The sequence below is a fragment of the Terriglobus albidus genome (assembly GCF_008000815.1).
Classification (GTDB): domain Bacteria; phylum Acidobacteriota; class Terriglobia; order Terriglobales; family Acidobacteriaceae; genus Terriglobus; species Terriglobus albidus_A.
On sequence record NZ_CP042806.1, the window covers coordinates 2,533,171 to 2,648,513 of the forward strand.

Below are 115,343 nucleotides of genomic sequence, written 5' to 3' on the forward strand. Positions count from 1 at the left end.
GAAGATCACGCCGTCAGCCAGGCCGGTGTGCTTATCAACGGTGATCTTCCGCACGATGGAATTAGGAATCGTGGTGAGCTTCCCGGTAGCCACAGCATCCGGGATAAGCAGGTTGATAGATGCCGCCAGACCGCCAGTGCCGAGCGCCGAACGGGGCTTGGTTACGGGCACGCCCATCTTCTTGCCGGCATCGACGAAGCGCTGCATGGCGTTTGACCACGGAACGTTGTCTTCAATGAAGTTGCCGTCAGGATATTGCGGCAGACCGTCCGTGTGGCCCTGCACGCGGAAGATTCCTTCAACCCGCGAGTAGAACGACTCGAGGTCCTTGTAGGAGATCGGCCAGTTTTCGCCAAAGCCATCGTGGTCTTTGCACTTGAACTCGTAGTCGCTCAGACGGAAGGACTGGCGGCCCCAGAAGGGCGAACGTCCGCCCACGCTGCGGATACGAACCCAGTTGTACTGCTGGCCGGCGGGGTAGTTGTACGGGATGACCTTCTCGTCGACCCACTGGTTGGCGCTGAACTCACTTGCCTGAAAGATGTGTGGGTGACGGCCCGGCGCATCCAGACCGCGAAACGGGAGCTGATTTGCGGGCTTCAGGGTGCGGTCACGCTCGAAGTTGAGCATTGGACCCGCATCCAGCATGGTGCAGGAGATGCCCTTCTCCGTGAGGATCTTTGCAGCCATGCCGCCGGTATGTCCCGACCCAATGATCAGGACGTCAACTTTCTTCTCTGCCATAACGAATGCTCTATGCCTTCCGGGGTAACAAAACCTGATTAGCTATGTGCCTGCTTCGTGAGGGGGGCGGCTGCCTTCGGTGCACCGTGGCTTACCCACTTCTCCATGCCGGGATCGATCGGAGCCCAGTAGAGGCCAACTCCCGGCGTACGCTCTCCGGAGGCCTCCGCAGCCGTAGCCCAGGCCGGCGAATTCATCGTGACGGTGCGAATGTCGCGATGAGCCAAAGCAATAAAGCGCTCGTGCTTCTCCCGGGGCGGGTGGTCGTTGATCCAAGCCTTCAGGAAGGGACGAATGATGGCGTCGGCCTGCTTTGCATCTGTCTTGGCGAAGGCGACGTTGAACTTCTTCATGGAGTCGGCATTCAGCCGATCCAGGCCGTCGTTGTACATCGCCTGTCGGTCCGCCGGCGAACCACCGATATGGAAATCCAGGAACTGCGGTGTATCCGCCTGCAGAGCGGTGGGATATCCCTCTCCGCCGGGCATCAGGATCTCGCACAGGTGCACCAGTGTGGCATAGCGCACGGCGGTGAAGTAGTGCGTGTCGGTGCTGGCGACCACATCCGGCAGGGTTACAGGGATGTTCGGCGAACGAAATGCCGCCATCTGCTGCATCCGGGTCTGGGCCGGGGCACTGGATGCCGCATTGGGTGAGACCGCCATCGTGCCCTGATCCACGGTGCTGGTGGACGGTACAGGAGTAGTTGCCTGTGGTGGCTTTTGCTGGCCGAGCGCTGCCCCGGTAGCCGTTGCCGCGGCCAGCCCCTTAACAAAATCACGCCTCTTCATGAGAGGAACTTTATTTGCCACAAAGATGACCGTCAAGGTTACCCAGTCGATCGCTTAACTACGGCAGTGATTTCAACAGGATGGCTTTACCGGTTCGTAGCGATTCGGAGCGCGCCCACCGCAAGGAAATCAAGGAATTATCGCGGTTGGCGGAGACCGTTAGAGCCCTGGCTGTCACCACTTTTTCACCTTGTAACGCGGCGATAAATTTCCGGATGCCGACGGTCGATACGGCAAATGTCCTACGTGATTTGCGTTCGCGTTACAGATGCAAGAACGATGCCCTTCCGGGGAAGGGCATCGTTCTTGAGCAGTTGGCGATAGGAGCTAACGACCGATGGCGGCAGCTTTCCTGACGAAGGGCTGTGATATCTGTCTCAGAATCTCGCCGGCAATTTTCTCAAGCGGCAGTGTCATCGCCGCCGCACCGATGCGGGCGGCTTCCTTCGGCATACCGTAGACAATGCTGGTGTTTTCATCCTGGGCGATCGTGACAGACCCTGTCTGCCGCATCTGCAGCATGCCTCGAGCTCCGTCAGTTCCCATGCCGGTAAGCAGTACACCCAATGCCGGACCACCCACGAGTTGGGCGACCGACGCGAACAGGACATCGACAGACGGACGGCTGAAGCATACCTGGGGGCCTCCGGCAACGCGTACCTTCAATCCGGCACTCGTGTGCTGCAGCGTCATGTGAAAGTCTCCTGGCGCGATCAGGATCAGCCCCGGATGGACATCGTCTCCATCCTTTGCCTCTCTGACTTCCATGGCGCAGGATTTATTCAGCCGCTCTGCAAAATGTGTTGTGAAACCTGCCGGCATGTGTTGCGTGATGAGGACCGGCGGCATGTCCGCGGGGAACTGACTCACGATCTTCGCGACCGTTTGGGGACCTCCCGTCGAGGATCCGATAGCGATGATCCGACGCGAGGCAAAGCCGGGGAGGGCTCCGGACGGAAGCGGCGGGACAAATGACGAGATCGGTTGTGCCACTGGTTGCGCGATTGCTGGCGCTGGTGCCGGCGGTGCCGATACTTCTGCGATGACTGCCGCTGATGGCTTGAACGCACGCGGATTCGCCTGCGCGCAGGCGCGAATCTTATCCGCAAGTGAGTTCGCGAGGTCGCCGACGGAGTAGGGGCCATTCGGCTTCGCAAGGACCTCGACTGCTCCCAGGCGGAAGGCTTCCATGGTTGCCGCGGCGGAAGCCTGTCCCAGCGAACTGATCATGATGACAGGCATAGGCTTGTAATCCATCAGCTTCTTCAGGAAGGTGAGGCCGTCCATTCTCGGCATTTCGATGTCGAGAGTCAGAACGTCGGGGTTCAAGGCGAGGATCTTTTCGCGGGCAACATACGGGTCCGGAGCTGTGCCTACTACTTCAATCCCAGGGGCATTGCGCAACGCGTCGGAAAGAATCTTGCGTACGGTTGCTGAGTCGTCCACGATGAGGACGCGAATCGGAGAGGATGTCTTCATCGATGACCTACCGGGATCTCAACGAGCCAGGCTTCTTGTAGACAGCAGGCTGTACATATTCGAATCTGTGCTTCAGGTTGTTCAGGCTTTCGGCATGTCCGACGAAGAAGTATCCGCCGGGCTCGAGATGCTCATAGAAGCGGTTGACGAGTTCCTGTTGCGTCGGAATGTCGAAGTAGATCATGGCATTCCGGCAGAGGATCAGAGGATAGCTCTCGACAAACGACTCAAACTGCCTGATGAGGTTCAGTCGGCGGAAGGAGATCGCTTCGCGAATGAACTGCTTGACGCGATAGTTTCCGGCAGCCGGCCCTACGCCGCGTTGCAGATACTTGCGCAGCACCTCCATCGGAACCTGCTGGAAGCACTTCTCGTTGTAGGTCCCATCCTGCGCGCGCGCCAGCACTTTGGTTGAGATATCCGTGGCCAGGAGTTTTACGGTAGGCCCGGAATTGCCATAGTGTTCATGAGCCGCAAAGGCGAGCGAATAGGGTTCTTCTCCGGTGGCACAGGCTGCACTCCAGATCGTGTACTCGCTGCGGTTAGCGAGCGCTGGAAAGATAGTGCTGGAGAGGAACTCAAAGTGCTTTGGTTCGCGGAAGAAGTTGGTGTAATTCGTCGTCAGGTGATCGATCATCGTCACCAGAGCGTCGGACGACTTATCGTTGATCACGTACTCGTAGTACTCGGAGAAAGAGCCGATGTTCAGCGAGCGCATGATCTTGGTCAGGCGAGAGGCAACCAGACCTTCCTTGCCCTCTTCGATTGCCAAACCGCAATAGTCGTAGGCAAGTTTCCTGAAGCGATTAAAGTCCTTCTGTGAAAGCGTCAGGTTGCTGATGGTGGTGACTGTGCTCATGCTGCCTCCTCACCGGGTTCGTTCGGCATCTTGAAGATCTGGACAACATCGAGGATCAGGCCGATGCGGCCATCGCCCAGAATCGCGCATCCAGTCAGGCCGGTGCTATCGCTGAAGGTCTCGCCCAGGCTCTTGATTACAATCTCCTGACGCCCGAGGAGATCGTCCACGTGGAGACAGAACTGACGTCCTGCGCCCTCGCACACTACAACCAGGCCTTGGCAGATATCTTCAGATCGAGGCTTGATACCGAAGCGGCGATGCAGTCTGACGAGCGGGTAGAGGTTGCCGCGCATCAGGATCATCTCTTCCGTGCCCTGCACCCGGACCAGCATTTCCTGTGTCGGGCGCAGCATCTCGCGAACCGAGAAGACCGGAATGATGTAGCGGTGGTCGCCGACCACGATCACAAGGCCTTCGATGATAGCCAGCGTGAGCGGAAGATGGATGTAGAAGGTCGTGCCCTTACCGAGCTCAGACTCAATCTGGATCTGACCGCGAAGATTCTCCACATGTTTGCGGACGACATCCATGCCGACGCCACGGCCGGAGATATCTGTAATCTTTTCCGCTGTCGAGAAGCCTGGTGCGAAGATGAGCTGGAAGATCTCAGTTTCTGTCAGTTGTGTATCTTCGGTGACCAGGCCGCGTTCCAGAGCCTTGCGGAAGATCTTGTCCGGATTGAGGCCGCGCCCGTCATCGGAGATGGAGACGACGATCTTACCGGACTCGTGTTCCGCGGAAAGACGCAGTGTTGCAGTCGGATTCTTGCCGGCGGCCGTGCGCTCCTGCGGGGTCTCGATACCGTGATCGAGCGCATTCCGGATCATGTGCAGCAACGGATCAGAGAGCTCTTCCGCGATCGTCTTGTCGAGTTCCGTGCCTTCACCAGCGAGCAGCAATTCCACCTGTTTGCCGTGCCGGCGCGAGAGATCGCGAACCAGCTTGGCATTCTTCTGGAAGAGCGGGCCGATGGGCATCATGCGGATGTTCATGGCGCGCCGCTGGACCTCACCGGTAATGCGGGCAAGTTGCGCCAGGTCGCCGATAAGCCGAGCATCGCGGTTGCTGGCGAACATCGGATTGTGGCTCAGGATCGACTGTGCGATCACCATCTCGCCGACCATGTCCATAAGTTGGTCGAGCTTGGCGGTATCGATACGGATTGAGGCCGAGACGGGTTCGCTCTTGCTGACAGCAGCCTGAGGCGCAATTGCGGGGGCGGAATCGGGCTCTGCCTTTTTCTGTGCGGGCGCTGGGGCTGGAGTGGCTTCTGCTTTCGGTGCAACAGCAGCAGTGGCCTCTACCTTGGGTTCAGGAGCCGGCGTAGCGGCTTCCACCTCTAGTGCAGCAGGAACAGCAGGGGCAACAGGAGCAACCGGATTCTCTTCCTTGGCTACGGGAGTGGCTACAGACGCAGCAGCCGGTGTCTCTACCTTCGGTGCGGGGGCAGGTACTTCTTCCTTCACTGGAGCAGGTGCAGGTGTGGCTACCAGTGCAGCCTGTTCAACGGCCGCGGGTTCACCATCAAGTGCTCGTTGAGTGACGGTGGCAATGGTGCGCAGCAGGGCGCGGTTGTTCTTCGCCTTGCCGGGATCAGCTCCATTCAGGGCGCCATTGATACGGTTGACTTCGGCCTGCAGATACTCTGAGCTCTCCAGGACGAGATCGACGATCTCGACGCTGATCTGAACGCGGCTGTTGCGTGCATGATCCAGCAGCGTTTCAACCTCGTGAGCCACGCCCTGAACACCCTTCAGGCCAAGGAAACCCGCCAGGCCCTTGATGGTGTGGAAGGCACGGAAGACGGCATGGACCGCGGGCAACTGGGACGGATCACGCTCCAGCGCCAGGATCTGTTCTTCGATGGCGGCCAGATGCTCCTGCGATTCGGTGACGAAGCCGGCAAGCATCTCAGGATCGTCGTCGAAGGCGACTTCATCCTCTTCCATCGGTTCTTCTTCCACGGCAACAGCGGTCGCGGTCTGCGCGGCAGCTGCCGCAGGTGCGGGCGCCGGCGCCTGGACGACCGGTTCTGCTTCACCGCGCATCAGACGCTGGAACGCGGTGAAGGGCTCGTCGGCGACCATCTTGCCCTTTGAGCGGTCATTGGCCAGTGCGTTCGCGCGTTTTGCGATCTCTGCAAACGCAGGATCTTTTTGTGCGAGCGCCGCCAATTGGATAAGGCGCTGTTCGGTCAGAGAACCTGGTCCATCGACCATCCAGAGCGTTGCCAGCTCGTCGAGCCGCGCAGCAAGCTGGTCGGCAACCGGTGCAGTATTTTTCGTGGCACTCATGCGTCTAATACCTGAAAGAGGGGCTGTAGTGTCTTGCTTAGTTGATTTCCTGCGAGGCTTCGATATAGAAGACCTTGTCGGTGTCGAGCAGCAGCTTTACTTTTCCGCGTACCTTCGCCATGCCAAGCAGATAGGGAACTGAGGCTCCATTGCCGAAGTCCGGGCTGGGTTCGATGTCCTCTTCTGAGATGGACAGCACTTCGCTCACTCCGTCAGCTACGGCGCCAATCAGCCGTTCGCCCATCGATGTGGCCAGCCGAACGACCACGATGCAGGTATGGGGCGTGTACTGACGCTGAGGAAGATTGAAGCGAGCCGACAGATCAAGTACCGGAATCACCTGGCCGCGCAGGTTGATGACGCCTTTGACGTAGACCGCGGTCTTGGGAACGGCGGTGATCTCCTGCATCTGGATAATCTCCTTGATGTTCAGGACCTGAATGCCAAACTCCTCGTCGCCGAGCGAGAAGATAAGGTGTTTGCGTGATGTATCCGCCACCTGCTTCGCCTGGTTGTTGTTCTTGATTGCCATGTATTACTCCTGAGATAGATCCAGATAGTTGATGTATCGGCGGAAAGTGGCTCAGGGATGAGCCACTCTCACCGGGTCGAACTAGAAGTCTGTAAAGTTAGCGTCGATATTGCTGGCCGCGGCCGGTGCAAGACGTTGTGGAACGAAGGTATTCACCGCTGGAGCTTTTGCAATCGCCGGACGTAGCACTGGAGCTTTGACGGGCTTGAGCACAGGCGTCACAACTGCCTTTTGCGAGTGGCCACGTACAGGGACACCGGTCATGCGCGCCAGACCCGTCGCGACTCCACGCAACGCATCGGATTGGGCATTCAGTTCCTGTGCCGCGGCCGCGCTTTCTTCTGCATTGGCTGCGTTCTTCTGGGTTCCACTCTCCATGCGGCCGATGGCGCGGCTGATCTGGTCAATCCCCTTGCCCTGCTCCTGGCTGCTCATGCGGATCTCATCGATCATGACCTTGATGCGACCAAAGACCTCATGCACCTTGCGGCCCGAGTCAACCAGGGTGGTCATCCGCTCACGGCCTGCGGCGGTGTTGTCGACGGAATTCTTGATTAGGACCGAGGTCTCCTGTGCCGCCTGAGCGCAACGTTGAGCCAGATTGCGAACCTCTTCGGCGACGACGGCGAATCCCATACCGGCTTCACCGGCACGCGCGGCTTCGACCGCGGCGTTCAGCGCCAGAATGTTGGTCTGGAAGGCGATCTTATCGATCACTCCGATGATCTTGGCGATCTGTTCGCTGGACTGGCTCAGTGCATCCATGGCTTCCACGCACTGTGCGACGGCATGATTGGCATCGTCACTATGGCGAACCGCTTCAGAGACCAGGGCTGTAGAGTGATCCGAGTTCTCCGCATTGCGGCGGGCCATGGAGTTGATCTCCTCTGCCGAAGCTGAGGTCTCTTCGATCATTGCGGCCTGCTCAGAGGTGTCCTTCGCCAGATTCTGGCTCGAGGTGGCAACCTGGGCCGATGCCTCCGTTACCTGATCGGAACCGACTGAAAGCTCGCGTACAGCGTGGCGCAACTGGCGGTCCAGTAAGCGGACGATAAATGCGATCAGAACTCCGGAGACGGCTCCAAGGGTGAGCAAGGTGCCGATGAGCCAGCGTGCGAATGTGATTGCATCTTCTGCCTTGGTATTCGCTTTGCCCATCACGACCTTTTGGCGCTCCAGCATCTTCGAACCGGCTGCATCGACATCAAGAAGGGCAGGTTCAAGTTGGCTCTCTGCAAACTGCGAGGCTTCTTTGACCTGGTGAGAACGAATCAGCTCAAGGTAGTGCGGGAACAACTGTGCCGCCATATCCAGCTTGGTGGTGGCGGCCTCCAGCGTCGGGCGGCCTTCTGCTGAGACACCCTGCTTCAGAATGGTGGCGATGTCCTCGCGCATCTTTTTCTCGTACGCGGTGTACTCATCGATGGCCCGGCTCACGCCTTCCGCATCACCGATCGACTCTTTGACCGCGATTCTGCGGCTGGCGGCGAGCATCTCAGTCGAATGACCATTCGCCATGCCGGCGTTATACATCTTGGTCGCGTCCTTGATGCCGAGTTCCCACGTCAACTCGCCGAGACCACTAATCTCGTAAACGGCGAGTCCGCCCAGCAGGACCAGAAGAATCATCATGGTCCCGTATGAGATAAGAAGTTTCTGTTTGACGGTATAGCGTTGCAGGTTCACGTTGGTGGCTCCGTTCCGCTGGGTTCAACAATTGAGCGCATCCAGCGTTCTCAGAACTCCTCATCGGCATCGCGTGCAGTATCTTGAAGCGATTCGATGCCATTAATTCACCGGTTTTCCACCTATCGCCGGTTTTCCGGGAGCCGATAGCTGCAGTGAGGTCCGCAATATGCAGGTCGCTCTCAGAAGACATGCTGCATTGTTCGCGTCGGTGCTCCTCATCTTTGCGTGGGTTCTCCTGGTTATGGTCGCGGGCACGATGCTGACGTCGTGGCACAGCCGCTCCATTACTGGTCCCCGCACCGCTCTGTCCAAAACGTCTCGTGATATTGCCAGCGGACTCGTCGCGCTGGGAGGCAATCGTCCGGCCTTCTCAGAGATCTCTCAGTCGTGGACGTCGAAGGTAACAGTGGTCTTTCCCGCCGATGCGACCCAGGGACGCGCAATCGAGGGAGCGTTCTAACGCTTTCATTCCGCCACCGTTCGTTCGACACCATAACCCCTCCTGCGCAGCAATCGCAGGGGGGGGGTCCGGTCGAACATATTTCAAAAATGAGATTAATGGCCACTGTTTCCACCTGCTAGAGCACTCTTCTTCAAAAATCTGTCGTTACTGCCGTTCTTTTTAGAAACCAATGCGTCTATTTTGGCCTTTCATGCGTCGATAGGGCGGGAGTTTGATCTTCCCAATCATCGATTAGGTCATTTATAAAAGAACGCGCTCCGAATCATGCTTTTTTGATGCGTCTTCGGGACACTCTTGGAATGAGCTCTCTCGGCGGCAGGACAGTCGGAATGATGTCTTGGCGGAGATCTATTTACATCACGACAAGGTTTGGCCAATGACGATCTTCAACTCGAAACTTCGCCGAAGCGCACTGGTTGGCGGTTTTGCCGCGGCAGTGTCTTTATCGGTTTGGCTGTGTACCGGCAATCTTCATGTATCTGCTCAGCAGGTGCCGAGCGGCGAGCACGGCGGGCAGGCTGAGCCGCCTGCTCAGGGAGCCAGAAACCGTGGTGGCCTGGTGGCCTATCCCGACCGGGAGAAGGCGTCACAGGAAGTGCTCGATCGCGGCAAGGCCACTTTCGGTGTGAACTGTGCCTTTTGCCATGGATCGGATGCAGGCGGTGGATCCGTCGGCCCCAACCTCTTGCGTTCTGAGATTGTGCTGCAGGATCAGAAGGGCGAACTGATCGCTCCCATTGTGCACGGAGCCCGTGTCGACCGCGGCATGCCCAAGATAGATCTGACCGATGCGCAGGTTGCTGACGTTGCCGCCTGGCTGCATAGCCTGAAGGTCAGCAGCCGCGCCGTCATCACCGAAAAGATCAACATCGTGGTGGGCGACGCGAATACCGGCAAAGATACATTCACCCATCTCTGCGGATCGTGTCATTCCGTGACCGGCGACCTTTCCGGGTTCGCTGCAAAGTACTCCGAACCCCGCGCGATGCAGCAGGCCTGGTTGCTGCCGGGGATGCCTGCAGGCCGCTTCCCAGGAGCTCCTGCCGGTCCTTCCGTACCTCTGAAGGTACCGCCGGTTACAGCAACCGTGACTCCGCCAAAGGGAACGCCTATTACCGGCAAGCTCGATGCCATTGACGATTTCTACGTCCAGGTCTCGACCGAGGATGGCGTTGCACACCGCTTCCTGCGGGACAACGATCTTCCGAAGGTCGAGATCCACGATCCTCTTGCCGCCCATCGTGCGATGTTCCGCACTATCAAGGACAAAGAGATCCACGACATTACCGCCTATCTGGTGACGCTGAAATAAAGGGGACAAGGATGCGCGTACTAAGAACGTTTGCAGCAATTGCAGTGGCGGCCATGACCGTGGCTCCTGCCATGGCGCAGAAGGCGTGGCTGGACCCCGCCGATATCCTGAACCCCAAGCCCGATACCTGGCTGACCTACTCTGGCGACTACAGTGGCCGCCGCTTCAGCTCTCTGAAAGACATCAACGCCTCGAACGTTCATGGCCTCACCCTGGCATGGGCACAGCGCCTGAGCGCTGGTTCGGCCCCACCAAGCGCTGGTCCATTCTCGTTCGCTCCTCCGGCGCCTCCGACGACCGTAGGTGGTGTCGGTACGATCGAGGCCCAGATGGGTAGCGTGAAGGGCGCCATCCTGCAGGTGAATGGGGTGTTGTATGTCACTACGCCGGACAATGTGTGGGCGCTCGACGCCTACGATGGTCATGAGCTGTGGCACTACCTGTGGAAGACACGCGGCGGTACGCACATCGGCAACCGTGGCGTGGGCATGTGGCACGACCGCCTCTTCTTTGAGACCCCGGACAACTTCCTTGTGGCTCTGAACGCAACCACGGGTAAGGAGATCTGGCACAAGGAGATCGCCTCCTTCGATCTGCAGTACTTTTCCACCATGTCGCCGATCGTTGTTGGAGATCACCTGCTGGTCGGTACCGGCAACGACCTCGATGAGCCCGGCCTGTTGCAGTCTTTCAACCCGGAGACAGGCGACGTGGAGTGGAAGTGGTACGCCGTTCCAATGAAGGAAGGCGATCCGGGGCTCGATACGTGGAAGAACCTGGACGCAGCTTCGCACGGCGGAGGCAATGTGTGGGTGCCTGGATCATACGATCCGGAGACCCACCTCTACATCTTTGGCACGGGTAATCCGACCGCCGCCTACACGTCGCAGCTTCGCGGGCCTGGTGCGAATCTCTATACCTGCTCACTGGTGGCGTTGAACGTTGAGACCGGCAAGATGGCCTGGTACTACCAGACATCTCCACATGACACGCATGACTTCGACTCCACTCAAACACCGGTGCTGACCGACGCCATGTTCGGTGGCAAGATGCGCAAGCTGGCTATCACGGCGGCCCGCAACGGCTACTTCTTCGTGCTCGATCGAGTGACCGGCGAGCATCTGCTGACCAGCAAGCTTGTCGACTCTCCAAACTGGGCGAAGGACACTCTCGACAAGAACGGCGCTCCCGACCGCGACCCGGCCAAGGACTTTGACCTTGGTGGAGCTCTGGTCTCTCCAGCCAACGGTGGCATCGTGAACTGGCCGCCGCCGGCGTACAGTCCGCAGACCGGCTATTTCTATGCACACGCACAGGAGAGCTATGCGATGTACTACCTCGCCACCACCGACCCTCGCGGAGCCATGGGACTCGGCGGCAAAGACGAGCTGAGTGTCGGCTCGCTGGGAAGCTACCTGGTAGCAATGGACCCGAAGACCGGCAAGCCTGCCTGGAAGCATCGCTATCCCGGTGTTACCGGGGGAGGTGGTGGGCTCAACGGTTTGCTGACAACTGCAGGAGGCCTGCTCTTTGCTTCGGATGCACGCGGCAACTTTGTTGCGCATGATGCAGCTACCGGCAAGGCGCTTTGGCATACACGCATCTCCACAACCAATGCTCCGGAGACCTACATGCTCGATGGTCATCAGTATGTCCTTGTTGCCGGCGGCGATACGGTATATGCCTTCCGCCTGCAGTAAGAGGCGATTGGAACATTTTTCCTGTAGGTGTGGAGTAGGGCTTCCGCATTTATAGGCGTTTTCCGCAATGAAAACGCCGCTGCCCTCCTCTTCGGGATACCCAGCAACAGGAAAAATGGTTTGGAAATCTGGAAGGGCCGCTTCGTTCTGTCGCGGTCCTTTCCTCTGGCTCAACGAAGTCTTTAGCCCTAAGGAGTGACGCATGCGGTATTCAAGACGTGAATTCGGCAAACTCGCAATCTCAAGCCTGCCGGTAGCAGCGGCTGTGGCAGCCAACCCCGCTCGTTTGTTTGCAGCCACGAAGCCCAACTCGAAGTTCAACGGAGTGCAGATTGGTGTCATTAGCTACAGCTACCGGCAGATGCCGCAGCATGGTGTGCTGGATGACCTGAAGTACATGGTTGAGAACGGCATCAACGCCTGCGAGCTGGAGACGATTCAGGAGGAGTGGGCCGGAGCTCCCAAGCGCCCGATGATGCAGCGCCCCGCAGGTCCGCCACCCGCGGCCGGTGCGCCTCGTCCCTCAGGTCCCCGGCCAGAGATGGCCGAGTACAACGAAGCTCTGACGAAGTGGCGCACGACCATGCCGATCTCGAAGTATGAAGAGCTGCGCAAGATCTATGCCGATGCCGGTGTCTGGATCTATGCCTTCAAGGCCGGCCTCACCATGAGAATGCCCGATGCGGAGTTCGACTACGTCTTCAACGCAGCCAAGGCCTGCGGAGCGAACCACGTCACCATGGAGATGCCCGACGGCCAGCCGGAGCTGACCAAGCGCATCGGCGAGTTCGGAGCGAAGCATAAGATGATGATCGGCTATCACGCGCACCTGCAGGCGTTGCCCACTACGTGGGATGAAGCCTGTGCGCAGTCTCCCTACAACGGCATCAATCTTGACCTCGGCCACTACACGGCTGCCGGTAACAAAGACCAGATTGAATTCGTGAAGAAACACCACGACCGCATCACCAGCATGCACTTGAAGGACCGCAAGAGTAAGGAACATGGCGAGGCGAACACGCCCTGGGGTGAGGGTGACACCCCGCTCAAAGAGGTGCTGCAGTTGATGAAGAAAGAAGGCTACAAGTTCCCGGCGACGATCGAGGTGGAATACCCAATCCCAGCCGATTCGGACTCAGTGAAGGAAGTCGGGAAGTGCCTGGCGTATGCCAAAGCTGCACTGGCTTAGTATTCGCCTCTAACAACAAGAAAGCCCGCGGCAACTGCCGCGGGCTTTCTATTGCTTACTCCACGAACTCAGGCTTCAGCGCCATTCTCTTCGTTGAAGGCGAAGAAGAAGAACACCAGCACCGCCGCGGCGATGGAGGCCGCAACCAGCCAGATGGAGGTCCATGCGTGTCCCCCGTCCGGAGAGGCGAACTTGTCGACGACCACGCCTGAAAGCCACGAGCCGAGCAGCATGCCCACTCCGTAGGTGATCAGGGTGATCAGTCCCTGAGCCGCGCTGCGGTAGGCCGCCGGCGCCTTGTGATCGGTGTAGATCTGACCCGTTACGAAGAAAAAGTCGTAGCAGATGCCGTGCAGCAGGATGCCAAGCAAGAGCATCCAGACGCCCGCTTGCGGATTTCCATAGGCAAAGAAGACATACCGCAGTACCCATGCTGAAATACCCGCGATCAGCATCCACTTCACACCAAGCCGGCGGAAGAACCAGGGGATGAGCAGCATGCATCCCATCTCCGACATCTGGCCGAACGTCATCTTGCCTGCGGCATTCGCCACACCGATCTGGTTCAGAAAGGGATTGGTGAAGGCGTAATAGAACTGCAGCGGAATGCAGATCAAAAACGACGCCAGAGCAAATACCAGGAAGCTGCGATCGCTGAACATCCGTCGCACTTCGACTGGAAACAGATTGCTCACCTTGAAGCTCTCTGTGGCCTGTGGAGGCGTATTGGGCAGGAGCAGCGAATACACCGCCATTACGATCGAGCCGCCTGCCGCCAGCTTGAGCGGAAGCGCCGTCGCGTCGCCGTGGAATCCGTAGCTTACCAGGAGTCCCGCGCAGATCCAGCCGATGGTTCCCAGCACGCGGATCGGGGCAAACTCAGACTTCGGATGGTCCATCTGGCGGAAGGCAATCGCGTTGACCAAGCCAAGGGTCGGCATGTAGAGGATGGAGTATGCAAGCACCAGCCCGTACAGGGGAGCGAAGCTCGTCTGCAGCGACGCCGCATACATCAGACCGGCTCCAATCAGGTGCAACAGAGCCAGCATCTTTTCGGCGGCCATTAGGTTGTCGGCCACCCAACCTGCGAGAAAGGGTGACAGTACGGCACCGATGGCCGTTGTACCGGCAACCATTCCAGTCTGTACGCCATTAAAGTGGAGCGTCTGGCTAACCCAGGTTGTTACTGTCACATACCAGGAACCCCAGATGAAAAACTCCAAAAACATCATGGCGCTCAGCCGGAACCGCATCTGCATGTTCATCGGGAAGTCGTCTCTCCGGAATCAGTTTGAATTGTTTTATTGTGCGGCCAGGGACGCCGTGTTGGTTTCGCCCGCAACCGCAGGCAATTGGACCTGCTTCCACACGCTACCAGCTTCGTGGCTTGCCAGCATAGCGTCGAGAACGTGGCTGAGGTACTCGGCATCCGCAAAGGTACAGACGGTCGCCGGCCGCTCACCGGTTCGGATCCACTGATAAATATCCGCAATGATGTTGCGGAAGGCGTCGGGCCAGCCCTCCTGGTGTCCACCAGGCAGCGAGGCATAGCCGGCTGCACCCGGAAGCATCAGGCTGGGGTCTTTCTTCAGAATCTCGTTCGGCCGGTTATAGTGACCGATCCAGAGCTCATTTTGTTCTTCCTGCAGCCAGCGGAGGGAGGAAGAACGGCCATTGACCTCAAGCTGCAGCCCGTTTTTATGGCCGGGTAATACCTGAGCCACCGTAAAGCATCCGCGCGCTCCGTTATCGAAGCGGACCAACACGGATGCGAGATCTTCGCCGTTAACGGTAACTGGATGCCGTTCGCCCGTCTGGTTCTGTGAGAACGCCTCAGCGGAGGCGCCGCCGGTATAGCGGGTCTTCACTACGGTCGTCATGTCTGCCAATACTTCGATGATGCGTGCACCTGAGACATGCTGTGCAAGATCGCACCAGTGCGAGCCGATGTCGGCAAGCGCGGAGCTCACGCCTCCCTTGGACGGATCGGATCGCCAGGAATAGACGTGATCGTCTGCCATCCAATCCTGCAGATATTGGCCGTGGACGAAGAAGACTCGTCCAAGCTTGTCCTGCTCCACCATCAAGCGTGCCTGTTGCACCAGGGGATTGCCGCGATAGTTAAAAGTGACGGCATTCACTACACCAGCGGCATCGGCTGCCGCACGCAGCGTGGAGGCCTCGTTCGAGGTCATCGCCAGCGGCTTGTCCGAGATGACGTGCTTGCCTGCCTCCAGAGCTGCAAGACTGACCGGGAAGTGCAGATGGTTGGGGGTCGTGTTATGAATCACATCGATATCCGGCCGCGCGATCAGCTCGCGATAGTCGCCATAGGAGGTCTCGATGTGGAGCAGATCCGCTTTCTTCCGTGCCGAGCCTGCATTGGAGCCGGCGATTGCGACGACATCCACGTCTCCGAGGCGGCGAACTGCGTCAATATGGTGCGGTGCAATGAAGCCAGGCCCTACCAGTCCCATGGAGAGGCGTTTCGGTTGTGATGACATCAGCAGCTTTTCCTCGGTTCCGGCAGCGGTACGACTGCCATAAATCCTGCCTAGGCGTGCACAGGTTTGTCAAAGATAAAACGAATACATCGAATGAATCCCGATTCTTTGTGGACAATTGTTAATTATCAAAATATGTGGCGCTGTCATAGCCGATTTTGAACGCGATAGTATTGCGGCGAGGGGTAAATGGAATGCGACTTGGTGTCTTCGATCCCGTCTTTGCAAAACTGAGTCTGGCAGAGATGCTGACCGAGCTGAAACGCTATCCGCAGATCACGGCGATTGAGGTTGGTACAGGCGGCTGGCCGGGAAGCAATCACATCGATCTCGATGCCTGTTTGCAGTCTGCAGACGCTGCGACAACGTTCAAGCGCCAGATCGAAGATGCCGGGCTGGTGATCAGCGCACTCTCGTGCCACGGAAATCCCGTTCACCCGGATCAGACGATTGCTAAGGATTACGACACTGTCTTCCGGAAGACAGTCCGGCTGGCGGAAAAGTTAGGTGTTCGGGCGGTAGTGACCTTCTCCGGCTGCCCAGGAGGGGGGCCGGAAGAGACGCGCCCGAACTGGATCACCACTCCCTGGCCGCCGGAGTACAGCGATATGCTGGCGTGGCAGTGGGAGCAGCGGCTGATCCCTTACTGGAAAGATGCCGGGGCATTCGCAGCCGATCACGGCATTGGAATGGCGATCGAAGCGCATCCCGGTTTCTGTGTCTACAACCCTGAGACCGCCATGCAGCTGCGAGCCGAGGCAGGGAAGTCCATCGGTATCAACCTGGACCCAAGTCACTTTTACTGGCAGGGAATTGATCTCCCCGCGGCTATCGCTTATCTCGGAGAGGCCATCTTTCATGTGCACGCGAAAGATGTCGCGTTGAACACGAGCAATGTGGCTCGCACGGGTGTTCTGGACGCAAAGAGCTATACCCGCATGCAGGATCGCTCATGGCTCTTCCGCAGCGTGGGCTGGGGGCATGACGAGCTTGAGTGGAAGCGCATCGCGTCAGCGTTGCGGCTCGCCGGTTACGACCACGTCATCAGCATCGAGCACGAGGATGCGCTGGCCTCGATCCGCGAAGGTCTGGGAGCTGCAGTCGCGACCCTGTCGCGTGTCATCCTGCAGGAACCGCCGGTTGAGGCATGGTGGGTATAGCTGCCTCTGCACCGCGGCGGTGATGGATGGTGTCGATCATGGCAGCCGCCGTCAGGCGCGCTGCGCCGACTGCTCCGGCATTGGTGCCCAGCGGTGAGGAAAGCAACTGAACATCGTTGACTGACTTTTCCATGGCGCGCTGACGGACGACACGGCGAATCTGGTCCAGAAGCAGCACGGGAGCGGCACGGAAGAGCGCGCCGCCGAAGATGATCGCTTCGGGGTTCAGCAGGTTTACCAGGTCAGCCGCTGATGCGCCGATATGCGATGCCGCCTCGGAGAGGACGCGGTAGGCGAGACTGTCATTCTCCTCAGCAGCTCTGGCGATGATCTCGATACTGATCCGGTCCATTTGGTTGTTGGCCATCTCCAGCGTCTTGGAGATGACTCCTTTGCTTAGGGCTCTGCGGACTGATTCAATGATGGTTGCAGACGAGGCCATCGCCTCCAGGCAGCCGTTGTTGCCGCACAGGCAGAGCGGCCCGTTCTCATCGACGGTCATGTGCCCGAACTCGCCGGCGCTGCCGTTGAAGCCGCGATAGATGCTGCCGCCGATAAAGATGGAGGCGCCGATACCCATGCCGGCATCGACATAGACGAAGTCCTGAAAGTTCTGCCCCGCGCCCAGAAACCGTTCTGTCGTTGCAACGGCACGCGCGCTGTCTTCCAGCAGGCAGGGAATACCGAAGTAATCTTCTACCAGCTTCTTCAGCGGCACATTCTTCCACTGTTCCGCGTGCCCCAGCCTTGGGTAGGAAAGCACCATGCCCTCGGCGACATCGATCACGCCGGAGAAGGCAACACCAATACCGAGAACCTTGCTGACTGGAATGCTGGAGGAAGCCAGCGTCTCATCGATGAGCTGAAAGCAGCGGCTGAGCACAGCTTCGCGGCCTCGCCACATCTCCGTTGCCTCTTCTCTGTAGCCGAGCAGCTTGCCGTTCAGGTCGGTAACGGCAATGCGAAGATTGAAGGTTCCGATATCGACGCCGACCACGTTGCCGAGATCGGGATGCATGGTGAGCGAGATGCGCCTGCGCCCGACGACTTTGGCCGCGGACATCTCTTCCACGAGAAAGTTTTTTTCAACGAGCGCACCCACGACGCCGGTGATATTGGCGGTGCTCAAACCCAGGCGGTGCGCCAGTTCGACACGGGAGATGGCGGGTTCGCGCTGGATCAGTTGCAGGACAGCCAGTTCTGTCTGTCTTCTGCTCGAGACACGTTCTTTGTCATTCCCGGTGCGCGACATATCGTGACCATCATAAGCGAAGGAATCTCCCTTCGCGATGGCAAGTATAAGCCTGTGGGAATCCAATTGACGGGGGCTGGTAAAGGGGCTTACAACTTCGTATACGCAAATTGCGCCACTCGAAGCAGCGCGCAGGAGAGCTTCCGCCGCATGATCCGCGATCCTGAAAAGCCGATCCGAACACGGCCTCTGCCGGATGAGTATCCGGGTGTCCATTCCATGGATGAGGACGAGGTTGAGGCGGCCGTCCGGGTTGTCCGAAGCAAGTCTCTCTATCGCTACTACGGCGTAAATCCTCAACATGAGGTCTCTGCGTTTGAGGCAGAGTTTGCCCGGTTTATCGGAGCGCGGCACGCCGTTGCAGTAACCAGTGGAACCTCGGCCTTACATACCGCGCTTTGCGCACTGCAGGTCGGACCGGGTGACGAGGTCATCATTCCCGCATATATGTGGGTCTCGGTAGTTGCAGCGGTCGTGAATCTCGGAGCGATTCCCGTACTCGCTGAGATCGACGAGACCTTCGGCCTGGATCCTGCCGATGTGGAGCGTAAGATCAACCCGCGTACGGCAGGCATTATCGCGGTTCACATGAACGGATGTGCGGTGAACATCCCGCGGCTGGCGGCGATTGCCCGCCGACACAGCGTGTTCCTGCTGGAGGACTGTGCTCAGTGTGTCGGCGCCACGGTTGCCGGCCGTCGTGTCGGTACCTTCGGCGACGTCGCTATCTTCAGCTTTCAGTTAAATAAGAACATGACGGTCGGCGAAGCCGGCGCGGTCGTGACCAATGACGAACATCTCTATCGCCGGGTGGTGGCCATACAGGACTCGGGCTACTCGCGCAGCGATACCGATGAGCTGCAGATGGATGACGCCACCTCCTATGGCTGGGGCCGCGGCGTCCGCATGGACGAGCTGCGTGCCGCCGTCTTGCGGGTGCAGTTGCGGAAGGTGGAGACGACGATCGAACGCATGCGGCACAGTAAGAGCCGCATCCTTGAGTCCCTCTATCCGCGCCAGCAGATCGCGTTTCGCCGCCGTATCGATCCGGCAGGCGACACCAGTTGCTTCCTGCTGACGATCTTCCCGCATCGGGATACAGCGAGAGAGATCAACCGCCTGATGCGGCTGCACGGCATCACCACGAAGTCGCCCGACACCAGCAATATCCTGCTGGCCAACTACGGCATGCATGTTTACTACAACATCCCCTCGCTGGTGCAGAAGATCGGGACCGGCAAGCACGGTTTTCCCTGGACGCTGGCCGAAAACCAGAACTCGGTCTACAGCTACGAGCGAGGTGCGTGTCCTGCATCGGACGATCTCTTTGAACGTACCCAATTGCTCGTGATTCCGTCCTGCCTGACGACGCAGGATGAAGAAGACATCATCGAATCGTTCCATCAAGCGATGGATGCTGTGCTGGGCCCGGTGACCTCCATGACAAGCCGCCTCGATCAGAGAGAGTACCTGACCAGCCCCTGCGGCTAGTCGCTCCTCTGTTCGCATAAAGGTTTCTGAACGATCGGGATGACTGTGTAGCTGGGCAGTGCTCAAAAACTTGGCAGTCGCAGGTCTATAAGCCGCAACGCGTTCAGTCTCGTTGACAATGGAGTCCGAATCTCCTGAACCAGCCGTTGCGGTAGGCGGAGCCGTTCGCACCGCAGGTGCGAATGTCTTGTTTAAGGGGACGGCTTCAGCCGTCCCGTACCAGGGCTGGCGAGAGAAGCGGCTTCAGCCGCTGAGGTACTGGCAGTTATCGATCTGCTGCTCCTATCAATCAACAAGCCCTTAGGATAGAAGGGTGCCCAGACGTCCCGCCAAACCCAACGGCATTCGTGAGATCGCAATAGCGCTGGGCATTTCCATCGGCACGGTAGACCGCGCTCTTCACAACCGTCCCGGGATCAGCGAGCAGACCCGCGAACGTGTGTTGCGCATGGCGAAGAAGCTGAACTACTCGCCGAATGTCGCAGCACGGCACCTGAAGCTCTCACGAACGCTGCGCTTCGGGATCTTTCTTCCGGAACGCGTTGCGGTCTTCTTCGATTCGATGCGGGCAGGAATGCGTCTCGCCGCCGAACGTCTGACGACCACAGCTCCTCTTGAACTGCAGTTTTTCAGTTTCCCGCGTCTGGGAGACGGCGACGTGGAGTGCATGGAGCGAGCCCGCTGGCGCCAATTCGATGGCATTGTGCTGGCCCCGGGCAATCCCTCGGCCCTATCAGCACTGTTTCGCAGGGAGGACGCTCCTCCGATTCTCTTTATCGGCAGCGACGCGCCTCTGCTGGGGCGTATTGCGTCCGTTTCGGTAGACGCCACGGTCAGCGGCAATATCGCCGCTGATCTGCTGGGGCGTGTGCTCCCCGAGGCTGCGAAGGTGGCGATGGTCGCGGGAGACCTCCGCATCCAGGACCACAGTGAAAAGCTGCGAGGCTTCTCCGCGTCGCTGGCTGTCCATGCGCCTCATCTCAGGCTGCTGCCGCCGTTGGAGTCCCACGAAGACCCCGAGGAAGGCTATCAGGCGGCGCGCCGGCTCTTCCGGCGTCATCGCGATCTCGGCGGTATCTATCTTGGAACGGCAAATAGCCTGCCAGTGTTGCGTGCTGCCGATGAGGCGAAGCTCCTGGGCCGTTTGAAGATTGTGACGACCGACATCTTTCCAGAGCTGATTCCTCTTATCGAGACCGACCGGATTCTCTGCTCTGTGCATCAGCGGCCGTTTACACAGGGTCGTATGGCTATCGAGCTGCTCTACGCCCATCTGCTGGGGCTGAAGACGGTTCCGCCAGTTATCAGGCTGGCGCCGCATCTGGTGCTTCGCAGCAACCTATCGCTCTTCGCCGACGGGCTGGATCAGGACACCCAATTGCCGGACTAGCGGCTGAGCGATCGCTGATAAAAGTGAAAAATTCTCGATCTATCTTTCGGCGTAATTTCTTTTTCGTGTACGTTACCGGATAAGATGCGAAAATAACTGAGCAGCTTGCACTGCCGCTGTTATCTTGTCTTGAATTTTCCTTTTGGAATGGGTGACATCCCTTTGAGTACATCGTTTTCAACTCAGCACGAGACCGTTTTCCGTGCTCCCGCACGTGTGAATCTGCTGGGCGAACATACTGACTACAGCGGCGGCTATGTGCTTCCGATTGCGATTCCGTATTACACCGAAGTGAAGATCGCCGACGGCGACAGCCGTCACTATCTATTTCGCAGCCATCAGTTCTCCGGTGTCGCCGAGGGAGGCTGGAGAGACCTGCAGGAGCGGCGTCATTCCTGGAGCGACTATCCGGTCGGTGTGCTGCATGAACTGGTAAAGCTGGGCATCTCCCCTCCGCCTTTCGTTATGGACGTCAGCGGCAATGTGCCTTTAGGTGCGGGGTTGAGCTCGTCTGCTTCCATCGAGGTTGCCTCCTGCCTCGCCTTGCTGCACCGCAGCGGCAAGACCATGACCGATGCCGAGATCGCGTTGCTCTGCCAGAGAGCCGAGAACATCTTTGTGCAGTCACCGTGCGGCATTATGGACCAGTTTGTTGTTACAGCCGCGAAACAGGGACACGCGCTGCTGCTGCAGACGCGCGACCTGACCTATGACCTGGTGCCGGTGACCAGCGGTGCGCTCGCTGACTTGAGGATTGTTGCTTGCAACTCGCTGGTGAAACACTCCATCGCTGCCGGCGACTATGGCAGTCGCCGTAAAGGCGTTGAGACGGGGCAGCAGGTGTTGCGTGAGCGTTTTTCCGGTCTGCGTGATCTCGGTGATGCGACGCTCGAACAGTTGGAACAGTGCGCCAACCAGATGCCGGAAGACGCCTACAAACGCTGCCGTCATGTGATCTCGGAAAATGGTCGCGTCATGGCTGCACGCGAGGCGCTGCTCGCCGGCGATGCCAAGCGCTTTGGTGAACTGATGCTGGGCTCGCACGTCAGCCAGAGAAATGATTTCGAATGCAGTTGCGAAGAGATTGACTTTCTGGTCGAGACGGCCATGACGCTGCAGGGATGCGTGGGAGCACGTCTGACCGGCGGCGGCTTCGGCGGCTGCACCGTGAATCTCGTTCGCAAAGAAGATGTGGATACGTTTACGGCATCCATCAAGGATGCATATCGGCAACGCTTCAACATTCAGCCAGAGGTATACGTTTGCGATGCCGTCGATGGAGCAGTGAAGCTGGCGGCAAAGGAGCGTGCCTGATGGAAGCACTCTGGGTGCAGGCTCCGCATCGCCGCTGGAATCCGCTACGCCGTGAGTGGGTTCTGGTATCGCCGCATCGCACGCAACGCCCATGGCAGGGACAGATGGAGACACCGGCTGTTCCCGCGCCCATTACCTACGATCCCACGTGCTATCTGTGTCCCGGCAACATGCGCGCCAACGGAGAGCGCACACCGCAGTACGAGAGTACGTACGTCTTTCAGAACGACTTCGCTGCATTGAAGCAGGATGTTCCGCAGGCGCAGCTTGATCTGGGCTACGGTCTGCTGCGTGCAGAGACCGAGCGTGGCATCTGTCGCGTGCTCTGTTTCGATCCCCGGCATGACCTTACGCTGGCGACGATGGAGGTCGGAAAGATTCGTAGCGTCGTGGATATGTGGACCTCGCAGGCCGAGGAACTGGGTGCTCGCCCCGAGATTCAGTACGTCCAGATCTTCGAAAATCGCGGTGCGATGATGGGAGCCAGTAACCCGCATCCCCACGGGCAGGTCTGGGCGACGGAACATATCCCGAACGAGCCGTTGATGGAGCTTGCCGCACAGCAGGAATACTATGCGAAGTCGCAGGAGCCGCTGCTCACGGCCTATCTGCGTACCGAACTCATCGAGCAGGAGCGCGTGGTTGCCTCAAACGAAACCTGGGTAGCCGTCGTGCCATTCTGGGCAGTATGGCCCTTCGAGACGTTGTTGCTGCCCCGCTGCCCGGTGTCCTCATTTACGGGCTTGAATGCAGAAGAACGCGACGGGCTTGCAGACATCTTGCATACGCTTACGGCGGGGTATAACCGTGTCTTCGATACGCCGTTCCCATACTCAATGGGCTTTCATCCTGCTCCGTCGGATGGCCAGCCGCATCCGGAGTGGACGCTGCATGCGCATTTCTATCCGCCGTTGCTCCGTTCGGCGACGGTGCGTAAGTTCATGGTCGGATTTGAGCTGCTGGGGTCGCCGCAACGCGACATCACACCGGAGTCTGCAGCGGCAACGCTTCGCTCGGTGATGCAGGCCGAATAATCATCCCGAAGATGCGGCTCGTTTGTTCTTTTGTCTGAACTAAGGCAAGAATGAACCAGAGCCGCATTCTTTCTTTCGACGGCTCTGAGGGAGACCAGAGTGCGTCGTCGCGAGTTGTTGCAACATGGGCTTGGTGCTGCTGCCTTGCTTTCGTCTCGAGCAATCCTTGCATGGGCAGGGCCTGACTCGGGACCGGTGGTTCGCACTACCGCGGGCGACGTGCGCGGCACGGTGCGCGACGGCATCGCCAACTTCCTGGGCATTCCATATGGAGCTGATACGAAGGCGCGTCGATTCCAGGCGCCAGCTCCAGTAGCACCCTGGAAAGGCATTCGCGATGCCACAGCCTGGGCAGACCGCTCTCCGCAGCTTGGTGGGGGAGGCGCCCGCCGCGAAGAGACGCGGACGAATACTGAGACATATCATCTGCCGCCCGACGAAGGACCGATCAGCGAAAACTGTCTCCATCTGAATGTATGGACTCCCTCGCCATCGCGCGCGGGACATGAACGACGGCCGGTGCTCTTTTATATCCACGGCGGGGCCTACAATAGCGGCACCGTTAATGCGTCGCTCTATGACGGAACACGGCTGGCGCGCCGCGGCGACGCTGTAGTAGTGACGGTCAATCACCGTCTGAATGCCTTTGGATTTCTTTATCTCGCCGAGCTGGCGGATGACCCGGCGTATGCAGACTCCGGGAACGTGGGCATGCTGGACCTGGTGCTGGCTCTGCGCTGGGTGCGTGACAACATCGCGGCCTTTGGCGGCGACCCGAACCGGGTCACAATCTGGGGACAGTCTGGAGGCGGGGCCAAGTGTGCCACGCTGATGGCGATGCCGGCGGCGCACGGTCTCTTTCATCGCGTCATGAGCATGAGCGGCCAGCAGGTTACCGCTGCTCCAAAGAAGATCGCCACCGAGCGCACGCGTGCGTTTTTAGCAAAGCTTGGATTAGATCACCTCTCCGGCAAAGACCTGAGGCAGAAACTCGATGTGCTGCCGCTTGAGGCACTGGAGGAGGCGGCGCGTGTCAGCAGCGCCTGGCTTCCCGTCGTCGATGGTGGCGCCTTGCCGCGCGATCCGTTTGATCCAGATGCGCCTCCGCTCTCCGCAAACGTTCCCATGATTCTCGGAAACACGCATGACGAGATCCGCGGCCTGATCGGCGGCTCCCAGCCTGCCCTCTTTTCTCTTACATGGGAGGAAGCACCGGCGGCCCTGACGAAGAATATCGGCAGCTTCCTCGGTGGTATCGATCCTAAGGACGTTGTAGCGAAATATCGGCACTGGTATCCGCAGTACTCGCCCTCAGATGTGTTCTTTGCCGCGGCGACCGCGTTTCGATCATGGCCGGGGCAGGTGATTGAAGCGGAGCGGCGTGCGCAGAGTCCGGCAGCAAGCTGCACCTGGGTTTATCAGATGGACTGGCCATCGCCAGTTGCAGGCGGAAAATTTGGCGCTCCGCACACGCTCGATATCCCGTTTTACTTCGATAACCTGGCACTCTCTCCGGGGATGGTCGGCGCCACCGCCGAAGATGTGCGCCGCGCTCAGCCTCTGGCCGATGCCATGAGCGAGACTCTGCTGGCTTACGCCAAAACCGGGAATCCGAACAATCCCGCAATCCCGCGGTGGCCTGCTTATGACCTCTCGAAGCGTTTTACGATGACTTGGGACAATAAGCCGTCAATTGTCTCCGATCCTCGCGGAGAAGAACGAAAATTGGCGGCACAAGCCCATTACCACCAGCCAGGTACGTGATCAGCTTCTCTATTGAAACGTTTCGATTCGATTTGACGGAAGGAAATCCCGATCCTTATAGTTCAGGCGAGCGCCCTAGGGTGTATCTCCTTGCCGTTTTGAACTGGAGTCCTGTGATTCGTCCTGCTGTTTTTGCTCTCTCGCTTGCCGCCTTGAGTGTCGTCGCTGTGGCACAAGACACGCGCCATGTCACCGAGCCCGTCATCCCCGCAGCTTGTACCGTACTCAAGGCAAAACTGCATGCGGAGAACAACGCTCTGCCGGAAGAGGACGAGCAGAAACTCGATACGGAGCGCATCCAGCACGCGCTCGATACCTGCGGGGGTGGAAAAGCGGTGGCGCTGCGCGCTGACGGCGCGTTGAATGCATTTCTCAGTGGTCCGCTGGAGCTGCGCGAGGGCGTCACGCTGTTGGTGGACAAAGGGGTAACGCTCTATGGTTCACGCGATCCCAAGCTCTATGACACCAAGCCCGGCGGATGCGGCACCTCCGGTCCTGAGAGCTCGCCTTGCAGGCCACTCATCAGCGTGAAGGATGTGAAGAATGCCGCGATCATGGGCGATGGAGCCATCGATGGCCGTGGCGGAAGCCAGTTGATCGGCAAAAGCTATAGCTGGTGGCAGCAGTCGCGCGCGGCTGAGCCGACGAATACCAAGTACTCCGCACCACGGCTGCTGATTGCGAATCACGCCGATGGCCTGATCCTGTATCGCATCCGTCTGCATAACTCGCCCAATTTCCACGTCGCTGTGGGGAACACCAACGGATTCACTGTTTGGGGAGTGCATCTGCTTACGCCCACCGTGCGCGGAACAGATGCACGCAATACAGACGGTATCGACCCTGGCAGTTCTGGGAACGTCACTGTCACTAAAAGCTGGATCGACAATGGCGATGACAACATCGCCATCAAGGCCGGCGTGCACCACATGAGCGTGATCGACAACCACTTCTACAGCGGACACGGCATGTCGATGGGCTCCGAGGCGCGCGATGAGTCCGACATCCTGGTGGATACGCTGACGCTCGATCACACGACCAGCGGAGTCCGTATCAAGAGCAACGTGCAACGCGGCGGCATCGTCCGTGGTGTGACCTATCGCAACCTCTGTCTGCGCGATGTTCCCGTGCCGATCTCCATCAGCCCGTTCTATAACGGACAAACGACGGACGGCATCGACGATCTCGGCATGAAGGGACCGCTGACTCCCGACTACAAGGGTATTCGGATTGAGAACTTCATCAGTTTGACGCCCGGTATCGTCCAGGTCGCTGGGCTTAACGCAGAGCATTCCACGGAACTGACTCTGGATGGCGTCGACGTGCGCGGTGTAAAGCCCGAGCAGGTGCGTGCCCGTTACAGTTCCATCACCGTCGGACCGAAGGGCGCAAACTTCACCTTTACCGGCTCCGGAGTGACGGCGACGACGCCGACGCCAAAGGTGAAGATGGACTTTAGTTGCGATAACAAGTTTGTCCCGTACCAGGACTAGGAGAAGACCATGCGGATTGCTGCCAGAAGCCTGGGTGCACTGTTTCTCTGCGCTGCCTTTACCGGCGCTGTCGCCGAAGATGCGTATGTCGGTTCGCAGCCGGCCCAGCGCAGGCCAGGGACAACGTTGCGTGTCGATCTGATCGGTGATTCCACGCAGACCGGCAACGCCGGGTATGGCCGCGGCTTCTGCGCCAATCTATCAGAGAAGGTTGACTGTCTGAACATGGCCAAGGGCGGCGCCAGTACCAAGACCTATCGCGAGCTTGGCCTCTGGGATCGCAGCCTGAGCACAAAGCCCGATTACATGCTGATTCAGTTCGGGCACAACGATATGGAGACGGCAGAGCATCTGGACCGGCAGGTCTCCATGGCGGACTACGAGAAGAACCTGCGCCGCTACGTGGAAGAAGCGCGTGCCCACAGCATCAAGCCGGTGCTCGTGACTCCATTGACACGCCGCTACTTCGAAAACGACGGCAAGATCCATAGCGATCTGCTGGTGCACGCCGCGACCATGAAACGGGTTGCTACCGAGATGCAGGTGCCGCTGATCGATCTGCAGTCTGAGAGCATTGCCTATCTGGATGGCATCGGCGAGCAGGCAGGACTGAAGCTCGGCATTACCAAGAAAGACAAGGACGGAAAACTGCATCCGGACAAGACGCACCTTGATTGGCAGGGAAGCTACGTCTTCGGCCGCATCGTCGCCATCGATCTCGGCAAAGCTGTTCCTGCGCTGCGCCAGTATGTGCGCGCCAATGCGGCGGAGCTTCCTCCTGAGGGGCAGCTTGCCATGCGTGTCATCCAAGGGGCGCCCTTCAAGGTTGTGCTGACCGGTGATTCAACGGTCGCGCTTGAGGGAGGCTGGGGGCCTGGCTTCTGTGCGACGCTTACGCCGAATGTTACCTGTGTCGATCTGGCGCAGAACGGCCGCAGCACGAAGAGCTACATCGATGAAGGCTGGTGGAAGAAGGCGCTGGACGAGAAGGGAAGCTATTACTTCATCCAGTTCGGCCACAACGATCAGAAAGATGACCCGAAGCGGCACGCCGATCCTGATGGCTTGTACAGCGAGAACCTGAGGCGGTTTATTCAGGATGTCCGTTCCATCGGCGGCATACCGATCATTGTCAGTTCTCTCTCTCGCCGGAACTACAAGGATGGCAAGCTGGTGAAGGACGGCCTGGAGGAGTACTCGGCTGCAGCTCGCCGTGTGGCTGCGGAAGAGAAAGTGACGTTTGTCGATCTCTTCAGCCTCTCGCAACATTTCCTGTCGGCGAAAACCCAGGAAGAGGCCGATGCGTTCAACGCGACGACCCATCCTGACGCCAATGCCGAGAACGGCAGTGCAGTGAAGCCAGACCGGACGCACCTGAACGACAAGGGCAAAGCGGTCTTCGGGCGCATGGTGGCGGACAATGTCATCCGCACGCAGGTGGAGCTTGGACCGAATGTCAATGGGCTTCCGGAGGGAGCAACTCCGGTCCTGCAGCAGGCTGCACCGACCGACGGGCACTAGACTGGAACCCATTTCATCCAACAAAGGAGCTGTTCCGTGAACGTTTGTCGCTTGGCGGCGCATCTGCTGATCGTGGCTGCATGTACATCGCCCGCACTGGCCGCAGGGAGTTTGAAGACCTTGACTGTCGCACAACAGGGCAAAGCCGACTTCCGCACCGTGCAGGAAGCAGTTGATCATGCTCCGGCAGAAGGAGCCATCATCCGCATCGCTCCGGGAAAGTACCGCGAGAAGATTCACATCAGCACGCAAAATATTGAGCTGATCGGCACTGGCAAACAGCCGCAGGATGTCGTCCTGAGCTGGAACGATTCCGCAAAATCCGCCGGTGGCACCGGCAAGAGCGGAAGTGTGAGTGTCGATGCGGACGGATTTGCCGCTGAGAATCTCACTATCGAGAACACCTGGGAGCTCGAGCACGAGCGTCTCGAAGAAGGGTCTCAGGCTGTAGCACTGCTGATGAGCTCAGATAAAGCAGTGCTCGATCGCGTGCGCCTTCTGGGCGCCCAGGACACCCTCTACGCGAACAGCCGCACCTGCCATGACAATCTGCCGAAAGATGGCAGCGCCCCCGCTCCAGGACGTACGGCCTGCCTTGCCTCGCGGCAGTATTTTCATGACTGCTATATCGAAGGGCATGTCGACTACATCTTCGGCGACGCCAAGGCTGTCTTTGATCATTGCGAACTGCATTCCCGCCACCACGACACCGTCATGCTGACGGCGCAAAGCAAGCATTTTCCGGAAGAGGACTCCGGCTACTACTTCCTGCATTGCCGCATTACCGGGCAGGATGTCGGTGACAAAGTAGTCCTTGGCCGTCCCTGGAGGGATTACTCTACTGTGCTGTTCTACGACACAGATGTAGAGCAGAAGATTGCGGCCGATGGATGGTCAGAGTGGAGCGGCCGCCTGAAGACCAGCAACTACCGGGAGTACAAGTCCCATGGTCCCGGGGTGAACGGCGGGCATAGGATCGTCAGCTATCCGCCGCTCTCGCCCGACGAGGAAAAATTCTGGACGCCTTCGGAGCTGCTCGGTTCTCCGGATCGCTGGGATCCCGTGGCAGGAGTGGCTCGGCTGCGCAAACTGGTTCATTAGGTATTGGTCTGACCATTGCCCTATTGAAACTATTTCTAGAAGACACGCCAGCGGTTCAGAAGGGAAGGGTCTTTAGGCCGTTGTCGGCCTCTGATTGTTTGCTGGAAGTCTCTGGAAATAAAGAGGAAAAGTCCTCTTCCACGACGTACTCCCGAGGGCAGGTCAAGCGGCTTGATACCCAGAAACAATTAAAACGCTTCGATTAACCAAAATTGCCGATTAAATCTGACATTTCACTGGTAACTCTTCCTCCATTACCGAACCGTTTCAATGCGGAAAACTCTGTTTGACTCTCATGTTTTCACCAGCGTAACATTCGCACACTCTCGAATTTCGAGACCGAGTCGGCGCATGAGGGTAGGCGCACGGCGGATGATCGCGGCGAAGGTATGCCAGCGAGTTCACTTTTAGGAGTAACCAATGACGTTTCGTTCTTCAATCTCTCGGCTAACGCTTGCAGTTGGTCTGACCAAAGGGGCCGCTCGTTATGTGACACCTCTGGCTCTGGCTGCAGTGTTGTCGGTCTCTGCCAGCGCGCAGCTCGCCGGTAAGGGATCAATCAATGGCCGCATCGTAGACGGCACCGGCGCTGTGGTGCCTGATGCGTCCGTCACCATCACTGACGTCGGCACCAACAAGAAGGTGACCGTTCAGACAAACTCGTCTGGTGAGTACACGTTTTCTCTCGATCCGGGTAAGTACACTATCATCGTCTCGCGGCAGGGTTTCAAGACCGTTACGCAGGAAAATGTCAACGTAAATGCGCTGCAGACCTTTTCGGTGGATCTGACCCTGCCTACTGGTGAGGCAACGGAGTCTGTCACAGTCTCCGACGCTCCTCCGACGCTCGAGACCTCGAACGCAACGCTGGGTGTGACCATCGAACAGGAGCAGTATTCTGCTCTTCCCTTGATCCAGGATGGCGGCGGTCAGCGCCGTGCGACCGACTTCGCGTCATTGCTGCCGGGCGTCAGCGCTCAGGTGACAAATGGCAATCAGACTACCAATGCCGGTATCGTAAATGGCGGCGGCAGCCGTGGCGCTGTTTCAGCTATCTACATCAACGGCGTGCCAATTACTTCCGTAGCTGGCGAAGGCGATCCGCGCTTTGTCTGGACCTCTATGGCCGTTGACGCGATCGAGCAGTTCCAGGTTCAGACCGTCGGCTATTCAGCAATTTATGAAGGCCAGGGTGTTCAGAATTACGTCGTCAAACGCGGTACGAACAGCATCCATGGAGCGGCCTACGACTACTTCCGTGATACCGGGCTGGACACATGGGGTTTCCAGAAGACCCCGAACCCGCTGACGGGCCAGCTTCAGAAGCCAACTGAGCACCAACATGAGTATGGACTCTTTGTCGGTTTCCCAATCATCAAGGACAAGCTGTTTGTCTTCGGCGGTTATGAAGGGTATCGCTTCTCGCGTCAGGTTCCGTTCCAATCCATGACGATCCCGACGCTGAAGATGCGCCAGGGTGACTTCACTGAACTGGCAACCGGTTGCACCGCGTCAAGCAATCCAGCCTCTGGCTGCCTTTATGATCCTGACACGACCACTGTCCAGGGTAGCGGTTATAAGCGTAATGGGTTTGCGGGAAATATCATCCCGGTTTCGCGTCAGTCAGCCGTGGCACGTCGGCTCCAGTCGTATCTTCCGGCTCCGACGACCAACACTGTCAATAATAACTACCTCGTGAACTACAAGACAGGTTTGAGCAACTGGACCACGACGAACCGGATCGACTACACGATCAATAGCAAGCAGGCTCTTTCGGTAGTGCTGGCCTGGGGCCGCCAATCAACGACAGCTCCTGCCGCCGTGACAGTTTCGTCCTCGTCCAACGGTATGCCGCCACCGTACATCTCATCGCAGCAGTTTGCTCCGAAGACAAAGGTATTTCTCTTCGAACATACCTACGCGATCACGCCACGCATCACGAATCAGATCAACTACGCCTTCGGTCGCTATGACGGTCCTGGATTTAACCAGGACATGGGCAACGGCTGGGGCGCCGCAGCGAATGGAATCTCTGGTCTGCCCACTGGGCAGGCTCAGGATTCATTCCCGACGGTAACATTTACCGGCAACACTAATATCAATCGTTGGGCTGGCTACTCCAGTAATCGTCCAGTTGCGAACGGCTTCGTGCTGGTCGATAACCTGCAGTACAACAAAGGGAATCACACATTCACCTTCGGTGCGCAGATTGCATGGATGCAGTACAACTTCCTTAACAATGCGACCGGTGTGAACCCACTACAGTTGACCTTCAACAGCACAGCCACTGGTGCTTTCACCGTCACCAACAACGCTCCCACAACGTCTATCAATTCGGCGACTGGGCAGGCATACGCCAGCTACCTGATTGGTGCAGTGAACACGGGTACATTCACTCTGTCTGCTGTCCCGGAAACAGGTGCGCGCTTCCGTCCGATCTCACCCTATGTTCAGGACAACTGGAAGATTACCTCGAAGCTGACGCTGGATCTGGGTGTGCGTTTCGACTACTTCCCAAGCTACCGTGAAGTGAAGAACCGGTTTGCCTATTTCGACCCGAATGCAACCAACCCAGTGGTTGGAATCAAGGGCGCGGTGGCTTTCGGCGGCTACGGTTCCGGTAAGTGCAACTGCGATCGCCCGGTGAATGACTACTTCAAGGGCTTCAGCCCGCGCGTTGGTTTTGCGTACCAGCTCGACCCGAAAACGGTTATTCGCGGAAGCTATAGCGTTATCTATACTCACGGAAATGCGAATGGCGGCAGCGCCACTGCCCGTCAGGGTGTTGGTCTGCTCGGCTATAGCGTGAGCCCTAGCACGACCTTCACTCAACCTACTTCTGGACAGGTTGGCTCGCAGTACTGGAAGCTTGATACAACCTTCCCGTCGTACGCAGCCCCACCGAACCTTGATCCAGCCATCGGTACTTACAACACCACACTCATTTCCAGCCCTGCTCAGACGCCTTCGTATGCGGATCCAAACTACGGCGGCCGTGCACCTCAGTTCATCAACTGGAACTTCGGTATCCAGCGTGAGCTCACTCCGAGCACTACGCTGACCATGAGTTATGTCGGTTCGAAGGGGCACTTCCTTCAGCCGGACAGCCTGAACGGCCGTGGCGTTGCTTCGAACCAGCTCGACCCGAAGTATCTGACTCTCGGTTCGCTGCTCGGCTCGTCGGCATCGTCGGCATCCGCTCGTGCCTCTGCAGGTGTAACGCTGCCATATGCCAGCTTTGGCGGCGTAGGTAACCCCACTATCAGTCAGTTGCTCAAGCCTTTTCCGCAGTACAACAGCATCAGCGATGCTTACGGCTTTGTGGGTAACACCAGCTTCCACGCACTGCAGATCTATATCACGAAGCGCCTGACCAACGGTCTCACGTTCATGACCAACTACCAGTGGTCGCGTACGATCGATAACAACGGTACTTTCCGTTCGGGTTATGACATCCCGGCTTCTGTATCCTCTGACGGGCAGTTCCATGCTGCTCGTTCTCTCGATCAGAGCTTGTCTCTCGGAGATCAGCGTCACAAATTCGTGACGACCGGCGCGTATAACCTGCCATTTGGTACGGGTGTGTTAGGCGGTGGTTCGCGCTGGTCTCGCGTTGCCTTCGGTGGCTTCCGTCTGTCGGGAATTTTCACGGCATATTCAGGAGCCCCCGTGTCGATCACGATGAACTCGTGCAACTCGAACCCGTCTCAGAATGCTTGCTATCCGTTGATGAATCCCAACTATGTTGGCAATGGCCGTCTGCAGGGGGTAGGTGCACGTCCTTTGACCTCGGCTGAGGTTGGAAGCAAGCAGTTCCTGGATCCGAACGCATTTATCTCCTACATTGGTAATCAGGCGCTGTATGACTACAAGTTCAGCACGACGGCACGCACTGCTCCGTATGCTGGGCTCTTCCAGCCGGGTAACTACAAGCTGGATATGAGTCTGCGTCGTGCGATTGACCTGCCTCATGTGGGATCGTTCGAGTCGTCGAAGCTCGTTCTGGAAGCTGATTACTTCAACGTAACCAACCACACCCGCTTTGTGTACAGCCAATCAAACGCTGTATTGAACACCTTCGGTAGCTCCAGCTACGGAACGATGGTCGTCGACACCTCGTCGCCGATCAACCGTGCGTTGCAGCTTGCTGCCCGCATCGAGTTCTAGCTCTCAACCGTGAAAGCCGCCGGTTCGCTGGCGGCTTTCCTTTGGCTATTTTGTTCGCCACCCGTAATTAATTTAGGTTGTCCCTTGTTCCTCAGGAGAAATCATCCGCATGGATCGTCGTTCGTTTCTGCGTAACAGCACGCTTGCCGGCGCTGCCTCTGCTCTGAAATTCGAAGCCGCATACGGGCAGAAGAATTCGCAGACTCTGCCTACGGCAAGCGCGCGCAGTGTGCGCTACAGCGATGCGCAATTTGATATGTCCGATGACGGTTGGCGTCTCTGGCTCGACCGCAATGCCGAGTGGAAGAATGACACCATCTATCTGCCAAACGATGTAAAGCTCGGATCGCTACCCGTCAACTCTCCGACCGGCGGATGGCAGATTCTCACCGCGAAGCAGGGAATCGGCGTCCATCTTCCTGCGACAGCAGAGCAGTTCTTCTGGGGAATCAATGGTTACTTTCCCTATAAGGACGAATACAAGTTTGAAACCACTGACGATCAAGTAAAGAACGGCGCCTACTACGGCGTCTCCTGGTTTTGGCGCGAGATTGCTATCCCAAAATCATTTGCCGGCAAGCGCATCCTGCTGCACATTCGCGGAGCACGCCAGCGCGCCGAGGTCTATCTGAATCAGAAGCTCGTGGGCTACTCCATCATGGAAGAGCTGCCCTTCGAGTGCGATCTGACCTCTGCGGCTCTGCCGGGTCAGAGCAATACACTCGCGATTCGCATCACCAACCCTGGCGGACGTCTGGACTGGGTCGATGGCAACCGCCTGAACTGGGGCGGCATGGAGTTCCAGAAGAGCCACGGCTTCGGCGGTATCGATCGCGGCATGGTGCTCAGTGCACATGGGCCGGTCCGCATTGCCGATAACTGGGCTTTGAATACTCCAGAGCCAATGCGCATTCTGGCGCACGCGCTGCTTGAGAACAGCAGTAATCAGGCGCTCTCCGGTAAGGTTTGTCTGTAGTGATGTCCGACAGCGAACAGGTGCTTACAACTCTGGAAGCTGCTGCCACGGTGGAACCGGGGAAGACCGCCATCGTCAAGGCCGAACTCACTGCGGCTTCCGCAAAGATATGGGATCTCGATACGCCGCACGTCTACCGTCTGCGTGCGGAGTGGGTCGCAGACGGCAAGTCCGTCGCGGTACGTGATGTGGACTTCGGTTTCCGCTGGATCACAACCGATGGCGTCGGCAAGGACGCAGTCATCCGCCTCAATGGGCGGCGCATCCGAATCTACACCTCGATCTCCTGGGGCTTCTGGGCGCTCAACGGCCTGTTTCCATCGCCTGAGCTGGCGGAAAAAGAGGTCCGGGTTGCCAAGCAGTTCAACCTCAATGCACTGAACTTCCATCGCAACCTTGGCAAAGAAGATGTGCTCTATGTGCAGGACCGTCTTGGCCTGTTGCGCTGCCTTGAGCCAGGCGGCGGCAGCCAGGCTTTTGTTCCCGCTTCACAGGGGCATCAGAGCGCCCGGCGTTATATGGAAGCCAAGATCCGAGGCATGATCCGCGCCTTCCGCAGCCATCCATCGGTGGTGCACTACATCATCCAGAACGAAACAACGCTCGATCCGCAGAGTCCCGATGTGGCAGCACTCTTCGAGCTGATGCAGGCGGAAGATCCAAGCCGCACCATCGTCGGAAACGATGGCTTCGTGATGCGCGCGCCGCAAGCATGGGCAGAGCCCTACAGTAGCGAGATCCACCGCTCCAAGGGTAAGGCTACCGAAGAGGGAGGCGCCGGCGGTTGGTGGGTCGATCACACCGGCCACTTCTCCGATGTATGGCAGGACACCTATTACAACTCGAAGGACGACTTCTATTACCGCTCGCCAGTGAAAGCCGAGATTGTTGAGTGGGGCGAGATGAAGGGGGCAGCCTCCATCGATAACCACGCCAGCGTGCTGCGGCAGATCCGCAGCAGCGGCGGCGTCAGTTACGACAAGTTCGATCATGAAGAACAACTGGCGGCCTATGAGAAGTTCCTGGATCGGTGGAGCTTCCGCCATGCTTTCCCAACCGCTGAAAAACTCTTCCTCTCGATCGGCCGTCGAGCATACGAGTCCTGGGGGGCAGTTCCTGGAGAACGTCCGCATCTGCGACGAAAACGATATTGCGGCCATCAGCGGCTGGGAGTCGACAGCTATGGAGAACCACTCCGGCCTGGTGGATAACTTCCGCGACTTCAAAGCCGATCCGCGGGCGATCTCAAACTCGTTGCGGCCCGTCCTGCCAGTCGCGAAGCAGAAGCACATCGTTCTGAAGACAGGCGACAGCGTCGTTTTCGATACGTGGCTGCTGAACGATACTGATCGTCCGGTAACCGGGAAGTTAACGCTCACCCTCACGAGTCCTGATGGAAGAACCTCGCAGATTGCGCAGTACGATGCGCCGGCTTTCCGCAAGGATCAGCTTTCGTATCTACTGCAGGAAAACGTGACAACACCGGTACTCGCAAGTGCCGGAACCTGGCTAGCTCGCTTTACCTTGAGCGGGCATCCTGAAGTGACGCATGAAGTTTCATTGCTGGTAGTCGACCCGGCTCCCTCCTCTCTGCGGCCGCTTCGGGTTGGAACCACACAGCTCTCATCACAGGTGGAGCAGACACTCAAGAAGATCACAGGCATCACGGTTGAACCCCTGGTGGAAGGTGCTTCGTACGACGTTCTGATCGGCTCCGGTGGATCGGCGGAAGCATCGAAGAACCTTGCCGTGGATGCAGAAGGTGCGTACAAGCCCGGCGCCGGACCGCTCAAGGAGTTCACGCTGCCAGAAGGTGTTCTCGCAGCGATAAGGGCCGGTACTCCCTTACTGGCGATTACACCTACGGATGGGCAGTCCATTGGTGTCGCGAAGCAGTTGGCTGCGCTCGGGGCATTTGAGTTTCACGGCATGGTCGGAGCCTCACGTGCTTCCTGGATGGGCTCCTGGTATTTCATTCGCAAGCATCCGCTCTACGACGGCATGCCGGCTGACCAGGCGATGAGCATTCATTACCAGGTCAAGGGTGGAGGCTCCAACGGCTGGATGATCGAGGGCCCCTCGGTGGAGATTCCCTGTGCCTATGCTCGCGATCATGACCGTAACATCGGTGCGGGTACGCTCACTACGCGAGTAGGCAACACCCCGATAGTGCTGCATCGCATCGCGGACATGCATCCGGTCTTGCTACAGCGTTTTATAGCAAATGCGCTTGCCTGGCTGACAACGAAGAGAACCGCTTAACGGTTATGGTTTCCTCTTGTTCTCTCGTTCAGGTAAGCTTATAGGCCCTATCCTTTCCAGGAGATTTGCGTTGGCAGTTTCACCGAAGGCGGACGCGCATAAAACGAAGCGGTCCAGCCGAATCAAGATTCAGGACGTGGCCAGGATGGCCCAGGTCTCATTGAGCACCGTCTCCGGTGTGCTCAACGAGAAAGACAACATACGTCCTGAGACACGTCAGCGTGTGTTAGACGTCATTGAGCAGCTCGGCTATACCCCGAATATCTTTGCCAGCAATCTGGCGCGCCGGCGCACCAAGCTGATCGGCATTATCGTCTCTGACCTGCTGAATCCATTCTTCGCGGAGATTGCAAAAGCCCTGGATACGCAGGCCCGGGCATTGGGTTACGAGACTTTTCTTGCCTCCACCAGCTTTCATCCGGAACAGCAATACGCCGCCGTGCGTCAGATGCTTGCCCTGCGTGTTGCCGGCATTGCCATGATGACTTCGGAGAACGATCCGGAAGCCTTCTCACTGCTGAAGAGCAGCGGCACGCCGACGGTGTATCTGGATAATCCCCATGCAGGTCCGCACATTGGTACGGTTCGCGTGGACAAGCGACACGGTATGTTCATTGCGGTACAGCACCTGCTGGAGCTCGGACATCGCCGGATCCTTCTGATCAAGAACTCGCAGCAGAGTCTTTCGGAACCGCCCGAGCCGCCCATGCTCTCCCACATGGAACGCCAGATCGGGTTCGAAGAGGCTCTATTGCAGTACAACCCGAAGGAAATGGACGTGCACATCATCGACGAAGCCGGAGAACCTGCCGCCGCCGGTCTGCGCGCCGTCCAGCGCGCGCTGGAGCGCTATCGGTTTACAGCGGTCGTGGCGATCAATGATCTTGTTGCCCTGGGAGCATTTCGCGGACTGCAGGCAGCCGGCCTTTCGATTCCGGAGGATGTCTCGGTCGTAGGGTTCGACAACACCTATCTCTGTGATTTCCTGCATCCGCCGCTGACGACGGTAGCGACACCGCGCGGGGATCTGGCTCGCAGTGTCCTCTCCATGCTGAACGCTTATATCGATGGCGCCGAGCAGCCGAGCGAACCCATGCTCTCCGCCAGCATCGTTCTGCGTGAGTCGACAGCAAAGCCACCCGCAGACTAGAGCATTTCTCCTGTTGCTGGGTATTCCGGGAGAAGCGTGCAGCGGCGTTTTCATTGCGGAAAACGCCGCCCATAGATGCACAAGCCCCGCACTACACCTACAGGAGAAATTCTCTAGCGGTATGGCATGCCCTAGCGCATTTCTCCTAAAACTGTAGCTTTGGAAAAATCTGCGAATGCTGTTTTCTTCGCGGAAAACGGCGCAAACAGCCAAAACTCCGCTCTACACCGTTAGGAGAAATGCCCTAGCGCAGCACGTAAGGATCTTTCGCCGTAATCGCATCGGGAACTTTGGTCGGTGGCAGGGCCGTTGCGCCCTGCAGGCCAGTGCCGCTCACATTGACAGTGCTGAGCAGCGGGCCGTCGAAGCCGGTTACGGAGATGCCCTTAAGGGACACATGCTGCATGTTCGCCAGTGAGATGCCTTTGCGGCAGGTGCCCGAGACGTTCTCGAGAACGAAGCCGTCGAGTGGCTTGGCCGGATGAATGTTGACTGCCTCTACAAGAACGGGCATATCGGTTACACGGATATTGCGGAACTGAAAGTTCCGGATGGTAGGGATGCCGTCGGTGCCGGGAACAGGAGCCTCGTCCTGTTTGCCGCTATCGAGGATATTGAGCCGCAGGAAGCCCATCTGGGCACCCGAGACTTCGAGGTCGTTCATGAAGATGTTCTCCAGAAACGCTCCGCGACCCGGCCGGCTCTTGATGTAAATCGCGAATGTTTTCGCACTGAGGCACTTGCAGTGCTCGACGTGCACGTTCCGGATGCCTGCCGAGGTTTCGCTGCCGATGCCGATGCATGCCCAGTGCAGATCATGGAAGGTGCAGTTGGAGATGCGCACGTCCTCCGTGGGGCGGGCGATCGTGTTGCCTTCCATGCCACGGCCCGACTTCAGCGAGATGCAATCATCGGCGGTATTGAACTCACAATGATCGATCACTACGTGTTTGCAGGAGTCGACGTCGATGCCATCGGCTCCCCCATGGACGGTCACATTCTGGAAAGTAACGTCTTCGCAATAGACAGGGTGAATCGACCACATGTCATTCTGCTGCGTGTAGAGGTTCTCCACTCGTATGTGGCGGCAATGAACGAACTCCAGCAGGGCGGGATGGCGCATGCCCGTTGCCCGGTCTACGCGGCCGGCAATGGCAGTATTCCCAAGAATCTTTCCTTGCCCGGTCAGAGTAATGTTCTCCGCATCGACTGCGGTCACCAGCGCCGGGTATCCCTTGATCCACTTCCCCTCCCATCGGACCTGGGTCAAAGGATAGTCGGCCAGATCGGGTGAGCCTTTGAGCGTGGCTGCCTCTTCAATGCGCAGGATCGTATTGGAGCGCAATGTGATGGTGCCCACGAGATATTCGCCCGCGGGAATCAGGACCTCGCCTCCACCAAGCACACCACAGCGGTCGAGTGCCTGCTGTACGGCAAGCGTATCTTTCGTCGCTCCGTCACCCTTTGCGCCAAAATCTCGGACATTCAAATGAACCGGGGCAGAAGATGTTTTTGCGGTCGCAATACGACTTGCTGCAGGAGTGGAGGATGCCTGGTTTGCCAGAGCTCTTGTAGCAAGCGGTAAGACAACTACAGCGCGAGCAGTATCTTTTAAAAACTTCCGGCGATCGGCCATTGTCACTCTCTCGGAGGGTAACGGTCTCGACAAGACTCAGGCGCGGGAAGCTCGGATATCGGAGCCTAAGCCACAAAAGCTGACAGCGATGAGAGTATCTTCGCACCTGAGGCCGGCTGCGTAATCTCGCGCAGCAATACTACGCGGGAGATGGAATGAGAGCTAGCGGCCAGTACGAGCGGTTCATGGAGAGCCGTCGTTTTAGGGCTGGCTAAGCGTCGCTAAATCAGCGGTCGCGAAGCAGACGCCAGATGCGACACGGGAAGAATTTTCCCTATGTCGCATCTGGCGCGAAGGCCCTACCGGATGACAGAGATAATGGCTGCTACCACCGCGAACTGGCTGGCGAAGCTGGAGTCGAAGATCGTGCGGAATTTATTGATCTTGAACGATTTTTCCGGAATAACAACCGTGTCTCCCGGGGCCAGCCGAAGACTGCCGAAAGCGCGTCCTTGCTCAGCCGAGACGATGGAGCCGTTTGCACGGATGACGAAGGCCCGGGAGGAATCGCCGGCAGTTGTGGAGCCTCCCGCAAGCGAGAGATAGTACTTTGCCTTGGCGAGGGGGGTGAAAATATATGAACTCTGGTTATTCACCGCTCCAATGACATTGACGGTGCTGGGACGCGGCGGAATGATCAATACATCGCCGTCTTCCGGCACCGGTAAATCCGTCACGGAGCCGGAATCCGGCATCGTGTTGAGAACTACGCGACCGGTTGCCTTCTGATTGCGAAGACGCCGTAACAACTCTGCCTGCAATACCGGCAAACTGGAGGCGGCGGAGGAAGCACTGCCTCCATTAACGGTGACATTAATTACCGAATGCTGAATCTCGGCGGTGAGGCGCTCAATATAGTCGTCGAGTCGTTGTTGCTGGGCAAGACGAGCAGATTCACGCGTAAACTCGGCCCCGAACGGGTAGGCATTAGAAGTAAGCCCCCCTGCCTTTTTCAGAACATCGGCCCAGCTTTCGTTATTTCCTACTGCGTAGACGCCAGCCATCGCGACTTCGCCCTCCACGCGGACGAACTTCGTCTGCTGTTCTCTCGGAACAGTAACGTCTGCCTGGGAGAAAATGGTGACGACATCTTCGGGTTGAAGTTCCTTATCCTCGCTCATGTCATGATCCAGAACCAGCTTTCCTAGATTGAAAGGGACCAGGGTGCTCTTGAGGGTAACTGGGTCTTTACGCTCGATGACAGCGTAACTCCAATCGATATCCGGGGCCGGAATGGTGATCTTTACTGCCTTCGCAGCTCCTTTACTGACCTGGTCGCGTCCTGAGATGGAGCCTTGATTGGGATATTGATCTCTGGTCCCAGCAGTTCCAGCAGCTCCAGTGGCTCCGTTTTGGTTCGGATAGGGGGGCGCTCCCGAAGCGCCGCCGGGGATGTCCTGATTGGGGTACTGCTGCCACATGGTCTGATCAGAGGTAGTGCCTGTTGTAGCCGTCCCATTGGGATACTGCTGTGAGGCAGCTTCGCGCGAAGTTATGCCCGTATCTCCAATGGCGTTGCGGCGTGTTGTTACCAGAGGCTGAAAGTCGGGTTCCACCGCCAGGCGATTGTGCGTGTACCAGTAGCCTTTGGTAAGCAGCGCGTTCTTCTCGGGGAGAATGTCGCTGAGTTTCAGACCTGCATGCCATGCAAATCGGAGCGGTTGCACAACATTACCGCGAAGGGTAACTACATTTGAAAAGGACGGAGGGAGTTCGGGGACGAAGATGATATCGCCATTGCGTACTGGGGTCTCTGTCAGGGCTGTCGACGGAATACGAAGGATGGTTCTGTTGTCGCCCGGAACGATGCGTTCAATTGTGAGAGGGGATTCGGCGGCGGTATTCAATCTTCCCCCAGCCAGACTCAGTGCCGCCTCTACGGACTCTCCGCCCAGCAATTCGTAGACCGCAGTATCCTTGACGCTACCGCCAATTGCGATCTGCTCGCCGACAGGGGGAATGAAAATTACGTCCCCAGGCATCAAACGGACATCTTTGGTTTTATCGCCAAACCGCAGAAAACGATACAGATCGACTTCCGTCACTGTTTCGCCACCGCGCCGTAGCTGGATCCGGCGGAATGAACCCGTATTGGCAGGGCCCCCGGACGAGAAGAGCGCACTGATGAGGGTGCTAAAGGAACTTACGGTATAGCTGCCAGGTTGCCGTGCCGCTCCTGTGACGAAGACCTGAATCGAACGCAGACGACCTAGCTCGACGGAGAGGTTGTAGTTGCGATAAATGCGGTCAACAGCGCCACGAATTGTGCTTTCCAGACTGCTGAATGGAATGCCGGCAACCGTAATTTTTCCAACTTGGGGAAGATAAATCGCTCCGGCACGATCGACGGAGACTCTCTGATTCATCGAGACGGATCCCCACATCCGAACCAGCACTTCATCTCCAGGAGCAAGCTGGTAATTGTCTGGCACCTGCATCGCGGTATTGGGTGGGTAATCGTTCGGATCACGGAAAAAGCGGCGTCCGAAGATAGAAGGCAAGGTACGAAACGTGTTTGCGGCTGCGAGTTGCAGCGGCAGTGGAGGCACCGACGGCTGTGTAAGCAAGCGTTCCCGGCGGGCGGCACTCTCCTGTTCCGGGCGAAGCGGGTTGCTGTCCCGTTGCTGTTGTTGCTGCTCTTGTTGCAAACTCTGATCGTCGAGTGAGGGATACGCGTACCCGTTCTGGGGACGTTGCACCCGGGGAGTAGGGGGGACATCCGTCTGCTGCTGCTGCTGCTGCGCGGCGGGATCGGGATATTGTGTTGTATTGTTCGTGCCCGCGCCATACTGAATGTCATACTGCTGCAGGATCGTCGTCGGGTTAACCGAAGGAGCCTGGCCGTGAATGGCTGATACCGATGCTGAAAAATAGCTGAAACAGGCGACGAATGTGATCAGGCGGATCTTGAAAGGCACGGACGCGGACTACTCCTCACTTTAGCAGCAGTATAGCTGCTGTCGCGCGATGACGGCAGCAGTGTTAAATCCCCTGCAGATTCTTCTGAACGAAGGATAATCTGACAAAAGCGGAAAATAACGAATGACCAATTTACTGCGCCTATGGGCACAGTCGTCCTATTCCTGGCCTAAAAGTGTGTCAGTCTTATGAGGTCAGTGTCAGAGTAAGACGTAGGTTTTTGCTCTCAGTTTCAAGCAATCTGAAAGCTGAAGATTGTTTGAAACCCCATTGAGGAAACTCACTACGGCTGACATGAATATGAAACAAACGGGTCTGATCCACCAATGGGTGACGTCTCCATTCTCGGTATACGTGTACTACCTAGGATAGCTGGTCGTTTCGAATCGACAAAATCCTCCCGAAATATGTCGACAAACCCACACCCACCGGGCGTCTTTAGGCGCGGAAAAGAAGAAAGGGTGTATGGATTCCCAGTAGGAATTGACGGTACGTAACCGGTACGGGCAAAGCCACTTATCGCGCATACTGTGCCGCTGCCTTGGCCTGGGCCTCAATGGACTCCCGGAACTGTTGTTTGATCTCGCCCGCGAGTGACTGCAGTGCCCCATTTTCGGTGAACTCTCTCAGGTGGGCGTCGATTGACCGCTCTGCATTCGTCACGGCGGCCTCAACACTAACGGGGTCATCCGCCTGTATGGACTGAAACATCATGTCTCCGTTGACCCGGGCGATCAGTTCGTCGAAGTCCTGTCGAAGCTGAGTTGCGGCCGTATCGCTGCCGACGGTGATGTTGATCTCACGGCTCATTGTATTTCTCCTGTTTCGGTTTGCTGGGGAAGATGGAGAGCCCAGGGGCTGACCTCTCCATAACCGGTGCGCTGCAAGCCTGCGGTCTCAAGAAGGTGTTCCAGAGACCGCCCCCCGACGATGACCAGCTCCTTTGTCTCCGGGGACTCGCGGAGATAGAGGTCGGCCTCCGCGAGCCACTCCGAAAGCTGTTGTGCCGAAGCCTGTGCAACGCTCCCAGAAGTTAATAATGGAAAGTAATACTTGAAGTTTTGAAACTCTCCCTCTGCCATATAACGCTTTAGCGTCTTCTGGGTGTGCTGCATATATCGCTGTGCCGCGGCGAGAGTATCGGCCTCGCGGAAGCACAGCAGGTTGGCAACCCCGCGGCCTCCCATGACCTCGTATGCGGCAAACGACTGCTGCACGTTCGAGACAAAGATGCACGACCGGTCGGCCAGCTTGGGCTGCGTACCGTATTCCATATTCAAGAGGTCATCGAACCTCAGCTTGCGGGGGGCTGCTTCTGAGGGGTCAAAGCAGAAGCCCATCGCGGGTGACCATTGACGAGCATGCGATCCGTAGACTTTGCTTCCGCCATCCTGGTGAAGTTGCTGCGTATCGAGCCAGAGAGCGGGGGTGGTGAGGCCAATTTTTTCAGCCGCCGCAAGCAGCCTTTTCACCAGATCAACGATCGGACGACGCACTTCTCCGGAGAGGGGAAAGGCGAGGTCCGGGACGCAGAACGCCTGAAACGGGCTGGCGCACTCTACCGGCGTGAGCTCGAGAACGGTTATGGCGGGCGCGGTGCTCATAGTGGGTACTCGTCTCCGTCCTTTTTGATCTCCTCCAGAAGCGCAACCATGCGCTCGTCGAAGTTCGGATCGCGAAAGGCCAGCAGAATGCCGCGATCCTGTTCGCTCTCGATGCAATAGGCCGAGAAAATCTCAAACCACCTTTGGCGATCGTCCGGCGATGCGTCCAGAAAGTGGGAGCTGTTAAAGCGAGGCAGCACAAACATCGAATGTTTCTTGGCAGGACCGTCCGGAAGATGAGCTGCAAAGATCTCACGGCTCTTCGCCAGGAACGGGTGCTGCAGCCGGGCCCCTTTTCGAATCATGGCAGCGAAGTCGGTACCTTTCATTGCAGGATGGGTTGCGAGGACGCGCGGAAGTTCAATCTTTGGCCCCGCAGGTTCCTGCCCGGCATCGATCCACAACATCAACATGCCCCCGGCTCCGAAGAAATCCTGCCGTTGCTGGGGCTGTTGTTCTCCTGCGAACCAGGCGCAGTACTCGGGGACCAGGTGATCAAGATTGAGCAAGCCATCGGAGCTGTGGTTCTCAGTGAGCTTCTTGATCTCCATCGACGTGGGGACCGCGGGCAGCTGCTGGTTGGGCGCGAGCAGCATGCCTGTCATGGGCCGGTAGTCAAACATCGTGTTGACAAAGCGCTCATTCAGGTCCGTGCGGGTGTACTTCAGGAGTAGAAAGTTCTCTGAGGTCTGCTTCTCTTGTTTCAGCTCTTCATCCAGCCGCGTGATGAACTTCAGGACCCACTCCCGTTGACGGAATTTGATCGGGAACTCGGATACCGGCAGCCAATAGAGCGAGATATCGTCGATGGCATTTGCGCGATGAAATGGCTCGAGCTGCCGCAACGACCTTACAGCAGTAAGACGGCGGCGGGCGGGTGTGGATACAAATTCTTGCGTCATGATGATGCTCTATTGGCCGCACCGCTCGAACCGTACTGAGAGATTGAGCGCGGCATGATCCTGATTGCAGACAAGCGAGACTCTGCCATTCGCACGCCCATCCTGCAGGGAAATGTTGTCCGTTTTGTAGACGGAACAGGTGTTTTCGGGGAAGTCGACGGTCTTGCGATCGTATTCGAGATGAACCTTCCTGGTGCTGGGTGCAAGGGACATCGTGACGACAGCTTTTCCATCGGCCAGAAACGATAGCTCCTGGGAGCTGGCATTATAGCGGCACGAATCTACGTGGCGGTCCCAGGTCTGCGAGGACGGCTTGTTGGGGTCCTGCACGTTGACGCCGCCGACTGCGGCATTTGGGCCCTTTAGATTCGTGCTGCCCATCGCCATTTCGGCTGCGTTACAGCTCGTCATGATCGTAAGAGCCGCGAATGCTGCCGTTGCTGCAACATGCATGATCACTATCGGCCCTCCGTCGATGCATTCAGGAACTGATTGATGGCTCGCACGGCTTCTTCTTGCCCGCTGCGATCGCTCCAGATTGGATAGGCGAGATCGCTGCCCCTTCTCGCTACCAGGCGGATACGGCCTGAGTTCGGCTTGCTGTCGAGTACAGCCTCTTCCAGATCTTTGAGTTCGGCAGTGTTGGTTCGTGCCGGCAGGAAGAGAGACATACGCCACTGCATCGCAACCGTACCTGCCGTTCGGTTGAGTGCGATAGAGCCGGAGGTATATGACGCCGCCCAGAAGAGTGCGAGAGCCAATACTGTAATGCCCAGCCCGAACGCGCGATAGCGAAAGACCAGCGTTGCAACCTCAGCCGGCGCCTTCTCGGCCGAGAAGACCCGCGCCATCGAGCGGCCAGTGAAGTAGAACATTGCGGCAAGCAGGATGCCGATTACGATTGCCAGCCATCCCGAAAGCAGGGATTGGCCTGGAGCCGCGATCACCAGCCGCGTGCCGCTACGTTCTACGATCTGAAACGCCGATTGGCCTATCACCCGATTCTCCTTACGCCCACGGGCTGTCGATATGCACCGCGATGCAGATACCAACCCTGACAGGCATGATAAGGGTGCGAGCCACTCCCACCTGAGCATTCAGGCCGGCGATCTTATTGTCGATACCGTGCAGACGTTCTTCGAGCTCCTTTTCGCCGACATCGACAATCACTGCTTCATTGACAAAGACGCCTGCCCCCACTGAGGCAACCCAGGCCTCGGCCTTCCCAACCCAGCTTTCGCCCTTGGTGACGGTGGCATCCAGCGCAAGCCCTTTCGCTTCGATGGACGATGCCTTGATCGCCAGGTCGATCGTCTTGAATTCACCTTCAACATTAAGGATGTCGAAGGTGTGCGTCGGGTTGATCTGGTGGTCCTGTTCGTGGTGCTGGTCCGTATGCTCGCCGAAGTACTCGAAGCGGCTTTCCGCGTGGTAGTACTCCTTGACGTCTTCAATGCGATTGTCCGTTGTCTTCCCATTGACCTTGAAGTTCAGGTCCTCATGAACCGTCCACTCCTCGTTCTCCATGACGTCGGTCTTGAGATCCTTATCGATCTTCTCTGTCTGCTTGCCGTCGATCTGCTGCCACCGGTCGCCATGGATCAGCTTGGCGTCGGTTGCATCTGTTCCGCTCAGACCGGTAGCGGAGGTCATCGCCTTTGGATTCAGCTTGCCGAAATCCGGAGCGGCGCTGTCAGATCCGCCTTTGTTGGAACGGGTCGAAGTTGGAATATTTCCCTGAAAGACTCCCATCTGCTATCTCCTTTCGTTCCTGTTGATCAACCAATCTCACGCGAGAAGAACTGACTGCGTACATGGACACGGCCATTGGGCGCGGTCAGAATAATGTCACCGTCGGAATGGATGTGTACCAGCGTCCTGCCAGTGCTGTCGTGTTTCTCGGTCATGGTCAGCGCAGAGGAGTTGGGCGTTGCCAGGACAACGGTCTCCTTGCTTGGAGTATCGATCATCTGCACCCGGTTTCCGGCTTTTGTGACAATGCGCTTCACGTTGTTGTCTGGAATATCCGAGGTTGCTCCGAAGAAGCCCAGGCGAGGAGCCTGCTGTACGCCGTTCCAGACCGAGCCGAGGATCACTGGACGTTCCGGATCACCGTCTTCAAAGACAACGGCAACCTCGTCACCGACCTCGGGCATGAACATGAAGCCGCGGTCGGGGCCGGCATGCGGTGAGACCATGCGCGCCCAATGCGTGGAGCCATCCTGCTGCCAGAAAAACTGCACTTTGAGGCGGCCCATCTTCTTGGGGTCGTTGTGATCGACCACGCGCGCCGGCACCACACCGTACCAGGAACGGAGCGCCGGCTGCTGAGGACTCCGGTACTTCTTCCAGGGAGTGCAGACAAAGGAGTTGCTGTATCCCTGTGGTTCCCAGCGATGGATGACTTTTACGAGACCATAGGCGCCCTTGGCATCGATATTGCCTTCAACTTCGATGGTGTCTCCAGCTTTCAACTGTTGATTGCGAGAGTGGCCGGTCGCGGTAACGCTGCCGCCGATGGAGCGCTGGCTCTCCTTGCGGAGATAGTCCTGATAGCCGTCAAGCGTCATGACGCGCGCACGCTGTGATGCGAATGCCGAGGGAAGCGACTGTGAGCGCGACTGGACCGCACTGGTCAATTTCCCTGAGGAAGGGTAGAACTCGGCCGAGTCACTTACCTTTTGAAAGGTGTTGGACTGCATGGCATGGTGATCGTAGTGGGAGCCACTGACCGAAGCCGGTACAAGCGATCCCTTCACACGAAAGTCAATAAGACCATCTTCTCCACGCCACAATACTTTGCCACCCGGCTGGAACGAATCGAAGACCTCGAGTCCTTTTTCAGAGGGGCGCAACCAGCATCCATAGTCGTCAACAATGCGGTTCAGAAACGAGAAGTCTGACTCGCCATACTGCACGTAGTTCAGCGCCTTACCCGAGCCTCCGTTCACGGAGACGGAAAGGCCCTCCCGGCCGGAGACGGTATTGGCTACGGAAGAGAGCGTCTGGTCGGAGTAGTACTCCTTACGGGCGGTCAGGTCGAGTTTGTAGCTCTCGCTGACGGCGGTCAGCTGTGCGGTATAGCTTCCCCAGACCTCGTAGTTCAATTCGACATCCAGCACAAAGCCGGAGAAGTTGACGTGCTCTACTCCGTCCTGGTCGGTCGTTTTGATTTGGACTGTCTGCCCGAGGAAGTCTTCGACTGGGATTCGTTTGTCTTCCGTCTGCCGGCAGACAACGGTGCACCACCAGTGCTGGTTAAGCCCTTGCGTGATTTCGACAGATGCAAGCAATGCATCCTGCAGCAGGTTGTCGCCAATTTGAATGTGAGGTAATGCCATGATGTGCCCTCAGACTCCGGTGGGATCGTGTCGCAGAGAAGAACCCTGACGCCGAACGGTCTTAATTGCCCAACTGGAGATCGTGGTAGTTCTGTTGGTCGAGCGCGGGTTGAATACTGACGGATAGAACGTGGTTACTGCCACCTCCGCTTGATACGTTCCAGGAGCTGATCCAGCCCTTGAAGGAGAGTGTGCAGATGGCGTCCTGCCGATGTTCGTCTTTCCAGAATTCGATCTTTACGTCTTTGATCTTGTCTTTTGTCGGGACATTGGCAAGATCGAAGTATTTCTTCACGGTGGCGAATGGAACGTTGACGGTGTCGTGCATGTCGGCGGAAAAGTCCATCGCGCAGCTCAGAGAGCCCATCGATGGCATCCCGTTTGTATCAACAACCGTGGCCAGGCCGATCTGTGTCGAGAAGGCGTTGAGTTTAACGCCGTCGACGGTGATGGTCGTATTCGATGGATTTGCCATTCTTATCTCCTCACGGGGTTGAATCGTATGTTGACGGTCTTCGTCCGGACGACCATTTGCCGCTACTTGCGCTCCCCAGGATTCTTTGCCAGGAGCTTGCGAATATTAGGAATCGTGTACGGCAGTTGTTGCGTCGTAATCCATTGCGACCGCTCTGCGTCGAGTTCGTATATGCCGGAAGCAGCGTTCCACTTCAGAAGCACAGGTTCAGGGAAAGACTCATGTCCTGTCGTTGCCTGGTAGATCAATACCAGCGCCGGATACTTGGATTTACTCTCTGCGGTGCCGATGGCGGAGAGAGAGACACAGCTCTCAGCTTCGGTCCAGTCGGTCCCGAAGGTGATGAGCAGGTGCGTTTCGCCTGTGCCTGTCACCGTAGCGAGACCGCATTGATGAAAGGGCGGCCCGGCAGTATCTCCATTCTTTGAAAAACGTACAGGTACGAGTGTCAGTGCCGGAATTACAGACAGAGACATGATCTGTTTGCGATCAATCTCCAACTTAGCCGCTCCTGCCGGCAACGCGGGCGCCGTGACCTTGCCTCCAGCCGCGTTCGCATCCGCCGGCGTCGCCTTCCGCATGACGGTCTGTGCGTGGCAGGCAACGGTGCTGAGTGTTGCGAGTATGAGGAAGTGATGACTAAGGTGTCGCAGCGTCATAGGCCCCCTGCAGATTGGTGTCATAACGGTTGTCCTTATACGCTGGGCCGTTATAGACGCGGGCGAAGGTCGCCCAGTTGCGGTTTTGAATCGCCTGCGTCAGCGTGGCGCTGAACTTGATGAAGGCAACAAATGCCCGTAACTGCTGTTGGATTGACTGGCACATGGCGGTCACAAAAAGGTCCACAGTACCAAAGCCGGCCTGTGCATAGTTGTCGCCGAGGATCTGAAACGCGCCCCAGGACGCCGCCCGGAGTGCCGCTGTCGCATCGAGCTGATAGGCGCGCTGCAACTTGTCATACTGCGCGGCATATTTTCCATAACCGCCTCGGTTGGCATTCGAGATATCCGGAGCGAACCGGTCATGACGGCCGGCCGTGAAGCGATGGAAGAGATGACGTTCGAAGAGAATGGTGGGGCGGCCGAACTCATCATAGGCTCCACGGGGAGCTTCTACCGATGTAACCGCTTTGATCGCACGCACCTCACAGCACAAGTCATCCGCGGCGGCCTTGTAATCGTCATCCGCCAGCTTCGCATCACCCGTGCGGTAGGGAAGTCGGAGTCCTCCGGCTGCGCCGGCCATTAGCCGTTGCCCCATTGTCATGGCAAGCTGCTGGAAAGTCGCGCTGCGGGGTTCTACGATGCCATCTGCGAACGGCATATGTATGATCCGTCGCTGGAAGGTGGCGATCGCCGTATAGGTCTGACGATCGAAGCCACCATTTTGCGGAACAATGATTCCAGTACGTGCCGATTGCCGATCGAGCAGACGCTGCACCAGGCGCACATCCTGTTCTTCGTTCGGCTTTCCCGGTCCGACGGCTTTTTTGAGCTCCTCACGAAATGACATCAGTCAATCTCCACAATGACGCAGGTGGCATTGTCGTGCCCGCCAGCGTCGTTTGCTGCGCCTACCAGTTGTTGACACGCTTGTTCCGGCGAAGACGTTGTCAGTAGCAGTGCAAGCATTTCGGAGGTACGCAATGCCTTACTGACGCCGTCCGTAGCGAAAATGAAACAGTCGCCTAGCTCGACTCGAACCATGCTGACCGCTGGGATCACGATCTCTGACGCGCCCACGGCCTGAGTCAACATCGAATCCCATTGCTGCATGGCGTGTTTTGAGCTGTGGTTCAAACCCTCCCGCAGCTTTTCCGCCAGTTGAGAGTGATCTTCGGTCAAGCGATGGAGCGACTGCCGGCGAAGCAGATAAGCCCGGCTGTCACCGACATGCGCGATCCACATGCGTGTGCCATCGAAGTGGGCAGCCACGATGGTCGTGCACATGCCCTGGTAAACGGCGTCGTTGAGGGACGACTGATAGATGTAACGGTTGGCCCCCTGAATCGCACGGTGCAGTTCATTCCCCCCGTCGTTGGAATCCGCCAGCGTTTCGGGAAATGTACGTAGAACACAATCGACAGCCGACTGGCTGGCGACTTCGCCTGCCCGCGATCCGCCAACGCCGTCGCAGACGACGAAGAGTCCCCGGCCCAGATCGAAACCGAAGGCGTCTTCATTCGTCCGCCGCGTGCGTCCGACGTCACTGGCTCCTGCAGCGCTGATACGTATCTCCATTTACATCTCACTCTTGGCGCGACGCTTTGTTGTAAGGCGCAGTTCGACAGAATTTGCCAGGGTTACCTTGCTGCCTCGACGCAACAGCGCCGGATTTCCGGGCTGTACGGGTTCTCCGTTGATGAGGGTTCCATTCGAGCTGCGCAGATCGGTGAGATAAAGCTGTCCGTTCTTGCGGGCAATCTCGCAGTGAAAGCGGGAGATTGCATGCTCGACATCCTGAATAACGATGTCATTCTTCTGGCTTCCATGTTGCGGTACAGCGCCAATTCGGATGAGGTCGCGGTCGAGCGGATAGCTCTTGCCGGACTCGAGGCCGCGAGTGACCTCAAGTACGGCATAACGATGCTGACGGCGGCGGCGGATCCACATTGCCACCATACCTGCAAGGGCTACGATACCAACCCCGCCTCCAAGCCAGAAGAGACGGGACCGAAGCGACTGTGCCGCACTGATGCGCGAGCGAAGATCACGCACCATTGGGTTCGAAGGTGACAGCCTCTCTGCAACACTCAGCGCCGTAGAAGCCTGTGCAAAATTGCCATTCAGGAACGAGCTTTGCGCCTGTAGCAAGGAGGCGCTGCTCTGTTGTTCGGCATTCTGTGCATCCTGCTGCTGGTGTTGTTCCTGCACCTGCTGTTGTTGCTGTTGGGTCTGTGTCGTTTGCAGTTTGGTCTGCGCTTCCTTGTATCCCTGCACTGCCGCCGCATTGGAAGGGTCGATCTGTACGACCTGCGAGTAATACGACATCTGCTGCTGCGGATCGTTCGTGGAAAGCGCCTGGTTCATCAGGCCTGCAACCTTGGACTTATTCTTCTCGTCGTCGGCTTCTTTCTTCGCGCTCGCCTGTTGTTGCGCCAGAATCATGGTTTCGGCTGCGGAGGGCGGCGCGGCTGCCGCTTGTGTGACAGCAGGAGGGGTTGGTGGCGGCGGCGGAGGAGCCGATTTGGCCGCCATGCCGAAGGTCTTCGGCAGTGTGACAGCACTGACCTTCTGCAGATCGAGCCGGTCCAACGCGTTCGGTAAGACAACCGTCATCGATCCGGCGGAGAGCTTTGCGCCCTGTGCTGCGTTTGCACTCTCTGCCCGGGTATCCGTGAAGACTGAGGTCAGGTTGCCGCCAACCCAAACCGCAATCGTGCGTCCGGAAATGATGACGGTCTGGTCTACCGCCTTCGTCGTCGTTGTTGGAGGACGCTTTACAAGCGGGTCAATGGTGCCCGCAAACGGTCCCAGGCCGATCGAGTAGCCGCCGGAAAGCTGTCCGGGAGTATTCCGTAACAGGATGGATGAGAAACCTGTCCCCGGTTTGTTATTTCCTGTGACAGAGGCGCTGATCTGTACGATCGCATCTTCCATCATGGTTCCGTTCTCAAGTCCGCCGGGACCGCTCTCTCCGTGAATGCGGCCGCTATCTACCTTCCAGGCGGCATCATGCGATTTTGTGGTGCCTCCCGCCATTCCAAACGAGAAGGTCTTCTGCAGGGCGTGTCCCATACCTTCTTTTGCGTCCGCTGCACGTGAGACGCTCTTCCATCCATTCAGGTCGTTGCCATTGAAGAGCGAGCTCAGATTGAGTGGGGTGACCTTGATGTTACGGACCTGAAATTGCCCGTTGCCCTTGGCTTCGAAGCCGATGTATCCAGCGCGGCTTCCAAGATTCCCCGGACTCGCGGTGATAACGTCATCGATCCGGACACGAAGCTTACCGTGAGTGGCCTCGATCTGAACCCGATGCCATCCCGACGGAATAATGGAGATGGAAGAACGATCCAGATCTTCCACGCCTCCCACGCCGGCTGCGTTGTTGGTGTTGTCGAGATCGATCGTGAGACCGCCGTTGTTCTCGCTGGTCGTCCACAGACGAAGCTTTGCGCCGACAGGTGTGACGATGTTGTACTCAAACTGCAAGTTGATATCGGCGAAAGGAACTGCCGTCAGTGCATGCCGATCGCCGGTCCCGGTTCCCGACAGCGTGCCGCCGTTCGTCGTCCATGTTCCTTGCGTGTTCCAGCCTTGGAGCGAAGTTCCATTGAAAAGGCTTAGCGGTGTCTGACCAACTGCAGAACCCGCCGTGCTCAAACCAAGTAGACCAACTGCCAGCAACGTCACGATCTTCACTGCGATACCTCCTCGGGCTGCTCTGATTGCGCAGCCTCGAGACTTTCTTCGTTCTGCGCATCCGGATGCTCAACCGAGAAGAGAAGCTCTGTCTTCTGGTCCGCGTCTACGGAGAGATCCAGATGAATCCGCGAGCCTGGACTCACATCTTCCGTAAGCAGGATCCCCGCAAGCGGCGACAACACCTCGCGCTGCATCACGCGGCCGGCCGGACGAGCTCCGTACTCTGGGTCATAGGAGAGACCTGCGAGAAATTCGATAGCGCTGTCTGTTGCTTCCAGGTGCAGTTCCCGATCATCCTGCAGCTTTTTGTCCAGCTTCCGGAGGTGTGTCTCGACAATGCGTCGCAGTTCCTCCATGCCCAGTGGATGGAAGGGAATGACCTGCCCGATCCGGTTATAGAGCTCGGGACGCAGGTTGGCTTTGACCGTCTCGAGGATGATCTTCTCGCGCAGTTGATTGTCCTCGCCGGCGACCATGGACTCTCGCACCCCCAGGTTCGAGGTGAAGAGCACAACCGTATTGGTAAAGTCGCAGAAGCGTCCCTTGGCATCGGTCAGTCTGCCTTCATCAAGCACGCCAAGCAACAGATCGAGAATCGCGGGATGTCCTTTCTCCACCTCGTCGAAGAGGACGATGGAGTAAGGAGCGCGGCGTACCTGCTCTGTCAGGAAGCCACCTTCGTCCGAGCCGACCAGGCCAGGCCGTGACCCAATCAGCCCGGCGGCCGATGAGGCGTCCTTATACTCGCCCATATCGATGCGGATCAACGCGCTCTCATCGTCGAAGAGTGACTCCGCCAGTGCCTTGGCCAGTTCTGTCTTGCCGACACCTGTCGGGCCTACAAAGAGGAACGATGCAGGCGAGCGTTTGAGCTGCAGGTCGGTACGCATGCGCCGTGCCGCTTCAGAGACAGCATGAATCGCTTCCGATTGACCATAAACGCGCTCTGCCAGGCGATCTTCCAGGTGTACGAGCCGTTCCCGCTCGCTCTCCAGCATGCGGGAGGCCGGTACTCCTGAACGCTCAGCAACAACTTCAGCGATATGTTCCGGAAGAACTTTGTCGGCAATCAATGTGTTTTCGCTGGCGCTTTCACGCGAGAGCTGTAGCTTCTGTTCCAGATCATCCCGCTGTTCTTCCAGGTGCTTGAGTGTGCCATAGCGAATCTCAGCGGCTCTGGTGACATCGCCTACACCTTCCGCGGAGGCAAGCAGGCGGCGCTGTTCCTCGATTGCCTGTGCCGTCCGCCCCAGTTCAATGCGCGCTGAGCGCTGCTTCTCCCATGCATCGGCATCGGCGGCGATCTTCGGTTCCAGCGCGGCGATCTCGGATTCGAGCTCTGTTATCTGCCGGCTTTGTGCGGCCGAAGGGCGGGGAAGCGACCGCAGCGTCTCCAGTTCGGCTCGTTTGCGGGTCAGCAGGCGCTCCTGCTGATCGAGCGCAGTCGGCCGCGATTCCAATTGCATCCGCAACCGCGCCGTGGCTGCATCGATCACATCGATTGCCTTGTCCGGCAGGAAGCGGTCACGCATGTAGCGGCGTGAAAGTTTAATTGCGGCATGAAGCGCCTCGTCGGTAAGGTCAACCCCATGGAAGATGGCATAGCGCTCACGGATACCGCGCAGGATATAGACCATGGACTCATCGGTCGGCTCACCGACCTGCACCCGCTCAAACCGCCGTGCCAGGGCACCGTCCTTTTCGATCCGTTCTCGGTACTCGTCGAAGGTGGTGGCTCCCACACAGCGCAGCTCTCCGCGGGCGAGCGCGGGCTTCAGAATATTGGCTGCGTCCATGCCGCCCTCGGTTCCACCGGCTCCGACAAGCTGATGGATCTCATCGAGGAAGAGGATGATCTCGCCCTTGCGCAGGCGAACCTCATCGACGACGGCTTTAATCCGCTCCTCAAATTCACCACGGTACTTCGCTCCGGCGACAAGTCCCATCAGGTCGAGGGCGACGACGCGGCAGCGCTTCATGCTTTCGGGCACATCCTGGGAGGCAATGCGGATAGCAAGCGCTTCGACAATAGCAGTCTTGCCCGTTCCAGGATCGCCAACCAGGACCGGATTCGACTTCGTCTTACGCAACAGCGTCTGGATCAGTTGGCGCACCTCTTCGTCACGGCCGAAGACCGGCATAAGTTCACCGGCCGCCGCAGCGGCTGTGAGGTCGCGCCCAAACCGGTCAAGCATCTTCGTGCCGCTCTCAAGATCGCTCCTGGAGGGCTGCTGGTTCACGGTTGCCTGAGCACGTGAAGATGTCGAAGCGGGAGCCACGGTTCCGCGAATGTCTTCGAGCGTAATGCCGGCTTTACGAAAGTCGCTCCGCAGGTCGTTGTGTCCTGTTGCTAGAGCTGCTTCGAGGACATCGATTGGCTCTGCCGAAGGACGTCGATGACTATCGGCGATCTTGAAGGATTCCGCCAGCAACGTACGCAATGTCTGCGACGCAAGCGGCCTGCGACCGGATTCAAGTGTCTGCTGCGAGAGCTGGTCGGCGCGGCGCGACAGGGCATCGAGCAGAAGCGTGAGGTTGATCTGCTTTTGCAGCAGAACCTGCTTCAGGCTGCCATCTTCTGTATCGATCAGACGAAGCAGCAGGTGCTCGGGTTGAATCAGTGCTTGCCGTCTATCTTCGGCCAATAACCGGGCGCCGGCGAGACCTGACTCCATCTCATCGGACAGCTTGCTTAGATCGAGTGCCATCTTCCCTCCGTTTCCCGTTTATTCCAAACGCCGGCGACGCGGACGTTCATTCACTTCCGATGAGTTGGGCATGCTGTCTCGCGGCATCCACGGCGGCTGGACGTCGATCGCGTCATCGGCGAGCGGCTGGATGGGCGTTACAGATTTGCGATGATTGGCCGGAATCGGCGCCGCGCGACGGTAACTCTCTACCGGAGCCGCAGTGGCTGCCACCATTGCAGGTTCTCTGGGGAGATCTGTACGGTCGATGCCACGAGCTTCCGGTGATTCGCGATTGCCGGCGTAGAAGCGATGACGTGTGAACAGCAGCGCCGTATGCACGGTGTGATACGAGGGAACCGTCACACGCAGATCGGTGATGGTGGGCACATCCGGCGCCTCGAAATCGATCTCGATGTTGAACTGTTCATCCAGCTTGGCTTCGCCTGAGAGGATCAGGCTTTCACGGCGGAAGCCGGAGCCCTCGTTGATGCGGATCTCGGCTCCGATCGTAATTCCTCGCAGCCACGGCTTATTGCGGTCACCGACCAGGATCAGGCGATAGCGGTCGCGGCCCTCGAGCCGCAGGTTCGAGAAGAAGATGGTCATCTCGTCCGCGATGCCCTGAACACGAGCCGGCCGAGCTGCAAGACGATAGAGAACCTTTCCGCCGCGATCGAAGATGAAGTTCGCACTCTCGATCGCCGTGCTCTTCCTGAAGTCGATGTACTTGCCTTCGAGCGCGAGCTCCAGCTTTTCAAGGTTCAGCAGCGATTGCAGTGATTTCTTGATCTCGATGGCGAGATTCGCATCGAGCTTGATGGTGCGGCCCTGCTGCAGCATGTGTTTCTGCAGCTCGAGCAGGCCAAGGAACTCGCTCTCTCCGGTCTCGCGCAGCGTGTCATAGTACTGCTGCATGCCAGTGGCGATGTCGAAGAAGATCGCTGCCGAGTGCAGCATGCGGCGCACGCGGCTGAAGAAACGGTCCGGCGGCTGGGTGCGGTCCAGAAGATCATAGGCCGTATTCTGCAGCTCAAGCACCATGCGTTCCGCAAACTGGATGGAGTCGCGGTCTACCTCTGTCTCAAGCCCGCGTTCGGTGAAGATCACCATAAACTCGCGCATAGCGCGATGGAGTTCCGCATACGCAGAGGCGAGACGGTTGATGCTCTCAACGATACGGCGCGCTCCACTCATCAACTCTGAGTGGGCGGCGAGAGTGATACAGGAAGGGATGAACTGCGGGTCGGCCTCAAACATCATGCCGGTCGCAGGCCGGCGGATGCGAGCGACGGCGACACTTTGTTGTAGCTCTGCTGCAGTGACATCGAGTGCGATACGGAAGCTCGGTACACGCTCCGTCCGCATCTGGGGATTGAACGAATCCGCCGCGCCATCTGTCTTGAGCCGTTCCGAAGGATTGCTGACCACGTATACGACGGCCTCCGCAACCCCGGCAAGTTCCTCTTTATTGAAACGCGTGCTGATGCTCCCAACCGCATCCAGATCAATCACAATGCCTGAAGGGCTGATTCCACGGACACGAGAAACGGAGATATCCAGGGCCTCGGCGGTTTCGTGCAGCGCGACTTCAGGATCGAAACGTGAGGTTCCGAGGTCGGTCTCGGGCAGACGAATACCGCCGCCGATCAGTCCGTAGCCTGGAGTGAGGTAGCGAACGCCCCAGGAGACAAGGGATTCGAGATAGCGCTCCTGGCGGAGAAAGTGCTCGGGCGTGAGCAGCATTCCGTGTTCCCAGTTAACAGAGCGAAGGGTCAACGTGCTATCGGTCTCAGGTCGAATGTCATGCATGGCTAGCTCCGGACCATGTCTCTTGTGCGGCGGAAGTATGTTCCGCGCGGACATGTGTTGGTAGATCGGGTGTGGCATCCAGTGCCATACCCATGTGAGTGTTGATACCGAGGCGGGCATTGTGTTGGGCAAAGCCCAGGCGAGGTGCTTGCCGAAGATCCTCAACCAGCCAGCGAACCTCAAAGATCGTTGAAACAGGAAGAATCAGATCAAGGACGCGCCGTAGAAGGGTGCGTCCTTCCGTGGTCTCCTCAAACCGCTCATAATCCACCAGCGTGGCCGGGCCGACTTCAACCTGCAGCACCGCCAGGTCCTCGGCTCCATCGCCAAGAAGCAGATCCATACCGAGCCGCGAGGCGCGATAACCCAGTCGAGAAAGCACTTCTTTTGGGAGAATGCTCTGCGATGGACGATAGGAGAGGGAATTGACTCTCAGACCAAGCAATACCTCAAGCAGAAAACAGCATCCATTCTCGGAGCACGAGAGCTGCGGGATTTGCGCAACAACCGATGCAAGTGGATACCATGTCGTGCGCGGCCAGAGCTCGGCATCGATACCGAACAGCGATAGCCAGCGAGCACACGCATCTGGAGCATCCGGTCCAATCCGGAACAGGGGCGCGCCTTCATAGAACCAGTGCCTTAGTTTCTCGAGCGGGTCGTCAACAACCTGCAATATCTCCCGCGTGCCGGCCTCACGTTCTCCGCCGGAGTCCCACATGCCTGTCGGCAGCGCATGGACAAAGCCCGTGCCGGAGACATCCAGCTCGACCGGCGTGCCCGGTGTCAGTGGAGTTCCTGGCGCGGGAGCCTGGCGCACAATGGTCCCTGCCGGAGTTGCCTGCAGGCCGACACGGCGTAACGTAATCCGCTGCGGGCTTACTCCCCGCGCCTGCAATGAGAGCAGCGCAGAGTCCAGGGAGTGCCGGTGAGCATGATTGCCGGTAACAAAGTTTGGCATCAACCGGACTGGCGATGTGTGTGCTAGTTCTTCCATACGAACTGCACCTCCAGTTCCAGCCCCTGTACCAGCCGTGATCGAAGCGATGTCTCTACCTGCGACCGCAGCATCGGTAACTCGATCTCCGGCTTATCAAATGCTTGGGTGTCCAACGTGAGCAGCAGTCGCTCCACCCTGCGCAACCCGCCTTCGCGACGCTCCAAACCGGAGCTGATGGAGGCCGCCACGATTCTGCGGTCGAGAGCAAGGGCAGAGGTTTCGAGGTCAGTGCGTGTCACGATGCGGCCGCGAGTCAGCAAAGCATCGGCAAACCGGCGCTCCGCACTGGCAAGACTCTCTACGTTGGCTCCGCCGGCAGCCGCAGTGAATGGTGCGAGCCGGATGCCGGTCATGGCTGCGGCATGCGCAAACCCGGTAATGTCTCCCGGGCCAACCTGGTTTCCGAGTTCGCCATTGGTGAGCCAAAGACGAACGTTCGCGCGATCATGGGATGATCCGTCCGGATTGGTGCCCGGATACAGCGTCAGCTTGCCATTGTGCAGGGCAAAGCGGCCAGCATGCGACTTCGTGCGCGGGTATAGAACCGATTCATAGGGCTCGTTCTCCACGCTCATGATGGAGAGCGGTGCAACCAGATACTCCGGTGTATCGCTTTGGCGTGTGACTGGGATAGAGGTGCCATCCTTGTCAAAGTCCACCGTCTGGTTGCGCGCATAGACGTTGGATGCGGTCATGCTATGCAGCAGGATGCCATTGACCGCATGATGCAACGTCGGTGTCCCTTTGGGCATGGAGATCTTGATCCACAGCCTGGGCTCATCGAGCAGCCGCGAGGCATCTCGATTCAGCAGCCGAGAGAGCGCAGGCTCCAGTAACCGCGGGCAGCGGCACAGGAATCGATCTCCGGCATACATCGGAGGGAAGACAAACTGGCGCCCGCTGTAAAAGCCATCCGGAATGCTTGGAAGTGCGGCGTCAAGATGCGAAACCTCCTCGCCCTGGTGAAGTTGGAATGCGAGTTGATAGACTCCGCCATTCGTACGCTTCGGACGCAGCAAGCCCCCGCTTGAAAGATCGCCGTTCTCATCGAAGATCCACCATGACTCATTGCAGAGAGCATGTTGCACCGGATAGCTGCCGGGGCCGAGGTCGAAAAAGATGCCGTGCCGGTTGAGCAGGGATGGCGAAAGATTTTCTATGGCAAGGAAGAGTGCTGGATATGGCCCAAGGCCGATGGGCGTGGGCTCCATCGAGGGCCGCATTGCCTGAACGGCTTCGCTCATCTCGACGCCCGTCAACAGGCGGAGGCTCTGGTCCTGATAACTCAGAGCGAAGGCTATACGCGCTTGCGAGATTTCGACGGTAGCATCCAGACCGAACGTAAGTCGCTCGCCTGAGGCAGCTACCGCATTCAGCTCGGTTCCGTTACGAAGAATGCGCGGCTCCGGCTGATGGCTGACAAACCGGACAGCAGCCTGCGCAGGCCGGGCCAGATATTGCTGAACATTGAGCCCATCCATCAGCTCATGAAGCAGTGCACCACGCAGTTGATCGGTATCGCCGTAAATCTGATCGACCTGTTGCGCAACGGTACGGAACAGGACCGCCAACAGCGGATCGATCGTATCCGTGCTGACGCCGAAGTCCTTAACGCGGCGCCGGAAGTCATCGCGAAGTTTACGGTCAATCTCGAGAACGCTTGGTGTCTGTGGGCTCACAACTGCTACCTCTTCTAGACGCAGATATCTTCTATCGCTCGGGGACTACGCTGGTGGTAATGCGCTCCTGCGAGGAAATGTCTTCCAACGTAATTGCATAGGTGTCGACGTCCCGCCCGGCGCTCAGCTCGCGAACGACTTCGGTCACGGCATAGCCCGTGATCTGAAGTTCGGTGAGCGACTGATTAATGCGTTCCATGGCGAGCTGCGCCGCGTCCGCGCGTAGCCGCGCATCTTCAAACAGATCGCGAAGGCCAAAGTTGGGACATGCCTTCCAGGATCCTTGCGGTGTTCTCGCCATCATCTGGAGCAACGAGATCAATGCCGCGGAGCGTTCACTCCGTCTTAATAGGCCGTTCTCCTGCAGACGCATGGGAAATGAAAGGGACGACATAACGATCACCAGAGCGGGGGCGTGGGGCATCTGGACCGCGGCCGGGGGGAGGACCGCGGTCCAGGGTCGGGGGAGTTAGTTAGTTCGAGAGCATGATGTCGCGGAAGTTCTGCTGGTTCATCTGGGCTTCCAGATCCAGAACCAGGATGTGATTCACACCGGCATGATCCTCATCCTTAAGCTGGGTCTCGCTCTGATATGGGTTCAGCGTGTGGAAGCCGCTGATCCAGCCGTTGAAGTTGTAGGAGGCCAGGGCATCCTGGTGCGAGTCGTCCTTCCAGAACTCAAGCTTGATCGGCTTCACCTTGTCGCGGGTGACGACGTTCGACAGGTTGAAGAGATTGCTCATGGTCGAGAAAGGGATGTTGGTGTCGTCGTGGAAGTCGACGTACACGCGAATGTCCGTGTTCAGAGAGCCCATCTGGGGCATGCCGGCGCGGTCTTTATCCGTCGAAAATGCCACCTGGATCGAGAGGCAATCGAACTTCTGTCCGTCAATGGTGCAGGTGCTGCGATATGGAGCTGCCATTTGGGGGAATCCTTTCGGCTGTGCGCGAATTGCGCGAGATCATTTTTTGCGAGCAGAGCGTGGACGTTCGTGCCGAAGTCCTTAGTTGCTCAGGCGGATGTCCTGGAAGTTCTGCTGATTTAATGCCGGCTCGATATCGAGTACGAGCATGTGATTCAACGTGGGCGAGGTGCCTTCGGCAAGAACGTCTTCCGTGCTGCCGGCCTGTGTACGGGTCAGGAAGTCAAGAGGGTTTGAGGTCTCGAAGCGGCGGATCCAGCCGTTGAAGCTATAGGAAATCAGCGCATCCTGCTGCGAGTCGTCTTTCCAGAATTCGATCTTTACCGGCTTGATCTTGTCGCGGGTAACGACATTGGCCAGATCGAACAGGTGCTTAACCGTCGAGAAGGGGAGGTTTTGGTCATCGTGAAGATCAGCCCATACACGGATCTTGGTCGAAAGCGAACCCATCTGGGCAACGCCTGCGCGATCCTTGGCGGTGTTGAACTTCACGCTGGTTGTGACGGCCTGAAACTTCTGGCCATCGATAGTAACTGTCGTACGATATGGATTTGCCATGAGCTCTCCTTAGTGTGATTGGCGAGATTGTCCTTTCGTACTAGACCGAATCGCCGGGTCGTATAAGTTTTTGAAGCAGGGATTGCACCCGGTTTGCCACATACTGCAAAGCCCCCGGGGCTGAAGAACCCTCGGCATCGGTCGTGCGGAGTGCCTGCAGATTCTCGTCGTGCGCCAGGGCTTGGGCTTGCTTCCCCTCCGCGCGATCTTGTTGATATGAGGCAGCGTGCTCCTCGCCCGCATTCTGAATAGCTTGTGTTACAGGAGAATGAGGTTGCACACCACGTGATGTTCCTCGCATCGAAAGCGTGACACCATTCGCATGAGGATCCATGCCGGCTGCTTTGCGCTGCTCGGCATCACGTGCTGCGGAACCTGCGGCAATACGGAAGTTGGGGCGCTCTTCAAGTGCGGAATCGTTCTCCGCACCCTCAGCAGCGCTACCCGGACGCAGACCATGTATGGTGAATCTCAACTGGGCCATGTTCGACGCTCTGTATGATTTGAATTACGCTTTTGCAGGTTCCGGACGGCTGAACTCAGGGACGTCGATCTTCAGAACGAACGTCTCGGCCGGACCGGTTGGCATCACATTCAGCGTGATGTCACAGATACCCTGCATGCGCTTGTTTGAATCCTTATCGACAAACAGATCGTAGCCAAGGATCGTGCCCTGTTCTACCTGTTCGTCGAGAAGCCTCTTGAGCGGGGTTTCGATCTGCTGATCCATGAAGTCGCGCGTCAGCACCTGCCCGGCAACCTGCAGCAGATAGTGACGGCAGCAGCGCTCCAGATAACGGAGGATGCGATACGAGGTGAAGAACTTCAGCACGCCGTAGGGATCGTCAGCCTGCGTGCGGCAGCCGTAAAAGCAGAGGTGGTTATCCGCATCGCGGATTACCGGGATAAGCTGACGTTCCATGGAGAGATGCTCCATCTCACCGATCAACGGCTCGATGCGGGCTTTCATGGCCCCATTGACTCGTCCGAACCGTGAACCGACGGGACCCTGCGCCAGACCCTGGGCATCATCGGCACGTGCAACCGCTCCTGCGAACACCATGGATGGTGGACCATACAGCCCGTCCTGCGCATCGGCATCCTTCTCGAACCAGTGAGCCTCACGCAACTGGAGATAGCCCATCAGGCATACGTCGGCCGCGGCCTGGTCTTCCGGACGCTTCAGGAACTCATACTTGCCGCCGGGAAGGAAGTTACGCTCAACATTTTTGAAGGACTTCTCGTCGTCCAGGTCGCCAATCAGCAACATGCCCCAGGCGTTGGCCAGTGTTTCCAGCTTCTCGCGAATGGGCTGAGGATAGTAGCCCGGAACCACCAGGTTGCAGATGTCATCACGGAAGTTGAAGTTATCGTTCCGCTGCACGACAAAGTGCTCCATGGCGGCGATGTTCATCGAAAAGATGTCTTTCATCGCCTTGGGGTCGGCATTCAGAATATAAAGCTCAACCGGTTTGCGAACCTTGCCATCGCCGACCTTCGCATTCTCGAAGAAGAGCTGCAGTTGACGGTATGAGAGTTCAAGCGGTCGGATCTGTTCAAAGACCTGGCGCAACAGTTCGTCACGCACGCTCTCGGCACTGTCAATCTGACCCTGGAGCTTCTTGACTGTCTCGTCGTAGGTGTCGTCGGCGCTGATGAGCTGTTCGAAGTTCGTCAGCTGCGACAGAAATTCCTTGGCCGACTGTGCGGAGAAGATACTCGCGATCTCCCGCTTTTCATTGGTAAGGCCGGGATGCAGGTCCGCGAAGATATCCTGCAACAGCTCGCGCGCCGGGCTGTCGGCAATGATTTGTTCTGTTGTGAGAGTAGGTGTCTGTGTCTCTGCCATGGCTACTTCTCTCCTTCCGCAACGCGCTCGAGTTCACTGCGCAACTTGCCAAGTGCTTCCACGATCTCTTTACGCTGCTCCGCATTGCCCCAGGCTCTGCGTACCGTCGGCAGCTTCCAGCGATCCTTCAAGCGATAGAGCAGGTCGATGTTTGCTTTCAGATCTGCGAGGTCGTTACGCAGGTAGCTCACATTGCCATCTGCATCGCGAACTTCATGGCGCTTCTGCAGGTTTTCAGGCTCGAAATCTTTGATCGAGCGAAACTGAAGGTCCGCGCGAAATTCGGTTTCGCCATCGCCGGTGTAGCCGCGGAAGTTGAGCTTCGGTTCGAACTTGCGGAAGGCATCCTGCAGGTCTTCGACCTTGGCGAGCGCTTCGTTTTCCGAAGCGGCCTCGCCACCGACTCGATTGATCGTCATGGGCAGCATGGCTGCGGCTGTGGAGGTGGGGACCTTACGAACTGCTGGGGTAACACCCTTGCGAACAACTTTTACCAAAGGCATAAGGGGGAGGCTCCTATTGGTCTATCGGTCGAAGGTGAGTCTCGTTCGTGAGAACTCATCTCGCGGTTGAATTTGGGTTGTCTGGGAGGCTGAGCGCTGAACGGGAACACTGACTGCCCCGTTCGTTTCGAAGCCTGATGGGGGAGTTTCTATCGATCGAATCTGGACACTGGATGCGGAGGTAACGGCGGTTCCATTGCTCCACCGCTTGGAGCGTTGGGGAACCATGCCCGCGTACTGTTCACCCCAGATGAGCCGAGGAACCCAGAACCAGAGAATCAGCATGGCAACGAATGCCGCCGCAAAAAGTAATGTATGCAGAACGAACATGGTCCAACCGGATTCGGCAGAAGGGTGGACCTGGATCAAGGCCTGCAATTCCGGTGCCAATGCAAGGCGCGTAAATGTCGGAGCATTGGTAGCCGGTGCAATCCAGCGGATAGGGGCACTTTGAAGGGAAGCTCCATCCATGGTCCGGAAGGTTGCGTTCCACTGATGATCGTGTCCCATCAATGCAACGCGAGAGCTCTCCGGGAGCAGCCATGTTATCTGTATCTCGTGGCTGACAGCCGACCGGCTTGAGTGCAGCGCGGCCAGCAGTTCACCCGCATCAGCCGCATAGAAAAATCGTCTTGAAAGTTTCTGCATCGCGGCCGTGTCGATCGCTTCACGATCTCCAAAGCCAATGCCGATCACATCGAGATGCGAGGCTTGAACCTGGGCCGCGGCCTGTTGGAGGCCAAGCTCACCGGTCAGCAGTTGAGGATCATCACCGGGCATGACTTCATTTTTTCCGTCCGTCATCACGATGAGGTGGGGCTGCAGACTTTCGGCGGTATGGCCGTCGTGGGCAAGGGAAGAAAGTTCCCGCCGAAGAGATTCCACTCCGGTGAAAATTGCCTGGTAGAGTGCCGTATTATTCTTAGCTGCCGGGCTCGGCATGGCATTTAATTGCGCGAGAGCATCAGCCTTTGTAGTGACATAAACAGCGGACTGAATCGTGGGTACGACGTCGTGGCTCTCAAAGGGGACGATCGCAATCCGGTCCACACCTTCCTGCATGCCATTGATGAAGTCTGCCACGGAGCTCTTGAGTGCTGCATACCTGGAAGCCGCGCCCGGCGATGGCTGATTCATGCTCCCGCTGATATCGAGAACCAGCAATGAGACGTTGCCATGCTGCGTTGCATCAGGTCCGGCTCCAACGCTGGCATAGAAGGGATGAATCTCTCCATCGGCGCTGCTCAGCGTAATCAGATTCGCCAGGTCGTTCGGCGCCGGAAGAACAAAAGGCGCCGGTTTCCCATCGGAACTTACTGGCGTGATTCTTGCAGACATGCACGGCGACTGCGTAACCGGACTGCAGTTCACCAGGGTCGGAGGAGCCGTGAGCTGCAGCATCGCAGGCTTCTGACCCCACGCAGTGGAAGACAGCGCAAGCAGGACAGCGAGACTGAGCTGAGTACGCACTATTCGCCCTGCTTTCTGCTCTCAAAACGAAGAGCGGTTCTGCCAATCATGACGTCGTCACCTGGATGTAGCTCCTGTGACGCAACGACTGTTTTTCCCTTGATGCGCAGCACATATTTTGCAATGCCTTCTGCGCCTGAAGCTTCAGGATGACGGGCGATATAGTAGCGTCCATCTTTCGAAAACAAGACCGCATGTCTTGGCGCAATGCTGCTGTCGGGAATCATGATGTCCGCGCCCTGCTGGAACTTTGTTCCTCCCTGTGTTGTAGCTGCGCTGCCAAGAACGTAACTCTCATCGATCTCCAGGTCCCAGGCGGTCTTGTTGTTCCCGAGCTTGTTTTGGGCGCGCGCGTCTCCGGAGCTGATGAAACGGACAAGTCCGTTGCGGATAAGAATGGGCGCGATACCGGCTCCGAAACCCGTTCCCGCGCCTGCGAAACATAAACCTGCGAGCGACATGCCGGCGGAAACATGAGGAGCAAACAGAACAAAAAACGTGCCGCCGAACAGACCGCCGGCGAGACCGCCAACGTAAGCGTGGACGGAGCGCGCGCGGTTCGTCTTGAACCAGCGCAGACCAATACCAAGGCCAACTACAGAGGTGCACAGAGTCCACACTGCAACGCGATACAGCGAGGGAGAGTTATTCGCAATGCCGAGACGCAGGGCTACGCTGAGGACCGCTGCGATCAAACCCGCGCAGCCACCAAAAAGAACACCCCAGCCAATGGAGATACCGCGTATTTTCCCAAGAAGAATGCGATCGAAATACAGGAAGAGAAAGATTGCTGCACACAGGGCGAAGACAAAGAATGTCGTCGCATCCGCAAGCCAACCGGCTCGGCTGTTTGAGAGCGGGATGCAGATCAGCAGGGTAAGCATCGCAGACACAATGCCTGCCAATGTTCCTGTAAGAGTTGAGAAAAATAACGCTCGGTACATGATCAACTCAACTAAATTAAGGGTCCGCCGGGGGGAGGCGGAGTGGGAAATTCAAGGCAGGCAACTGAGCAATCTTGCTCGTCACAGTACTCAATCACTGATGGTAGGATTAGAGACCGAGTTGCCAGAATGGGTTGCATCTTAACCTGGTAATAAAATGTCCCATCCCCCTGGGCTATGATTCATCACTCTGAAACAAAGGCATCCACGCGTGTACGGATTGCACTGATTGGAGCCGGTGCTTTAGGCTCCGAGTGCTGCAGACAGATCGTCCAGCTCCCGGGAGTGGACGCACTGATCGAATCTATTCTGCTGGTCGATCCTGACATCCTCACGTGGCAGAACATTCCCTTGAGCCGCGTGTATCAGGAGCTTTTTCACCTGGATCCGGAGCAGTGCATCGGCAGGCCAAAAGTGTTGATTCTTCAAAGCTTTGTTAACAGATATGCGCCACTGATTGAAGTCGAAGCCATGGCCGCCCCAGTGGCGGAAGTCGGTTGGCAAGAGTTGCGTGCAAGGCACATTTTGATCACGGCGACTGATAGTGCTCTATCCCGTATGGAAACTGCTTTGGCTGCTACAACACTCCGTATTCCTATGCTCGACGGAGCGGTGCACGCAAATTCTGCCGGTGAAGGCCGGGTCTCATGGTTTACCGGTCAGAACGATCACGCATGTTACTCCTGTGGTATGTCAGATGTTAGCCGTGCTCGATTACTGGCGCAGATGGCTTCACCGTCCAATGGGTGCGAACGTCTTACACCGGCGCTTGCCATGAGCAGCGCTCCTCCTGATACTCCATCGCTTGAGATCACGGCACATCGCATGGCGCAGCTTCTTTGTGAATGGACAGCAAATCGATCAGGATTTTTGACCGGCTCCTTCATCGTCCAGAGCGGTGAACTTGCAAGGATTGCAGCCCCGCGTAGTGTTACTTGTCCCTGGCACGATGTCTCAACGGCGGAACTGATCGAGCTATTTCCGGATAAACCATTCAGGGACCAATTCCCGCGACAGGGAGCGCATCAGGGGGAGCAGTGTTTTGAGCTGCAGTGGCCGATTAGTCTCGTCGCGAGTTGTGAGCATTGCGGAAAAGAATCGCGCAGGCTCCTTCGTCTGGCCCAGCTCCGGACGGCTTCATGCCCTCATTGCGGCGGTCGTGCACTGCAGTCGGATCAGACGGTGTCGGTCATCCGTTTTAGAGATCCGCTTGCAAAACTTACGCCGCGACAGCTTGGATTGCCGGATCTGCATCTAATCCGATTAAGGCCGACCGTCCAGTTTTCCCCCATCACAAACGGACAGAACGAGAAAGAGACGAAACGAGCAACAGCGTCATGAATGCCTTAGAACGATCGACACTTCTGGCAGGGCTGATTGTTTTTACGGCCTCGCTCCAGTTCGGCACAAATCTTCTTGGACCTGGTATTGCATCTCTTGCGGCGATTGTCCTTGGGGCGATATGCACCCTCATCTGGGTGCACTTCGATCTTCCTCACCGCCAGATATGGATTCCACCGGTCTCGCTGGGAGCAGCTTCTCTACTTGCGGTAGGTATTACTGCTCTCGTCAGTCCGATCAGCACGCTCTTCGCTATCGTCCCAATCCTTGTGGCCGGTTCCTCTTTTGCGACACTGGCCTTCCTCACGTGGGATCGGCCGAGATGTGGTCTCTGCAGCCGGCGCCTGCGGACACAATCCGTTGTCTTTCAGTGTCCTCGCTGCAAGCTTGAGGTATGTGAGGAGAGCTGCTGGAGCTTCGATCATCGCCGCTGCCATCTCTGCCTGGAGCAGCGTGTGCCCATCCTTCCGATGCAGGAACGCTGGTGGTCTCGGGTCACCGGACCGCCATCCGAGGTTGGGCGATGCCAGGTCTGCCTCGCCGCAGCGCAGAAAGCAGACCTGCGCTGCTGTCCCAAGTGCCGCCGCCTTCAATGCCAGGACTGCTGGGACTTCCACAATGGCGGTTGCACCCGCTGCGGTGAGGCGCTTCCGGATCTGCCCTCTGCGCTGACGGAATCCATTGCAAAGGTTTACGACAGAAAGGCCTCCTAGATTCATCAAAGTGTCATCAAACGGTATCTCATAGACGAGGAAGTGAAACGAATGCCGAAGTATCAAATCTATTTCGACACTGTCAGTGGAGAGACGAAGTATAACGTCGATATCGATGAAGGCGAGACCTTGAATATGGTCCTGGAAGAGATTCTCTTCGATCTTCGCGAACGCGGCGATGTCCTGAAAGGAGACGGCGAACCAGAGGTGATCTGGAACAGTTCGGTTCTGGATTTTGGCCGTGCTCTTCCGGAACAAGGGGTGCGTCCTAATGACGTCTTGCGCGTCTCCACTGTCGCAACCAATGGCTGACATCTCGCAGACCTCACCCAGGGAAAGAAGGCTTGTCGCCGAGTGGGATCTCCTGCAGAGTCTCGCTCATCTGAATCCTGAACGTATCGGCAACCTCGCAGTAGAGGATGAGGTGTTCTCCTGCACGCTTCACAAGACCCCAGCCCTTCGTCTGGGAACGAAGGAAATTGTTACAAGCCATCGCTTGAAGATTGTGTTTCCGCTCTACTATCCCTCGGTTCCTCTCGAACTTTATCTGAAAGCCCCTGTCGCTCACCCGAACGTCCATCCTCGGACCGGCTTTCTATGTCTTTGGGACAAGCACCAGGTAAGCAACAACGTGGAGCATGCACTTCACAAAACGGTCGCGATGCTTTCGCGTCGCCTGGAAAACTGCAATCCGGTTCACGTGATGCAACCCGATCTTCAGATGCTGTCTGATGCTGATTATCCTGCTCCCGGAGAGCCTCTGCTGGGCATTGCTCATCCGGGAATCGCTGCTTCGGGTCTCATTCCCGATGAGCCTCCTGCTAGAAGGAGGCGGCTCTCATGATTCGCCTCGGTCTTGGAGATGATGCTCCTCTGATCTCCTTCAGCGGTGAGCAGATTCCCGCAAAACGCCACTCTCCCGAATCCATCGCGCGGCTTGGCGCACAGCTTCAATCGATGATGGGCGAACGTTTCCGTGTGCTGGAGTCGGTTGCCATCGGTGGTATGGCTACTCTTTTCCAGGTACAACATACGCTGCATCGCGGTCTGTTCATTGCCAAGGTGCTGCATCTTGAACTCGTGGAAAGAAAAGATGTTCGCGAAAGTTTCCGTCGTGAGGCGATCCACCTCGCTCAACTGGGGAACCATCCCGCGATGATTCCGATCCTCGACTTTCAGGAGAACGATCGCTTTGCATTCTTTCTCACGCCGTTTATCGAAGGTGAAGATCTGGATCACACGCTTGCTCGTTGCGGCTCACTGTCGCGCACTGAAGCCCTGCATATGGCAGCACAGGTCAGCAGCCTGCTTTGCCACGCGGAGTCCCACGGAATCACGCACTGCGACTTAGCTCCAGGTAATCTTCGTCTCGACACCTTTGGGCGCTACCGGGTTCTCGATTTTGGCCTGTCACGCAGCCGGTTCGACACTACTACGGAATATCTGCGGGGGGGCACTCCGGCCTATACCAGCCCGGAGCAAGCGGCAGGCGGACAGCCTGACCACAGAAGCGACCTGTATTCGCTGGCGCTGATTCTCTGTGAGGCGATGAGCGGAAGGCCTCTCATCACGGGCGATTCCTTTGATGAGATCCGTCACAAACACCTGAGTGCACAATGGACTCTTCCCGCTGTAGTCCAGAAAGATCCTCCGATTGCGAAACTCATGGATTGGATGTTGGCTGCAGACCCAGCAGAACGCATGCAAAGCGCGTTCGAGCTTTCCGGCGTGCTCGCAGCTCTCGGTTTCGAGCGTCCGGAATTTCACGGAATGGCGAAGATCGAGACGGAGAATCGAAGGGTCCGGCTCTCCAATTAAGGAACAAAGGCCCAGGCAAGATGGCCCGGGCCTCTGTGTTGTTTGGGGGAGGGCTAGAAAAGAATCTTCAAACCGAATTGCGTATTGAAGGGTTCACCGGCGCCAATACCCGGAGCTCCGTTGTAGTCGCCGATGGTGTCATACAGGCTGAAGCTCCCGCCTACCGTGCTGCTTGGCGGTGCATAGTTGATGCGGTTGAAGAGGTTGAACATCTCCGCGCGGAACTGAATGGTCATCAGCTCCTTGATCTTCGTATTTTTGAAGACGGAGAAATCCACATCGGAATAGCCAGGACCGTAGTAGCCGTTGCGACGCGTGGTCCCAAAGTGACGGGCAGCCGGGTCGGTAAACGCCGCAGGATTCAGCCAGCTCGCTCCCGGTTTTTGCCCTTGGTATCCCGCCTGTGGATTGCCGATCTGGACAGCGCGGTCGTTGCCCTCATTGGTTTCGCTGATATCGCCAGAAGCATGGACCGTAAACGGCTGGCCACCGTGGAAGCTGAGCAGGGAGTTCAACTGCCATCCATGCGTCAACTCTTTCGGGCCCCACGCCACTCCCGGAACTTCATAGCTCATCAGAGCGGTGAAGGTATTGCGCGTGTCAAAGTCGCTATTGCCGTAGTCGCCTTTGAAGTTGAAGTTATCCTGCGGCAGGCTTCCTCGATACGCAGTCACTTCATCCAGGTTATGGCTCCAGGTGTAGGCAGCTTGTGTCATCAGTCCATGCCAGTGCATGACACGTAGCTGCGCCTGCAGCGAGTTGTAGTTCGAGGTGCCGATGCTCTCGATCTGGTTGATGTTGCCGTACTGAGCATAGGTGTCGTGGTATGGGAGGAGCGTGGCACCGGCGGTAACATTGAGCTGATTCAGATCAAGCAGGCTGAGCAGCCGGCGTCCTTCGCTGCCCACATAGCCAAGTTGCGCGATCATGTTCGATCCGATCGTGTGTTCAAGATTCAGGCTGTAGTTCTGGTTGTAGGGCGTGCGGAAATTGCGATCGACAGAGAAGACCCCACACGGAGTGGCTTCCTTGCAGGGGTAGCCGATTGTTGAAGGAAAGATCGCCTGGCCGCCCACAATCGTGGTCTTACCGGCACTGATGGTGTAGACAGGGTTGGGGCCAGCTGGATTGCCTTCCACACCGTTCGGCGCCTGGTTGCCGGGACGGTTGTCAAGGAACGGATTCAGGTTTGGCGTATCGAAGTAGAAGCCATAGCCGGCACGGATCACTGTTTTGTCGTCCAGGCCATACGTGATACCCAGACGTGGGCTGAAGTTCTTGTAGTACTGCTGATAGAGAGAACTGATCTGGTTGCCCTGGAAGGCGATGCCCTGGAGCGCGGTCAACTCCGGACGGAAGACAGAAAGATCTTTGTTGCCGTTATGCAGCGGGCCAACGTAGTCGTAGCGCACACCATAGTTGAAGCTCAGCTTTCTTGTAAGCTGCCATGAATCTCCCGCGTTCAGCTCCCAGGTGTTGACGAAAACCTGACGCTCCGGATCTCCAATGGCAATCGTGGCTGCCGATGTATAGCCGGCGAGGAAGTCTGCCAGCGCGCCGGCAAGTCCGGATCCACCGACACGCGTGCCATCAAAGGTGAACGATCCGACGGAGTGCCGCTTGTAGAACTCATCGAGCTGAGCCTGCCGGAACTCGCCACCCAGACGAATCTGATGTTTACCCTTGACCCAGCTCAATTGGTCGGTCAGGTGCCCGGTGATGTCGTTACGGCCCTCAGGTGGTGTCATGCCAACCGGGTCGAAACCAGTGATAGTGATATTTGGAGCGTTACCGAAAGGCGCTCCGGTCATGAAGCCCAGGGACTGGACGTTGAAGTTGGTATTCGCGTCATTGAAGACCTGGTTGAAATAGTTCACACCTACCAGCAACTGGTTCGAGATGGAAGGTGAGAGCATGCGGTTATAGACGACCGCGACGTTCTGCACATGGATTGGCGCCACTTCGAAGTAGTCGTAGATCTGCGATCCGACTGGCGCCACCTGGTTGCCCTGACCGACGAACCAGTGGGCGCTCAGGCTGTCTTTGTCGGTGATGTGATAGTCCACCTTACCAAGCCCGTTATAGCTGTAGCCAAATTCGGGAACGTTCGAATGGAAGTTATTGACATTGCCGACCGTATCGGCGGATAGATTGCCGCCAGCCCAAAGCGTATTCAATACCTTCTGCATCGTGCCATTCACGGGGATATTCTTTGCGGCCAGAATGGCCTTTGCCTGGTTCTGCCAGCCGATGGATGGTTCGGTGGCACTGCCGGACTCGCCAATCACAAAGCGCTGCTTCTCAAAAGTCAAAAACCCAAAGAGCTTGTCCTTCAGGATTGGTGCGCCGACTGAGAAGCCCCAGTTGTAGTTGCGCACCTTCTGCTTCGTATCGCTGAACGGGCTTTTGGCTCCGAAGAGTTCATTGCGGTCAAAGTAGTAGGCAGAACCGTGCAGATGATTGGTGCCCGACTTGAGAGTCAGATTGATGGTTCCACCTGGGTTACGTCCGCCCTCAGGGCCAGATTGCGTCTGGGCCGAGAACTGTTCAACAGCATCGATAGGTAGAACAATGCCGGCGATGCCGGAGACACCGCCCTGGTTGACGGCAGGTACGTTATGCCAGAGATCGTTGTTATCCACGCCATCAATCTGCCAGTTCATCTGATTGGCGCGAGTTCCGTTGAGAGAACCGTATCCGCCGCCTGTATATCCGGCAAAGCCGGGTGTGAGCTGGATCATCTGGGTGAAGTCACGACCATTCAGCGGCATATCGGCCACTGCTTGAGATTCGAGAACGATGTTCTGTGTCACGGTGGTTGTATCGAGCGTGATGTCTGAGGCCTGTACCTCAACCGTTTGTGTTGCTGCCGCGCTTAGCTTGATGGATGGAAGCGTATAGATCACACCGGCGGAGACGGGGATCTTATCGACCTTAACCGTGCTGAATCCTGAATCGGTGACCGTCAGTGTGTAAGCGCCCAGTGGCAGATCATTGAACAGGAAGCTGCCGGCACTTGAGGTCACCGAGGCATACGTACTCTTTGTTGCTTCATTGGTGAGAGAGACTGTTGCTCCAGAGACGGTGGCTCCCGTCGCGTCAGTGACATCTCCATTGATGCCACCACGAAATGTCTGTGCTGAAAGTGGAGAAGAAAGTACACATACCGCTGTAAGTACTAAAAGGAAAATTGCTTTTTGAAAACGAATACACGACTGCCAGAACGTCATGAACCTTACCTCCATGCGTGATACAGCTATAGGTCGGCGTGCCGGCGTAATGCGGCCGCAACCTTGCCTACTTTTCAGTTACGAGTACGAAAAGACTTGCGAACTACTGCTTCAACTAAGTGACAAGGACCGCAAAGGGCCTGGCAGAAGAGAAGGGGAAACGACTGTAGGGAACAGCGGGGAGCTCCAGCTTCTTGCGCCGGAGTCGTCTTTTGAAGAGATATTCACCTATTGCAAGCATTCCTGCAATAAAAAATATTGAATCAATCAACGGGATCTTTTCTATCAGAAGGCGGAATAGCTATGGCCGATACCATGCGGCAGTGCGCAGAATCGTCTTAGCCAGCCGACAATTTCACTGAGCCCAAGTTCCTTTGTGTCTCTTCTGCTGACGGTATGTAGAGGCTTGGTGTAACGCCAGTTTGGTGTGTTGTACCAAGTTGGATTTCGCTCTCTGGCAGCCCGTCTTCGTATCGCTGAAGCCCTTGAGGGGATCGCTCTCTGGTACCAGCAGCACAAACGAGACATGGACATGCAGGCGGATATGTTGAGTCAAATCGCAGCCTACGAAAATCGCCTCTAATGTCTCGTTCCGTACATACTCGGGGTGTCGATATGTCTTTGTACGGTAGTCGACGGTGCAGGGGGAAAGCGATTTATCGCTCGCCCATCGATGCCGTAAATGCATTATGCTTTGAGTCAAGACGGAAGTAGGCCGCTTCTGGTGACGTTCGCTCCCGCGGTCCGCCGTTCCCCCTGAATCGTTGCACGCCTTGTTTTTATTACTGCCTGTATTGCTTTAACTTCTCCGTGTTTTCTTGCGGATCTCCCGAGGTTGCGATGCAGTCTACACATAACGATTTTCTGGTCCTGTCGATCGGCGACGATGCCGCCCTTCTCCACAACAGGGCAGACATCCTGATGCGTGCCGGTTATAACGTGCTTTCGTTGCCCAGCTCCGTTTGGTTGGACGAAGCCCTATATCCCGGGTATGGAACCGTGATTCTCTGCCATACGGTGCCGACTGCCCGGCAGATTTTGATGGGCAGCGCTCTGGCAAGGGCCGGTGTGCCGATTGTGTGCATGACTGACAAATTAAGCACAACTGCGCTTGGAGCTATGTACTCGGAAGACTTCACAAGCCTGTTTAACTTCCTGGAACAGGCAGCAGCCCACTACGAGACAAAAACATTGCGTAGCGCTGCCGCGTAATCAGAGCTGCCGCATGAATTTTCGATCGGCCATCCCTGTGATTTCAGGGACGAGGGAAGTCCTGCGCCTTCCACGAATCCAACGCTGTCTCGGATAGACTGCGTATGTGATCCCTCGTTCCTCCGATCCAGAGCCCGAGATCAGCGTCGTCATGACGACGTGCAGCCGTGCGCACCTTCTGCCAGGTGTTCTGGATGCACTCCTCGGGCAATCGCTTCTCGCGAATGTTTCGGTCGAGATGGTGATCGTCGACGACCAATCAACGGACAATACGCCTGAGGTGCTGGCGCGCTATCAGGCGGAAGCAGCGATTCCTGTCCGCATACTGCAGGGCGCCAAACAGGGGGTTGCTGCTGCCCGGAATCTGGCCGTACAACACGCGCGTGGCCGTTGGCTGGCGAGCTTTGACGATGATGAGATCGCTCCTCCGCACTGGCTGCAGACCCTCTATGGTGTCGCCCAGCAGAATCATGCCGTCTGCGTGGGAGGGGCGACCGCGCTCTCACTCCCCGAAGGACGGTCTTTTAGTGAGGTAGGCCCGCGAGCCCGCCGGCTGCTCGGCGAGATTCTGTTCTCGGAAGAGCGGAGTATGCAGTTTCACGAGCTTCCCTCGACCAACAATGTGCTCATCCGGCGCGATGTCTTCGAATCCCTGGGTGGATTCGACCTGAACTTCACCGAAGGTGGAGAAGATACGGATCTTTTCCAGCGGATGCACCGGGCAGGCCATCGCATGTGGCTCGCTCCCGAGGCGAAGGTGTTGCACCTGATTCCGCCCCGCAGACTGGATCCGCATGTCTTGAGCCAGTCGGCCATGCGCACCGGAGCGATCGAAGCGCGGCTGGCCGGAGCAAGAAACAGTCTCCCCAGCCTTCTGTATAACCTGACCGGACGTTTGGTACTCGCAGTGGCGCGGGATCTTCCGCAGCTGGCGGCAGGGCGTCTCTCACGACAACCGGCAAAGGTGCTGGATGCTCAGCTGAGTCTGGCGGTCACTGCCGGTCTATACCGGGGCTTGTCTGCAGCGCGAGGTGGCTCGTCACAGTTCCTCAGTCGGATGGATTTCCGTAGCCGTCATGGGGAACGGCCCGATACACCACCGCGGCAATAGTTTTATCTTCCGTCGAGGCGCAGGATGCCGCGTGTCGTGACACGGTCGGCTCCCCCGGAGAGCCACGGTGCGGCCCCAGATGCATTGAGAACCTGCGATCGGTAGAACGCGAGTACTGTAGCATCGCTCTCAATGCGCGCATCGCCCCAATCTGCCCACTGTGGATAGATACGCCAGTCCCAGTCGATGTAGCAGAAAGCCTTGATGCCTTTTGTCCCGCGGAGCAGGCCGAAGTAGGGTGCGAACCACTGATCGATGGCGGCATGTGGATCATGTACGGAGGCGCCTCGTAGCGTTGATTCCGCAATCATGACGGGGAAGCGGCGGCTGTCTGCCTCGGCAAGAAATTCGCGCGTTGCCGCAGACGAGAGAGTTGGAGGAGAGAAGAGGTTCACCCCCCACCAGTCGACATATGCATCGCCGGGATAGAACTGCTGCCAGCGCGCGGCGGCGAATCCTGCCGGAGCGCCTGCTCGCTGCTGATCGAGTTCGGCATCCGGGGACCAGTCCCAAACCACCGCTGCCTCCTGCGGCAGGCAACGATGGATAGCGTCTGCGATACGCCGAAAGGCTGCAACGTAACTCGGCGCGGCGTATCCGTTCCACGGTCCGTTGAACTCGTATCCGGGACGGACGAAGACAGGACGGGCAAGAGTCTGCAGTCCGGAACAGATCTGTTCCAGCGCGGCATCGTCCTTACCCGCTGCGGTCGCGGCCTCGTAGTGGTGTGTCCCACCACCTTCATTAAGCGAGATACCGATCTGAGGAATCAGATAATCCTGTGCTGTGCCAAGGTCCGCTCGAAGGCGCTCAAAGAACTTCGGCAAGTCGTCATGCAGGTCGACATAACGCATCATCAGCATCGGCCGGGCCGGCGCTACCGCCTTGGAATAGGCATCGAAGCTCTGCCGGTCGCTTTGGCCTGCTCCATGCAGGACTGTGTCGCGTGGCTCCAGCCTTCTGCCGTAAAAAGCACGTTTGACCGGGGGAGCCTTCGCCCATGCCTGTAATGGTGTGGCAGCGCTTGCGGCGTTTGCCGTAATGCTCTCATCCACGGCTCGCCGTTGCCAGCGATGCCATGCCCATATGCCCGCCAGAATCAGGCAAAGCAGCAGCATGATGCGTGCGGCGAGCTTCATGACGCCGTCTGCCCAGCCTGGTGCGAGCTCTCGAGAGACTTCTTCCATAGGTGGTGTAATACCTGTCCAGGCAGCAGCCAGATGCCGGCCAAAAATGCGAGTTCCAGCCAGCCCGGACGACTCGCCATGACCAGTCGGCCTATCTGCTGGAGCGCTCCCTTATCCTGGCTGCGCTTTGCCTTAAGTGCAACTTTGGTGCTCAGGAACGAGGCGAAGGCGCGGTCGCCAATCCATCGGCGGTATTGCTGCGCCCACTCCAGAGAGTCTTTCCAATTAGTGCGTCTCGATCGGGAGATGCTGTCGACCACGATGTTGTAAACCACCAGCGGTTCCCACGCGAATTTAACGCGGGCGCCGGCAAGATGCCATGCCTCCAGCAGCCATGCCCAGTCCTCATGGTCGGCATGCGTGGTGAAGGGAACTTTCTTGAGCAGGCTGCGGTGCAGCAGCAGTGACTGCAACGGAAGAACACCGGGGCGCTGGGTTAAGGATGGCCGTAACAGGATGTAGTCAGCCACATCCTCCGATGGACCAATGGGCCGTTCAGGATGGATGTTGTCTTTGCCTTGGGCACGATAGATCGCGCGGCAGGAGATCATCGTCTGGGGTGAGTTGCGATCAGCCAGGGCAAGCTGTTTCTCAATCTTTCCCGGAAGAATCAGGTCATCATCGTCCAGGAAGGTAAGCCACTCGCCGCAGCTTAGAGCTACGCCTTCATTTCTCGCAGCGGCCGGACCGCGGTTTGTGGGGAGCTCCGCGTAGTGAACGCGTGGATCGATGCCCTCGACAGCCGCCCGCGCTGCGGGATCGGGCCCATCGGAGACGATCACGATCTCAATGTGGTCGTAGGTTTGCGCCAGAGCGCTCTCGACCGCTTTTCGCATATCATCGGGTCGTTTGTACGTAGGGATGATGATGCTTACAAGCCCCGGCTCGCACTGACCAAAATCGCTGCGCACCGTCGTATCAACCATGACTGCTCTCCATCGCTGTCTGCGCTTCAGCCCGCAGGTTCGGCGATAACTTCTCCAGTAACGCCGGTGTGACACCGCCCAGAAGCTGGTCGGGTTCAAGCCATGTATCCTGCTCGGCCTCAGAACCTTCAGCGAAGCACATCTTCACGATGCAGGCATACGCTAGCGTCGTTGGCAGATAGGGATCGATCGGTACGGACTCGGCGAGACCCTCCAAAGCAAGCCATGTGAGCATTGCGGCCATCAACAGATCGGTCGCCTGGCGACTGCGCCGATAACGCTTCCACGCCAGAACAAGGGCTCCCCAGAGGACGCCCGCATATAGTAGCGCTCCAACAAATCCGAGGGACAAGGTCTGGTCCAGATAGTTCTCGTGGGCATGGGGCACTGTCCACCCCTGATGTCCCGAGATCAGGCTTACGCGGCTTGGCGACCAGAACCCGGCATATCCAAAGCCTTGCAGCGGACGTGTCTTCACATAGTCGGAGAGCTCTGCCCAGAGCGGCGCACGATTGGAGAGATTCGACGTGTTCTGGGTATCGGTGCGGCCCATCATGAAAGCGGACTGCGCCGCTCCTAGTCCCTTTTGCCCCACAACGTAGACCATGACTGGAAGCACAACCGCCAGGCACGCCACAGCCAGCATAGCGCGTGCAGATGCGCTGAGAATCTTCCGTGCCAGACGGAACATCATGATGCCCGCCATCATCAGGCAGATGATCGTGCTGACACGCGAACGGGTGAGATAGAGCAGGATAAACGCGGCGAACAGGGCTGGAGCCAGAAACTTACGCCATGTGGGCCTGCGATCGAAGAGCGTAAGCCCAGAGAAGATACAGACCACAAGACTCATGGCCTGATAGTTTGCTTCGGCGACGCCCTGGAAACGGTAGTCGGCATTGCGCGGATCGAAGATATGCTGCATCACCACATCGCCATACAAGGCAAGAACAGCTACCGTTCCCGTGACAAAGAAGGCGAGGACAGAAATCTCAACAAGAGAGAAGCGTCGAGCAAAAGTGTAGATAGCAAGAATATTGATGAGGAAGACGACCAGCCGCTTGAGCGTAAGGGAGGGATCGTCACTCCAGACAACACTCATCACTGCCCAGATAACATACGCTGCGGCGAAGTATCGCAGATGGCCTGAGAAGCGTCCACGACGGGGAAGTTCCCGCAGAAGGAGGAGGCAGAAGAACGCGATGACAGGCATCGCCAACTGGCGGCTGGCGCTGCCCTGGAAGGCTGCCGATTCCGCTGCTGCCGACTCCGCGGTTGCCCCATGGACAATGAAGGGCAACACATAAGGAACGGAGTACCAGTAGCAGATAGCAAGCGCGATGCCGCAGACGATCTTCACAAGCATCAACCGTTTGGTGATGTGCGACAGCTCAAGGCGGACTCGCGCCAGCCGGTAGGGTGTGAAGGTCGTGGGACGGGCGGTGCTCACGCATCACCCCGCGCAGGAAGCAGAGAAGAGTTCAGCTTCTTCCCGCCTGTCTCCAAAGCGAAATCGATAAGAGCGGGCGACTCCCAGGGGACATCCATCCAGGCATCCCTGACCCATGAGCTTGCTGCATCGCGCCGTAACTCCTGTGGGAAAAGTGCGATGAATGGATTGTTCGTGGCTGCGGGTCGATCCTCGACCTGTTTCCCCAGAACCTCGCGCACATAGGCGGCCACCAGGTCTTTCCCTTTGCCGAACGAGAGATGACTCACTTGCGTCGGACGGGTATTCATCTCGATCAACAACGGGTTCCGTGTACCTGGTTCGCAGATGAAATCGAAGCCGCAGAATCCGTTGATCCCAAGATGCGCGACGATGCGCGCCATGGCGTGGCGAAGCCTGGCGTCATCCAGAACGCGAAGCACACTGGATGGTCCGCGGCTCTCCGTGGTTTGCACCACCTCAAACTCAACGCTTGCGAGCAGCCGGCCCTGATGCGCCATCGCCATGCTGGTGGCCTCTCGGCCGGCGATCCACTGCTGTGCGCTGACTGCCGACTTCAGGCGCCGTGTCCAGGCGCGAAGATGCATCCACTCCCCGTCCATCAGGCCACGCTTCAGCACACGGGGAAGACTTGGGGTGCGATGCAACTTGTCCCAAAGCTGCTCCGCTTCCTCCATGGACCGAGCGACGCGCACTCCCTGACCACCTGCACTTCCATCAGACTTCAACACTAACGGGAGCCCCAGATGCGCAGCCGCGCGCGGCAGGTCATCCGGTGTTGGTATGGGTTCTGTTGCCGGAACAGGCACCTGGAGTTGGCGCGCTTGATGCAGCAAGTCGAATCGCGTCCGTGCCAGCCTCAGCGCTGCCGATCCCGCGGTGGTTGACTCAATCAGATGCCGCAGGCGCAAGCCATACTCGTTGTTTTTTCCGGCCAGCAGCAATCCGTAATGGAGTACGACTTCGTCGGCCAGAATCAGGCTGTCCGGTTGTGTAGCATCCAGGGCACGCTCGAAGCTGCGGAAGGGGCGCATCTGCCAGAAGTGTGTCCACTGTGAGATAACCCCGGTCAGCCGCGCGGGATGATCTGCCGGCGAGAGCAGGCTTACGTCGCAGCCGAAGCTGTGTAAGGCAAGGGCAAGACGCGCGCCGGAGAGCCACTCACGAGCTGTAGCGATCAGCACACGAGGAGCCCTCGTGCCGTTGCCAAACTCATTTGTTCCCGGTGCTGTCACAATCTGCGTGCCCCCATCATATGAATTTCGACCAAAGGACGTCGTCCCTTACGGGCTCGTGATTTCACGCCTGTAAAAGATCTGCCTGATGATCACAACCACAATGCTGCCGGGCAACATCGCCAGGGCCACCCCGGCAACATTCAATTTGCCTACCAGGGCAATCGCGAGGAGCACCTGCACCACGAATCCAGCGAGGTTGGCATAGAAGACCAGGCCCGCCCTATCCAAAGCAGTCAGACCATAGCTCTGAGCCAATGTTGCGGCGACTGCAATGAAGTTGAGCGCAAGAAAGAGCAGAATCAGACGACCGTTGTCGGGAAAGGCTTTAAAGATCAGTCGGGCGACCCATGGTCCCAGAGCAAGCACTCCGGTGGCGCATACAGCCGAGCCCAGCAGCAGGGCACGATCGTAGCGGGCGATCACCTGCCGCAGGCCCGTTTTTCCATCCTTCGCCAGAGAGCGTGCCACCACCGGGGCCATTGCATTCTGCAGGCTGTTTAACGCTACTCGTGGAATGTTGACGACGCTCTCGCAGATGGCATAAGCGCCCACGCTGGCCGGCCCCAGAACGGCCCCCAGCAGCCACGGGTTGCACTGGGCGCTGGCCATCGAGATCATGTTGCCGCCCAGCAGCCATCCGCCGAGACGAAGGTCCCGCCGAAAGTCTTCATACACGTCGCGCAAACGGATATTGAAGGTCTTCCATTCCGTCAAAATCCAGTACAGAGAAACCACCCCGGCCCCAAACGAAAGCACTTGCAATGTCTCGGGTACGTGCAGCCGGCCGACGCGGTACAGAAACTCCACGCCTGCGATCTGCAGGCCAACGGTCGCTACCTCAGTCCAGAAAGCGGCTTTGAAGCGGAGCTCCGCAAAGTACATGCGCCGGGTGAACTCACGGAACAGAATAGCCATGGAAGTGACAGCCAGCGGAACCATGACATTCGCATAGAGATCATAGTGGTGGCCCGCCGTCCACCAGCCGGCCATCCATAAAAGCAATGCGAACACAAGGCAGGCGCATACCTGTTGCCCGACGATGCTTCCCAGAAAGATATGCTGCCGTTCCCTTGGCGTTGAGGGCAGCCGGAACATAAAGGGCGCCCAGGAGAAGACACTGCAGATCTGGATAAAGATATCCATGGCCCGCTGGGTAAGGATGTAGGTCCCAAACTCTGAGCGGCCGGCATGCCGGCTAAGAATGGCAGCGACCACCATGTTGCCGAAGCTGTAAGTTACCTGGTCGGCCAGGGCATACGTCAGGCGGCCGCTGGCAGCCGAGAGTCCGCGGCTCCACATTGCACCCAACTTTCCCGGTGGCGGCAACGGCTCCTCGGGCCCAATGCTCGATGCTGGAAGGCTCATGCGTACGCGCTCTGATTGAGCTTCAACCTTTTCTCCATGTTGGTTCGGCCAAGTTCCAGATACGCCTCGTTCACCACGTCTCCGTTACGCGACCACAGGAACTCACGTGCACGCACGGGGGCAGCCCAACTCATCGCAAGTAGCTTTTCGGCATTCTCAGCCAATTCAATCAGTGCCCGGCGCCAGTCTTCAATCGCCCGTTTGGGGGAGATGACTGGCAGCCTGACTCCGCAGGTCGCGTCCACCATATCTTCGGCGCCCTGATGGCCAAAGCATAAGACCGGTGCACCTGCGGCCATCGCCTCAAGCACCACGTTGCCGCTGGTGTCCCGCAGACTCGTAAAGCAGAAGAGATCGGCATGGTGCATCGCTGCAACGGCTTCAGGGAAGGGAAGACGCCCGGCAAACCTGACGATATCCCGCAGGCCGAGTCTTTCTGCCTCGGCGGTCCACAACTCCCGCATAGGCCCATCGCCAAGCACGGTCAGCCGGAACTCAGCCTGCTTACGCGCCTTACTGAGGGCACGCAGAAGAATCGGGAGAGCCTTGCGTGTCTGCAATTCGCCACTCCACAGCAGCTCCAGCGGGCCCGTTTGTTCCCCACGCCGTTTTTCGTCCAGGCGGCGCTCAAAGCGGGAATGATCCGGCTCCGGCACCTCTCTCAGCCCCGTCTCCAGCAGCAGGTCGACCTTTCGGCCCCAGGCACGCTCGTAATCACGCTGGTTAGTGGAGTTAGAGGCATAGATCTTCGCCGCATGGCGCGCCGCTCGCCTGACCCGCGAATCACGATAGAGCGTGTACTTGTTCGCGATTGCCCTTGCAGCCTCTTTGGCGGCTTCCTTAGGAGGTAGCAGCGATAGAAAGCTCATCGGATAATTCTGCGATCCCCCTACCGGCCCCCAGAGAAACGGAATACCGAGCTCGTATCCATAACCGGGTTCTCGAAACGTATTCACGGTCGCCTGGTGTACCAGGTCGAAGTGTTCCTGCGCGTGCAGGCTCCTTGCCAGCTCGATCGCCAGTTTGTGCCAGTGATGATACGCACTGTAGTTATACGCAAAGGCTCCATGAGCAGGAGATTCGGCGCGGAGCCTGGCATCCGGCTCCGGGGTATAAAACCGCACTTCCGGAGGGAGTAGACCTTCCTCCTGTGCCCGCTTGAGTGCGCCGAAGTTTTCTTCGCTAGTAAGGACGTGCATCTGGGCTACGCGTGAACCCTCAAGCAGCCTGCCCCAGCCGACAGCCCACTCCGAGCCGCGGTATGGGCTGCACTCATAGGCGATGAGTAGGACTTTCAGCACGCGCGGTAGTCTCCCGAGTGGGAAGCTGTCGCATCCCCGGCCTAGAATACCGGACTTGAGCTTAGCGGCTGTAGATAGATGCCAAGATTTGCCGTCTTGATGTAACGGCCGATCGTCTGCAGGTGATCGTGGCCTACCAGGACCAGATCGTCCGGCTGCAGCACCATGTCGTTCTGCGCGCGCGTTACAGTCTTAAGGCTGCTCAGCTTCAGAATATGGACTTCTGACATTTCAGAGTCTATCCTGCGGAACAGGACCACGCGTCCCATGGCGGCATCTTCCTTCGGACCTCCCGCGGCAAGCACCGCCTGCATGGCCGTAATCGGTCTGCGGAGATCCTGCCTTCCCGGGGTGATGACCTCTCCGGCGACGAAGATGTGGGGGCGCTCGAAATCTTTCAGGGTTACCGTGAACTCCGGATTCACCAGCTTCGAGGTCGACTCCGCAAGGATGAGTGCCCGCACCTCGGAAATAGTCAGGCCCTCGAGCTTCAGATCGCCCGCCGACCTGAACTGGCCATGACCGTCAGGCTGAACCGTAACCTCATCATTGAACTCGGGAGTAAATCGGAAGTTCACCACGAGCTGATCGCCGGAGTGAAGATGGTATGCCCCGGTTCCTGCAGGAGCCTCGGCGGTCCTCCTCGTCAGCCCTGTAGGCGCATCTCCCGCACCTCTGATCTGGGCATGTACAGGCAGAACCATGAGGGGCGTCGCCAGCACGATCACAGCGGCTGCCGGCAACAGATGTCTCGTCTTCAGACGAGTGCTCGGCATAGTGTTCACGGCATCAGCCTACCAAAGCTGAATCGCGGAAAGTACGGTCAAATCAGGCGATGTAGCCAGGTAGGTACCGGGTACCGGCGTCGAGTCAGCACATATCCCAGCACTGGCGCGCTGGCTTCTTCGAACATCGCGGCCATGCCATGGATGTTCTGCTTGCGGGAATATCCCGCGCCCACGACACCGACGTATCCATCCACCACACGGTCCAGTTCGCCGCTCAGGGTCGACTCGGCAAGGCTCGGGCAATCGAGCAACACATAGTCGAAGTCCAGCCGGAGTTGCGCCATCATCGGACGCAGCCTCCAGGAAAAGACCTCCTGCAGGCTGGTGCCGCGCGGGATATGGTTCTTACTGTCCGGGACTTCAATTGTCGTATCAAGCTCCCAGTAGCCCGCGCGCTTGTCCTTCTTCAGCGCAAAACCGGCATCTCCCTTTTCCGCGAACTGGCGCAGCAGTAAGGCGGCATCAATCACTACGACGCGGAAGGATGCCTGCCGTGCGGCCTCTTCGGCCAGGTGGTTCACGATATAGGTCACACCTTCGCCCTGCAGGGGAGATACAAATGCGATGCAGCGCCCATAAGACATCGGCTCCGCCGACCCGTTCTGCCCCGGCGGTGCATTTTCGGGCGTGGGACCGCCCAGTAGTCCCTTCGTCTGCGCGACGATCTCCTGTTCCCGATGGCGAAGCGCATTGCGGATGGCGAGCAGAATCCTGCGGTATGCGATGGCATTCGCCGAAGACGCGTTTGCCTGATCGTCTTCCGCGACCGTCGCCACAGTCCGCACTCCGGTCAGGCCGTCCAGTTGTGACGGAAGGTAGACCATTTCGGACGAGGTGTCGACGTAGATTGCCAGCAGGGTCGCCAGCATAAACCCGAAGACGAGGCCGGCTGCCATATACAACTTTGGCCGAGGTCGAATCTGGTTGGACTGGCTGATCGGAGGCTGCACGACCGAGACGTCGAACATGCGGGCCTTGTCCAGCTCCTCCGAAACCCGTGCTTCGTCTCTCTTCTGGGCGTAGACATCGAAATCCCGCTGAGCCTCAGCGACATCCCGCTTCAGGGCGTCATACTGCGAGGTGGCCACGTTCAGCTCCTCCAGCCTGTGCCGGGCGTCTTCGAGGTGTTCGTTGATCTTTGCCACCTCGGCTGCCCCGGCACTCATCTCTCCAGCGGATGCTGCCAGGGCTGCACTGAGCTGCTGATAGATGGGATTTACGTCGGTAGCCTCTTCCGTGGCGGGGGCAGAACGGGCGCCCGCTTCGGCCTTTTTGACCGTTTCAATCTTTTCCTTAGTCTCAATGACCTGACGGTCGGTCTCTGGATAACGTTTCTGCAGCTCGGTGAGGTGGTTCTGCAGGTCTACCAGTTCCGTACCCAGATGCTCCTGGGAGTACTGGTTGGTGATGGAGCGCTGGATCGTACTCGACCTCGTTGGGGTGAGGACGAGCTGCCGGCGGTTCGTCTCCGCCCTGCTTCGCTGTGCCGCAAGCTGGGTCTGGGCAAGCAGGGATTGGTTAATGAGGGAGGATATCCGCTCCGTCTGCAGCTTCTTCTCTTCGTCCAGGTCAGAGATGCCATGTTTTACCTGGAAGTCGGAAAGCAATTCCTGGTCTACCTGGAGCTGCCTCTGCTTGAAGCGCAACTGTTCGTCGAAAAAGGATGCAGCACCGGCAGACAGCCCCGACCCTGCCCGCTCCGTGAAATAGGCATCAATCAACCGGCGTAACTGATCCGCGGCCTGTTCGGGCGAGTCGCCTAGCAGTTTCAGCTCAATCAGGTTGGTCTGGTGAACAGCCTCGACGGTGAGCGCCTTCTCCAGCTTTTCCGCCTCGCGGCTCTTCTCGCGGCTTACGCTTCCGGCCGGCCCGGCCCCAAGCGCCCGCAGCGCTACGACCGAACTTTGCAGCAGCTCCACCTGCGTCGATATCTGTTCGGCGGAAACCGTGCCGGAGGTAACCAGGCGATCGGAGGCCGTGGTGGTCAACGGCGAGGACGAACGCACGTTCTGCACCATTAACTTGGCATCGGCCTGGTATTTTTTGGGGGTAAGGTAGGTTCCCACTGCTACCAGCAGCATAATGCCGGCGATCGTCAGCCAGAAGAGCCGTTCGTGCCGGAAGATAGCCTCCAGAACAATCTGGCGGATCTTCGGCTGCGAATAGTTCGGCGAAGGCTGCGGCGGCATTTCCTGCAAGAGTGTAACAATTCTTTGCTTGCGGATACTTAGGCTTTTATTCCAGTTGCTTCGGTATTTGAACTGGCTATACTGGCGTGGAGCATTTCCTGGGCCGGATTGCTACCACTCCAAGGTAACCGTCTGACCCGAAAGGTGCATGTACTCCCCCCGTCCTCTGCTGGTCTTCTATAGCTGCCCGGGGGGATCTGAACCCGGAACTGAGCAGTACAGAGGGTGACAGATGAAGGACGACATTCTTAAATCTGGTGTTGACGAAGCCGCCCGGGTCCCCGTAGCTCAATCCCCATCGGCCAGGGCGACAGCAGCATCGACCGTCCCTGCAGGAGACACCCTACTCATGCGCCGGTTCTCCAAGGGGGCAGTACGCATTGCTGATACCGTAAGCCTTTCTATCGCTCTGCTGGTTTCGTTATTCGGTTCTTCTCTGGCAGCCGGGCAATCTTTCAAGCAGATTCTGGCCCTGCGTGTCTCCATCCAGACTTTGATCGTAGGCACGGCCTTACTGGTAGTCTGGAGAGTCTTTTTCTGGGCGACCGGCATGTACCGGCCTCGCCAGAGCTCCTCTCAGCTCGGCTTTCTGCTGCGCGGCCCGGTCGCTGTCAGCCTGTCCTCACTGCCTGTCGCGCTGACGATGTTTCTCGGCAAGTACACCTTCAGCCAAATCTGGCACATCAGCCTTCTCTTCGCGGTTACCGGCCTGCTGCTGATGGGGCTGAATCGGGTGGTCTTGTTCACTTTCTACGACAGCGTTCAGCCGGCGCTGCGTAAGAAGCGGAATGTGGTTGTGGTTGGAACCGGTCCGCGTGCCTTCATGCTGACCCAGCAGTTGCTAGCCCATCCTTCGTTTGACTATCAGATCTGCGGCTTTGTGGACTCTGACCCGCAGCCTGACTGCAAAGGCCTCGCTCCGGTCCTGGGACCGCTGGATGACCTCGAGAACATTCTCATGCGCCGTCCCGTGGATGAAGTTCTCATCGCTCTGCCGCTCAAGAGCGCCTTTGCCGACGTACAACAGGCTGTTGCCATGTGCGGCCATGCCGGCGTAAAAGCCCTGTACTCCGTCGATCTCTTTCAATCGAAGATTGCCAAAAATCATACCGTCGATGAAGAGACCGGGGTTCGCGGCATGGAGATGGTGCATAGCGACCAACGCCTGATCCTGAAAGATATCTTTGACCGTACCGCGGCGCTGTTTGGCATCATCCTGCTGCTGCCGGTCTTCTTCGCCATCGCCGTGGCGATCAAGCTGACCAGCAAAGGGCCGGTTCTGTTTAGGCAGGAACGGTGGGGCAAGAACAAACGGACTTTCGGCATGATGAAGTTCCGTTCCATGGTGGTTGACGCCGAGGCCCGGATGGCTGCGCTCGAAAAGCACAATGAGTTCGGCGGGCCAATGTTCAAGATGAAGAACGACCCCCGCGTCACCAAGGTAGGTCAGTTCCTGCGCCGCACCTCGCTGGACGAGTTGCCGCAGCTGTTCAACGTGCTGCGTGGAGAGATGTCTCTCGTAGGCCCGCGGCCTCTTCCTAATCGCGACGTCGCGCTCTTCTCCGAACCATGGCTGATGCGCCGTTTCTCGGTCAAGCCCGGAATTACTGGCCTGTGGCAGGTCTCCGGCCGTTCAGAGACGGACTTCGATCAGACCATTCGTCTGGATCTCCACTACATCGATCACTGGAATCTCCCGATGGACCTCAAGATCCTGGCCAAGACAGTCAGCGTGGTCTTTCGCGGTAAGGGCGCCTACTAAACTCTTCTTTGAATGGAAGACTCCAGAATCTCTGGCGGCCTTGAGGGTGATCGGATTCGTTTGACACGCCCAGGATGTCTAAGCTGCTTCGATCTGATCGAGGACAGCATAGAGTCCCTTGACCAGCCGATCTTCCACGAAATCCGTCATGCCTTCGCGATTGCCGGCGGGATTGGACAGAACTCGTCGGTGAGTCCGGATGATGCTCCAGGCCAGTATGCCCGTTCGGCGATGTCCTGAGGGCTACACTATTAGCCTCTCGAAACGCTGGCAGCTACAAAACATCGTGCAGCTATGTGTTCCTGCATTGCGCGAAGAGGATAATTCGAATGTAGCGACAGGAAGGAGGTCTGCAATATGGAAGCAGAGCCCAGACGTCATGTTTTTCGTGAGCGCGCCTATGCGATGAAGAAACATGATGCAACCCGCCTCCATTACGACCTTAGGCTTGAGTGGAATGGTGTGCTTTTGAGCTGGGCTCTTCCGGTCGGACCTAGCTGTTACGCCGGAGTGTATCGAGAAGCCATCGAGATGGAAGATCACCGTCTGGCATATCTTCTGTTCGAAGGCGTTCATGAGACAGGGCCGATCATGCGCTGGGATTGCGGAACCTGGGAGCCGCACCCGGAATCCGATGATGCCGCGGGTAGTTTGAGCAGGGGCATACTTAGATTCACGTTGCGCGGAGAGAAACTCAAAGGTAGCTGGACGCTCACCAGAACAAACGCGAGAACCAGTACATCAAAGCCCATCTGGATGCTTTGTAAAGACCGTGACGCGTTCGCCGAAAGCCGCCCAGGCAAGTGCATCCTTGAGGAACAGCCGAACAGTATTACGAAGAAGACGATGGTGCAAATTGTTCAGGCATGGACGAGTCCCAGAGACAAGCACGAGCGACAAACGAAACTTTTCGATATGTAGCTGCTCCAAGCGAGTCTATGCGCATGATGATTTGGCCGATTCTGGCAAACCATCATGCGGGACCTACATATTACTCAGCAGGGACTTCCCACTACTCTGCTTGACCACATGCAGGTGCGCTTCGCCCACCAGCTCGCGAAGATGCGGCAGGTCGCCGTTATCCGTTAGCAGGTAGTACCGCTCGCCCGACTCCCATCTGCGGACGAACCCTGCGTCATCGATGAAGACCTGCGGTGCATTCGGTGCATACGACCCATATTCCAGGTTGGCGCTTCTGCCATTCAGGAGCAGCGCCTCGCGATTCGTGTAGAAGAAGACCGATGAGAAGGCGTAATACGCATCCGCCTCAATTAGCGTGCCCGGCGGGCTCTCCAGCAGTGCTGTCGCCAGTTGGTACGACCCCATATATGGATCGAATCGCACCAGAGCCAGCCGTGCCGCTTGAAAGAACACCACCATGCCTGCCACCATGACGGCAACCATCAGACCTACCCGTCGCCGTGCAATCGCGGCTCCCACGGCCACAATCGCAAATGCCGCAACCGCCAACGCCAGCGGCAGTTTCAAATAAGCGAACGCCCCCAGCGTTAGATCCAACATATGGCCCAGCGAAAGCGTGTACATCTCCGGATGCTGTGCCAACGCATCGGCAAGTTCACCCTTCGCCGGCAGCCTCGCCGCCATGAAAAGCACCGTTCCGAGCACAATTGCCAACGAGCCGAAGATCGCGACGGTAAACCAGCGCCCTGCGCGGACCCACCGGCCCTCTGCAATCGCCGCCCCTGCCAGCAACGCCAGCGCTGGGTAGATCGGCATGGAGTAGTACTCCTGCGTGGTCGAGAAGGTGAAGAACACCATCACCACGCCGATCCAGCACAGCAGCATTAGCCGCAGCCGTCCGGCGCGGGATCCACGGTTGTAACTCAGCTTCACTGCGCCTGGCAGAAATGCCGACCACGGAAATAGCCACGCCAGGTTGAGCACCCAGAACAGAGCTCGCGGCACGGTGTTGTAGTCTCGCGGATACCGCAGGTTCAGAAATCGCAGCAGATGTTCATTGAAGAAGTAGAACCAGAAGAACCCGTGATACTCACCGGGGCCGCTGTGCATGGAGAAGGCAAAGTATGGCGGATTCCAAAGCGTTGCCAGCACATGCCACGGCGCGGCAACTACCATCATCACAAGCAGTACCAGCCATGGCTGCAGCCTTTTCCATGTGGCGCCGGACCACAACTGCCGCGTCGCTGCCATATACAACAGGCCGGCGCCCAGTGGGAACACGATGGCAATCAGCCCCTTTAGCAGCAGGCCGCATCCCAGGGCGAACCCCATCAGTATCGCCCACGCGCGCGGGTTCGCTTCCTCAGGCTCCTGCAACCGCATCCAGGCCCATAGTGTCACCGCGATCGTCAGTGTCAGCACTGCATCCGGAATCTGGATCCGGGTGAACAGATATAACCCGACCGATGTGGCCAAAGCCACGCCTGAGAAGACGCCCGCCTGCTCGCCCATTGCCCAGCGACCGAACCGGTACGTCACCCAGCACAGCAGCACTACAGAAAGGGCCAGCGGAATGCGTGCGGCCCAGTCATGGACGCCGAATACCCGGAATGATCCTGCCATCATCCAGTAGATGAGCGGTGATTTCTCCAGGTATGCCACCCCATCCAGCCTGGCCGTTACCCAGTCGCCGGACTCCAGCATTGTGCGAGCAATCTGCGCCTGAACTGCGTCTACATCGTCCATCAGTCGCGGTGGACTGATTACGTTTCCACAGAACACGAGACAGGCTGCCAGGACGACGAGGAGTCCTCCACGACCGGCTCTTCCTCCACGGACGGAACCGGTACGTGTGCCGTCGGCAGTTCCACGTTCCACCGCTTCATCCAGATCGTTAGCGTCAGCAGACCCCAAAGGTGATACCCCCAATTCGCCTTCCGCTTCTGGTGCTGGTCCATCAGCGTTCGCACCATCGGCCAGTTGAATACGCCGGACTCACGCAGCCACGTCTCCGTCAGTGTCTCCTCCAGCAACGGTCGCAACACTCCGCGGAACCACGCGTGAATCGGAATATCGAGCCCCACTTTCGATCGCTGCAGGACCGATTGCGGCAGCGCGTCGTGCATCAGGACTCGAAGAATCCGTTTCGTCTCCAGCCCGTTCAGTTTCCACTTCATCGGGAGCCGGTTCGCAAACTGCACAATCCGGTCATCCAGGAAAGGCGGTCGTACCTCCACCGAATGCGCCATGCTCATCCGGTCCACCTTGTACAACAGCGCGTCCTGCAATGAGTATCGCTGATCGAAATCCAGGAACCGCTCCATCGCGTTTCCGCCCTGCATGGTGCCCAGCAGATCCGTCATCGGTCCCTTACGCGCATACCGGAAGACCTGTTGCTTCTCAAGCTCCGTGAACGTGCCGTTCCAGAATACGTGTGCGGCTTCCGCCGAAAGCAGAGATCCCTCCAGGAAGCGCTTCAGCTTGTAGTCCAGGCCGATCTTTCGGTCGCTCGCGGGCATGCGCTGCGCTGCCGTCAGCGCTCCCTTCAATAAGGGCTTCGGCAGCCACGCAACAGCGTTCCGCAGCCGGTTCGCCTTATACGTCAGATATCCGCCGAAGAGCTCGTCCGAGCCCTCGCCGCTTAGGGCGACCGTAACCTGCTGCCGGCTCATCTTGGCCAGATACCAGACCGGAATGGCGCCGGCATCCGCGCTTGGCTCGTCCGAGTAGTAGCTTAGCTCTGCAATCGTCTCTGCCAGGTCAGCGTCTTCATTCAGGTCGAACTCGGTATGGTTCGTTCCATAATGCTCTGCCATGGCCCGCACATAATTGCTTTCATCGAACTCCCGCCCGCGGAAGGTCACCGAAAACGTCCGCAAAGGCTCGGAACTTATCTGGGCCGCATAGTGCGTGATGGTCGAGGAGTCCAGACCACCGCTTAGCCATATCCCCGACGGCACCTCGCTGTGCAACTGCTCCCGTACAGCGCTCTTTAGCAGGCCATCCAACTCCTCACAAGCCTCGCCCAGGTCTTCCGGCGCCGGTTTCTGCCGTTCAACCGGAAGATACGACCGCAGCTCTATCCCGCTTTCGCACCATTCAAGCGCATGCCCCGCAGGCAATTTCTTAATGCCTTCAATCAGGGTGAACGGCCCGGGGACGTAGTTCAACGACAGATAGCAGTTCAACCCATGCAGATCCAGGCGCCGTGGTACTTCCGGGTGCGCAAAAATCGCCTTCAGCTCCGACCCGAAGAAGATCTCTCCATCCTGGCACCGATAGTACAGCGGCTTTATTCCAACCCGGTCCCGCGCCAGCGTCAGTCTGCGTTCGCGCTCATTCCAGATTCCGACAGCGAACATTCCGCGGAATCGCGCGAAACTCTCCAGCCCCCACTCCAGGAACGCATTCAGCACTACCTCGGTATCGCAATGTGTGCGGAAAGTCCACCCTCTACGTTCCAGGTCTTCGCGAATCTCCCCGTGGTTGTATACCTCGCCGTTGAAGACGATCGTGCACTGGTGTTCGGCATTGTGCATCGGCTGGTTGCCGTGCTCTACATCCACAATGCGCAGCCGTGTCGCTCCCACGGATGCGTGCCTCGTCACAAACCCCTGCTGGCTGTCCGGTCCGCGATGTGTCAGGCTTCTTAGGCCCCGCGCGAGCACACCTTCTGGCAGTGGCCTGCGAACATGAGAGTATCCAACGATTCCACACATCAGTAGGCCGGCCCCTGCGACTCCAGTCCGCCATGCACAACAGTTCGGCCAACTCCTTCATCAAAAAGAAGTAAGGTCACTCATCGCACAGACCCACTACTGGACCGCGTGTAAAGTTGTCTGTCATTATGCCTGACTGTCCTAACTTTTTGCTCGGGAAAAAGTTTTCAACCGAAACTTTTCTGGGAAAAGGACGTCTAAAGCCTGTCATCTCTACTGATGAAGGGGCCGGGGAGCGCCGGCAGCGCTGCAATGCAGATGCAGCGGCGGTCTTCGGCGGTTCTGCATCTTGGACGAGCGGCCAGAACCGGTCTCTTAAAGTATTCCAGTGAAAGCGTGGATTCTTCCCGAACCTATCGAAAGATAGTCAACTGGATTACCAGAATAGGAAGGGAAGCACGGAGCCTGGGCTTAGGGCATTTTCCTGTAAGTGTAGTGGAGGGCTTGTGCATCTATGGGCGTTTTCCTCAATGAAAACGCCCCCTGCACGCCCCTTCCGGAATACCCAGCAACAGGAAAAATGCTCCAGACAGACCCCCGGCCGCATTTTAGCGACTTCGCGAGATCCATCTTCTGTTCTTCAGCTAAGCTTTTGAGGCGTATCAACTCCGCCAGATTTTGTGCCAGGAAGAAGATTCATCATGCTGAAGTTCAGAGTTCCTGTTTTCGCCGGGATGCTGCTTGCCGCCTCCATGGGAAATGCCACCGCGCAGACAAACGACCTTAAGTTTTTGAATGACAATCGTTCCATGCTGGATGCCCATAACTGCTATCCCTACGAGGGCCAATGGCAGGACCGCGTCAGCCGCGCCCTGAACTCGGGTTTCCCGGTATCCATCGAGCAGGACCTGGCCTGGTATTCCGACCCGGCGACGGGCAAAGGACGCGTCGTTGTTTCGCACACTCCGAAGACAACCGGAACGGAACCGACGCTCAAGGCTTATTTCTTCGAACAGGTGAAGCCGGTTGTCGAGAAGATCCTCAAAGAAAACAAGCAGAACGAATGGCCGCTCATTGTGTTGCACTTCGATTTCAAGGACAATCAGCCGGCGTTGCATGAAGCCGTGTGGAATCTGCTCGGTGAGTACGAGCCTTGGCTGTCGACGGCGGTAAAGACCCCGGATCCGCATCAGCTTTCGCCCATTCAGAAGAAGCCGATTCTCGTCATTACGGAAGACAACGACGCGCAGGAGAACGCCTTCTTCGATCGCGTGCCGGTGGGTGCAAAACTGCGGATCTTCGGTTCGGCACATAGCGCTTCCCATCCTGAGAATCTTTCCCGTGCGGAGCTAGCCCATTGGGAAGCGACCACTTCACCCGCGAATCTACTGACTGAGACTCCGACGAACTATCGCCGCTGGTGGAATAACTCCTGGGCTGTGGTCGAAGAGGGAGGGCAGGCGAACGCCGGTGAGTGGACTGCGCAGGATGACAAGCGGCTGCGCGAGATCGTCGACCATGCTCATCGCATGGGATTCTGGATCCGCTTCTACACGCTCGATGGCTTTGATCAGCAGAAGAACCAGGGATGGGGCGCCAGTTATAATTTCGGATCTCGCGAAGCAGTTCTTCCACGCTGGAAGGCCGCCATCAGTGCAGGCGTGAACTTCGTTGCGACCGATCAGTATGAAGACTTCGCCACAATGGTTCCGCAGATAGAGAAGTCATTGCGGCCGGGAGCCATCCACTAAACCTCCAAGTCGGATGGCTTGCCTTCGTGTTTTCATTTTGAGAGGGCACTTCACGACGCGACTCGCCAGAAGGAAGATCCGCTGCGACTCGCGTTTCAGTTCAGCCAGCTGCGACTACCGGTGGCCCCTGGTCGTCATAGCATCTGCGTATGCGGCTCAGCGTTTGCTGCAACTACCTCAAAAATCGAGCCAAAAATCTGGCAAGCAGCAGTTTAGAGTTGGATTTATAGTCCAGCTATGCGTCCGTCAGAGAAAACCATCCTTCTTGTCAGTGTAGCAACCCTCTATGGAGGCGCCGAGGCGTATTATGTGAAGCTGGCAAAAATTCTGCAGCTTCAATTCAAGGTAGTTGCAGTTGTCTGCTGCGAGCGTTTACGGGACGAACTGGTTGGCCACGGCATCGACACCGTCTTGGCCGAGATTGGTACACGCTGGATAGGACCGCGCCGTTATTTGACAGCCTTTGCAGCATGTCGAAAGATGAAGGCGCACTATGCCCCCCGAGTGGCGCATTTGAATGGCCAGCCAGAGTCGTATCTGGCTTTGTTTCTGCGCCTGCTAGGTATGCGCTTGTTGACCACCCGGCACACTCCGTTCACCGATCTATATCTGCGCGAAGGTTCGCGGTTGCCAGTGTTTTTCAAGCGATTCATGGTATTGTTTTCGCTGCGTCTCTGCCACGCTACGGTATGTGTATCCAAATTGCTACAGGAGCAGCTTGGCCAGTATCTTGCATCCAGCAAGCTGGTATATCTGCCTACATGGGTGAGCGATAAATTTCTTGAACGTGGCATAAGGCCTATGCCTTCCGATCCACTGAAAGTGTTGTTTGTGGGTCGAGTTGTACGCAACAAAGGGATCTTTACCGCTATTGAAACTGCACGCCGTTGCCCCTGGCTCCAGTTAACTGTAGTGGGCGATGGCGACGACTTGCCAGTGGCGCGAGAAAAAGCTCGGGGACTCAACGTATTCTTTGCAGGATTTCAACGCGACTGTCGGCCGATGTATCGTGCTGCCGATCTATTTTTGTTTCCGTCGCCAGAAGGATTTGAAGGTCTGCCGCAGGTGTTGCTGGAGGCTATGGCCCAGGAGCTTCCATGTCTGGCTGCCGACATACATTCTGTTCTTGAAATTGCCGGCCCGGACGGCGTCGTTGCTACGTACAAGCAGGGTGATGGCGATGCGCTGGTAGCCCAACTGGAGAAGTTCCGCCGCGATCCTCAGAGATTGTTAGAGCTAGGGCAAGCTGGTAGGCTTGAGGTTGAGCGGCATTATACGGTTGCGTCTGTTGCCAGCGGTTATCTGCAGATATTTAACCTGGCATTCCTATAAATCGTGTATTTCGCAACCTCTGCATCCACGGGCATTCTCCTTCTGGTTGTCGAGAGGTTCATCAATTGGCAAGGTGTAATCCCTGCTCATTGAGTTCATCTGCTAGAACTGGAGTTTCTCGTTTGACCGTTGCTGATCCCCATGTTCACTTGGCGCGCAAAGCTGCTCGTGGTGCCATCGCATTAGGCATTCGCCAGTTGCTGGCACACGGGAGCAATGTGTTGGGAGGCGTGTTACTAGCCCGCCTGCTGACACCGGGACAGTTTGGCTTCTTCGCGCTAGTCACGCTCTTCCTTACGTTTTTGAATATTTTTGGCGGCACTGGCTTCGCGGGGAATCTGATCCGCGTACCAGAAGAGCCGGGACTGCGCACCTATCGGGTGATCTTCACAGGGCAGCAAATTCTAGTCGGTTCGCTCTGTACCGCGATTGCGTTTGCGGCGCCTTGGATTGCCTCTCTTTATCATCTGGCCGATCACGGGACTACCTTTTTCCGGTTAACTGCGCTCTCGCTGTTTTTCACCTCGCTGATGGTGATACCGCAGGTACGAATGGAGCGGGAGCTCGAGTTCGATAAACTGGCGCTTATTGAAGTGTCGCAGGCGGTTAGCTTTAATCTCACTACTGTTCTGCTGGCATGGAAGGGATTCGGAATTCTCTCTTTCGCCGTTGGCATGATCGTCCGATCCTGTCTCGGGGCCATTCTGGCAAATCTGATCTCGCCTTGGAAGACCGGATTCCAATGGGATTGGCCCTTGTTACGTGCCAACGTGCACTATGGTGTTGCACTGCAGACAGGCCAGGTTTTGGCCATGGCCAAAGACAGCATCACGCCTCTGTTTGTAGGGCTGTACTTGGGAAGCACACAGATGGGGTATGCCACCTGGGCTATGACATTTGCCAGCTTTCCCATCATGATTCTAATGCCTCTGCAGCGGCTGTATCTGCCCTTCTACGCGCGGTTGCAGCATGCCCCAGAGGCACTTGCACATTACCTGAGACACACATTCCTGCTAGTGAACGGCATCGCCGCACCGTTATCGGTGATCTGTGTGGCACTGGCACATCCCATCACGCGGTTGGTTTTTGGCGAGAAGTGGGTTGTGGCGATTCCACTGTTCTTCTGCTTCTCGTTTGCCAATCTATTCGGTCCCAGCGTTACGCCGATCCTTGGCCTTTTCAATGCCCTTGGAAAATCGCATACCACCATGCAAGTCATTCTGGCTGTGATGATAATGACCTGGATATTCGGTGTGCCGCTGATGATTCATTTTGGGCTGATGGGATTCGGCTTCACGATTGTTTGCACACAGTTTGTGAATATATGGCTCTACTGGTTTGTGAAGAAGCTGGTCCCCGTCCGACCATTCGCTTCATACTGGCCTGCATGGCCCTTGAGCTTCGCTATCGGGCTGGGTTTGTTTGCGATTGAGTCGCAATTTCCAGCACGCAACCTCGTCGTTCTACTTTCCTATGGAGCAGTGGGACTTATTTGTTACCTAGGCATCTTCGCAACATTCTTTCAAAATCGTGTACGGGTTGCTCTGCAGTTGCTCAGGAAGAATGCCTGAAGAGGTTTCTTTGCTGAGGGTTCGAGTTTTCAGGTCTAAAAAGAGGACGTATTCTCCATGCCGCAAGAATTGATTTCAAATCCATCTCAGCCAGGTTCGAGTACAACGTCTAAGCCTCGCGTCTCAGTCATCATCGTCACCTACCGTTCGACACACGAATTACCAGCCTGCATTGATAGCCTGATGTTGCAGAATGTGCCACTGGAAATCTTTTTGGTCGATAACGCATCTCCGGATGCTACGCCGCAGATGGTGTTGGATTACGCAGCGCGGAACAGCAATATCCACGCCATATTGAACAACGAAAACATCGGTCTGGCGGCGGCCAACAACTGCCCTCTCGGTCAGTGCCGCGGTGAGTACATTCTGATCCTCAATCCAGATACGGTGTTGCCGGAGAATTGCCTTGCACAGCTGGAGAATTATCTGAATGCGCATACCGATGTTGGCATTGTTGGCCCCAAGAATCTCTATGAGGATGGGTCGCCACTGCTCAGCTATAATCGAGCCTGGGGTTTCTGGCAGATTATTGTCTGGCGCATACTGCCCAATCGCATTCCGCGCGTGCTTTGGGATCGCTATTCGAGCTATAAGAATCAGGATGTACTGGTGGTCTCTGGCTCTTGTCTGCTGATCCGTACAGCGATCTTCGAGCAGATTCGCGGATACGATCCTGAGTATTTCCTCACCTATGATGACGTGGTAGATTTATGCATCCGCACCCGCAATGCGGGCCATCGGGTAGTGTTTCTGGGTGACGTAGAAATGTATCATCTTCTCGGCCGAAGCGGCGCGCAGGTTCCCTTCATCGGCGTTTGGGAAGGAAATCGCTGCACGGTATATCACTTCCTGAAGCATAAGGGCCTGATCTCTGCGCTTCTGATCGCTGGAATACTGATTCTTGCCTGTTCCTTTCGCATGGCGATAGCCGGGCTGTTGTATCCGTTCAGCAAACGCTACCGGAATGTTTTCCGTGTATACGCCAAAGTCGTTTGGTATATGTTCGTGAAAACTCCTCTATTGGCAAGGAACCGCTATTTCAAGACGCTTTCCTCGAGCACTTAAATGATGCACTCATGTGCAGCAGATGCAATGCGTCAAAAGGATTTGATGGAGCAACGTTGATGGAAACTGAGCAAACAGCATCGCACACAAGTGTGCAGAGCGATGGGATTGATCTGACGGACATTCTGTGCTTCCTGTTTGAATTCCGGCGTCAGATTGTGGTAGGTACCTGCATCGCCTTTGTGGCGGGTGTCATTACAGCATTCTTTATACTCAAACCGGTTTTTACTGCAACCACCATAATCTTGCCGCCGCAGCAGGATCACACAGCCAATAATCTGTTGGTTGGTCAGTTAGGAGCACTGGGAGGCTTGGGCGGCGCCACTTCGGCCTTTGGCTTGAAGAATCCTGCTGACATGTACGTGGGCATCCTCGGCAGCCGTGAAATCGCGGATCATATAGTCAGCCGCTTCCATTTAATGGACGTCTATCGCAAGAAAATGCGGCTGGATGCACGCAAAATGCTGCGCAGTAACTCAGATTTCGAAGCTGCAAAGGATGGCCTGATCTACATCAACGTAAAGGACCACGATCCACAGCGTGCAGCTGCATTGGCCAATGCCTATGTCGACGAACTGCATGATGCCAACACACGCCTGGCTATTTCGCAGGCTTCCCAGCGCAGGCTGTTTTACGATAACAGGCTGGCAGAGGAGAAAAAGGCGCTTGTCGCAGCCGAAGATGATCTGAAGCAGACTCAGGAGCGCACCGGTCTGGTCCAGTTAAGCGGCCAGGCTGAGATGACAATTCGCAATATCGCAAGTATTCAGGCGCAGATTGCAGCACGCGAAGTTGAACTGAGCCGAGTTCGGACGTATGCCACTGACGAGAATCCCGAGGCAGAGCGACTGCGGGAAGAGATTGCAACTGAGCGAGCACAGCTGGCAAGGCTCCAGGATTCTGAACCGTCTCCTACTCCAGGCAACACGCAGGTTCCGGCAGCTAAGGTTCCCGCAATCGGCCTGGACTATTTGCGCAAGCTGCGTGAGGAACGCACCCACGAGGAGCTGTACGTATTAATGACAAAGCAACGCGAGATGGCTAGTCTGGAAGAGGCTAAAAGCGCGCCTGTCATTCAGGTAGTGGATCACGCTGAGGTGCCCGAACGTAAGTCAGGTCCCGTGCGCACTCTGATTGTGCTTTCATGTACGATCGCCGGTTTCGTGCTTACCTGCTGTGGTGTGATTGCGCGCAACCTTCTTCGCAAAGCGATTGGAAACGACTTACGGAGCCGTCTTGCAGCGATCCGCTTGAAGAATACTCAAAAACTTCAGACTTCGTAAGAATCTGGCTTCGGGAAGGAACTCGGGTTGCCATCAGCAAGCACAATTGATAACAGCATCGTTCTGGCATCACTGCTTATCTTTGTCTTTGCCTATCTCCTGATTGTGCGCAGGGACGGAAGCTGGGTGAACTGGGCGACTCCGTTCTTCATAATTCAGCTTGGCCAGCGGTATGTCCTTCCTCCGGTTTATACGTTGCTTGTGCATATGCCCAACGGAAGCGAGTTTGCCTACTGGTACTGCTACGCAACCTACGCGCTTTCGTTTCTTTCTGCTGCTCTAGCTTATTCTTTCCTTAAACCACTGCGACTGCGTACTGTGGGTGTTGAAATTGCCGATAGTCGATTGTTGATTACATCCTGGGCATTGTTCGGGATCGGCGTGCTGTTTTATCTTCCTGTTCTGGTCGAGTTCCGGGCCTATCTGAATGACCCACGCCGCATCTACGAGATGACACGCAGCGGCTATGGAGTTTACTTTCTCTCCTCAACACTATTTGCTACTCTCGGCTTCATCACTTATATGTTCTGCCGGCAGAAGGGCATAGTGAATTCGTTTGTTTTTTATGCCTCAATCGCGGTGTTCACGTACTGGCACGGCAGCAAGGGGCAACTGATCAATTATCTTCTGATCTGGCTTCTGTATCGCGTTTACGTGCTGCGTCGGCAAATCCGCGCGGTGTCGGCGATGGCGATTGCTGGGATAATTGTTGTAGTTTTAACGACAATGTTCGCGTTGTTTTCTAACGTCGCGGACCTTGCAGAGCTGGCTAACCAACTCTCCGGCTATGCCGATACGGTACGCAACTCGATGACGGTGATCGACGATCCACGCCAAGACTACTACTATGGCATGCTGACGTTCGAAAACGAAGTATATGCGCGCATTCCTCGCTTTCTGATGCCTAACAAGCCTAAGGACTACGGGCCTTTTCGCATTGCCAAGAAGTATGATCCAGCAGCTCATCGCTCAGATGTCGGCGATCCAAACTACGACATCGGTGTAACCTATGCCGATTTTGGTCCGTTCACCATCGCATTGCTGTGTATCGTATGGGCGCTCACTGGATGGGTAATCGTATCCCTGGCGGAGGACCAGAAACGGACACCATCAATCGGAAGATTTCTTCTCCTATTGTTCTTTTCCGGAGTGAATATCATTCCAATATCAGGACTGTTTTTATTTCCTGAGACCTTATTACTGGGCCTGCTTTTGACAGCTATTCTCCGGCCTGCCAGCGTTACAATCCGACCGAATGCCATAGCCACACTGAAAGGCAAGTAGCTTCAGCGATGATCGCATCGAACTGTTCACCGAAAGCTGCGTCTTTTTTGCACGCTCACCTTGGTCCAGGTCGTCGAGCAATGCGAAATTTGACTACATCATTTTCGATATAAAATTGTACTAACGGGACTTTCTACTGGCCGCATCCGTTCGGTCACGTTAGACGGACGAGAAGGTTCCTCCATTGTCTGTTTCACGGCAGTATCGGTTTGGAGCTTGTAGGTGAGGAACAGGTCTGGAAAACTGCTAATCAATGGTTCGCGAATTGGTGAATTGGGCGGCCTTCGCACGTTTACCGAGGGATTGATTCAATGTTTTGAAGGATGTTCCGACGTGGAAGTGCTGGCGCCTGCCGGTGTACAGCTGAAGACCTCACTTCGGAGAATTGATGTTCCTGCCAGGCTGGCAAGCTCCGCAAAAGTTTCGCGTCTACGGCCTATACTTTGGTGGATCTATAGCTTTTTTGAGTTCCCGGCTGACGGTCAGGTCAAGATCTTGTGCACAACGCATCATGTCGTTCCGCGACATAGGGGACAGGTGGTTGTTGTACATGACCTTCGCCCGTACTTCTATCCTGATACGGAAGTTCAGCGTCTAAACTTTCGATACCTGTTGCCGCGCGCTCTTCGAAAGTGTGACGGCATTCTGACGGTGTCGGAAGCAAGTAGAGACCTTATTGCGGCGACGTACGGCATCGACCGCGTGAAAATATACGTTATTCCTCAGACAGTCGATATCGATGTTCCCTCTGATTCGGTTCCTCTTCCCCGGGAGCCGTATTTGCTGACGGTTGGAAGCACGTGGCCCCATAAGAATGTCGAAGAACTGTTGAGAATGAGCCGCTATTGGGCGTCGAAATACCGTTTGCGAATAGTAGGCGGCCGCGGTCAATACATGGAGATATTGCGTGAATTGACCAACTCATTGGGGTTGCAGAGCAGGGTCGATCTACTGAGTGACGTTCCCAAAGAGGACCTCGCTTCACTCTTTGGTGGATGTACGGCTCTGGTCTATCCATCGAAGATGGAAGGGTTCGGGCTACCCCCATTTGAAGCGATGGCTTTCGGGAAGCCGGTAATCCTCTCTGATATTCCCGTCTTCCGTGAGCTACATGGCGGCCTCCCCATCTACGTCAAACTTGGAGACGAGTACTCTTGGGAGATTGGCTTCAAGGAGCTTGACTTCTTCGATGAAGAAAGACGTATGCAGGGAGTTGTGCACGCGCGATCGTACTCAAGGGAGAGGCTCAAAGCCACACTCTTTCAGGCACTTGAGGAGATTTGGGGCGCCGGCTTCCTAAAATGCCACTAACATTCCTGCTACGGTGCGATGATCTTATTTGTTAACGGATTTTGGATAAGGAATCGGGTATCTGTCTCATTCGTGCCGCAGGGAGCCTTCAAAATGCGATTGGATACTTGATGTGAATTGGTGGAGGCGGCGGGAGTCGAACCCGCGTCCGAAACTACTGTCGACGAAGAGCTTTCATGCTTTTTCCTGTTCTATATCTCGTAACGAGCGCTAAGAACGGACAAAGATACGCTCGAAACTAGCCTGATCGATCTCACCCTCTGCGTCCAGGCGGAACGCTTTGGGCCAGCCTACTGTGCGACGACCGGTATGGGCCCATAGGCGAAGCCCAAGCGGTCGGCTACTTAGTTAATTAAGCAGCAAGAGCCAGGTTGTTGTTGGCACTTATAGTTTTTGTGATCGATTACGGGTGTTCACACCCCGGCATGCCTCTCAGCCGCACGCAATCCCGTCGAAACCGTGACGCCCCCATCTTGTGAAAGACCCATCTGCGGCTCCCTGGGAAGCCGCCTTGAGACGCGAAAGCCAGCCCCAAGGGTTCCAAGGGGCTGGCTCATCACTCCTCAGCTATTGATTTTACCACTTTTCTTCGCCCTTAAAGCTTTTCCCTGTAGGTGGGATGTAAGGCTTCCGCATCTATGGTCGTTTTCCGCAACGAGAACGCCGCTGCACGCCTCTTTCGGGATACCCAGCAACAGGGAAAATGCCCTTACAGGCTGGCCTTCTCCAGGTCGAGGTTCATCCACTCGCCCCGTTCAATCGCGGCCCGGATCTGCGCCGGTGTTTTGCCAAGCTTGGTCTGCTGATAGGCAAAGGCGGCTTCCTTCATGCAGGTGGAGCAGGCAGCTCCGTGGGTCCCTTCAAAACAGCTATGCAGGCTGTTGTGCCCCATGGAACGGTCGCAACGGCAGTAGCAGGGAAGTTGATGCAATACCGGTGAAACTTTCGCGGCCATCTGATACGCCTTCACCTGATAGGGATGCGAGAAGTACTCGCCGGTAAGCTGCTTGCCGGCCATGATCGGCGGCAGGGCTCCCTTGGGTGGCGCTGCGTTGTACGCAGGAATGTCATTGGCAGGGTTAGACCACTGGGCATAGGCGGCCAGGGTAAAAACAGCGATACCGATTACGGTCAGAACGCGCTTCTTCATAAGGAAAGATCGATCTCTGAGGGGTTAGACGGCAGGCAAAGAAAAAAGACGGCACGAACATTGCTGCTCGTGCCGGGAGGCCAGTGACGCAACTTGTTTCCGAACCTTGTTCGGATAAATCTTTACTCCACGAGAATAGCACATCGTGGGCGTTACATTACCTAGGACGCAAATTTAAAGCTGAAGTTGCGTCTACACTAAAGAAAAGTTGCCGGCGACGGAAAATAGAAATTGAGGCGGGCTCTCCCTCCCCCCACTTCGGAAGGTTAGTGAGTTGAATTTTCGATTGGCGCTCTCCATCATCCTGGTCGTATCCGAGTTTCTGGCATCGGATATCTTCTATGTTTTCAATCCATTAGGACCGGTTTGCTCCCGTTTCGCAACCAAATGGGACTACATTAATGAGCATTTTGTCGTTGTCGCCGGCATCTGGGCGCTGATCGCCCTGGTCACAGCCTTTCTTACCAGCCCCCTCACCTGGCAGAACCTTCGGCGTTCAGACGAGATGCAGAAGGGATTTTTTTACGCCGGGCTTGTAGGGCTGGCGGTTGACGGGGTCGGATCCGCCTATCAGCGCTGGGTGGCTACCATTGATATGTCCGTTCACACCTGGACGCGGTGGGGTCTGATTATGAATGCCAGCCTTCGGACCCTGCTTTGGTTGGTTATTTATACCGGTATGTCGATCGCGTTTGTTATCTGGGCCAAGAAGCGCGAAGCAGATTTCCTGGAATAGAACCAGAACCCCTTTCGGTTCCCTGCAGAGGCCAACTTTCATTTGACAGGCAGTTATGTGCCTGTATTCTTGCACCAAACAAGGTGCAGCCGGTACTTCCCGGCTGTGCCCGCCGCACTTCCCCGAAACAGCAAGCGAGGCTAGCCAAAGGTACGTTGGAACAACGGAAAGAGGCAGGCAATGGTCGTGACGGAGTTGGAATTCCTGGAAGCATGGATCCCCGAGCAGATGGCCCCTGGAACTGTCTTTGTCCTGGACGGAGAAGGGCGTTTTGGCTCAGAGGAAAACCCTTATTTTGCCGTTCTGGCGTGCCCCCGCTGTGGTTGCATGGGCCTTATCAAGCGGAGCCAGTATTTTGGCCTGGAGCCGATGATTTGCGGTGGAGACAGCTGTTCAGCTGAGTATTTCGTAGACGAAGACAACCACATTGCTTTCAGGCGATCACAATAACGCCCCTCAATTCCAATTCTCAGCTCTCCGGCTGAGCCATTTTCTCTGTAGGGCAGTGGGCTTGTGAATCTATGGGCGTTTTCCTCAATGAAAACGCCGTTGCACGCTCCTCCCGGGATACCCAGCAACAGGAAAATGCTCTAGCCCGGAGGCACGACGACATACGACAGGTTTCCATCGCGCTCAATCTGCAGCACCAGGGACTCGCGATTTGGAATCTGAGCCAGCTCGCGGCGTAGTGTCTCAACCGAAGTGACAGGCTTTCCGTTTACGGCATGAATCACGTCATGCGGGCGCAGGCTGCTTTCGGCGACACGCAGTGCGCTTGAACGAGCAACAACCATCACCCCCTGCGGACTGCGGATGGGATTCCACTCATTTGGCGTATCGGGATCGACCGTCACGCCGAAGATCTCCAGCCGAGGAATCAGGTTGCGTCCAAAACTAATGTCCGAGGTCAGGGAGCGGGCACGGGAACCAGCACGATCTGGCTCGACCGTAAGATTCAGGATCTTGTCGCCACGCGCGATTGTAATGGGAACCTGCTTCTTCGGCTCCAGTGCGGAGATCGCCTGCGTGTAGTTAACGATCGACGTGATCTTCTTGCCGTTTACTTCCTGGACAATATCTCCCGGAAGAATTCCGGCGCGCTCGCCACTGCCTGCCGGCCACACATCTTCCACCAGAACGCCCTGCGTCCCGGTCAGCCCCAGTCCGCGCGTCAGATCGCGTGACAGCGTATGTGTCGTAATCGAGAGCGTGGACCGCGTGACGTGGCCACTTTTCCGGATGGCGTTGAACACGGTGCGGGCCGTATCTGCGGGGATCGCCAGGGCAATCCCCTCATTACCGCCGCTTTCGGAATAGATCAAGGTATTGATGCCGAGAAGACGGCCGCGGACATCGACCAGCGGCCCGCCGGAGTTACCGGGGTTCACCGCCGCATCCGTCTGGATCCACAACCTGGGATCGTCCGGTGAGGACTGCCGGCGGACTGCGGAGACGATACCCATGGTGACCGAGCGTTCAAATCCGAAGGGGCTTCCGAAGGCAATCGCAACCTGGCCCTGGTGTGCCGGGGGAAGGTGGGTAATGTCCAGAAAGGCGAGCTCTTCACCCTCCGGAGCATTAATCTTCAGGACTGCCAGATCGGTGTCTTCATCCAGGCCAACACGGGTCGCGGGTAGAACGCGGAGTTTGCCTGAGACCATGCGAACCTCGGCGCGCAGGCTTGCGCTTCCGGCGATGACGTGAGCATTGGTCAGAATGTAGCCATCGTCGGAGACCAGTACGCCGGACCCCTGAGCGGTGCCGGCCGTGACCAGACCCGTATCGGGCAGGTTGCTATTGCTGCTATTTGCCGTCGGGTTGATCGGTGTGCTGTCCTCGTGGTCGCCGACGTAGACCTGCGCTGTAATCCGCACAACGGTTGGCATAACCCGCGAGGAAAGTGCCTCAAGATCGTCGGAAAACTGTACCAGAGGCGACTTCGAGGCGAGGGCCTGTGCATGCGCCGTAGAAAAGGGCAACAGAAGAAAGATGGCCAGGGATGCGCGGGAACGCATGCACCAACGGTAGCAGGTGACACGGTGTAGCGGGAGTGAAATGTTGCGCGACGACCGTGTGGCCTTAGCGCTTCGAGGGGATCGGTTTCCTGGGAAAGTCGGCGGGGTTGAGTTTCCCGATACGCCCCTTTGGTCCCACAACAAAGGGAAGCGAGAGCGCGTTCCAGTCGTTACTCTGCTCGATATCGGTGCTCACCGGCTGCCAGATCTTTCCGTTGTCATACGAAATGTCTGTGCCGTTCGGGCCGACAGTGAGAAAGGCTTGCAGGCGGTTCGACCAGGCGACCGAACTGCGATAGCCGTGCGGGGGCTTTGTCGCTGGGGTCCACGTCTTGCCATAATCCGCAGACCACGCTGCAGTCTTTACCGGTGATTCTGGCGTTTTATAGTCGCCGCCAACAGCTACGAGCGTTTTATCCGGACGGAAGGCCAGTGAAAAGATACCCGCGGTGGAGACTCCATGGGCCATCGGAACCTCGACCTTGTCGGTGAACTCGCGGCATGGTCTGCACGTGGCTTTGTTCTCCTCGCGAAGGCGGTAGACATAGGCGTGTTCGGGAATATCACCAGCCCACCAGCGCGAGTACTTCCAGCCGGGCTCTTGTACCGCTTTGTTCAAAACCAAGAGGGTTGAGTTGCTGGCAGCGAAGCTGGAGGTTCCGCGATCCACCTCACGATTCGAAAGAGACATTTCCAGCTCTGGCTCTGCATCGTCGAGTGCGCGAACCTCCAGCAGCACGCTCTTACCGTTAATGGAATCTCCCATTACCCAGGCGTGATCGCTGGAGTCACTGTAGAGCGCATCCCAAAAGCCTTCCGGCTCCGTGTTCGTCATTGCCAGTTTCCAGTGTTTGCATCCATCACTGGTTTTATAGATCCTAGATGCGTCTCCCTTGCCGCTGGACATCACAATGGCCGTCTTGTCGTCGAATGCCTGAATTCCACGGAAGTCCAGCTTCTCTGCGTCCGGAGGGACGGTACACGCCAGCCAGTGTTCGCCTCCGTCAACCGTGCGCAGTACAGTGCCATTCGTGCCGGATGCCCATGCAACCTTATCGCTCACGGCGTGAATACCACGGAAGCTGGCGGTGGAGTTAGACTGCTGCAGCGTGAACTGGGCGGAGGCTGTGGCCGTAAGAAGCGCGAAAACGAGCGTAAGGCGCATGAATAGCGTAAGGCGCATGAGCCACGTTAGCAGCAGGTGGGGTCCGCCATCCAGCCGTTACTCGTGCCGCAGTGCCGCAACAGGGTCCAGACGACTTGCGCGCCAGGCAGGTAGAAGGCCCGAGACCAGACCTACAATCGCCAGGATGCCGAAAGAGATCAGCGCGATCATCAGGTTAGGCCGCAGAATGATGTCGCCTTCGCTGTTCGCCGTCTTGTACATATCCGAGTAAAGCGGCATGGGCGGGATGATATGGGCGATGGCGATCGCGGCGAGCATTCCGAGCATGCCCGCAAGGAAGGTCAGGGTAAGGCTTTCGAGCAGAAATTGGGCGAGGATATCGCGCCGTCTTGCGCCGAGCGCCTTCTGCAGCCCGATCTCGCGCGTCCGCTCTGTCACAGAGACCAGCATGATGTTCATGACGCCCACACCGCCAACCCCGAGCGTCATCGCTCCAATGATGCCCAGTAGCACCTCAAGCGCGGTGGAGAACTGCATGATCTCTCCCGAGTCTTCGATCGTGTCCCACGTGGAGAATGCCTTATCGTCAGCTGGATTGAAGTGGTGGCGCGAGGCAAGAATGGCGCGAACAGCACTGGTCGCCTTCTTATGCAACTCTGGCGAGAGCGGTTGATAGACCAGCGACGAGGGATCGCGGACGTTCTCCAGATCGCGCAGTGTAAAGAAGGGGAGGAAGACGTTCTCGTTGTCGGGACCGTTGTTGGAGGAGTCCTGAATCTTGTTCCGTAAGACGCCGATGACGGTGAAGGTCTGTCCGTTCACCTGGACGGTCTGACCCACGGGCGGGTATCCGTTGAAGAGCTTTTGCGCGGCATGAGGCCCGAAGATCGCGACCTTGCGATGCTCTGTGAAATCGTCTGGGGCGAAGTATCGGCCTTCCTCTACAACAAGCCTGCGCATGCCGTCGTACGGGAGCTCGACGGCTTTGACCTGGATGTTGACCGCCTTGGCGTTCCACTTAAAACTGTACGACGTGTCGTTCTCAACGGAGAAGGCGCGAATCAGCGGCATCTGTTCACGAACTGCATCGGCGTCTTCGGCAGTGAGGTGAATCCGCTTGCCGGACCGTTCCCCGCCGGCCTGCATGGAGGTCTGCCCGCCCCAGCCCATGATGACGTTGTTGCCGATACCGAGAAAGCCCATCAGCACGGTCTGACCGAGAGCCGCACCGTAGCTGATTAAGAGGACTACGGTCACCAGGCCCCAGGCGATGCCCAGCATGGTCAGGCCCGAACGTAGGCGGTTGCGCAGAAGCGACTGGATGGATTGCTGAACGGTTTCCTTGATCTGCATCATGGCGCGTGATGCAAGATACGCAGATCAGGGGAGGAGAGTTCCCCCAATCAGGCGGTTACAGAATCAAACGAAAGCGACGGATACCGTTCATCCGCGGTAATCAGTGCTTCAATCGCATCGCGCGAATCGATCGCTCCGCGAGCACCTACTGCAGTACAGTTGCGGGCTGCCGCGGCGCAGGCGAAATCGAGCTGCCGGGTCAGAGCCCAGCCCTGTAGCATGCCGTAGATAAAGCCTGCATGGAAGATGTCACCGGCGCCGGTTGTGTCGACAGCATGGACACGATAAGCAGGCCGATAGCAAAAGCTCTTTCCGTCGAAGGCCAGCACGCCATCTGGCCCCAGGGTCGCGGCGGCCAGAGTGTTTCCATAACGGCGCTGCATCTTCTGGAGTGCGGTCTCGAGGTCAGGCTCGTTCATCAAGCGGGAGGGGAAGTCGCGGCTGACGATCAGGTAATCGATGTTGATAAGAAGGTCGTCAATGCCGGGAAACTGAAGATCCAGGTCGGCAACGACGGGAATGTTAGCCTCGCGAGCCCACTGGGCCGCCTGCGTCGCGGCCGCTGTGTCCTGCCCATCGACATGGAGTGCGCGGGCGTCGGTGATCCACTCGCGGCGAATCTCCTCCGATTTCAGTGTCAGCCGATCATCACGACGGACGAGGACCGTGCGTTCGCCACTGGGATCTACCAGAATGAGCGATTGCGGCGAGTGGGCATCAGGTACAGTGACGATTCTGGTTTCGACGCCGGCATCGGCGAAGGCTCGGTGGTGCAGATCGGCCGCCTGGTCATCGCCCAGCTTGCCGACATAGCGGGTCGTGAGTCCCCAGTTCTGGCATGCAACGACAGTGCTGGCGACCTGGCCGCCGGGAAGAACGACGGAGTCGTGATATTCCACCTTGGAGCCAAATACGGGGAAGGTAGGAAGGGTTAGGACGGTGTCAGTAGCATTCAGGCCAACACCAACCAGGTCGACCTTCCGAGTACTCTCCATCTTCCTAGTGTAAACGCCTTACTCGGTTCGGAGGCATTCCATTGGGCTCAACATCGCGGCCCGGCGGGCAGGATAGGTGCCGGCAAACAGGGTTATCGCGGTAAGTGTGAGCAGGGAAAGCACAACGGCGATCGGCGAAATGACCGGGTGTGGCACAAAATCCGGCATGGGGATATAGCGCATCACGACGCAGACACCGGCTCCGAGAAGGAAACCGATGGTGCCGGAGACCAGAGTAATAATGGCCGATTCGGCCAGGAACTGCCTGTGGATATCGACGGCGCGGGCGCCCAGAGCCTTGCGGACACCGATCTCCCGGGTCCGTTCGGTCACGGCCACCAGCATGATGTTCATCACCCCAATGCCGCCCAGGGCAAGGGTCAGCAGGGCTACGGCTCCCAGAAAGATGGTCATGACGCCGAAGATGCGGTCCACGAACTTGGCGCCCTCCAGGGTGTCCCAGACCCAGAGAGCCTCCTTATCGTCCGGATTGAAGTGGTGGCGCTCGCCCAGAATGCGATAGACCTCTTTAACCGCGGCCTCATGCTTGTCGGGAGAGACCGGTTGAACAACGATATCGTTCAGCCAGCCCGGGAAGACTCCTTTACGCGCCGGCGGGAAGTCACGCTCCATCGACGAGTAGGGGACGAAGAGCTGTGTGCCGTCGCGGCCGGAGCCATACGAGCCGTTTTGCTTCTTCTTTTCCAGGATGCCGATCACCACGTAGGGATAGCCCGCGATGGAGATAATCTGCCCGACGGCCTGGTTGGAGCGAAAGAGCTGCTGCTTGGTGTCATCGCCAAGTAGGACCACGCGCGCGCCGTCGGCCTCGTCTCGTTCGGTCATCAGGCGGCCCTCTGAGACCTTGATGGAGCGGAAGGCCTGATACTCCGGCCATACACCGCGCACAGCGCGGTTAGCAGCGTTGTACTGCGAAACCTCGTTGACGGTCCGATTGATCTCTGGGGAGACGTGCTGGACCAGCGCTGCCTGATCCCGGATGGCGACCGCGTCGCCATACTCCAGCCGGATATCGCGTCCAGCAACGTAACCGCCGGCCTGTGCTCCGGTCTTGCCGCCCCAGATGATGGCGATATCGGTTCCCAATCCCTTCATACGCTCATGCTGGTCTTTACTGAAGCCGATGCCTAACCCAACCAGCAGAATCACTGAGGTGATGCCCCACACGATGCCGAACATGGTGAGAAAGCTGCGAAGTTTGGTAGCCCACAGGGCGGCGAGCGTTTGCAGGAAGATCTCGCGAATCGGCATGCCAGATAGGTACGATGTCCATGGCTGGAAAGTTCCTTCTGGAGCAGAATCAGGAATATGCATTGGACACGCAGGGAAGTAGTGAAGCTGGGCACGTTGGCCCTTGCCGGGAAGAGCGTTGGGCTGCAGGCAGAGGTGCTGGATCGCAGGCCGGCGCCGGCGGACCGCAAGTTTACCTCGGAGGGCGTTGAGCGCTATATCGCCGAGACCGCGAAGCGGATCAACGATCCGGAGCTGCGGCAGCTCTTCGTCAACTGCTTCCCCAACACACTGGATACAACGGTGCAGCCGGGGACCTCGGATGGTAAGCCCGATACGGTCGTACTGACCGGTGATATCCCCGCGATGTGGCTGCGGGATTCTTCCGCCCAGGTCTGGCCCTATGTTCCGCTGGCAAAACAGGACGAGAAACTACGTGCGCTGCTTGAAGGCGTCATCCGCCGCCAGGCCCGCTGCCTCCTGATCGATCCCTATGCCAATGCCTTTATGGCGAACCTGGATGACCCGCCGCTGGAGTGGGGCCGTACTGACCAGACTGAGATGAAACGCGGCGTAGGCGAGCGCAAGTATGAGCTCGACTCGTTGTGCTATCCGATCCGCCTCAGCTATGGCTATTGGAAGGCGACAGGAGATACGAAGCCATTTGATAGCGCGTGGACGGAAGCCATGCGCACCGTGGTGAGCACCATGAGGGTACAGCAGCGCAAGAATGGCGATGGACCATATACCTTCCTGCGTAAGTCAGATCGCTCGACTGAGACGCTGCCACGAGCTGGTAAAGGCAATCCGATCAAGCCGGTGGGCCTCATCTTCTCCGGTTTCCGCCCAAGCGACGACGCATGTGTCTTTCCGTTTCTTGTGCCCTCGAATCTCTTCGCGGTGACCTCGCTGCGCCAACTCGCCGAGATGATGAACACGATCACGCATGACAGCGCGACAGCGCAGGAGGCGCAGAGCCTCGCCACCGAGGTCGAAGTTGCCCTGCGTCAATACGCGGTGGCGAAGCTCGACACCGGTACGATCTGGGCTTTTGAGGTTGACGGTTTCGGCAGCCAACTGCTGATGGATGATGCCAACGTGCCCAGCCTGCTGGCGCTGCCGTATCTCAACGCATCGCCGGATGCGGCGATGTATGCGCGCACGCGCGCCTTTGTGTGGAGCGAGCGCAATCCCTGGTTCTTCCGTGGATCGGCAGGCGAGGGAATCGGCGGACCACATATCGGCGACGACATGATCTGGCCGATGTCGCAGACCATCTATGCGCTGACCAGTACAAAGAAGGAAGAGGCTGGACCCGCGCTGACGATGTTGAAGACGGCAGCCCGCGCGACTGGATTCATCCACGAGAGCTACTTCAAGAGCGATCCTGCAAAGTTCACCCGCTCATGGTTCGCCTGGGCGAATACCTTATTTGGCGAGATGGTGGCGCACATGGTCTACAACCATCCTGATTGGATCGCTTAGAGCATTTTCCCTGTTGCTGGGTATCCCGGAGGAAGTGTGCAGCGGCGTTTTCATTGCGGAAAACGCCTATAGATGTGAAAAGCGCTACATCACACCCGCAGGGAAATGCTCTAGTTGCGATAGCATCTAAGAGGCGTGCCCGGATGGTGGAATCGGCAGACACAGCGGACTTAAAATCCGCAGTTGCGAAAGCGACGTGGGGGTTCAAGTCCCCCTCCGGGCACCACAATGACATTTTCCCTGCGCGTGATGTGAGTAGCCCAGAGAGAACTAGAGTGGGATTGGCACTGAACACGGATGGAGGTTAGAACTTCATCTCTGCCTCCGTATGCTTTGCTAATTCGGATGGCGTCCGCCAGAAGGTACGAAACTTCTTCTCCGACAGTAGAGAAAGCTGATCTCCGCGATGAGGGGAAGCGGGCTGCGACGATTCCCCGTAGGTGGTGATACCGACCGCCTTCGCGTGGTCGGAGAACTCTACAAGTGCGATGAAGGTCTCACCGTGAATTGGGTTTCGCTCGCCCTGTGCGAGCGGACTCCAGGTAATGACGCGGAAGATGCCGGTGTTGCCAAAGCCTCCGTTTCCGGGAACGTTGACGTCGGCGATATGGAAACGGGAGACCTCCCCAAAGGGACGGTCAAGCGCACCATACTTCGCGATCGTGTCACGCGCGGCGTCCGCCAGCATAGCCACGGCCTGCTGAGGATCTTTGAGGCCCTTCGGTGTCCCAAGAGGATCGCTCATGCTCCAGGGGGATTGATAATTCTTGTCGCTGCTGAACTGCGGTCCAGCAAACTTGCCGGCCCAGGTCTCGAATAACAACGCCCCGCGCGCGTCATTGTCGTCATGGTGGTTCCAGGCACGCAGTACTGCTGCTGCCTGTTTCACAAGAGGATCGCTGCTGGAAGATGCTCCCTCCAGTAACTCCGGTAACAGACGGTCTGCCATCAGCGAACGTGTTGAAAGCTTGAGAGCAACGAAGTCATCGAAGGTGAGTTTGTTCTTTTGCTCCAAGAGAAGCGCCGATTGTTCTGATCGCAGGGACAGTGAGACAGGCGACATGTACGGCGGATATTTGGTTGGGTCAAGCGCCGGTAGCGCAGTATTGACCCACGGCGGATTATTTGTGTTCTGGATCCATCCGGCTGGAGGGTCAAGCACTCTCGGTAAATCTTCATAGGGATGAACCTTGGTCCAGAGGTTGTCAGAAGAATCTCCAGGCACAAGGCCGGACCAGTACGGGAAGTTACCGTGTGTCCGTACGGGAACGACGCCGTTGAACTGATAAAGGATATGGCCATCACGCCCGGCGTAAAGAATGTTGAAGGTCGGCACCTGCAGGCGCTTCAACTCCGCCTCTACGGCAGCAAAGCCTTTGGCCTTGTCAATATTCCAGTACTCTTCAATGCCGAAAGGGCGGTCGAGTCCGGCAACACGCGTTGCAATGGTGGTTCCATCTTTGCGGGTGAAGACCGGCCCATGAACGGAAGCTCGGACCTGGAAGCTCTCTTCCTTGAGTGAGCCGTCAGCCTGGCGAACTTTGATCGATTTCGTCTTGACGTCGAATTTGTGGACTGTACCGTCATAGAGATATCCATCATCGCGTAGCGTGAGTTTGTAGATCGTGCCGGCCGAGATGGTGTTCACGGTATTGGTGATTCCGTGATCGTCCGTGAAGCAAAAACGAAGAACGGGGAAGCCAACCTGTGTGGCTCCGTACATGTCAATGCCTGGAGCGCTCAACTGTGCTTCGAAATAGGTTTGGTAGGACGGCGCCCACCCCAGATGCGGATTCATCAGCAGCATCGGATGCCCGTTGGCAGACTTGACCGGAGCGATCGCCCAGCCGTTGGATCCATCATCATCTCTGGCGGCCTCAAGGGCGTTCGGCAGGTGCAGCGCTGCTTCTGTGGTCGTGTTTCCGGAGGGAAGCGCCTTGAGCTCAGGCATGATGTAGTTGAATTCCATCACCCGTTCCCAGTGCGTGATGACGTCAACTCCAGTGACAGGGAGCACACGCTTCGACTCGTCGCTGAGTTCATCCGGATGCTGCGCTGCGAAATCGTTGATGCCCTGGGCAAATGCATCGAGGTAAGATTTCATCTCTGCGCTCTGCTGGCGGTACCAGTCAGCGCCGCGCTCAGCCACATCATTGGCGGCATAGTAGCGATCGGTGGCGGCAAATGCTGTGCCCCAGTACTCGGCGGCACGGCCGCGAGATTCTCCATAAAGATGAAGCAGCAGATTGCCGTGCCCTTTGGCCTGCGCGTATCCGAACCCGTAGAACAGTCCGGGTGTGTTGCTGGCGAAGATGTGTGGAACGCCGTAGGTATCCCACACCACTTTGCCGTGTGGTGTGCTCTCAGTCTTTGAATGATGCTGCGCCGCAATACTGATGCTTGCCGTAAGTGACAGTGTGATGGCCGTCAGCGTACGGCAGAGACCTTGTCGTCGATTGATCACGAGCTTCCTTCCATGGACTGCGAATGGTTTCTGCAAGCACCTGGCCGATAGGCAATGAAGGTGGAGGAGCGCAGATACCATCCACTATCCAATGGTCATCGGACGAGAGGTAATCGTTTGTTTCTATCGAGGGATAGGAAACTTCTATTACAGCCAGAACAAAACGCCGCTTACACTCCCGCTTACAGTTATCAATCTCTACGACGAAGGGCAACCGGTCGCACGGCATGCTGGTGCTCCGTTCTTTTCAGGTATCAGAAACTGGAGGTCTCCCCGTGACGGGTAAGCGTCTTCTGTTATTGCTCAGTTCTATCTTTTTGGCCGTCTCCGCATATGCACAGACGGCTGAAATTCGTGTGGATGTGACCGATGCTACCGGTTCGGTCATTGTCGGCGCCAAGGTCAACGTCAGGAACACTGAGACCGGCCTGACCCAGGCGCTGACGACAGACCAGTCAGGTCTTTCGCGTGCGGCAGCTCTGCCGCCTGGCCCTTATGAAGTGGTCACGGCCATGGAGGGCTTCAGCAATGACCGCAGTGCTATCAATCTTACGGTTGGCCAGATCGGGGAACTGCATGTGCGTCTTGCTGCGGGCAGCGACACGCAAACCATCTCCGTTGAGGCCTCTGCTCCAGGCCTTGCCGTAGAGACCTCCA

At 57.4% G+C, this 115,343-nt stretch carries 93 protein-coding genes, 1 tRNA gene and 1 other RNA gene (2 of these 95 only partly in view); 40 read left to right on the plus strand and 55 right to left on the minus strand.

Annotated elements, in window-relative coordinates:
* The 7 genes from FTW19_RS10085 to FTW19_RS10115 all read right to left on the minus strand — a co-directional run.
* Positions 1 to 744 carry the 5' end (the start) of a GMC oxidoreductase gene (locus FTW19_RS10085; RefSeq protein WP_147647504.1) on the minus strand. 828 nt of this gene lie to the left of the window's left edge, so the window shows 744 of its 1,572 coding nt (coding positions 1-744); its start codon is at positions 742 to 744; the stop codon falls past the left edge of the window.
* A gap of 38 nt (positions 745 to 782) precedes the next feature.
* On the minus strand, positions 783 to 1,535 hold the full coding sequence (locus tag FTW19_RS10090) for a gluconate 2-dehydrogenase subunit 3 family protein (RefSeq protein ID WP_147647505.1): 753 nt from the start codon (positions 1,533 to 1,535) through the stop codon (positions 783 to 785).
* A gap of 327 nt (positions 1,536 to 1,862) precedes the next feature.
* Positions 1,863 to 3,014 (minus strand): protein-glutamate methylesterase/protein-glutamine glutaminase, encoded by a 1,152-nt coding sequence (locus tag FTW19_RS10095; protein ID WP_147647506.1) that lies wholly within the window; start codon positions 3,012 to 3,014, stop codon positions 1,863 to 1,865.
* Positions 3,015 to 3,021: 7 nt separating this feature from the next.
* On the minus strand, positions 3,022 to 3,873 hold the full coding sequence (locus FTW19_RS10100) for a CheR family methyltransferase (protein ID WP_147647507.1): 852 nt from the start codon (positions 3,871 to 3,873) through the stop codon (positions 3,022 to 3,024).
* Complete coding sequence (locus tag FTW19_RS10105) at positions 3,870 to 6,170, minus strand: chemotaxis protein CheA (RefSeq protein ID WP_246153664.1); 2,301 nt, start codon at positions 6,168 to 6,170, stop codon at positions 3,870 to 3,872. Before FTW19_RS10105 ends, FTW19_RS10100 begins: the two co-directional genes overlap by 4 nt.
* Before the next feature lie 37 nt (positions 6,171 to 6,207).
* Positions 6,208 to 6,702, minus strand: a complete 495-nt coding sequence (locus FTW19_RS10110) for a chemotaxis protein CheW (protein WP_147647508.1) — start codon at positions 6,700 to 6,702, stop codon at positions 6,208 to 6,210.
* A gap of 81 nt (positions 6,703 to 6,783) precedes the next feature.
* A complete protein-coding gene (locus FTW19_RS10115) occupies positions 6,784 to 8,388 on the minus strand; it encodes a methyl-accepting chemotaxis protein (protein WP_147647509.1) in 1,605 nt (534 codons plus the stop codon).
* A gap of 169 nt (positions 8,389 to 8,557) precedes the next feature.
* On the opposite strand from FTW19_RS10115, the gene FTW19_RS10120 reads away from it, so the two are divergent.
* From FTW19_RS10120 to FTW19_RS10135, 4 genes are all read left to right on the plus strand, one after another.
* A complete protein-coding gene (locus FTW19_RS10120) occupies positions 8,558 to 8,851 on the plus strand; it encodes a hypothetical protein (protein ID WP_147647510.1) in 294 nt (97 codons plus the stop codon).
* A gap of 379 nt (positions 8,852 to 9,230) precedes the next feature.
* Positions 9,231 to 10,166: a c-type cytochrome gene (locus FTW19_RS10125; protein WP_147647511.1), complete on the plus strand. Its 936-nt coding sequence runs from the start codon at positions 9,231 to 9,233 to the stop codon at positions 10,164 to 10,166.
* Positions 10,167 to 10,177: 11 nt separating this feature from the next.
* Positions 10,178 to 11,866: an acido-empty-quinoprotein group A gene (locus FTW19_RS10130; protein ID WP_147647512.1), complete on the plus strand. Its 1,689-nt coding sequence runs from the start codon at positions 10,178 to 10,180 to the stop codon at positions 11,864 to 11,866.
* A gap of 202 nt (positions 11,867 to 12,068) precedes the next feature.
* Positions 12,069 to 13,055: a sugar phosphate isomerase/epimerase family protein gene (locus tag FTW19_RS10135; protein ID WP_147647513.1), complete on the plus strand. Its 987-nt coding sequence runs from the start codon at positions 12,069 to 12,071 to the stop codon at positions 13,053 to 13,055.
* Positions 13,056 to 13,123: 68 nt separating this feature from the next.
* Here the strand turns inward: FTW19_RS10135 and FTW19_RS10140 are convergent, their stop codons facing one another.
* Together FTW19_RS10140 and FTW19_RS10145 are read right to left on the minus strand one after the other, a co-directional pair.
* Positions 13,124 to 14,320 (minus strand): nucleoside permease, encoded by a 1,197-nt coding sequence (locus tag FTW19_RS10140; protein WP_147647514.1) that lies wholly within the window; start codon positions 14,318 to 14,320, stop codon positions 13,124 to 13,126.
* A 36-nt stretch (positions 14,321 to 14,356) separates the two neighbouring features.
* Positions 14,357 to 15,559 carry a Gfo/Idh/MocA family protein gene (locus FTW19_RS10145; RefSeq protein ID WP_222705562.1) on the minus strand — a complete coding sequence of 401 codons (1,203 nt, stop codon included), beginning with the start codon at positions 15,557 to 15,559 and terminating at the stop codon, positions 14,357 to 14,359.
* 194 nt (positions 15,560 to 15,753) lie between these two features.
* Between FTW19_RS10145 and FTW19_RS10150 the strand changes: the two genes are divergently transcribed.
* Positions 15,754 to 16,719 carry a sugar phosphate isomerase/epimerase family protein gene (locus tag FTW19_RS10150; protein ID WP_147647515.1) on the plus strand — a complete coding sequence of 322 codons (966 nt, stop codon included), beginning with the start codon at positions 15,754 to 15,756 and terminating at the stop codon, positions 16,717 to 16,719.
* On the opposite strand, the gene FTW19_RS10155 is transcribed toward FTW19_RS10150, so the two are convergent.
* The gene (locus tag FTW19_RS10155; RefSeq protein WP_187143405.1) at positions 16,679 to 17,971 is read right to left on the minus strand and encodes an ROK family transcriptional regulator; all 1,293 of its coding nucleotides are present in this window, start codon (positions 17,969 to 17,971) and stop codon (positions 16,679 to 16,681) included. The two genes, FTW19_RS10150 and FTW19_RS10155, sit on opposite strands and share 41 nt — an antisense overlap.
* Before the next feature lie 150 nt (positions 17,972 to 18,121).
* On the opposite strand from FTW19_RS10155, the gene FTW19_RS10160 reads away from it, so the two are divergent.
* From FTW19_RS10160 to FTW19_RS10220, 13 genes are all read left to right on the plus strand, one after another.
* Positions 18,122 to 19,462: a DegT/DnrJ/EryC1/StrS family aminotransferase gene (locus tag FTW19_RS10160; RefSeq protein ID WP_147647517.1), complete on the plus strand. Its 1,341-nt coding sequence runs from the start codon at positions 18,122 to 18,124 to the stop codon at positions 19,460 to 19,462.
* A 313-nt stretch (positions 19,463 to 19,775) separates the two neighbouring features.
* Positions 19,776 to 20,852 carry a LacI family DNA-binding transcriptional regulator gene (locus FTW19_RS10165; RefSeq protein WP_147647518.1) on the plus strand — a complete coding sequence of 359 codons (1,077 nt, stop codon included), beginning with the start codon at positions 19,776 to 19,778 and terminating at the stop codon, positions 20,850 to 20,852.
* A gap of 162 nt (positions 20,853 to 21,014) precedes the next feature.
* Positions 21,015 to 22,166: a galactokinase gene (gene galK / locus FTW19_RS10170; protein ID WP_246153665.1), complete on the plus strand. Its 1,152-nt coding sequence runs from the start codon at positions 21,015 to 21,017 to the stop codon at positions 22,164 to 22,166.
* Positions 22,166 to 23,200 carry a UDP-glucose--hexose-1-phosphate uridylyltransferase gene (locus tag FTW19_RS10175; RefSeq protein ID WP_147647520.1) on the plus strand — a complete coding sequence of 345 codons (1,035 nt, stop codon included), beginning with the start codon at positions 22,166 to 22,168 and terminating at the stop codon, positions 23,198 to 23,200. The genes galK and FTW19_RS10175 overlap by 1 nt, the downstream gene beginning before the upstream one ends.
* Before the next feature lie 99 nt (positions 23,201 to 23,299).
* On the plus strand, positions 23,300 to 24,964 hold the full coding sequence (locus tag FTW19_RS10180) for a carboxylesterase/lipase family protein (RefSeq protein ID WP_147647521.1): 1,665 nt from the start codon (positions 23,300 to 23,302) through the stop codon (positions 24,962 to 24,964).
* Positions 24,965 to 25,077: 113 nt separating this feature from the next.
* Positions 25,078 to 26,457, plus strand: coding sequence for a glycoside hydrolase family 28 protein (locus FTW19_RS10185; RefSeq protein WP_147647522.1), 1,380 nt, complete (start codon positions 25,078 to 25,080; stop codon positions 26,455 to 26,457).
* A gap of 9 nt (positions 26,458 to 26,466) precedes the next feature.
* Entirely contained in the window at positions 26,467 to 27,978 is a 1,512-nt protein-coding gene (locus tag FTW19_RS10190) for a GDSL-type esterase/lipase family protein (protein WP_147647523.1), read from the plus strand.
* 36 nt (positions 27,979 to 28,014) lie between these two features.
* Positions 28,015 to 29,079 (plus strand): pectinesterase family protein, encoded by a 1,065-nt coding sequence (locus FTW19_RS10195; protein WP_147647524.1) that lies wholly within the window; start codon positions 28,015 to 28,017, stop codon positions 29,077 to 29,079.
* A 420-nt stretch (positions 29,080 to 29,499) separates the two neighbouring features.
* On the plus strand, positions 29,500 to 33,246 hold the full coding sequence (locus FTW19_RS10200) for a TonB-dependent receptor (protein WP_147647525.1): 3,747 nt from the start codon (positions 29,500 to 29,502) through the stop codon (positions 33,244 to 33,246).
* Between the two features lie 109 nt (positions 33,247 to 33,355).
* The gene (locus tag FTW19_RS10205; RefSeq protein WP_147647526.1) at positions 33,356 to 34,222 is read left to right on the plus strand and encodes a sugar-binding domain-containing protein; all 867 of its coding nucleotides are present in this window, start codon (positions 33,356 to 33,358) and stop codon (positions 34,220 to 34,222) included.
* A gap of 2 nt (positions 34,223 to 34,224) precedes the next feature.
* On the plus strand, positions 34,225 to 35,433 hold the full coding sequence (locus FTW19_RS10210; RefSeq protein WP_147647527.1) for a glycoside hydrolase family 2 TIM barrel-domain containing protein: 1,209 nt from the start codon (positions 34,225 to 34,227) through the stop codon (positions 35,431 to 35,433).
* Complete coding sequence (locus FTW19_RS10215; protein WP_147647528.1) at positions 35,405 to 36,484, plus strand: hypothetical protein; 1,080 nt, start codon at positions 35,405 to 35,407, stop codon at positions 36,482 to 36,484. Before FTW19_RS10210 ends, FTW19_RS10215 begins: the two co-directional genes overlap by 29 nt.
* A 70-nt stretch (positions 36,485 to 36,554) precedes the next feature.
* Positions 36,555 to 37,634 carry a LacI family DNA-binding transcriptional regulator gene (locus tag FTW19_RS10220; protein WP_147647529.1) on the plus strand — a complete coding sequence of 360 codons (1,080 nt, stop codon included), beginning with the start codon at positions 36,555 to 36,557 and terminating at the stop codon, positions 37,632 to 37,634.
* 244 nt (positions 37,635 to 37,878) lie between these two features.
* Here FTW19_RS10220 and FTW19_RS10225 read toward each other — a convergent pair whose 3' ends face one another.
* The 26 genes from FTW19_RS10225 to FTW19_RS10350 form a co-directional block, all read right to left on the minus strand.
* Complete coding sequence (locus FTW19_RS10225) at positions 37,879 to 39,270, minus strand: glycoside hydrolase family 28 protein (RefSeq protein WP_147647530.1); 1,392 nt, start codon at positions 39,268 to 39,270, stop codon at positions 37,879 to 37,881.
* Between the two features lie 299 nt (positions 39,271 to 39,569).
* Positions 39,570 to 42,188 carry a polysaccharide biosynthesis/export family protein gene (locus FTW19_RS10230; RefSeq protein WP_147647531.1) on the minus strand — a complete coding sequence of 873 codons (2,619 nt, stop codon included), beginning with the start codon at positions 42,186 to 42,188 and terminating at the stop codon, positions 39,570 to 39,572.
* Positions 42,189 to 42,705: 517 nt separating this feature from the next.
* Positions 42,706 to 42,999 carry a hypothetical protein gene (locus tag FTW19_RS10235; RefSeq protein WP_147647532.1) on the minus strand — a complete coding sequence of 98 codons (294 nt, stop codon included), beginning with the start codon at positions 42,997 to 42,999 and terminating at the stop codon, positions 42,706 to 42,708.
* A complete protein-coding gene (locus FTW19_RS10240) occupies positions 42,996 to 43,793 on the minus strand; it encodes a hypothetical protein (RefSeq protein WP_147647533.1) in 798 nt (265 codons plus the stop codon). Before FTW19_RS10240 ends, FTW19_RS10235 begins: the two co-directional genes overlap by 4 nt.
* Positions 43,790 to 44,695 (minus strand): hypothetical protein, encoded by a 906-nt coding sequence (locus FTW19_RS10245; protein WP_147647534.1) that lies wholly within the window; start codon positions 44,693 to 44,695, stop codon positions 43,790 to 43,792. Before FTW19_RS10245 ends, FTW19_RS10240 begins: the two co-directional genes overlap by 4 nt.
* A gap of 9 nt (positions 44,696 to 44,704) precedes the next feature.
* Positions 44,705 to 45,148: a hypothetical protein gene (locus FTW19_RS10250; protein WP_147647535.1), complete on the minus strand. Its 444-nt coding sequence runs from the start codon at positions 45,146 to 45,148 to the stop codon at positions 44,705 to 44,707.
* Positions 45,149 to 45,153: 5 nt separating this feature from the next.
* Positions 45,154 to 45,693: a hypothetical protein gene (locus FTW19_RS10255; protein WP_147647536.1), complete on the minus strand. Its 540-nt coding sequence runs from the start codon at positions 45,691 to 45,693 to the stop codon at positions 45,154 to 45,156.
* 10 nt (positions 45,694 to 45,703) lie between these two features.
* Entirely contained in the window at positions 45,704 to 46,447 is a 744-nt protein-coding gene (locus FTW19_RS10260; protein WP_147647537.1) for a hypothetical protein, read from the minus strand.
* A gap of 26 nt (positions 46,448 to 46,473) precedes the next feature.
* Positions 46,474 to 48,036 (minus strand): type VI secretion system Vgr family protein, encoded by a 1,563-nt coding sequence (locus FTW19_RS10265; protein WP_147647538.1) that lies wholly within the window; start codon positions 48,034 to 48,036, stop codon positions 46,474 to 46,476.
* 61 nt (positions 48,037 to 48,097) lie between these two features.
* Entirely contained in the window at positions 48,098 to 48,511 is a 414-nt protein-coding gene (locus FTW19_RS10270) for a hypothetical protein (RefSeq protein WP_147647539.1), read from the minus strand.
* Between the two features lie 62 nt (positions 48,512 to 48,573).
* Complete coding sequence (locus FTW19_RS10275; RefSeq protein ID WP_147647540.1) at positions 48,574 to 49,170, minus strand: hypothetical protein; 597 nt, start codon at positions 49,168 to 49,170, stop codon at positions 48,574 to 48,576.
* Complete coding sequence (locus FTW19_RS10280) at positions 49,151 to 50,023, minus strand: N-acetylmuramidase family protein (protein ID WP_222705563.1); 873 nt, start codon at positions 50,021 to 50,023, stop codon at positions 49,151 to 49,153. Before FTW19_RS10280 ends, FTW19_RS10275 begins: the two co-directional genes overlap by 20 nt.
* On the minus strand, positions 50,023 to 50,751 hold the full coding sequence (locus FTW19_RS10285; protein ID WP_147647541.1) for a PP2C family protein-serine/threonine phosphatase: 729 nt from the start codon (positions 50,749 to 50,751) through the stop codon (positions 50,023 to 50,025). Before FTW19_RS10285 ends, FTW19_RS10280 begins: the two co-directional genes overlap by 1 nt.
* A complete protein-coding gene (locus FTW19_RS10290; protein WP_147647542.1) occupies positions 50,752 to 52,872 on the minus strand; it encodes a family 16 glycoside hydrolase in 2,121 nt (706 codons plus the stop codon).
* Positions 52,869 to 55,583, minus strand: a complete 2,715-nt coding sequence (locus tag FTW19_RS10295) for an ATP-dependent Clp protease ATP-binding subunit (RefSeq protein ID WP_147647543.1) — start codon at positions 55,581 to 55,583, stop codon at positions 52,869 to 52,871. The genes FTW19_RS10290 and FTW19_RS10295 overlap by 4 nt, the downstream gene beginning before the upstream one ends.
* A gap of 18 nt (positions 55,584 to 55,601) precedes the next feature.
* Positions 55,602 to 57,374, minus strand: coding sequence for a type VI secretion system baseplate subunit TssK (gene tssK / locus FTW19_RS10300; protein WP_187143406.1), 1,773 nt, complete (start codon positions 57,372 to 57,374; stop codon positions 55,602 to 55,604).
* Complete coding sequence (locus tag FTW19_RS10305) at positions 57,367 to 58,371, minus strand: type VI secretion system baseplate subunit TssG (protein ID WP_147647545.1); 1,005 nt, start codon at positions 58,369 to 58,371, stop codon at positions 57,367 to 57,369. Before FTW19_RS10305 ends, tssK begins: the two co-directional genes overlap by 8 nt.
* Entirely contained in the window at positions 58,359 to 60,053 is a 1,695-nt protein-coding gene (locus tag FTW19_RS10310; RefSeq protein WP_147647546.1) for a hypothetical protein, read from the minus strand. Before FTW19_RS10310 ends, FTW19_RS10305 begins: the two co-directional genes overlap by 13 nt.
* Positions 60,054 to 60,084: 31 nt before the next feature.
* Positions 60,085 to 60,447, minus strand: coding sequence for a hypothetical protein (locus tag FTW19_RS10315; protein ID WP_147647547.1), 363 nt, complete (start codon positions 60,445 to 60,447; stop codon positions 60,085 to 60,087).
* A gap of 79 nt (positions 60,448 to 60,526) precedes the next feature.
* Positions 60,527 to 60,976, minus strand: a complete 450-nt coding sequence (locus FTW19_RS10320) for a hypothetical protein (RefSeq protein WP_147647548.1) — start codon at positions 60,974 to 60,976, stop codon at positions 60,527 to 60,529.
* Positions 60,977 to 61,057: 81 nt separating this feature from the next.
* A complete protein-coding gene (locus FTW19_RS10325; RefSeq protein WP_147647549.1) occupies positions 61,058 to 61,534 on the minus strand; it encodes a hypothetical protein in 477 nt (158 codons plus the stop codon).
* Between the two features lie 40 nt (positions 61,535 to 61,574).
* Positions 61,575 to 62,018: a hypothetical protein gene (locus tag FTW19_RS10330; protein WP_147647550.1), complete on the minus strand. Its 444-nt coding sequence runs from the start codon at positions 62,016 to 62,018 to the stop codon at positions 61,575 to 61,577.
* Positions 62,019 to 62,042: 24 nt separating this feature from the next.
* Positions 62,043 to 63,383 carry a hypothetical protein gene (locus FTW19_RS10335; RefSeq protein ID WP_147647551.1) on the minus strand — a complete coding sequence of 447 codons (1,341 nt, stop codon included), beginning with the start codon at positions 63,381 to 63,383 and terminating at the stop codon, positions 62,043 to 62,045.
* A 2-nt stretch (positions 63,384 to 63,385) separates the two neighbouring features.
* The gene (locus FTW19_RS10340; RefSeq protein WP_147647552.1) at positions 63,386 to 63,886 is read right to left on the minus strand and encodes a type VI secretion system contractile sheath small subunit; all 501 of its coding nucleotides are present in this window, start codon (positions 63,884 to 63,886) and stop codon (positions 63,386 to 63,388) included.
* Positions 63,887 to 63,907: 21 nt separating this feature from the next.
* Positions 63,908 to 65,356 carry a vWA domain-containing protein gene (locus FTW19_RS10345; RefSeq protein WP_147647553.1) on the minus strand — a complete coding sequence of 483 codons (1,449 nt, stop codon included), beginning with the start codon at positions 65,354 to 65,356 and terminating at the stop codon, positions 63,908 to 63,910.
* Entirely contained in the window at positions 65,356 to 66,240 is an 885-nt protein-coding gene (locus tag FTW19_RS10350; protein WP_348641856.1) for an FHA domain-containing protein, read from the minus strand. Before FTW19_RS10350 ends, FTW19_RS10345 begins: the two co-directional genes overlap by 1 nt.
* A 237-nt stretch (positions 66,241 to 66,477) precedes the next feature.
* On the opposite strand from FTW19_RS10350, the gene FTW19_RS10355 reads away from it, so the two are divergent.
* Genes FTW19_RS10355 through FTW19_RS10375 form a run of 5 tightly spaced genes read left to right on the plus strand, consistent with a single transcriptional unit; the run spans position 66,478 to position 70,172 of the window.
* Positions 66,478 to 67,641 carry a ThiF family adenylyltransferase gene (locus FTW19_RS10355; protein WP_147647555.1) on the plus strand — a complete coding sequence of 388 codons (1,164 nt, stop codon included), beginning with the start codon at positions 66,478 to 66,480 and terminating at the stop codon, positions 67,639 to 67,641.
* Complete coding sequence (locus FTW19_RS10360) at positions 67,638 to 68,354, plus strand: hypothetical protein (protein WP_147647556.1); 717 nt, start codon at positions 67,638 to 67,640, stop codon at positions 68,352 to 68,354. The genes FTW19_RS10355 and FTW19_RS10360 overlap by 4 nt, the downstream gene beginning before the upstream one ends.
* A 51-nt stretch (positions 68,355 to 68,405) precedes the next feature.
* The gene (locus tag FTW19_RS10365; protein ID WP_147647557.1) at positions 68,406 to 68,666 is read left to right on the plus strand and encodes a hypothetical protein; all 261 of its coding nucleotides are present in this window, start codon (positions 68,406 to 68,408) and stop codon (positions 68,664 to 68,666) included.
* Complete coding sequence (locus FTW19_RS10370) at positions 68,626 to 69,198, plus strand: ubiquitin-conjugating enzyme E2 (protein WP_147647558.1); 573 nt, start codon at positions 68,626 to 68,628, stop codon at positions 69,196 to 69,198. The genes FTW19_RS10365 and FTW19_RS10370 overlap by 41 nt, the downstream gene beginning before the upstream one ends.
* Entirely contained in the window at positions 69,195 to 70,172 is a 978-nt protein-coding gene (locus FTW19_RS10375) for a serine/threonine-protein kinase (protein ID WP_147647559.1), read from the plus strand. Before FTW19_RS10370 ends, FTW19_RS10375 begins: the two co-directional genes overlap by 4 nt.
* Before the next feature lie 53 nt (positions 70,173 to 70,225).
* Here FTW19_RS10375 and FTW19_RS10380 read toward each other — a convergent pair whose 3' ends face one another.
* Positions 70,226 to 73,402 (minus strand): TonB-dependent receptor, encoded by a 3,177-nt coding sequence (locus FTW19_RS10380; protein ID WP_187143407.1) that lies wholly within the window; start codon positions 73,400 to 73,402, stop codon positions 70,226 to 70,228.
* 840 nt (positions 73,403 to 74,242) lie between these two features.
* Between FTW19_RS10380 and FTW19_RS10385 the strand changes: the two genes are divergently transcribed.
* Both FTW19_RS10385 and FTW19_RS10390 read left to right on the plus strand, forming a co-directional pair.
* A complete protein-coding gene (locus tag FTW19_RS10385; protein WP_147647561.1) occupies positions 74,243 to 74,614 on the plus strand; it encodes a hypothetical protein in 372 nt (123 codons plus the stop codon).
* Positions 74,615 to 74,720: 106 nt separating this feature from the next.
* Positions 74,721 to 75,725 (plus strand): glycosyltransferase family 2 protein, encoded by a 1,005-nt coding sequence (locus tag FTW19_RS10390; protein WP_147647562.1) that lies wholly within the window; start codon positions 74,721 to 74,723, stop codon positions 75,723 to 75,725.
* Between the two features lie 2 nt (positions 75,726 to 75,727).
* Here the strand turns inward: FTW19_RS10390 and FTW19_RS10395 are convergent, their stop codons facing one another.
* From FTW19_RS10395 to FTW19_RS10430, 8 genes are read right to left on the minus strand one after another with little or no spacing between them, the layout of a single operon-like run.
* On the minus strand, positions 75,728 to 76,912 hold the full coding sequence (locus FTW19_RS10395) for a hypothetical protein (RefSeq protein WP_187143408.1): 1,185 nt from the start codon (positions 76,910 to 76,912) through the stop codon (positions 75,728 to 75,730).
* Complete coding sequence (locus tag FTW19_RS10400; RefSeq protein WP_147647564.1) at positions 76,861 to 77,838, minus strand: glycosyltransferase family 2 protein; 978 nt, start codon at positions 77,836 to 77,838, stop codon at positions 76,861 to 76,863. Before FTW19_RS10400 ends, FTW19_RS10395 begins: the two co-directional genes overlap by 52 nt.
* Positions 77,831 to 79,288 carry an O-antigen ligase family protein gene (locus tag FTW19_RS10405; RefSeq protein WP_147647565.1) on the minus strand — a complete coding sequence of 486 codons (1,458 nt, stop codon included), beginning with the start codon at positions 79,286 to 79,288 and terminating at the stop codon, positions 77,831 to 77,833. The genes FTW19_RS10400 and FTW19_RS10405 overlap by 8 nt, the downstream gene beginning before the upstream one ends.
* Positions 79,285 to 80,523: an ATP-grasp domain-containing protein gene (locus tag FTW19_RS10410; protein WP_147647566.1), complete on the minus strand. Its 1,239-nt coding sequence runs from the start codon at positions 80,521 to 80,523 to the stop codon at positions 79,285 to 79,287. Before FTW19_RS10410 ends, FTW19_RS10405 begins: the two co-directional genes overlap by 4 nt.
* A 48-nt stretch (positions 80,524 to 80,571) precedes the next feature.
* Positions 80,572 to 81,891, minus strand: a complete 1,320-nt coding sequence (locus tag FTW19_RS10415) for a lipopolysaccharide biosynthesis protein (protein WP_147647567.1) — start codon at positions 81,889 to 81,891, stop codon at positions 80,572 to 80,574.
* Positions 81,888 to 83,192, minus strand: a complete 1,305-nt coding sequence (locus FTW19_RS10420) for a glycosyltransferase family 4 protein (RefSeq protein ID WP_147647568.1) — start codon at positions 83,190 to 83,192, stop codon at positions 81,888 to 81,890. The genes FTW19_RS10415 and FTW19_RS10420 overlap by 4 nt, the downstream gene beginning before the upstream one ends.
* A 41-nt stretch (positions 83,193 to 83,233) precedes the next feature.
* Positions 83,234 to 83,968, minus strand: coding sequence for a polysaccharide biosynthesis/export family protein (locus FTW19_RS10425; RefSeq protein WP_147647569.1), 735 nt, complete (start codon positions 83,966 to 83,968; stop codon positions 83,234 to 83,236).
* A gap of 47 nt (positions 83,969 to 84,015) precedes the next feature.
* Positions 84,016 to 86,169 carry an exopolysaccharide transport family protein gene (locus tag FTW19_RS10430; protein WP_147647570.1) on the minus strand — a complete coding sequence of 718 codons (2,154 nt, stop codon included), beginning with the start codon at positions 86,167 to 86,169 and terminating at the stop codon, positions 84,016 to 84,018.
* 349 nt (positions 86,170 to 86,518) lie between these two features.
* Between FTW19_RS10430 and FTW19_RS10435 the strand changes: the two genes are divergently transcribed.
* The 3 genes from FTW19_RS10435 (at position 86,519) to FTW19_RS10445 (ending at position 88,852) form a co-directional block, all read left to right on the plus strand.
* Positions 86,519 to 87,931 carry a sugar transferase gene (locus FTW19_RS10435; RefSeq protein WP_187143409.1) on the plus strand — a complete coding sequence of 471 codons (1,413 nt, stop codon included), beginning with the start codon at positions 86,519 to 86,521 and terminating at the stop codon, positions 87,929 to 87,931.
* A 60-nt stretch (positions 87,932 to 87,991) separates the two neighbouring features.
* Positions 87,992 to 88,171 (plus strand): hypothetical protein, encoded by a 180-nt coding sequence (locus tag FTW19_RS10440; protein ID WP_147647572.1) that lies wholly within the window; start codon positions 87,992 to 87,994, stop codon positions 88,169 to 88,171.
* Positions 88,172 to 88,288: 117 nt separating this feature from the next.
* Complete coding sequence (locus FTW19_RS10445) at positions 88,289 to 88,852, plus strand: DNA polymerase ligase N-terminal domain-containing protein (protein WP_147647573.1); 564 nt, start codon at positions 88,289 to 88,291, stop codon at positions 88,850 to 88,852.
* A 63-nt stretch (positions 88,853 to 88,915) separates the two neighbouring features.
* On the opposite strand, the gene FTW19_RS10450 is transcribed toward FTW19_RS10445, so the two are convergent.
* Both FTW19_RS10450 and asnB read right to left on the minus strand, forming a co-directional pair.
* Positions 88,916 to 90,730: an ArnT family glycosyltransferase gene (locus tag FTW19_RS10450; RefSeq protein WP_246153666.1), complete on the minus strand. Its 1,815-nt coding sequence runs from the start codon at positions 90,728 to 90,730 to the stop codon at positions 88,916 to 88,918.
* Positions 90,616 to 92,571 (minus strand): asparagine synthase (glutamine-hydrolyzing), encoded by a 1,956-nt coding sequence (asnB, locus tag FTW19_RS10455; RefSeq protein ID WP_147647574.1) that lies wholly within the window; start codon positions 92,569 to 92,571, stop codon positions 90,616 to 90,618. Before asnB ends, FTW19_RS10450 begins: the two co-directional genes overlap by 115 nt.
* Before the next feature lie 641 nt (positions 92,572 to 93,212).
* Here asnB and FTW19_RS10460 point away from each other — a divergent pair.
* From FTW19_RS10460 to FTW19_RS10490, 7 genes are all read left to right on the plus strand, one after another.
* Positions 93,213 to 94,262, plus strand: coding sequence for a hypothetical protein (locus FTW19_RS10460; protein WP_147647575.1), 1,050 nt, complete (start codon positions 93,213 to 93,215; stop codon positions 94,260 to 94,262).
* Positions 94,263 to 94,499: 237 nt separating this feature from the next.
* Positions 94,500 to 95,594 carry a glycosyltransferase family 4 protein gene (locus FTW19_RS10465; protein ID WP_147647576.1) on the plus strand — a complete coding sequence of 365 codons (1,095 nt, stop codon included), beginning with the start codon at positions 94,500 to 94,502 and terminating at the stop codon, positions 95,592 to 95,594.
* A gap of 122 nt (positions 95,595 to 95,716) precedes the next feature.
* Positions 95,717 to 97,165: an oligosaccharide flippase family protein gene (locus FTW19_RS10470; RefSeq protein ID WP_147647577.1), complete on the plus strand. Its 1,449-nt coding sequence runs from the start codon at positions 95,717 to 95,719 to the stop codon at positions 97,163 to 97,165.
* 57 nt (positions 97,166 to 97,222) lie between these two features.
* Entirely contained in the window at positions 97,223 to 98,230 is a 1,008-nt protein-coding gene (locus FTW19_RS10475; protein WP_147647578.1) for a glycosyltransferase family 2 protein, read from the plus strand.
* A gap of 59 nt (positions 98,231 to 98,289) precedes the next feature.
* Positions 98,290 to 99,513 carry a GumC family protein gene (locus FTW19_RS10480; RefSeq protein ID WP_187143410.1) on the plus strand — a complete coding sequence of 408 codons (1,224 nt, stop codon included), beginning with the start codon at positions 98,290 to 98,292 and terminating at the stop codon, positions 99,511 to 99,513.
* Positions 99,514 to 99,540: 27 nt separating this feature from the next.
* Complete coding sequence (locus FTW19_RS10485) at positions 99,541 to 100,797, plus strand: hypothetical protein (RefSeq protein WP_147647580.1); 1,257 nt, start codon at positions 99,541 to 99,543, stop codon at positions 100,795 to 100,797.
* A 339-nt stretch (positions 100,798 to 101,136) separates the two neighbouring features.
* The gene (locus tag FTW19_RS10490) at positions 101,137 to 102,108 is read left to right on the plus strand and encodes a glycosyltransferase family 4 protein (RefSeq protein ID WP_246153745.1); all 972 of its coding nucleotides are present in this window, start codon (positions 101,137 to 101,139) and stop codon (positions 102,106 to 102,108) included.
* A gap of 118 nt (positions 102,109 to 102,226) precedes the next feature.
* Here FTW19_RS10490 and ssrA read toward each other — a convergent pair.
* Both ssrA and FTW19_RS10500 read right to left on the minus strand, forming a co-directional pair.
* Positions 102,227 to 102,578: a transfer-messenger RNA gene (gene ssrA / locus FTW19_RS10495) on the minus strand.
* A 239-nt stretch (positions 102,579 to 102,817) separates the two neighbouring features.
* The gene (locus FTW19_RS10500) at positions 102,818 to 103,258 is read right to left on the minus strand and encodes a CYCXC family (seleno)protein (RefSeq protein ID WP_147647582.1); all 441 of its coding nucleotides are present in this window, start codon (positions 103,256 to 103,258) and stop codon (positions 102,818 to 102,820) included.
* 274 nt (positions 103,259 to 103,532) lie between these two features.
* Here FTW19_RS10500 and FTW19_RS10505 point away from each other — a divergent pair, with 274 nt between their 5' ends.
* Together FTW19_RS10505 and FTW19_RS10510 are read left to right on the plus strand one after the other, a co-directional pair.
* A complete protein-coding gene (locus tag FTW19_RS10505; protein ID WP_147647583.1) occupies positions 103,533 to 103,994 on the plus strand; it encodes a hypothetical protein in 462 nt (153 codons plus the stop codon).
* 180 nt (positions 103,995 to 104,174) lie between these two features.
* Complete coding sequence (locus FTW19_RS10510) at positions 104,175 to 104,444, plus strand: hypothetical protein (protein ID WP_147647584.1); 270 nt, start codon at positions 104,175 to 104,177, stop codon at positions 104,442 to 104,444.
* Positions 104,445 to 104,584: 140 nt separating this feature from the next.
* Here the strand turns inward: FTW19_RS10510 and FTW19_RS10515 are convergent, their stop codons facing one another.
* The 5 genes from FTW19_RS10515 to FTW19_RS10535 form a co-directional block, all read right to left on the minus strand.
* Positions 104,585 to 106,009, minus strand: coding sequence for a trypsin-like peptidase domain-containing protein (locus FTW19_RS10515; RefSeq protein WP_147647585.1), 1,425 nt, complete (start codon positions 106,007 to 106,009; stop codon positions 104,585 to 104,587).
* Positions 106,010 to 106,073: 64 nt separating this feature from the next.
* Positions 106,074 to 107,192, minus strand: a complete 1,119-nt coding sequence (locus FTW19_RS10520; RefSeq protein ID WP_246153667.1) for a WD40/YVTN/BNR-like repeat-containing protein — start codon at positions 107,190 to 107,192, stop codon at positions 106,074 to 106,076.
* A gap of 39 nt (positions 107,193 to 107,231) precedes the next feature.
* On the minus strand, positions 107,232 to 108,491 hold the full coding sequence (locus FTW19_RS10525; RefSeq protein ID WP_246153668.1) for an ABC transporter permease: 1,260 nt from the start codon (positions 108,489 to 108,491) through the stop codon (positions 107,232 to 107,234).
* A gap of 47 nt (positions 108,492 to 108,538) precedes the next feature.
* Complete coding sequence (locus FTW19_RS10530; protein ID WP_147647587.1) at positions 108,539 to 109,486, minus strand: carbohydrate kinase family protein; 948 nt, start codon at positions 109,484 to 109,486, stop codon at positions 108,539 to 108,541.
* Between the two features lie 18 nt (positions 109,487 to 109,504).
* Complete coding sequence (locus FTW19_RS10535; RefSeq protein ID WP_147647588.1) at positions 109,505 to 110,758, minus strand: ABC transporter permease; 1,254 nt, start codon at positions 110,756 to 110,758, stop codon at positions 109,505 to 109,507.
* Positions 110,759 to 110,815: 57 nt separating this feature from the next.
* On the opposite strand from FTW19_RS10535, the gene FTW19_RS10540 reads away from it, so the two are divergent.
* Both FTW19_RS10540 and FTW19_RS10545 read left to right on the plus strand, forming a co-directional pair.
* Positions 110,816 to 112,222, plus strand: coding sequence for a glycoside hydrolase family 125 protein (locus FTW19_RS10540; RefSeq protein ID WP_147647589.1), 1,407 nt, complete (start codon positions 110,816 to 110,818; stop codon positions 112,220 to 112,222).
* Between the two features lie 137 nt (positions 112,223 to 112,359).
* A tRNA-Leu gene (locus FTW19_RS10545) sits at positions 112,360 to 112,448 on the plus strand.
* Between the two features lie 78 nt (positions 112,449 to 112,526).
* Here the strand turns inward: FTW19_RS10545 and FTW19_RS10550 are convergent.
* Entirely contained in the window at positions 112,527 to 114,686 is a 2,160-nt protein-coding gene (locus tag FTW19_RS10550; protein ID WP_187143412.1) for a penicillin acylase family protein, read from the minus strand.
* A gap of 275 nt (positions 114,687 to 114,961) precedes the next feature.
* On the opposite strand from FTW19_RS10550, the gene FTW19_RS10555 reads away from it, so the two are divergent.
* A protein-coding gene (locus FTW19_RS10555; RefSeq protein ID WP_187143413.1) for a TonB-dependent receptor crosses the window boundary here: on the plus strand, positions 114,962 to 115,343 show its start. It continues 2,486 nt past the right edge of the window; 382 of the gene's 2,868 nt are visible here — the first part of the coding sequence; it begins with the start codon at positions 114,962 to 114,964; the stop codon falls past the right edge of the window.

Excerpts from the sequence above, each read along its gene's own strand:
- FTW19_RS10235 (WP_147647532.1), bottom strand. The coding sequence starts at position 42,999 with ATGAGCCGTGAGATCAACATCACCGTCGGCAGCGATACGGCCGCAACT.
- FTW19_RS10520 (WP_246153667.1), bottom strand. The coding sequence starts at position 107,192 with ATGCGCCTTACGCTATTCATGCGCCTTACGCTCGTTTTCGCGCTTCTT.
- FTW19_RS10365 (WP_147647557.1), top strand. The coding sequence starts at position 68,406 with ATGCCGAAGTATCAAATCTATTTCGACACTGTCAGTGGAGAGACGAAG.
- FTW19_RS10240 (WP_147647533.1), bottom strand. The coding sequence starts at position 43,793 with ATGAGCACCGCGCCCGCCATAACCGTTCTCGAGCTCACGCCGGTAGAG.
- FTW19_RS10430 (WP_147647570.1), bottom strand. The coding sequence starts at position 86,169 with ATGCCGCCGCAGCCTTCGCCGAACTATTCGCAGCCGAAGATCCGCCAG.
- FTW19_RS10315 (WP_147647547.1), bottom strand. The coding sequence starts at position 60,447 with ATGTCGTCCCTTTCATTTCCCATGCGTCTGCAGGAGAACGGCCTATTA.
- FTW19_RS10515 (WP_147647585.1), bottom strand. The coding sequence starts at position 106,009 with ATGCGTTCCCGCGCATCCCTGGCCATCTTTCTTCTGTTGCCCTTTTCT.
- FTW19_RS10535 (WP_147647588.1), bottom strand. The coding sequence starts at position 110,758 with ATGCCGATTCGCGAGATCTTCCTGCAAACGCTCGCCGCCCTGTGGGCT.
- FTW19_RS10330 (WP_147647550.1), bottom strand. The coding sequence starts at position 62,018 with ATGGCCCAGTTGAGATTCACCATACATGGTCTGCGTCCGGGTAGCGCT.
- FTW19_RS10385 (WP_147647561.1), top strand. The coding sequence starts at position 74,243 with ATGCAGTCTACACATAACGATTTTCTGGTCCTGTCGATCGGCGACGAT.
- FTW19_RS10205 (WP_147647526.1), top strand. The coding sequence starts at position 33,356 with ATGGATCGTCGTTCGTTTCTGCGTAACAGCACGCTTGCCGGCGCTGCC.
- FTW19_RS10155 (WP_187143405.1), bottom strand. The coding sequence starts at position 17,971 with ATGTCGCGCACCGGGAATGACAAAGAACGTGTCTCGAGCAGAAGACAG.
- FTW19_RS10130 (WP_147647512.1), top strand. The coding sequence starts at position 10,178 with ATGCGCGTACTAAGAACGTTTGCAGCAATTGCAGTGGCGGCCATGACC.
- FTW19_RS10525 (WP_246153668.1), bottom strand. The coding sequence starts at position 108,491 with ATGATGCAGATCAAGGAAACCGTTCAGCAATCCATCCAGTCGCTTCTG.
- FTW19_RS10135 (WP_147647513.1), top strand. The coding sequence starts at position 12,069 with ATGCGGTATTCAAGACGTGAATTCGGCAAACTCGCAATCTCAAGCCTG.
- FTW19_RS10125 (WP_147647511.1), top strand. The coding sequence starts at position 9,231 with ATGACGATCTTCAACTCGAAACTTCGCCGAAGCGCACTGGTTGGCGGT.
- FTW19_RS10465 (WP_147647576.1), top strand. The coding sequence starts at position 94,500 with ATGCGTCCGTCAGAGAAAACCATCCTTCTTGTCAGTGTAGCAACCCTC.
- FTW19_RS10510 (WP_147647584.1), top strand. The coding sequence starts at position 104,175 with ATGGTCGTGACGGAGTTGGAATTCCTGGAAGCATGGATCCCCGAGCAG.
- FTW19_RS10320 (WP_147647548.1), bottom strand. The coding sequence starts at position 60,976 with ATGGCAGCTCCATATCGCAGCACCTGCACCATTGACGGACAGAAGTTC.
- FTW19_RS10285 (WP_147647541.1), bottom strand. The coding sequence starts at position 50,751 with ATGGAGATACGTATCAGCGCTGCAGGAGCCAGTGACGTCGGACGCACG.
- FTW19_RS10340 (WP_147647552.1), bottom strand. The coding sequence starts at position 63,886 with ATGCCTTTGGTAAAAGTTGTTCGCAAGGGTGTTACCCCAGCAGTTCGT.
- FTW19_RS10140 (WP_147647514.1), bottom strand. The coding sequence starts at position 14,320 with ATGAACATGCAGATGCGGTTCCGGCTGAGCGCCATGATGTTTTTGGAG.
- FTW19_RS10475 (WP_147647578.1), top strand. The coding sequence starts at position 97,223 with ATGCCGCAAGAATTGATTTCAAATCCATCTCAGCCAGGTTCGAGTACA.
- FTW19_RS10415 (WP_147647567.1), bottom strand. The coding sequence starts at position 81,891 with ATGAGCCTTCCAGCATCGAGCATTGGGCCCGAGGAGCCGTTGCCGCCA.
- FTW19_RS10270 (WP_147647539.1), bottom strand. The coding sequence starts at position 48,511 with ATGGCAAATCCATCGAATACGACCATCACCGTCGACGGCGTTAAACTC.
- FTW19_RS10275 (WP_147647540.1), bottom strand. The coding sequence starts at position 49,170 with ATGACGCTGCGACACCTTAGTCATCACTTCCTCATACTCGCAACACTC.
- FTW19_RS10380 (WP_187143407.1), bottom strand. The coding sequence starts at position 73,402 with ATGACGTTCTGGCAGTCGTGTATTCGTTTTCAAAAAGCAATTTTCCTT.
- FTW19_RS10095 (WP_147647506.1), bottom strand. The coding sequence starts at position 3,014 with ATGAAGACATCCTCTCCGATTCGCGTCCTCATCGTGGACGACTCAGCA.
- FTW19_RS10400 (WP_147647564.1), bottom strand. The coding sequence starts at position 77,838 with ATGGTTGATACGACGGTGCGCAGCGATTTTGGTCAGTGCGAGCCGGGG.
- FTW19_RS10210 (WP_147647527.1), top strand. The coding sequence starts at position 34,225 with ATGTCCGACAGCGAACAGGTGCTTACAACTCTGGAAGCTGCTGCCACG.
- FTW19_RS10120 (WP_147647510.1), top strand. The coding sequence starts at position 8,558 with ATGCAGGTCGCTCTCAGAAGACATGCTGCATTGTTCGCGTCGGTGCTC.
- FTW19_RS10090 (WP_147647505.1), bottom strand. The coding sequence starts at position 1,535 with ATGAAGAGGCGTGATTTTGTTAAGGGGCTGGCCGCGGCAACGGCTACC.
- FTW19_RS10105 (WP_246153664.1), bottom strand. The coding sequence starts at position 6,170 with ATGAGTGCCACGAAAAATACTGCACCGGTTGCCGACCAGCTTGCTGCG.
- FTW19_RS10215 (WP_147647528.1), top strand. The coding sequence starts at position 35,405 with ATGGAGAACCACTCCGGCCTGGTGGATAACTTCCGCGACTTCAAAGCC.
- FTW19_RS10500 (WP_147647582.1), bottom strand. The coding sequence starts at position 103,258 with ATGAAGAAGCGCGTTCTGACCGTAATCGGTATCGCTGTTTTTACCCTG.
- FTW19_RS10150 (WP_147647515.1), top strand. The coding sequence starts at position 15,754 with ATGCGACTTGGTGTCTTCGATCCCGTCTTTGCAAAACTGAGTCTGGCA.
- tssK (WP_187143406.1), bottom strand. The coding sequence starts at position 57,374 with ATGCATGACATTCGACCTGAGACCGATAGCACGTTGACCCTTCGCTCT.
- FTW19_RS10190 (WP_147647523.1), top strand. The coding sequence starts at position 26,467 with ATGCGGATTGCTGCCAGAAGCCTGGGTGCACTGTTTCTCTGCGCTGCC.
- FTW19_RS10175 (WP_147647520.1), top strand. The coding sequence starts at position 22,166 with ATGGAAGCACTCTGGGTGCAGGCTCCGCATCGCCGCTGGAATCCGCTA.
- FTW19_RS10355 (WP_147647555.1), top strand. The coding sequence starts at position 66,478 with ATGATTCATCACTCTGAAACAAAGGCATCCACGCGTGTACGGATTGCA.
- asnB (WP_147647574.1), bottom strand. The coding sequence starts at position 92,571 with ATGTGTGGAATCGTTGGATACTCTCATGTTCGCAGGCCACTGCCAGAA.
- FTW19_RS10305 (WP_147647545.1), bottom strand. The coding sequence starts at position 58,371 with ATGGAAGAACTAGCACACACATCGCCAGTCCGGTTGATGCCAAACTTT.
- FTW19_RS10145 (WP_222705562.1), bottom strand. The coding sequence starts at position 15,559 with ATGTCATCACAACCGAAACGCCTCTCCATGGGACTGGTAGGGCCTGGC.
- FTW19_RS10375 (WP_147647559.1), top strand. The coding sequence starts at position 69,195 with ATGATTCGCCTCGGTCTTGGAGATGATGCTCCTCTGATCTCCTTCAGC.
- FTW19_RS10295 (WP_147647543.1), bottom strand. The coding sequence starts at position 55,583 with ATGGCACTCGATCTAAGCAAGCTGTCCGATGAGATGGAGTCAGGTCTC.
- FTW19_RS10260 (WP_147647537.1), bottom strand. The coding sequence starts at position 46,447 with ATGGGAGTCTTTCAGGGAAATATTCCAACTTCGACCCGTTCCAACAAA.
- FTW19_RS10245 (WP_147647534.1), bottom strand. The coding sequence starts at position 44,695 with ATGACGCAAGAATTTGTATCCACACCCGCCCGCCGCCGTCTTACTGCT.
- FTW19_RS10250 (WP_147647535.1), bottom strand. The coding sequence starts at position 45,148 with ATGCATGTTGCAGCAACGGCAGCATTCGCGGCTCTTACGATCATGACG.
- FTW19_RS10425 (WP_147647569.1), bottom strand. The coding sequence starts at position 83,968 with ATGCCGAGCACTCGTCTGAAGACGAGACATCTGTTGCCGGCAGCCGCT.
- FTW19_RS10110 (WP_147647508.1), bottom strand. The coding sequence starts at position 6,702 with ATGGCAATCAAGAACAACAACCAGGCGAAGCAGGTGGCGGATACATCA.
- FTW19_RS10445 (WP_147647573.1), top strand. The coding sequence starts at position 88,289 with ATGGAAGCAGAGCCCAGACGTCATGTTTTTCGTGAGCGCGCCTATGCG.
- FTW19_RS10335 (WP_147647551.1), bottom strand. The coding sequence starts at position 63,383 with ATGGCAGAGACACAGACACCTACTCTCACAACAGAACAAATCATTGCC.
- FTW19_RS10325 (WP_147647549.1), bottom strand. The coding sequence starts at position 61,534 with ATGGCAAATCCATATCGTACGACAGTTACTATCGATGGCCAGAAGTTT.
- FTW19_RS10360 (WP_147647556.1), top strand. The coding sequence starts at position 67,638 with ATGAATGCCTTAGAACGATCGACACTTCTGGCAGGGCTGATTGTTTTT.
- FTW19_RS10435 (WP_187143409.1), top strand. The coding sequence starts at position 86,519 with ATGCGCCGGTTCTCCAAGGGGGCAGTACGCATTGCTGATACCGTAAGC.
- FTW19_RS10395 (WP_187143408.1), bottom strand. The coding sequence starts at position 76,912 with ATGGAAGAAGTCTCTCGAGAGCTCGCACCAGGCTGGGCAGACGGCGTC.
- FTW19_RS10350 (WP_348641856.1), bottom strand. The coding sequence starts at position 66,240 with ATGCTTACCCTGCTGATCTGCATCCCGCTCTCAAACAGCCGAGCCGGT.
- FTW19_RS10280 (WP_222705563.1), bottom strand. The coding sequence starts at position 50,023 with ATGTCATTTCGTGAGGAGCTCAAAAAAGCCGTCGGACCGGGAAAGCCG.
- FTW19_RS10370 (WP_147647558.1), top strand. The coding sequence starts at position 68,626 with ATGACGTCTTGCGCGTCTCCACTGTCGCAACCAATGGCTGACATCTCG.
- FTW19_RS10225 (WP_147647530.1), bottom strand. The coding sequence starts at position 39,270 with ATGGCCGATCGCCGGAAGTTTTTAAAAGATACTGCTCGCGCTGTAGTT.
- FTW19_RS10460 (WP_147647575.1), top strand. The coding sequence starts at position 93,213 with ATGCTGAAGTTCAGAGTTCCTGTTTTCGCCGGGATGCTGCTTGCCGCC.
- FTW19_RS10265 (WP_147647538.1), bottom strand. The coding sequence starts at position 48,036 with ATGGCATTACCTCACATTCAAATTGGCGACAACCTGCTGCAGGATGCA.
- FTW19_RS10100 (WP_147647507.1), bottom strand. The coding sequence starts at position 3,873 with ATGAGCACAGTCACCACCATCAGCAACCTGACGCTTTCACAGAAGGAC.
- FTW19_RS10530 (WP_147647587.1), bottom strand. The coding sequence starts at position 109,486 with ATGGAGAGTACTCGGAAGGTCGACCTGGTTGGTGTTGGCCTGAATGCT.
- FTW19_RS10480 (WP_187143410.1), top strand. The coding sequence starts at position 98,290 with ATGGAAACTGAGCAAACAGCATCGCACACAAGTGTGCAGAGCGATGGG.
- FTW19_RS10540 (WP_147647589.1), top strand. The coding sequence starts at position 110,816 with ATGCATTGGACACGCAGGGAAGTAGTGAAGCTGGGCACGTTGGCCCTT.
- FTW19_RS10160 (WP_147647517.1), top strand. The coding sequence starts at position 18,122 with ATGATCCGCGATCCTGAAAAGCCGATCCGAACACGGCCTCTGCCGGAT.
- FTW19_RS10200 (WP_147647525.1), top strand. The coding sequence starts at position 29,500 with ATGACGTTTCGTTCTTCAATCTCTCGGCTAACGCTTGCAGTTGGTCTG.